Below are 110,857 nucleotides of genomic sequence, written 5' to 3' on the forward strand. Positions count from 1 at the left end.
CCGTCAGCGAAAACAAGCCGCGGTCCAGCTTCGCATTAGCGCGTACTTGCGCCAGGATTTCCGCACGCAACTGGTTTACATCAGAATTACTCTGGAATCCTGCGAGGTAGGTCTCTAGCTGATCGCGCAATGCAGCCAAGGTCGGCATTGCCCGATCCCTGGGGCTATTCCAATTCTCTATTGCACAGCTCTGATAGAAGCGCTCGGTATCGAGAAAATCCGCATCAACCAGGCATGAAAAGACCATGCGCGTCAGAAAGCTCAGCTGAAAATTTCCGCGTGCTGTGCTGTGTGCGCGAAATGCAGGCAGGGCCAGCTTGACGGGAAGGCTGATTTCCTGCTCCCAACGGGGATCCAACGTCGGTAGATCGCCGGCTTTCAGTCGGTATTGCAGTGGAGTCCGTTCACCTTCTGATTCACCGCCATTGGCCAAGCCCGCATGGTGTCCCGCAATGCCATAAGCCAATAGCTGCCCCAACGGGCCATATCGGGAGGCAGCAATCTGCGCCCCACGGGTGGAATGATCTACCCGCAATGCTTCCCCCTGCAGCTTCTGCTGAAACGACAGGCAATACTTTCCCACGTCATGCAGCAAGCCGGCTGTATGTCCCAAAGGACGAGAGCCAAACTGATCTGCAAATCTCCCGGCAAGCTCCGCTACTTGAGACAAGTGCTCCTGGAGTGACTGCCAATCGCTTTGATCCTGATTTTGAGTGGAGTGCGCAAAAAACCGCCCTGACATCCCGTCCATCCCCAACCTCCACGGCGCCGTTATTGATGGGCTCTGTCAGAACAAGGTTCAGCGCGTCAACCTCTCCAACGCCTCCCGATACTTCGCACTGGTCCCCTCCTGCACCTCCTGCGGCAACACCGGCGCAGGCGCCGTCTTGCCCCACGGCTTGCCATCCACCTGCGCAGTCTCCAGCCAGTCGCGCAGGTACTGCTTGTCATAGCTCGGCGGATTCTTGCCTGCCTTGTACGCCGCCTCGTAGCCATCCAGCGGCCAGTAGCGCGAGCTGTCGGGCGTCAGCACTTCGTCCATCAGGGTCAGCTTGCCGTCGGCATCCAGGCCAAATTCGAACTTGGTGTCGGCGATGATGATGCCCTTGGTCAGCGCATAGTCGGCCGCGGCCTTGTACAGCGCAATGCTCACGTCGCGCATCTGCGCCGCCAGTTCCGGGCCGATGGTTTTTTCCACCTGCTCGTAGCTGATGTTCTCGTCATGCTCGCCCACTTCGGCCTTGGCTGCCGGGGTAAAGATCGGCTCGGGCAATTTGGAAGCATTGCTCAGGCCTTCGGGCAGGGGCACGCCGCACACGCTGCGGCTTTGCTGGTACTCGGCCCAGCCGCTGCCGGCCAGGTAGCCGCGCACCACAGCCTCCACCGGCAGGGGCTTGAGGCGCTTCACCAGCATGCTGCGGCCCTGCACCTGGGCCACTTCCTCGGGGGCCACCACGCTTTCGGGGGCGTCGCCGGTCAGGTGGTTGGGCACGATGTCCTTGAGCTTGTCAAACCAGAACAGCGCCATCTGCGTGAGCAGCGCGCCCTTGCCGGGAATCGGCTCGCCCATGATGACGTCGAACGCGCTGATGCGGTCGCTGGCCACCATCAGGATGCGGTCGTCGCCCACGGCGTAGTTGTCGCGCACCTTGCCGCGGGCCAGCAGCGGCAGCGAGGTGATGGAAGAGGTGTGGAGTGCGTTGCTCATGCGGGCGTTTCCTTCGCAGGGAGGAGAAAAATCGGGCTGTCCTATTTTATGCCGCCACACCCCCCGCAAGCCTCCGTGGCAGGGCACGTTGAAGCGCTCGTACAAGCCTTATGCAATTTCTTTAAAAAGCATAAGAAAAAAATTTTTATACAAAAATAAGCATATAACTTTCCGTCCGGCCCATAATCCCAACTCCGGGTTTACCCCATAGTCCGTTTGGCCGGCCGCAAGCCGGCTCCTGCACACCAAGAAGTCGGCAAATGATTGAACTGGAATCGGTACGCAAGCGCTATCCGGCCCCACAGGGCGGTGGATGGTTCGATGCGGTACATCCCACCAGCCTGCGCATTGCGCAAGGCGAGATTTTCGGCCTGATCGGCCAGTCGGGCGCGGGCAAGTCCACCTTGCTGCGCCTGATCAATCTGCTGGAGCGGCCCGATGCCGGCCACGTGCGCATCGACGGGCAGGATCTGATGCAGCTCGATGCCCGTGCCCTGCGCCAGATGCGCCAGAAGATCGGCATGGTGTTCCAGCAGTTCAACCTGATGGCCAACCGCACCGTGGCGGGCAATGTGGCGTTTCCGCTGGAAGTCGCCGGCTGGAGCGCCGAACGCATCCGCGCCCGCGTGGCCGAATGCCTGGAGATCGTGGGCCTTACCGAGCGCGCGCAGCACTATCCGGCCCAGCTCTCGGGCGGACAGAAGCAGCGTGTGGGCATCGCGCGCGCGCTGGCGCCGCATCCCGCCGTCATCCTGGCTGACGAACCCACGTCCGCGCTGGATCCGCAGACCACCCAGTCCGTGCTCGACTGCCTGAAGGACATCAACCAGCGCTTCGGCGTCACCATCGTCATCGTCACGCACGAGATGCAGGTGGTGCGTGCGTTGTGCCAGCGGGCCGCCGTGCTGTCGGCCGGCCGCGTCGTCGATGTGGTGGAGGTGCAGGACCGCGACATCACTACCCACCATCCGCAAACGCGCGCACTGCTCGAGGAGGCATGAGCATGGAAGACGAAGTAATTGGCACCCTGGACGAAGAGACGCCCATCACCTGGGCCGGCGCCTGGGAACATCTGGCCGACATGCAGGACGAGATCGTGCAGGCCGCCATCGAGACCGCGCTGATGCTGGGCATCGGTCTGGGTGCGGCGCTGCTGTTCGGGCTGCCGCTGGGCGTGCTGCTCTATCTCACGCGCCGCGGCAACATGGCCGACAACCGCTGGCTGCATGGCCTGCTGAGCTGGGTGGTGAACCTGGTGCGCTCCTTCCCCTTCATCATCCTGATGGTGGTGTTGAGCGGCTTCACCCGCATGGTGGCGGGCACCTCGATCGGCCCGCTAGCCGCCGCCGTGCCGCTGTCGTTTGCCGCCATCCCCTACTTTGCCCGGCTGGCCGAGCAGTCGCTGCGCGAGATTCCGCGCGGCGTGCTGGAGGCAGCGCAGGCCATGGGTGCCAGCCCGCTGCAGATCATCGTGAAGGTGCTGCTGGTGGAGGCACGCGCCGGCCTGATTGCGGGCTTCACCATTCTCACCATCAGCTTCCTGAGCTACTCGGCCGTGGCCGGCGTGGTGGGCGGCGGCGGCATTGGCGATCTGGCCATCCGCTACGGCTACCAGCGTTACGACACAGTGGTGCTGGTGGCCATGTCGCTGTTGCTGATCGTGCTGGTGCAACTCATCCAGCTGGCCGGCAACTACGCCGCCGCCCGGCTCGACAAGCGCTGAAGCGCCCATCCCCGTTTTTTTCGTCCATTTCCCACAAAGAAAGAGAGAATCCCATGCAGCAATCCAAGCGCATCCTGATCCAGTCCGCCCTGCTCGCCACGGCCCTGGCGGCCAGCGGCGCCGTTCTTGCAGCCGATCCGGCCAAGCAGCAGATCGTCATCGGTACCACCGTCGGCGACTTCGGCGACCAGGTCAGGCAGAGCATCCGCCCGCTCCTCGAGAAGCAGGGCTACAAGGTCAAGCTGGTCGAGTTCACCGACTACGTGCGCCCCAACCTGGCGCTGCAGGAGGGCTCGCTGGACCTGAACGTGTTCCAGCACCGCCCTTATCTGGACAAATTCAGCGCCCAGCACAAGCTGCACCTGACGCCGGTATTCCAGGTACCGACGGCCCCGCTGGGCATCTACGCCGGCAAGCGCCAGGCACTGGCCGACGTGAAGCCGGGCAGCTCCGTCAGCCTGCCGAATGACCCCAGCAACCTGGCACGCGCGCTGGTGATGCTGGCCGATCTGGGCTGGATTTCGCTCAAACCCGGCATCAACCCGGTGACGGCTTCCGAGCGCGATATTGCCGCCAACCCGCGCAAGCTGGTGCTGCGCCCGCTGGAAGCGGCCCAGCTGCCGCGTTCGCGCGCCGATGTGGACTTTGCCGTGATCAACGGCAACTATGCGGTGAGCAGCGGCATCAAGCTGACCACGGCGCTGTACCAGGAAAAGAGCAACGCCTATGTGAACGTGGGCGTGATCAGGACGGCTGACGTGAACAAGCCCTGGGCGCGCGACGTGATTGCCGCCTACCAGTCGCCCGCGTTCAAGGCCTATGCCGTCAAGCGCTTCCCCGGCTACAAGCTGCCGCAGGTGTGGGGCAAATAAGCCCGCCCGGGGCATGATTCAGCCCCCGGTCTGCAGCTCCTTGAGCAGCGCAGGAAACTCGTGCGAGAGTTCCCGCGCCAGATAGCCCACCGGGCCCACGGTGCGGCCCGGCACCTTGCCTTGCGCTGCCTGGGCCTTGGCCTTGGCGTTGGGGAAGCCATCAGGTCGCCCTGATGGCTTACGCCTTGGGAGCCACTGGCACATCCTTGGCGGCCGTCACCGGCGTGCCGGCCTGCTCCAGCGGCGCCGTGAAGTTCACCAGCCGCGGCATGAGCTTGCCGTCGCGGAACCCCTCCGCATGGAAGTGGTACGACGTCACGCCGCAATTGGGCACATCGCCTTCTCGGTCGATCGCCAGAATCTCCTGTTCGGCCAGCCCTTCCAGCAGATAGCGCAGGCAGCTCACGATCACCTGGTGGCCCACCACCAGCACGCGCTGGCCATCGTATTCGCGCGCCGTCATCTCCATGAAACTGCGCAGGCGCAGGATCACATCGCACCAGCTCTCACCGCCAGGCGGCCGGAAATAGAATTTGCCCACCTGGGCGCGCTGCTCGAACAGGTCCGGAAACTTCTGCTGAATGCCGAAGCGCGTGTAGCGGTCGAGCACGCCGAACTCCTTTTCGCGCAGGCGCTCGTCCATGCGCAGCGTGGTCGGCATCTCGCTCACCTGCAGCATGCGGCGCGCCGTTTCTGCAGCGCGCAGATAGGGCGAGCACAACAGCACATCCGGCTGTTCCTCCGGTGGCAGCGTACTGAACCAGTACCCGAGCGCATCGGCCTGGCGCTCTCCGAGCAACGATAGCGGCGTGTCCATGTCGCGCGTGCCGATATCGAGCATGGGCAGCTGGCGCGAGTTGGCCAGATCGCTGGCCACGTTGCCGGCGCTCTGGCCGTGGCGCACCACCCAGAGCACGCTGGGCGCAGGAGAGGAAGGCTTGAAGATCGACACAGGCAGCATGGCGGGAATGGACAACAGGCCAGACTGTACGCAGAACGCGCACCGGCAAAGGTAGGACACCATCCACTGTGCATGCTCTGCACGGAGGTTTCATTGGGGATTTTCCCGGCGGCTCTGGTTTTCCATGAGGGCTATTAAAATTTTTATGCAATCCATATAATTATTCGAATTTCATAATTTTTGGTAAATCGCCATGTCCAGCGTCTACCCTCGCCCCGACCTTGGCCGCCAGATGGCCACACAGCTGCTGCGCCCCGGCCCGCTGGATGCGTCCTTGCAATCCGGCCTGTTCCTCTCCGGCCAGCGCCGCACCGGCAAGACCACCTTTCTGCAGCACGACCTGATCCCCGCGCTGGAGAGCATGGGCGCGCTGGTGATTTATGTGGACCTGTGGAGCGACGTGCAGGCTTCGCCCTCCTCGCTGGTGCACGCCGCCGTGCGGCAGGCGCTGGCCGAATTGCAGAACCAGGGCTCGCGCATGCGCAAGACGCTGGCGCGCGTGAAGGGGGCCGAAGTCGGTGCGCTGGGCTTCAAGTTCGGCTTCTCGCTCGACAGCCTGGGCAAGGAAGACGGCACCACACTGGCGCAGGCCATTGCCGCCATCGTGGAGCAGGCACAGACCGATGTGGTGCTGATCATCGACGAGGTGCAGCATGCCATCACCTCCGAAAACGGCCACGGCCTGCTGCTGGCGCTCAAGGCCGCGCGTGATGCCATCAACCAGAATCCGCAATCGCGCGGGCGTTTCTACTTCGTGGGCACCGGCTCGCACCGCGCCATGGTCAACGAACTGACGGCGCGGCGCAATCAGGCTTTTGCGGGTGCCGTGAGCGTGCCGTTTCCCTTGCTGGGGCGCGATTATGTGGAGCACCTGCTGCAACAGGCCGCCGATGGCGGCTTGGGCGCACAGATGCCCTCGCCCGAGGTGGCCTGGCACGCCTTCCAGACGCTGGGCCAGCGCCCCGAGGAAATGCTGCGCGCGCTGCGCCAGCAACTGGTGGCGCTGCAGGAGCAGCCGCAACTCAAGCCGGACGAGGTGTTTTCGGTAGTGGCCTCCACCCTGCGCAATGCCCTGGCCGGCGAGGAGCTGCGCCGGCTCGAGAGCCTGGGCGGCCTGGCAGAAGCCATCTTTGCCCGCATCGCCGCCACCGAAGCCGGCGAATCCAAGGGCCTGTTCACGCCCGATGCCCTGACTGCCTATGGCGAACACCTGCACCGCCCCGTGCGCATGGAAGAGGTGCAGCCCACCATCAATGCCATGCTCGATGAAAACATCGTGCTGCGCAAGGCGCACGGGCTGTATGCGATCACCGATCCGTTCGTGCACCAGGCGTGGAAGGAAAGCCGGGCGGTGCAGGGGCGCTTGCCCACATGAAAAAGCCCGCCATCAGTCCGGACTGAATGGTTCATCGCCTTCCTGCGCTGGAACGCGGCCACACGAAAAAAAGCCACCGCAAGACTCTCCCGAGTCTCCGGTGGCACTTTTTTGTTCAGCAGCAAGCGCCGTCAGGCGGCGCCCCCCACCGCTCAGCGCACCTGCTGCGCCAGCTCGCCCCTGGCGTATTTCTCGGCCATCACGCTCATCGGGATGCCCTTGATCTTTGCGCCCTGGCCTTCGCAGCCGAATTCCAGATAACGCTGCTTGCACACGGCCTTGGCGGCTTCACGCGCCGGCTTCATCCATTCGCGCATGTCGAACTTGGAGGGGTTCTCGTGCATGAACTTGCGCACCGCACCGGTCATCGCCATGCGGATGTCGGTGTCGATGTTGATCTTGCGCACGCCGTACTTGATGGCTTCCTGGATTTCCTTCACCGGCACGCCGTAGGTCTGCTTCATGGCACCGCCGTACTGGTTGATGATGTCCAGCAGGTCCTGCGGCACGCTGGAGGAGCCGTGCATCACCAGGTGCGTGTTGGGGATGCGGGCGTTGATTTCCTTCACGCGGCTGATGGCCAGCACGTCGCCCGTGGGCGGACGGGTGAACTTGTAGGCGCCGTGGCTGGTGCCGATGGCGATGGCCAGTGCGTCCAGCTGAGTGGCGGCCACGAACTGGGCGGCTTCCTCGGGGTCGGTCAGCATCTGGCTGTGGTCCAGCTTGCCGACGGCGCCCACGCCGTCTTCCTCACCCGCTTCACCGGTTTCCAGGCTGCCCAGGCAGCCCAATTCGCCCTCGACGGTGGCGCCGATCTTGTGCGCCATGGCCACGACCTGCTTGGTCACGTCCACGTTGTAGGCGAAATCGGCGGGGGTCTTGCCGTCTTCACGCAGCGAGCCGTCCATCATCACGGAGCCGAAGCCCAGATCGAGCGCGCCCTGGCAGATGGCGGGGCTGGTGCCGTGGTCCTGGTGCATCACCAGCGGAATGTGGGGATAGGCTTCGGCGGCGGCCTGGATCAGGTACTTGATGAAGTGCTCGCCGGCATACTTGCGCGCGCCTGCGCTGGCCTGCAGGATCACGGGTGCGCCGACTTCATCGGCGGCAGACATCACGGCCTGCACCTGCTCCAGGTTGTTGACGTTGAAAGCCGGGATGCCGTAACCGTTTTCGGCGGCGTGGTCCAGCAGTTCGCGCATGGAAACGAGTGCCATGGAAGAGTCCCCTCAGAAGTTGAAAAGCGATACAACCCGCCCTCCGGGGCAGGCCTGGATGTCATTGCGATGAAATTTGCGCCATTTTAGCCTGCCGGGGCGATTCGGGCACCCTTGTCGCAGGGCGCAGCAGGGACAAGTGCGCGCCCCTTGCGCTGGCGCAAGCTGCACCGGGCAGCCCGCACACTTCAGGCCGCGCGGCAGATCTTCAGCATGTTGGTGCCGCCCGGCGCCCCCATCGGCTCGCCGCAGGTGATGGCGTAGATATCGCCGCTCTGCAGCACCCCGCCCGCCTTGAGCTGGCGTTCGGCCTGGTGCAGCACGGTGTCGCGGTCGGCATGGGTGTCCATCAGCATGGTCTGCACGTTGCGGTACAGCGCCATGCGCCGCTGCGAGGCCACCTTGGGCGTGAGCGCGTAGATGGGGATGTTGACGCGATGGCGGCTCATCCACAGCGCGGTGGAACCCGATTCGGTCAGCGCCACGATCGCCTTGGCACCCAGATGCTGCGCCGTGAACAGCGCACCCAGCGCGATCGACTGGTCGATGCGGGTGAAGTTCTGCCCGGTGAAGTCTGCGTCGGTATTCATGGCCGGGTCGAAGCGCTCGGCCGCCTCGCAGATCTGCGCCATTTCGCGCACCGTCTGCAGCGGATACTTGCCGGCCGCCGTCTCGGCAGAGAGCATCACCGCATCGGTGCCGTCCAGCACCGCATTGGCCACATCGCTCACCTCGGCGCGCGTGGGGATGGGGTTGCTGATCATGCTCTCCATCATCTGCGTGGCCGTGATCACCACCTTGTCGAGCTGGCGGGCGAGGCGGATCATGTGCTTCTGCAGCGCCGGCACGGCCGCATTGCCCACCTCCACAGCCAGATCGCCGCGCGCCACCATGATGCCGTCGCTGGCCTGCAGGATGGATTCGAGCCGCGGAATGGCCTCGGCGCGCTCGATCTTGGCGATCAGGAACGGCCGGTGACCCAACCCGGCACCCGCCACATGGCAGAGCTGGCGCGCCATTTCCATGTCGGTGGCGCTTTTCGGGAAACTCACCGCCACATAGTCGGCCTCGAACGCCATGGCGGTCTTGATGTCCTCCATGTCCTTGCCGGTCAGCGCCGGCGCGGACAGGCCGCCGCCCTGCTTGTTGATGCCCTTGTTGTTGGAAAGCTCGCCGCCCTCCACCACCGTGGTGTGCACCGCCCGTCCGCGCACGGCATCCACCTTCAGCGTGATCAGACCGTCGTTGAGCAGCAGCATGTCGCCGGGCTTGACGTCATTCGGCAGCTCCTTGTAGTCCAGCCCCACGCCCTCGATGTCGCCCGGCTCGGTGCGGTCCGCATCCAGCACGAAGGGCTGGCCGCTTTCCAGCTGCACCTTGCCTTCGGCGAACTTGCCGACACGGATCTTGGGGCCCTGCAGGTCGGCCATGATGGCCACTTCGCGCCCTGCCTTCTGCGCCGCTTCGCGCACCATGCGGGCGCGGTCGATATGGTCCTGCGCGGTGCCGTGGCTGAAGTTGAGACGCACCACGCTCACCCCCGCCTGGATCATTGCCTCCAGCATTTCGGGCGTGCTGGATGCGGGGCCGATGGTGGCGACGATCTTGGTGGCGTGGTGGCGCATGGTGGGCGAATCCGGAGTCTGGACAGAAATCCCGCATCACCGCGACGCGGGCAAATAGCCATTCTTGCACGATCGGCGTGACATGCTGATGGCGGGTATCCCTAAAGAGAGCACTCCCGCCGCGACAAACCAGCGCTGTCTGCCCCCACAAACAAAAACCCGCCAGCGGCAAGGCGGGCGGGTTCGGTGTGCGCACAAGGCGCAGGGGTCAGGTCCGGACCATCAGGCCGGCACCACCGTCACGTCGGTGCGCGGCACACTGGTGGCGCGGCCGGCAAAGTCGGTCCAGCACATCTGCTTGAAGTCGTACAGCTTGCACTTGCGCGCAGTATCGAAGTACCACCTCCAGGAGAAGGCCTGCACCACGATGCGGCCCGGCAGCAGCTCTTCGAGCTTGGCCTGTGCCTTTTTCAGCTGGTACAGCGGGATGCTCATGTCCACGTGGTGAGCGGTGTGCTCCATGATGTGGTGCATGGCGGCGCCGATCTTGAACGGGAAGGTCAGGTGCACGGTGGTGGACACGAACGGTGCCGCCTTGCCCCAGGCCGTCTTGTCGTTCTGCCAGGTCACCTTCTCGTGCGTGTGGTGCACATACACCACGAAGCCGATCATGTAGAACCAGAACATTAGCGGAGCGGCCATGCCGAACAGGAAGGCCTGCCACACCGGCTGCTCATAGGCCAGCGCCAGCGCCGTGATGGCCACGGCCCAGACGATCCAGAACGCCACCACCAGGATGTTGTCCCAGAAGAAGACCGGACGGCGGGTGGGCATGTGCGTCTTGTTCGGGAAGAATTCCCGCTTCCACCAGATCTCGATCATGTAGTAGATGCCGGCGCCCCAGCCGCTGCGGTAGATGCGCTGCAGCAGGCGCTGCGTGGGCGACAGGGCGTCGAACTCCTCCTTGGTGAGCGGTTCCCAGACAAAGTCCACGCCCTTGAGGCAGGTGTAACCGTGGTGCACCACGTTGTGGCCCACGTCCCACAGGCTGTAGGCGGTGAGCGAGGGCATGAAGGCGATGCGGCCCAGCCACTTGTTGAGCTTGCGGTTGGGCGTGAGGCTCATGTGGCAGGCATCATGGCCGATGATGAACAGGCGGCCGATGACGAAGCCGGCTGCCAGACCGCTCAGCAGCTGCAGCCACCAGGCGTCGAACAGCACCGCGCCGGCGACCAGCGCGGAAAACAGGATGTAGTCCAGCACCAGCAGCACGAAGGCGTGCCAGTTGTCGCGCTGGGCAAACGGGTTGGTCCAGGAGCGGATCACCTTGCGGTGCGGCATCGGCTCGCCGGGGCCAATCGGCATCGGGGCGGGGGGTACAGCAGTAGTCTCAGTCATATCCGGTACAACAAGGCACAACAGTGTGCAGGGCGCAGCCCTGCTCGTGAAAGGCGAATGCTTTGCACAATTCTGCCCTTCCCGCTATAGGACTGCTGCTACATTCTATGAATTTCCCCCGGATTACGCCAGTATTACAGGAAAACCAAGGCGTAACCGGAGGGTAAGACTTGTGCTGCGGATGATGTACAGAGCGGCCCCGTCCGGATTGTTAATGTCCAACCGGCGGCATCTTCTGCCGCCGGGGTTTGGCATTCTGCTGTAGCAATAGCACCAGCGTGCCATTTATTGTGCGTCGCCCAGTTGCACCACGAGCTTGCCGAAGTTGTTCCCCTGCAGCATGCCGATGAAGGCCTCGGGCGCCTGCTCCAGACCGGTCACGCGGTCCTCGCGGAACTTGACGCGCCCTTCCTGCACCCAGCGGCCCATCTCCTGCACAAACGCCGGGTAGCGGTCGCCGTAGTCGTCGAAAATGATGAAGCCCTGCATGCGGATGCGGCGCGTCAGCAGGGTACCCATCAGCAGCGGCAGGCGGTCCGGACCGGCGGGCAGGCTGGTGGCGTTGTACTGCGCAATCAGGCCGCATAGCGGCACCCGGGCGCCCACGTTCAGCAGCGGCAGCACCGCATCGAACACCTTGCCGCCGACGTTCTCGAAATACACGTCGATGCCGTTGGGGCAAGCAGCAGCCAGTTGCTCGGCAAAATCTGCAGCCCGGTGATCGATGCAGGCGTCGAAGCCCAGCTCTTCCGTGACATAGCGGCACTTCTCTGCGCCGCCCGCCACGCCGACCACGCGGCAGCCGCGGATCCTGGCGATCTGGCCCACCACGCTGCCCACCGCGCCGCTGGCGGCCGCCACCACCACGGTTTCACCCGCCTTGGGCTGGCCGATGTCGAGCAGCCCCATGTAGCCGGTAAAGCCGGGCATGCCCAGCACGCCCAGCGCCATCGAGGGCTGGGCCATGTCGCGATCGAGCTTGAACAGACCCTTGCCGTCGGAGAGGCTGTAGCGCTGCCAGCCGCCCATGCCTTGCACCAGGTCGCCTTCCTGAAAGTCCGGGTGGCGCGAAGCCAGCACACGGCCTACCGTACCTCCGGGCATGACCTCGCCGATGGCGGTGGGGGCGGCATAGGATTTGGCATCGCTCATGCGGCCCCGCATGTAGGGGTCAAGCGACAGGAACAGGTGCTCGATCAGGACTTCGCCCTCGCCCGGTGCGCTGACCGGAACGTCCACCTGGCGGAAGTTGTCGGGCGTGGGTGCGCCCACCGGGCGCGAGGCAAGCTGGATTTGCGTGTTGCGAAGCTGCTGGAAATCGGGGGTCATGGGTTTTCTCCTCACATCAAGGGGACAAGGGACTCAGGCGGCGAGCGCGGGATAGTCGGTATAGCCCTTCGTGCCACCGCCATAGAAGGTGGACGTGTCCGGCGTGTTGAGCGGCGCGCCCTGCACCAGGCGCGCCGGCAGGTCGGGGTTGGCGATGAAGGCCTTGCCGAACGATACGGCCTGCGCATAGCCGCTGGCCAGTGCTTCTTCGGCCAGTTCGCCGGTGTAGCGGTCGTTGGCCAGGTAGGCACCGTGCCACAGCTGGCGCAGGCTCAGAATGTCAGCATGCGGCACGTTGGGATCGACTTCGGCCAGCCCGGCCTCGCCCTCGACCATGTGCAGATAGGCCAGGCCGCGCTCGTCCAGCGCGCGGATCACATGGCCGAAGGTAGCCATGGGGTCACTGTCGCGCATGTCGCCGAACGGGTTGTTGGGCGACAGGCGCACGCCCACGCGGTCCGCACCCCAGACGCCGCATACGGCGTCCACCACTTCCAGCAGCAGGCGGGCGCGGTTCTGCACTGGTCCGCCGTAGCCGTCGGTACGCTGGTTGGAGCCGTCGCGCAGGAACTGGTCCAGCAGGTAGCCGTTGGCGCCGTGCACTTCAACGCCGTCGAAGCCGGCATCACGCGCATGGCGCGCTGCAGTGCGGTAGCTGTCCACCACGCCCGCCAGTTCCGACTCCTCCAGCGCCCGCGGCGTCACGAAGGGCTGCAGGCCGGTTTCGGTGAAGATCTGGCCGGAGGGCTGGATGGCGCTCGGAGCCACCGGCAGGGCCGCATTCAGCTGTACCGAGGGATGCGAGGCCCGCCCGACATGCCACAGCTGCAGCACCACGGTGCCGCCCGCCGCATGCACGGCATCGGTGACCTGGCGCCAGCCGGCCACCTGTTCGGCGTTGTAGATGCCTGGCGTGCCGGGGTAGCCCTTGCCCTGGGGCGAGACCTGGGCGCCCTCGGTGATGATCATGCCCGCGCCGGCGCGCTGGCGGTAATACTCCACCATCAAGGCGCCGGGCACGTCGCCGGCATCGGCCCGGCTGCGCGTGAGCGGCGCCATGACGACGCGGTTGCGCAGGTGCAGGGCGCCGAGCTGCGTGGGGCTGTTCAGGTGCGGGCGCCGGGAGTTCGTATCAGTCATGAGAAGTCTTTCTTGGGAGGGGAGAGGGAACACTATGAGTAGACCGGTCGTCTAACAGAGGCATAAAAAATGGCACGCCCATGCAGCATGGTTCATGCCGCGGGCTGAGGCGGCAGCCGCAACAGCAGCTGCGTGGTACGCAAGGCAGTTTCCAGGGCACTGCGGTCGCGCCGGACCTTGGTGAGCATGGTGGCGCCCAGCCACAGTTCATAGAGAGATTGTGCGGTCTGCGCCGCGTCAAGATCCGCCGGCAGCGAGCCGTCGGCGATGCCTTCGTCCACGCAGTCGCGCAACTGCCGGATGACCTGCGCCGTGCCTTGCGCCAGGGCCTGGCGCATGGGGTCGGACAGGTCGGAAACTTCCGCCCCCAGCTTGACCACCATGCACTTGTGCTCGGTGCCTTCGGCGGATTGCGTCTCGACCCACAGCTGCCAGTAGCGCATCAGGCGCTGCGCAGCCGTGCCGCCGTGACAGTCGGTCAGGATGGCCTGCAGGCGGGACAGGTAGCTGTCGAAATAGCTTTCGAGCAGGGCCTGCCCGAAGGCTTCCTTGGACTTGAAGTAATGGTAGAACGAGCCCTTGGGCACGCCAGCCGCCTGCAGGATCTCGGCCAGCCCGACGGCGGCAAAGCCTTTGCCTTGAATAATGGGAGCTGCCGTATCCAGAATGTGCTGACGGCTGCAGGCGTAATCCTTGTGCATGGGGGCAGCATACACAGAATTAGACCAGTCGTCTAGAACCTGAAAAAAGCAAAGCCCCCGGCGGGGGCTTGCAGTCCGGGGCGCGCGGTCCGTCAGCCGTTGGCGCGCTTGGCCAGGATCTCGAAGGCCGGCAGCGTCTTGCCTTCCAGCACTTCCAGGAAGGCGCCGCCGCCGGTGGAGATATAGCTCACGTCCTTGTCGATGCCGTACTTGGCAATGGCGGCCAGCGTGTCGCCGCCGCCGGCAATGCTGAAGGCATCGCTGGCTGCAATGGCGCGGGCAATGGTTTCGGTGCCGTGGGCGAACTGGTCGAACTCGAACACGCCGACCGGGCCGTTCCAGACGATGGTGCCGGCGGCCTTGAGCTTGTCGGCCAGCAGCTGCGCCGTCTTGGGGCCGATGTCCAGGATCATGTCGTCCTCGGCCACGTCGGTGGCATCCTTCACCTCGGCCTTGGCATCGGCCTTGAATTCCTTGGCCGTCACCACGTCCACCGGGATCGGCACTTCCGCGCCGCGCGCCTTCATGGCCTCGATCACCTTCTTCGCTTCTTCCACCAGCTCGCCCTCGGCCAGCGACTTGCCGATATGCAGACCGGAAGCCAGCATGAAGGTGTTGGCGATGCCGCCACCCACGATCAGGCCGTCGACCTTGTCGGCCAGGCTCTGCAGGATGGTGAGCTTGGTGCTGACCTTGCTGCCGGCCACGATGGCGATCAGCGGGCGCTTGGGATTGGCCAGGGCCTTGCTGATGGCGTCCATTTCGGCGGCCAGCAGCGGGCCGGCGCTGGCCACCGGGGCGAACTGGGCGATGCCGTAAGTGGTACCTTCGGCGCGGTGCGCGGTACCGAAGGCATCGTGCACGAAGATGTCGCACAGCTTGGCCATTTTCTCGGCCAGCTCGGGCTTGTTCTTCTTCTCGCCCACGTTCAGGCGGCAGTTTTCCAGCAGCACCACCTGGCCGGGCTCGACGTCCACGCCGTCCACCCAGTTGCTCACCAGCTCCACCTCGCGGCCGAGCAGCTCGGACAGACGCGCCGCCACGGGCGACAGGGAGTCTTCCGGCTTGAACTCGCCTTCGGTCGGGCGGCCCAGGTGGGAGGTGACCATCACGGCAGCACCGGCGTCCAGCGCCATCTGGATGCAGGGCAGCGAGGCACGGATGCGGGTGTCCTCGGTGATGTTGCCGTTATCGTCCTGCGGCACGTTCAGGTCGGCACGGATGAAGACGCGTTTGCCCTTGGCCTGACCGTTGGCACAAAGATCGGAGAAGCGGATGAATTGCATGGCGGGTTCCTGTGTGGGCAGAAAATCATGAAAACTGGATGACTGCGGCGATTATAGGAAGCATGCAGGCCGGTGCATGCCAATGTGCACCGTTTTGATGCCGTACGCTGGCACAATGGACTTGTGACGTGCGCCGGTTCGGCACGCAATCCCGTTGAGGAAGGAACAAGCCATGAAGATCCTGCTCCCCGTCGATGGCAGCGCCCTGTCGTTGCATGAAACCCGTTTTGCCCTGCGCCTGGTGCAGGAGGGTCTGAAGGCCGAGTTCGTGCTGGCCAACGTGCAGGAGCCCGCCTCGTTCTACGAGCGCCTGACCGCACGCGACGACCAGGAAATGCTGGCCAACGTGGCGCTCGAAGCCGGTGCCGACAGCATGGCGGCATCCGCCCGGCTGCTCGAATCCTTCAATGTGCCGTATGAAACCGCTGTGCTCACCGGCGATCCGGTGCCGGCCATCCTGGAACTGATCGAGTCCTACGGCTGCGACATGGTGGTGATGGGTTCGCGCGCGCTGGGCCTGGTGCGCACCGCCCTGGAAGGCTCCACCTCCAGCAAGCTGGTGCAGGACTCGCCCGTGCCGGTGCTGCTGGTGAAGCCGCCGGAAGTCGAGGACTACGACATCGAAGGCCAGGACGCCGCTGACGAAGCCTGAGCGTTCAGTCCGGATCCCTGGCGCTGCGCTCGTCCAGCAGCTGCGCCTTCTCTTCCACCTTGGCCCAGTCGTCCGCATCCGGCAGGGCCGCGTGGGTGCGCGCAATCACCGGCCACTTGCGCGCCAGATCGGCGTTGATGGGGATGTACTTGCGCTGGTCCTTCGGCACATCTTCCTCGGGAAAGATGGCGGCCACGGGGCACTCCGGGATGCAGACCGCGCAGTCGATGCACTCGTCCGGATCGATCACCAGCATGTTCTTGCCTTCGCGGAAGGCATCCACCGGACAGACGTCCACGCAGTCGGTGTATTTGCAGTTGATGCAGGCTTCGGTTACGACATGGGTCATGGCTCTCTCCGTCAGGGGCGATGGACGCAGGCGGGTCAGCGCCGGGGGTTGCGCACCCGGATGGCCGGCGGCGGCTGCCAGGGCGCGGGCGGCTGCACCGGAAACTCGGCCGGATCGGGCGGCAGCAGGTCAGTCAGGGTGTAATCGTCGAAATAGTCCAGCATCTGCTGCAGGGCGCCGCTCATGATGCCGGTCAGGCGGCAACTGCCGGCCAGGGCGCAGCTCACGTCCTGCGTCAGGCAGTTCACCAGGTAGAAATCGGGCTCCATGCCGCGCACCACAGCTCCGATGCCGATGTCGTCCGGCGCCACGGCCAGGCGGATGCCGCCGCCCTTGCCACGCACCGTCTCCAGCCAGCCCTGGCGACCGAGTTGATGGGTGATCTTCATCAGATGTGCCTCGGACACCCCGTAGGCATGCGCAATTTCGGCAATGGTGCACAGGCGCTCCGGCTGCTGCGCCACGTACATCAGCAGGCGCAAGGCGTAATCGGTCATGGTGGCAAGGCGCATGGCAACTCCCCCTGAAGATCCACGGGATAAAGATACATGTCATATATATCTTATTGGGCACAATCCGCCTGTCAACGGGAGGCCACCCTGCCGGACGGGTTATTGCGGGCACAAAAAAAACCGCCCGGTGCACCACGGTTCCTGCAGCAGGGCCCAGGAACGGGTGCGCCGTGCGGCGCAGGAATACAGACGCAACGCCCGCAGGGAGCGTCGCGCTTGCAGCCTTACATTTCGACGCGCTTGCCGTCCTTGTAGGTGTACAGCGTCACGGCCGGCTTCTGCAGCTCGCCCTTGTCGGTGAAGCTGATTTCGCCGGTCAGGCCCTTGAAGTTGGTGGCTGCCAGCTTGGACAGGTACACGGCCGGATCGGTGGAGTCGGCTGCCTTCATGGCTTCGATCAGCACGCGGGCCGCGTCATAGGCGTAGGGGCTGTAGATCTGGAACTGCTTGGGATACTTGGCTTCGTAGCCCTTGAGCCAGTCGGGGCCGCCGTCCATCTTCTGCACGGAAGAGCCGCCGGTGGCGCAGATCACGTTCTCCACGGTCTTGGAGTTGGAGGACAGCTCGGGCAGCTTCTCGGTACAGATGGCATCGCCGCCGAACAGCTTGACGTTGTCCAGACCCAGCTGGCCCATCTGGCGCAGCATCGGGCCGGCCTGGGCGTCGAGGCCGCCGAACAGGATGGCGTCGGGCTTCTTGGCCTTGATGGCGGTCAGGATGGCCATGAAGTCGGTGGCCTTGTCGGTGGTGAACTCGTTGGCCACGACCTGCATGCCGTTCTTGTCGGCAGCGTTTTTGAACACCACGGCCAGGCCCTGGCCGAAGGCGGTACGGTCATCGACGATGGCCACGGTCTTGACGCCGTTCTTGGCGGCATGCACGGCCACGGCTTCACCCAGCTGATTGTCGTTGGCGATCAGGCGGAACACGTTCTTGTGGCCGGGCTTGGTCAGATCCGGGTTGGAAGCCGAGGCGGTGATCATCGGGATGCCGCACTTGGCGTAGACGTCGGATGCCGGGATGGTGGTGCCGGACTGCAGGTGGCCGACCACGGCAGCGACCTTGGAGTCGCACATCTTCTGGGCCACGGCCGTGGCCTGCTTCGGATCGCCGGCATCGTCTTCGGCCACGATCTTGAAGTGCACCGGCTTGCCGCCGATCTTCACGCCGGCCGCATTCGCCTCGTCCAGCGCCAGGCGCACGCCGTTTTCCACGTCCTTGCCGATGTGGGCAATGCCGCCGGAGATGGGGCCGACGGTGCCGAAGGGCACTTCGACCGCGCCGGCGTCAGCCGCTGCAGCGGGGGCGGCGCCACTGGCACCGGCGCTGGCGCCGGCAGCCGGCTCCTGCTTGGAACAGCCGACGACAGCAGTCAGGGCGGCCAGAGCCAGGACATTCAGGCTCAGGGAAAGGGAACGTTGCATGGGGTGTCTCCTAAGGGGTATCGGGATCTATTGCCATGCGCACACCAAGCCTCCTGGGCCGGCACCCGCGTAAGCAATATGGAAGCGCAGTGTAACCGGGTTTTTCAATGTTGCAAGGTCAGCAGAATCCCGTATTTGGCACGATCGTTCGCTGCAACATCTACCAGCCCAGTCCGAGGTGCAGCGGCAGGTAGACGGCCATGCCGACCAGGATGGTGCCCATCACGCTGCGGCGGTAGAAGAACCAGGCGGCACCGGCCAGCGCGCCATACAGGCGGGCGTCGTTCCAGCTGGCGAGCTGGTTGTCGGGCGTCATCACGATGGCCGGAATCACGATGGACGCCAGGGCGGCCGCAGGCGCGTACTGCAGGCCGCGGCGGAACCAGCGAGGCATGGGCAGCTCGCGACTGGAGAGGAAAAACAGGCTGCGCGAGACGATGGTGACCACGGTCAGCCCCAGGATGATGAGCAGCGTGGTCCAGTCCGTCTGGCCCGGCAGGGTGGTGTCAAAGCTCATCGCCGGGCCTCGCGTGCATCACGCTCGTCGGAGCTGTGGCGCAGCACCGTGTATTCCAGCGCCAGACAGACCGCCACCGACACCACGATGGCCGCCACCAGGTTGAGCTTGAGCGGGAGGTTCCAGGCCAGCACGGCCACGCCGCCGGCCAGCGTGGTGGCGAGGATGCGCATGCGGTTGTCCAGCGTGGCGCACAGCACGCCGAGCACCGCCAGCGTGCCGGCAAAGCCCAGCCCCCACGAGAGCGGCAAGGCATGCGCCACCAGCACGCCCAGCGTGCAGGCAGTGCACCAGGCCACGTAGTTGGTGGCCGTGCTGCCCACGTACCAGGCAATCTGCTCGCCGCGCAGCTGCGGCTCATCGGACGGATGCGGATAGCGCTGCACGAACAGCACGTAGTTGATGTCGCCCGAGAGATAGCCGAACAGCACGCGCTCGCGGAACGGCAGGTGCCGCACATAGTCACGCAAGTGAGCGCTGAAGACGACGAAGCGCAGGTTCACGCAGAAGGCCGCGGCCAGCACCACCCACACCGGCGCGCCCGCGGCGATCAGCGGAATGGCAGCCAGTTGCGCGGTGCCGGCAAACACCAGCAGCGTCATCAACAGGCCCTCGAACAGGCTCAGGCCGGAGTTGGTCATGGCCACCCCGGTCATCAGGCCCCAGGAGGCGATGCCGAGCCAGAGCGGACGGTAGGCGCGCGAGCCCTCCCAGAAGGCGCGCTGGCGCAGCATGGCACGCGAGAGCACGCGCGGCTCGAGTGCGAAGTCGCGCGGCACCGTGGCGCCGTGCAGCTGCTGCACTTCGGTGGTGGATGGCATGGTTCAGGCCTGTTCGCCGAGAATGCTGCCCACCGGCAGGGCAAAGCCGCGCAGCCAGTCTGCCGCCGGCAGGCGCTTGCCGCCGGCGCGTTGCAGTTCGGTCAGGCACAGGGTAGAGCGGCTGGTTTCGTCTGCAAGACGCGTGCTTCCACAAGCGACGTGAATGCCACTGGCATCCAGCGCCAGCACCTGCCCGGGTCGTGCGCCCGCCGGCACCGCCATGGCGGAAGGCTGTGCGCCCCAGATCTTCACCGGCTCGCTCTTGCCCTCGGGGGTGCGCGCATGCGTGAGCGCCGCGGGGAAGGGGTTGAAGGCACGCACGCGGCGGCCGATCTGATCGGCGGGCAGGCTCCAGTCGACCAGCGCTTCGGCCTTTTCGATCTTGTGCGCATAGCTCACGCCCTGCTCCGGCTGCCTGACCGGCTGCAAGCCGCCGCAGGCCGCCAGTTCCAGCGCCTCCACGATCAGGCGGCCACCCAGGGCGGCCAGCTTGTCGTGCAGCGTGGCCGTGGTGTCCTCCGGCGCGATTGGCAGGCGCTCCACCAGCAGCATGTCGCCGGTGTCCAGCCCTGCGTCCATCTGCATGATGGTAATGCCTGTCTCGGCATCGCCCGCCTCGATGGCGCGGTGGATGGGCGCGGCGCCGCGCCAGCGCGGCAGCAGGCTGGCGTGGATGTTGAGGCAGCCCAGGCGCGGCAGATCCAGCACCCACTGCGGCAGGATCAGCCCGTAGGCGGCCACCACCATCACGTCGGGCTGCACGGCAAGCAGCGCCTCGCGCGCAGCGGCGGCATCGTCGGGATACTTGCCATCCAGACGCAGGCTGAGCGGCTGCGCCACCGGGATGTTGTGCGCCAGTGCCGTCTGCTTGACCGGCGAAGCCTGCAGCTTCATGCCGCGGCCGGCCGGCCGGTCGGGCTGGGTCAGCACCAGCGGCACTTCGAAACCGGCGGCCAGCAGGTGCTCGAGCGCGACCTGGGCAAACTCCGGCGTACCGGCGAAAACGACTTTCATTGCGGGACTGCCTTGTGCGGGATTACTGGGCGCGCGCGTCGCGCTCGGCCTCGCGCTGGGCCTTGGCCAGCTTGGTCTTGATGCGGTTGCGCTTGAGCGGGCTGAGGTATTCGACAAACACCTTGCCGGCCAGATGGTCCATCTCGTGCTGCAGGCACACCGCCAGCAGGCCCTCGGCCTCGATCACGCGGCTGTTGCCGTGCTCGTCCAGCGCGCGCACACGCACACGCTCGGCGCGCTCCACGCCGTCGTAGATGCCCGGCACCGACAGGCAGCCCTCGTCGCCCTTGATGCGTTCCTCGCTCATCCACTCGATCTCGGGGTTGATCACCACCATGCGCTGGTTGCGTTCTTCGGATACGTCGATCACCACCAGGCGCTCGTGCACATCCACCTGCGTGGCGGCCAGGCCGATGCCCTTGGCCTCGTACATGGTGTCGAACATGTCGGCGATGATGCCGCGCAGGCGGTCATCCACGGCAGCCACGGGCTTGGCGACCGTGTTGAGGCGGGGATCGGGATAGACGAGGATGGGGAGCTGGGCCATGGGAATGCGGAAAACGGTTGGATTCGGAAATGCAGCAGCGTCACGCGGAGCGCGCGGATGCCCCATTTTCGCGCGAATTGGCGCAGCGCGCCGGGGCTGGCGGCAAAGGCGGATGGGGGACATGGTTGCCGCCGTTGTCTTGTTCGGCTTCATGCCGTGAAAATACCGCATAATTAGTTCTTTATGACTAATTTTATTTCCTTTCACCTCTGCAACTTCCAGGCACGCCGGCCGTTGCTCCGCCTGGGATGTTCCTGTCTGTGTCTGCTGACTGCCATGACGGCGCAGGCCATGCCGGCACCGTTCTGGATCGATGCGCACACCCAGGCAGGAGCCGGGCGCATTGTGGGCGGCAGCGGCGGGATGCACAGCCTGCTCGGCGTCGGTGACACGGTGCTGGCACAGTGGCCGGCATCTCGCACCGAACCGGCAGGTGCCGCCGGCACCCACGCGCCGGGCGCCGCAATCGCGCCAGAAAGTACCTGCGCCACCCAGACCGATGCAGCAGGAGAAGGCACCGCGCGCTACCGCATCCTGCGCGTCCTGCCCGCTTCAGCTGGACAGCTGCGCACCTCAGCGGCTGCGGCCACCGCGCAAGGCATCCTGGTCCAGCCCGTTGGCACTGCCACACTGGCAGCCGCTCCCGACAGCACCCAGTCTGCCGATGCTCCCCAGGCCCTGCTCGCCATCGCGCAGGCTGCCGATGCCATCCGCCCCGGCGACCTGTTGCTGCCGCTGGACAGCTCCGCCCCTGCGCGGGATACTGCCCGCCATCCCTCTCTCCCCTGTTCCCATCCATGACCCGCGAAGAACTGGCAGCCTGGCTGCAACTGGTACAGGCCGACGGCATCGGCCCCGACAGCGCACGGCGCCTGCTGGCAGCCTTCGGCCTGCCTGAACAAATCCTGGCACAGTCGCGCCCTGCGCTGGAACAGGTGGTCAGCAGCCGGCAGGCCGAAGCGCTGCGTAACCCCGCCCCCGAAACCCTGGCCCTGATCGACACCACCTGGACCTGGCTGCAGCAGCCGGACGACGGCCTGCAGCGCCGCGTGCTCACGCTGGGCAGCCCCGGCTATCCCGCCTCGCTGCTGCAGATGGCCGATCCGCCGGTGCTGCTGTATGCGCTCGGCCAGTGCGACCGGCTGGCCGCCAGCCAGGGCATTGCCATGGTCGGCAGCCGCAACCCCACACCGCAGGGCGCAATCAATGCGCGCCAGTTCGCGCGCGCCTTTGCCGATCTGGGCTGGACGGTGATCTCCGGGCTGGCCCTCGGGGTGGATGCGGCCGCCCACGAGGGTGCCCTGAGCGGCTTTGACGCCGTCGTGCACGCCGGCCCTTCGACCATTGCCGTTGTCGGCACCGGGCTGGACCGCGTCTACCCGCGCCAGCATCGCGAGCTGGCGCACCGCATTGCCCAGAGCGGCGTGCTGCTGAGCGAGTGCCCGCTCGGCGCGCCGCCGCTGGCGCACCATTTCCCGCAGCGCAACCGCATCATCGCCGGGCTCAGCCATGGCGTGCTGGTGGTGGAGGCGGCGCCGCAGTCCGGCTCGCTGATCACCGCACGCCAGGCCAGCGAGCAGGGCAAGGAAGTGTTTGCCATTCCCGGCTCCATCCACTCGCCGCAGTCACGCGGCTGCCATGCGCTGATCCGCCAGGGCGCCAAGCTGGTCGAGTCGGCCGAGGATGTGCTGGAGGAGCTGCGGCCTGGCCTGGTACGGCGCAATGCCGCCGACGAAGTGGCCTGCCGCGCCAGCGATGATCCCTTGCTGGACGCGCTCGGCTACGACCCGGTCAGCCTGGACGCGCTGCTGGCGCGCACCGGCCTGGACACCGCCGCGCTGCAGGCCCGGCTGCTCGAACTGGAACTGGACGGACAGGTGGGCCGGCTGCCCGGCGGGCTGTTCCAGCGCATGGGGCAGTCGTAAGAAAATGAAAAATTATCAAATTTGTTTGACGGCTTTTTGAGACAAAAACGGCCTCTGCCCCTATAGTCCCCCCATTTTCTGCAGCCACAAGCCCAGTGAAAGGGAGCACATGACCGCCATCATCGGTTTTCTCAACACCATCTTCTGGGGATACATCCTCATCTACGGCCTGCTGGCCGTAGGCCTGTTCTTCACCCTGCGGCTGGGCTTCCTCCAGTTCCGCCATTTCCCGGAATTCTTCCGTTCGGTGCTGCGCTCGCCCGAGCAGGATTCCGGCGGCATCACGCCGTTCCAGGCCCTGTGCACCAGCCTGGCTTCGCGCGTGGGCACCGGCAACCTGGCCGGCGTGGCCGTCGCCATTGCGCTGGGCGGCCCCGGCGCCATCTTCTGGATGTGGATGGTGGCGCTGGTCGGCATGGCCACGGCCTTTGCCGAAAGCACGCTGGCGCAGTTGTACAAGGTGCGTGACGAGCACGGCCAGCTGCGCGGCGGCCCGGCCTTCTACATCGCGCGCGGCCTGAAGGCGCCGTGGGCGGCCACGCTGTTCTCGCTGTGCCTGATCCTGGCCTTCGGCCTGGTGTTCAATGCGGTGCAGTCCAACTCGATTGCCGAAGCCATGCAGGGGGCCTTCCAGGTGCCCAAGCTGGTGACAGGCGGCGCCGTGGCCCTGCTGGCTGCCGTGATCATCTTTGGCGGCATCCGCACCATCGCGCGCGTGGCCGAATACATCGTGCCTTTCATGGCCGGTGCCTATCTGCTGGTGGCCGTCTACGTGCTGATCGTGAACTACGACGACGTGCCCGGCATGCTGGCGCTGATCGTCAAGAGCGCCTTCGGCCTCGAGCAGGCCGCCGGCGGCATTGCCGGCGCCATGCTCAACGGCATCAAGCGCGGCCTGTTCTCGAACGAGGCCGGCATGGGCTCTGCCCCCAACATCGCCGCCGTCGCCACGCCCAATCCGCATCACCCGTGTGCGCAGGGCTTCGTGCAGGCGCTGGGCGTGTTCATCGACACGCTGCTGGTGTGCACCGCCACGGCCGTGATGATCCTGCTCTCGGGCGTGCTGCAGCCGGGCAGCGACCTGACCGGCATGGCGCTGACGCAGGCCGCCATGACCGCCCACATCGGCGACGTGGGCCGCTACTTCATTGCGGTGGCCATCTTCTTCTTCGCCTTCACCTCCATCATCGGCAACTACGCCTATGCCGAGAACGCACTCACCTACCTGAAGCTGGCCACACCTGCCGGCATCACCACGCTGCGCCTGCTGGCGCTGGGCATGGTGCTGTGGGGCGCCGTACAGACGGTGGCCGTGGTGTTCGACGCAGCCGATGCCGCCATGGGCATGATGGCCAGCATCAACCTGGTGGCGATCGTGCTGCTGTCCGGGCTGGTGGTGAAGCTGCTGCGCCAGTATCTGGCCCAGCAACGCGAGGGCAAGCTGCCGCACTTCCAGGCAAGCGATCTGCCGGAAGTAGCCGGCCAGCTCGACCCCGGCATGTGGCAGGCGCCGCGCCGCGGCTGAGCCAGGTCGCGCGCAGGCCGGGCCGGACGGTCCGGCCGCGGCGAGGCCCCCCTGCCGAGGGAGCCATTCGCCGGAATCGCTCAGTCGTCCTGGAAGCCGCTGAGCATGGCGGCACGTTGGCGCGCGGCAAATTCCTCGTAGGTGTTGATGCCGCGCAGCTCGAGAATGGTGTTGCGCACGGCCGCCTCGACCAGCACGGCGATGTTGCGGCCCACCACCACCTGGATCACCGTCTTGCGGATCGGCACGCCCAGCACGTCCTGGTAGAGCGGCTCGGCCGGCATGCGCTCGTAGTCACGCTCCATGGTTTCCTTGCGCACCAGGTGCACGATCATGCGCAGCCGCATGCGCCGGCGTACCGCGATCTCGCCAAAGATGGCGCGGATATCGAGCAGGCCGATGCCACGCACCTCCATCAGGTTTTGCAGCAACTCGGGGCAGCGCCCCTCGATGGTGGTCTGGTTGATGCGGTAGAAATCGACCGCATCGTCGGCCACCAGGCCGTTGCCACGCGAGATCAGCTCCAGCCCCAGCTCGCTCTTGCCCAGGCCCGATTCGCCGGTGATCAGCACGCCCAGCCCCAGGATGTCCATGAACACGCCGTGCATGGTGTCGCGGTTGGCGAAATGCTTGGACAGGTAGGTGCGCAGCAGGTCGATCACGTAGGCGGCGCACTCGTCGGTGGTGAACAGCGGGATCTGGGCGCGCTCGCACATCTGCAGCAGCGCCTCGGGCGGCGTCTGGCCATCGGCCACGATCAGCACCGGCGGCTCCAGCGTGACGATGCGCGCGATGCGGCGCGCAACGTCCTCGGGCGTGGCCTTGGTCACGTAATGCACCTCGCGTTCGCCCAGCACCTGTACGCGGTAGGGATGGATGTAGTTCAGGTAGCCCACCAGGTCGGCGCCGGAGGCGGCTTCCATCACCGCCACTTCCTCGAAGCGGCGCTCCGAGGCCCCCAGGCCTGCCAGCCACTGCCAGCGCAGCGTGGTACGGAAATCTTCGAACAGCACGTCGGCACTGATGACGGTGTGTTTCATGATGGCGATCGCGGAAAACGGAAGAAATGCCGGGCCGCCCATCCGTGATGGCCAGCCGCAGCCGGATAACCTAATGTAACCCAGCACCACGCGGGCTGCAGCAGCGCCGGCAGCGGTTTTGCCAGGATGCGCGCCCCCTCCATCCCGGGCAGGCGCCCATGAAAAAGGCGACCCGCAGGTCGCCCGGTTGATTCTGGCCGCAATCAGTTCGGCTGGATCGACTGCCAGTCGGACACCAGCTGGTGCAGGGCCAGCGAGTCGTGCGTGGTCATGAGTTTTTCGCGCAGTTCGCTGTCGCTCAGCATTTCGGCGATCTCGGAGAGGATTTCGAGGTGCTTCTGCGTGGCCGTTTCGGGCACCAGCAGGAAGATCAGCAGGCTGACGGGGTTGTCGTCCGGCGCATCGAAACCGATCGGGCGGGCCAGCTGGAACAGCGCCGCCATGGGCGCCTTCAGGCCCTTGATGCGGCCATGCGGGATCGCCACCCCGTGGCCCAGGCTGGTGGAACCCAGCCGTTCGCGTGCGAACAGGCTGTCGGTGATGGTGGCACGGCTCAGGTTGTGCAGGTCTTCGAACAGCAGGCCGACTTCTTCGAAGGCGCGCTTCTTGCTGGTGACGTCGACGTCGACGACGACCTGGGAGGCTGGCAGGATGGAGGCGAGACGATTCATTGGTTAACGCAGACTTTGCCCGATTATGCACACATTGTAGAACCTTGGTCGGTAAAAACCCTGTCATGCGCGACAAGCCTTGTCGGACAACCGGGGTCAAACGCCGCTTTCGTGCGGATGCGGCGACAAAGTGGGGTACAGAAAAAACAAAACAGCCTGATGCGACGGCATCAGGCTGCATCCTGGGTTGCGCCGGGATTATTGCTGCTGCATTTCCTGGATCATGCGGCGCTGGGCCTCGGAATTATGCGTGGTCAGCTTGTCCTTGTGGCGGATGATCTGTCGATCGAGCTTGTCCATCAAGTCGTCGATGGCTGCGTACATGTCCTGCTGGTTGCTTTCGGCATGGATGTCGCTTCCCTTGACGCGGATATTGCACTCGGCACGCTGCCTGCGGTCCTTGTCGCTGGTGTTGTCGATGGACAGCAGCACGCGAACGTCGACGACCTGATCGAAATGACGGGTGATGCGATCAAGCTTGGTGGTTACGTAGTCGCGCAGGGCAGGGGTCACTTCCAGGTGATGTCCACTGATGGTCAGATTCATAAAGTCCTCCTTGGCCTTTTGGCCTTGCACTTCTTCAATTCCGGCCCGCCTGAAAGGTCGGGGCCGCCCGGCGGGAGGTGCCGTCACATCCACCCGTCCGTTGTCTCTACTATGCGGCTGCCCCCGGCAAAAAACAAGATGACAGAAATATTTCTTGATCCATCTCAGGGTTAATGAGGGGCCGGTTTGCGCACCGCAAAAAAAGGGGCATGATCAGAAGCTGAAGCCCCGCGCCACCAGCACGGCCGGCAGCGGGATGACCAGCATCAGGTGCGAGGACAACATCAGCCGGCGGCGCAGGCTGCGCACCTCGGGCTCGGCCGGCAGGCTGCCGTCGGCCTCGTGCGCGCGCACCCACTGGCGAAAACGTAGCGCCGGCTTCACCGACAGCCACAGCATCACCAGGAAGATGGTGATCTTCAGGTGCAGCAAGGGCTGCGCCAGGTACCAGTCCAGCCCTTTCGCCCCCCACACCATGCGCGCCGTGCCGGTTACCAGCACCAGCGCGGCAAACGTCAGGTAGATCGCGTCCACGCGCACCAGGCGGCGCAGCATGGCGCCGTTCATCCACTCGGTGCGGCACAGCGCCGCCTCGGAGCCGAGGAATACGGTCATGCTCAGGATGGCGATGAAATGCAGATAGGCGAGGGTGGCTTCCAGCATGCGAACTCCAAAAATCAGGGCACCCGCTAGCTTATCCCCGATAATCGCGGCATGAGCGGCAATACTTTAGGAAACCTGTTTGCAGTCACCAATTTCGGTGAATCCCACGGCCCGGCCATCGGCTGCGTGATCGACGGCTGCCCGCCGGGCATGCTGCTGTCGGCCGAAGACATCCAGCCCGACCTCGATCGGCGCCGCCCCGGCACCAGCCGCCACGTGACGCAGCGTGCCGAGGCCGACCAGGTGGAGATCCTCTCCGGCGTGTACGAGGGGCGCACTACGGGCACGCCGATCTGCCTGCTGATCCGCAACACCGACCAGCGCAGCAAGGACTATGGCGAGATCCTGCAGACCTTCCGCCCCGGCCATGCCGACTACGGCTACTGGCACAAGTTCGGCATCCGCGATCCGCGCGGCGGCGGGCGCTCCTCGGCGCGGCTGACGGCACCCACGGTGGCGGCCGGTGCGGTGGCGAAAAAGTGGTTGAAGGAAAAATTCGGCATGGAATTCCGCGGCTGCATGACGCAACTGGGCGAGCTGCCGATTGCCTTCGAGGGCTGGGAGCATGTGCCGAACAATCCCTTTTTCGCTCCCTGCGCCGACGTGAGCGCACTGGAAGCCTACATGGACAGCCTGCGCAAGGCCGGCGACAGCTGCGGCGCGCGCCTGCGCGTAACGGCCACACAGGTGCCGGTGGGCCTGGGCCAGCCGATTTATGACCGCCTCGACGCCGACATCGCCCACGCCATGATGGGCCTGAACGCCGTCAAGGGCGTGGAGATCGGCGACGGCTTTGCCACGGTAGCTCAGAAGGGCAGCTACCACGGCGATTCGCCCACGCCGCAGGGCTTTGCCAGCAACCATGCCGGCGGCATCCTGGGCGGCATCAGCAGCGGGCAGGATCTGGAGGTGAGCATCGCCATCAAGCCGACCAGCTCCATCATGACGCCGCGCGACTCGATCGACCTGCAGGGCAACCCGACCGTGGTGCAGACCAAGGGCCGGCACGACCCCTGTGTCGGCATCCGCGCCACGCCGATCGCCGAGGCGCTGCTGGCGCTGGTGGTGATGGAGCACGTGCTGCGGCACCGCGCGCAGTGCGCGGATGTGCGCGTGGCGACGCCCGATGTGGCGCGACTGGGCTGACGCGCCCAACGTCTTCCCCATGCCCGCCCTTCCGTTCGACCCGGTCGCCATCCTGTCGGACCTGCGCAGCGCCGGCTTCCCCGAGCCGGAAATCCAGGCCGTGCGCAACACGCCGCCGATGTGGGAGCAACTCACGCGCTTTCACGCGCAGGGCGGATGCATCCAGACCATTCCTGCGGATTTTTCAGCCGCCAACGGCCATCCTTCGGCCATCAGCTTCTATGTGCCGGAGGACCCGGCGCAGCGCACGCATTCGCGCTATTCCTCGCTGGCACACGAGCTGGGACATGCCCTGTTCTACCCCGAGCAGTGGAATGCCATGGACAGCTTCGACTCGGCCGAAGCCTACGCCCGTTCACGCGAAATGGGCGAGGCGCATGCCTGGCTCAACCAGTACACGCTGTGCCTAGAGAAAGTGGGGGGTCGCAGCGAACTGTATTTTCCGCTGGCGATCGAGAACGAGGACGATTTCGGCATCCGCACGCGCGACGTGTTCGGGGAGATCGCGCACCGCAAGCTGGCGGGCGAGGACGACGCGCAGATCCTCGAGCACCTGGCCACGCTCAATGCCAACATGTTCCCCTCCGGCATGGGCGAGGGCAACCACAAGACCTACGGACAGTGCAACCGCTGGGATTATTTTCTGGCCCATGGCGACGGCTCCCTGCTGGAGGATTTCCAGCGTCAGCTGCAGCGGGGGCCGACGCCCGATGAACAGAAAGTGCTAGTCAAGCAGGGACTGCTGGATGGGGCGCAGGCGGTGCTGGCGCTGGAACCGGGCCGGCTGGAACAGATGCTCGCCGCCCTGTCGCGCGGCAGCACGACGGCCTGACGCGGCTTGCCCACGCCCGCAGCCCGCTGCACGGGCGCCAATACCAAGGGTTTACCCTTGCTTTTTTGGCTCATCATGCAGACATCGTCGTTTAAATGTCAGCGAAAACCCCTGTTTTGTCGCTAATACGACAATTTTTTCCATTTGTAAGCCAGACGGAAACTCCGCCGCCTACAATCCGCCCCGGACAAAGTGAAGTTGACGTAAACGTAAATATAGACAAGAAAGGGGCAGGCGCATGAGCAGTGCCATTTACAAAAACATGCGGAACCATCCGCAATTCAAGGAGCTGGTGCGCCGACGCAGCCGCTTCGCCTGGACGCTGGCCATCGTGGTGCTGGTGCTGTTCTACGGTTTCGTGCTGACCGTGGCCTTCAACCCCACGGCGCTGGGCCAGCCCATCGCGGCCGGTTCCAAGTTCACCGTGGGCGTGGTGCTGGAGCTGTTCCTGTTCATCCTGTTCTGGGTGCTGACCGCCCTGTACGTGCGCCGTGCCAACACCGAGTTCGACGCCCTGAACCAGCAGATCATCCGCGACGCGGCCAAGGGAGGCAAGTGATGCAAGGCAAACCGATTTCCCGCCTGCTGGCCGCCCCGCTGCTGGCCGCTCCCGCACTGGCACTGGCCGCCGGCCCCGCCATGGAAGGCGCCATCCAGAAGCAGGCCACCAACTGGCACGCCATCATCATGTTCCTGGTGTTCGTGGCGCTGACCATGGGCATCACCTACTGGGCGGCACGCCGTACCAAGTCGGCCGCCGATTTCTACACCGCCGGCGGCGGCATCACGGGCTTTCAGAACGGCATGGCGATCGCGGGTGACTACATGTCGGCCGCCACGCTGCTGGGCCTGACGGCCATGACCTTCACCTCCGGCTACGACGGCTACATCTACATGATGGCCTTCTTCGCCGGCTGGCCCATCATCCTGTTCCTGATGGCCGAGCGCCTGCGCAACCTGGGCCGCTTCACCTTCTCGGACATCACCGCCTACCGCCTCGACCAGGGCAAGATCCGCACCATGGCCGCCGTGTCCTCGCTGACCGTGGTGTGTTTCTACCTGATCGCGCAGATGGTCGGCGCCGGCCAGCTGATCAAGCTGCTGTTCGGCCTGGACTACAACGTCGCCATCTTTGCCGTGGGCATTCTGATGATGGTTTACGTGACCTTCGGCGGCATGGTCGCCACCACCTGGGTGCAGATCATCAAGGCCGGCCTGCTGCTGGCCGGTGGCACGCTGGTGATGGTGCTGGCTTTCAGCCAGTTCGGCTTCTCTTACAGCGAGATGATCACGCGCGTCACCGCCGTGCACAAGCTGGGCGACAAGCTGATGTATCCGGGCAGCCTGCTGGCCGATCCGGTCACCGCCATCTCGCTGGGCCTGGGCCTGATGTTCGGCACCGCCGGCCTGCCGCACATCCTGATGCGCTTCTTCACCGTGACCGATGCCAAGGAAGCGCGCAAGTCCGTGTTGTACGCCTCCGGCTTCGTGGCCTACTTCTTCAACGTGATCTTCATCATGGGCCTGGCGTCCATCGTGATCGTGGGCCAGAACCCCGAGTTCTTCGAGGGCGGCGACCTGCAGGGCAAGCTGATCGGCGGCGGCAACATGGTGGCAATGCACCTGTCCAAGGCGGTGGGCGGCAACATGCTGCTGGGCTTCCTGGCAGCCGTGGCCTTTGCCACCATCCTGGCCGTGGTGTCGGGCCTGGCGCTGGCCGGTGCTTCCGCCATCTCGCATGACCTGTACGCCCGCGTGATCAAGAAGGGCCAGGTGTCCGAAACCGACGAGATCCGCGTCTCCAAGTACGCCACCGTGGTGCTGGGTCTGCTGGCCATCGTGCTGGGCATTGCCTTCGAGAAGCAGAACATCGCCTTCATGGTGGGTCTGGCCTTCGGCGTGGCGGCTGCGGCCAACTTCCCGGTGCTGATCCTGTCCATGTACTGGAAGGGCCTGACCACGCGCGGCGCGCTGTGGGGCGGCTACGGCGGCCTGGTGTCTGCCGTGCTGTTCGTGCTGTTCTCCAAGTCGGTCTGGGTGGACGTGCTGCACAACCCGGCCCCGCTGTTCCCGTACACGCAGCCGGCGCTGTTCGCCATGCCGGTGGCCTTCCTGCTGGCCTACATCTTCTCCAAGACGGACAGCAGCGTGCGTGCCAGGAACGAGATCGACGCCTTCGACGACCAGTATGTGCGTGCACAGACCGGGTACGGCGCGGCGGCGGCTTCGAACCACTGATCCAGCACAAGGGGCCCTGCCTCGCAGGCGGGCGCCTCTGATTCCCCGGGCGGGCATGTCGGCAACGGCATGCCCGTTTTGCTTGTGCGTTGTTGCATTCCCCTGCCGCGCGCCTTGTGGCTGTCATGCTGCAGTGCGATAATCCCAGCTTCTTCATTATGTGGAGCGCTTGCTTACACCCCATGGAACCTAGCCCTAGTTGCTAGCTTCCGCACCTGACGGATTCGCGGCCCTGAGCCGGCGGTCGCGGGCAGCGGAAGCACCTCCCGCCCCCCGTTATCCCGCCATACCGGTCGTGCATCGTGCGTGGCCGCAGGAAATCCGTCATGCTGAACATCTTCACGCTGGCCAATGGCCGCCTGTTCCAGGAAGAAATCGAGTCGCTCGAGGAGCTGACCCGCTTCAAGCCGATCTGGGTCGATCTGGAAGACCCCACCCTCGAAGAGAAACGCTGGATCAAGCAGCACTACGGCCTGTCCATTCCCGAAGACGCGATGGACGAGGACATCGAGGAATCCGCCCGCTTCTACGAGGAAGACAACGGCGAACTGCACATCCGCGCCGACTTTCTGGTGGCCGATTTCGACGACCCGAGCACCGAGCGCGTGGCCTTCATCCTGAACCAGAGCAATCCCGAGCTCAAGAGCTACAACATCCTGTTCTCGATCCACGACGACACGGTGCCGGTGTTCCGCCTGCTGCGCCTGCGCGCACGCCGCATGCCGGGGCTGATCACCGATGCCAAGGAGCTGCTGCTCAAGCTGTTCGACGCCGACGCCGAGTACAGCGCCGACACGCTGGAAGAGATCCACGAAGAGCTGGAGCATGCCAGCGCGCGCGTGCTGAAAGGTGACGTGACGGACGACGTGGCCGGCGAGGTGCTGGCCACCATTGCGCGCCAGGAAGACATGAACGGCCGCATCCGCCGCAATGCGACCGACACGCGCCGCGCCGTCAGCTTCATGATGCGCAGCCGCATGCTCAATGCCGAGCAGTTCGAGGAGGCACGCCAGATCATGCGCGACATCGACTCGCTCGACAGCCACACCACCTTCCTGTTCGACAAGATCAACTTTTTGATGGATGCGACGGTCGGTTTCATCAACATCAACCAGAACAAGATCATCAAGCTGTTCTCGGTGGCCAGCGTGGCCTTGCTGCCGCCGACGCTGGTGGCCAGCCTGTATGGCATGAACTTCCGCTTCATGCCGGAGCTGGAATGGCAGTATGGCTACGCCTGGGCGCTGGGCCTGATGATTGCCAGCGCGCTGCTGCCGATGTGGTACTTCCGCAAGCGCGGCTGGCTCAAGTAAACCCTGTGGCCAATCTGTAACTGTTGCGACAGAATAAGGTCGGACACTCTATATGACATTTCTAATGCGACATAATTTCTGTCACATTGAAAACCGACACGCTCATGACCGCATTCACTCCACCCTCTTCCGAGCGGCCGCACACCACGCTGGCCACCGACAGCGCGCTGCGCGCCGTGCAGCAGAGCCGTCCGGCCAGCGCCCACACCATGACCATCGAGGAGCTGGCCACCCAGGTCGGGATGACGGTGCGCAACGTGCGCGCCTACAACAGTACCGGCCTGTTGCCGCCGCCCACGCTGCGCGGCCGCCTGGGCCTGTATGGCGAGGAGCATCTGGCGCAGCTGCAGGCCATCCGCACCCTGCGCGGCCAGGGCCTGAGCCTGGAGCGCATCAAGGCCGTGGTGGAGCAGAACAACCGCAACGAGTCCAGTGGCGCCTGGAACAAGCTTGGGGATCTGGCGCGCGTGCTGTCCTGGCACATTCCGGTGGACCAGGAAGCGCTGCGCTTGCCCCTGTCCACCATCGAGGCCACCTGGCGCGCCGACTTCACCCCGGCGCAGACCGAACAGCTGGTGCGCAGCGGCCTGCAGCGCATCCTGCCTGATGGCAGCATCGAATACCTGACGCCCGGCCTGCGCGCCATCGCCCAGCAGCTGGCCGACATGGGCGTGCCACTGGACGATGCGCTGGAGATGCAGGAAACCGTGAGTCGCGACCTGCGCCGCCTGGTGCGCAGCAGCCTGCGTACCGTGCTGCAGGAAGCGGGCCGTCGCCCCGAGGCCGATTCGGACGAACAGGTGCAGCGCCTGCTGCAAAGCGCCCCGCTGCTGCTGCTGGAAGCGGTGCAGGCCATGCTGCCGGTGCTGCTGCAACAGGAGGCCGAGCATCTTGCCCAGAACCTGCGTCCGCTCTCGACCAGTCTGCTGGGCGCATCGCAACGCACCGGGACGGACCAGCACGATGCGGCCGGATCGACGGATGCGGCGTGAGCGCCTGCCGGCCTGGGGGCTGGCAGTATCTCTGGGGCTTGCGGTGCCGGGCGCCCTCGCCGCCGGCCCTGTCAAGCCGGTTGCGGCTCCCCTGGCTGCAGAATCAGGCCGGCCGGTGCCCCCTGCACCCGCCGGCACTGGAAAGCTGTCCGCTGCCGTTGATCGGATGCCGGCCACGCCAGGAGTTGCCTCCCGCGGAGCCATGGCCATCAGCCTGCAGGACGCACGCACGCGCCTGCTGCAGGTTTCCGACCAGCTTGCGGCAGCCCAGGCCGCGGTGGAAAGCAAGCGTCTGCAGACCGACAGCCTGAAGTATCTGGGCGGCCCGATGGTCGGCCTGTCTGCCGGAGCGACCCGCTACAACCTGCAGGGCGACCTGGACACGGCCGAACTCAGGCAGGACATGGGCGGCCAGCTCTCCGGCGTGGGTGCGCTGTTTCCGGCGCCGCTGGGGCAGCTGGTGACGCGGCTGCCGCAGGCCATTCCCGACACGCTTCCCTACGAGGTGACAGGCACCCGCACCAGCCAGTCCGTCAACGCCGTCTGGCCGGTCTATACCGGTGGCCTGACGCGTGCCGTGAGGGGATTCAGCGCGGCCCAGCAGCAGGAGGCCGCGGCAGAGGCCCAGCACACCGCGCACCAGCTGGAGGACACGCTGGTACAGCGCTATTTCGGCGTGCAGCTGGCCCGCCGTGCGCTGATGCTGCGCCAGCAGGCCGCCAGCACCATTGCCGAGCATGACCATGCCGCCGAGCGGCTGCTGCAGGTCGGCATGATCGCCCGTGTGGACCGGCTGCAGGCCAGCGTGGCGCTGGAGCAGGCGCGGCGCGAGCAGCTCAAGGCGCAGGGCGACCTGGCGCTGGCGCAGGCCGCCCTGCAAAGCCTGCTGCACAGCGAGCAGGCAGTGCAGCCGAGCACGCCACTGTTCGTCGATACGCGCCCGCTGCCGCCGCTGGAGCAGTTCCGCCAGCTGGCGCTGGGCCATCACCCCGGGCTGGAGAAGGTTGCGGCGAAGAAAGCACAGGCCGAGCAGCTGCATGCGCTGGAATCCTCGCGCTGGAAACCGACCGTGACCCTGTTCGGCCGGCGCGAACTGCAGCGCAACAACAGCAGCTGGATGGCCGGTGTGCAGGCCAACTGGACGCTGTGGTCCTCGGTGGACCGCAGCGCCATGCAGCAGGCTGCGGCGCAGCGCATCATCCAGGCCGAACGCACCGATGCACAGGTGCGCAGCGACATCGCGCTGCTGGTGGAAAAGAACTGGCGCGCCCTCGACGACGCCCGCCAGCAGTATCTGGCGCTGGCGCCCGGCGTGCAGCTGGCGCAGGAGATGATGCGCCTGCGCTCCAGCGGTCTGCGCGAGGGCACCAGCACCATGATCGACCTGATCGATGCGCATACCCAGTACACCAAGGCCGAAACCGAACGCGCCAAGGCCGCGCATGACTATGTGCTGGCGCTGTCGCGCCTGCTGGAGAGTGCCGGCGTACCCGAGCAGTTCGACAGTTACGCCCAGCGCGCCGATGTGCGGCTGCGCTGACGCCCCCTGATTTTCCGAAAGCATTGCATGCAGAAAACGACGCTTCGCAAGACCGTATTGGCCCTGGCCCTGCTGGCCGTGGCGGGCACCATCGGCTACGGCCTGTGGCGTGCCGCCGTGCCGCCCGCCGTGGTGCTGCAAGGGCAGATGGAGGCGCAGGAAACCGATGTGGCGCCCAAGGTGGCCGGCCGCATTGGCGAGGTGCTGGTGCGCGAAGGCCAGCAGGTGCGCTCCGGAGACGCGCTGATCCGCATGGACAGCCCCGAGATCGAGGCCAAGGTGGCGCAGGCACAGGCCGCGCGCGATGCCGCCAGCGCGGTGGCGCGCAAGGCCGCCAATGGCGCCCGTCCGCAGGAAGTGGAAATGGCCCGCGCCAACTGGCAGCGCGCCCAGGCCGCGGCCGATCTGGCCAGCAAGAGCTGGCAGCGCGTGGACCGGCTCGCACGAGAAGGGCTGGTGGCCGCGCAGAAGCGCGATGAAGCCTATGCCAATTTCGTGGCCGCACGCGATCAGGCCACGGCGGCCCGTGCCCAGTACGACCTGGCCGTGGCCGGTGCCCGCAGCGAGGACCGTGCCGCCGCCAACGCGCAGGAGCGCCAGGTGGCTGCCGTGGTGGCCGAGGCGCGCGTGGCGCAGTCCGAAGCGGCCCTGTCCAGCCCGGTGGCTGGCGAAGTGGCCAAGGTCTACGCCAAGGTCGGCGAGATTGCGCCGCAGGGCGTGCCGGTAGTCACCGTGGTCGACCTGCAGGACCAGTGGCTGGTGCTGAACGTGCGCGAGGACCGGGTGCAGCGCTTTGCCATCGGCAGCCAGTTCGAGGGCAGCATCCCGGCGCTGAAGCAGGACAAGGTGGTGTTCAAGGTCACCGCCAGCTCGGTGCTGCCGGACTTTGCCACCTGGCGTGCCACGCGCAGCGACCAGGGCTTCGACATGCGCACCTTCGAGATCAAGGCCAGGCCACTGCAGCCGATTGCCGGCGTGCGCCCCGGCATGAGCGTGCTGGTGCAGCCCTGAGCCGGGGGGCAAGCCATGCTGCGCATCGCCCGAGCCAGCGCCCTGCATGAGTGGGAGCGCCTGCGCGAAGATCCCTGGGACCTGGCCATGATCAGCCTGGTGCCCATGCTGACCGTGCTGCTGCTGTGGTGGATTTTCTCGGCCGGACTGCCGGGAAAGCTGCCGATCGGCCTGCTGGATCAGGATCACAGCGCGCTGTCGCGCCAGGCGGCGCGCCTGCTGCAGGCTTCGCCCGGGCTGGACATCACCCGTTCGCTGGCGAGCGAGCGTGAGGCCGAACAGGCACTGCGCAGCGGCCGTATCGAGGCCTATGTGCAGATTCCGCCAGACTTTGCGCGGCAGGTTGCAAGCGCACGGCCCACGCGCGTGGTGCTGGTGCACAACGCCCAGCGCAGCATGCCCTCGGGCGCGGTGCAGCGCGATGTGCGTGCAGCCATCGGGGCCCTTTCGGCCGGCATCGAACTGGAGGCGCGCATGCGGCGCGGGCAGAGCCCGGCACAGGCCGAGCAGGCTCTCGCGCCGCTGCGCCTCGATGCCGCCGGGCTGTTCAACATCTCCGCCAACTACCAGGTGTTTCTGGCCACCACGCTGATGCCGGCGCTGCTGCACATCCTGGCCATGACGGCCGGTGCCTGGGCCATGGGACGCAAGCTGCGCGACCGCTCGCTCGACGTCTGGCTGCGCGATGCCATCGGCGAATCCTTCGGCGCGCTGCCGCGCTGGAGCGAACTGCTGGCCGCGATCCTGGGCAAGGTGGTGTGGCCCATGCTGGGCATGATGGCAGCCGCCAGCGTGGCCTTCACCCTGATGACGACGCGGCTGCACGCCGCACCGGGCGCCTGGGTCATGACCTGGTCGGGCCTGTTGCTGCTGGTGCTGCTGTCGGTGGCGCTGGGGGCGCTGGCCGCCTCGCTGACGCTGTCGTTGCGCATGGCACTGTCGATGACCGGATTCATCACTGCACCCGCGTTTGCCTTCAGCGGCGTGGGCTATCCGGTGCTGGCGATGCCGCCGGGCGCCCAGCTCTGGGCCAATGCACTGCCGCTCACGCACTACCTGCAGCTGCAGGTGCGCATGCTGGAGATGCAGGCGCCGCTGGCGCTGGCCGTCTGGCCGCTGGCAAGCCTGGCCCTGGGAACGCTGGCAACGCTGGCGCTGGCGGCGCTGGCGTTGCGCCGCGCGCAGGCGCTGCCCGAACGCTGGGGGGCACGCTGATGGCGGCACTTCGTCCCTGTGCAGGGCGGGAGGTCTGCTGATGGCGACCTTTCTGCGCGAACTGCTGGCCACCTGGCGTGCCGCCTTTACCGATGCCGGTACCGTGCTGCTGCTGGTGATCGCGCCGGTAATCTACGGCTTCTTCTACCCCTGGCCCTACAGCACCGAAGTGGCGCAGCGCGTGCCGGTGGCGGTGGTCGATCTGGACCACTCGGCCCTGTCGCGCCAGATCACGCGCTTTGCCCAGGCCAGCCCGCGGCTGGCCGTGCAGACGCTGGCGTCCGAGGCGGAGGCGAAACAGGCGTTCTGGGAAGGACGCATCGTCGGCTATGCGGTGCTGCCGCGTGATCTCAAGCGCGACGTGCTGCGCGGCCGGCAGGCGGTGGTGCCGGTGGCCGCCAATGGCAGCTACCTGCTGCTGAACAAGACGGTGCTGTACGGCTTTGCGGAGGCGGTGGGCACGGTCTCGGCGGGGATCGAGCTGCGCCAGCTGGGTGCACGCGGGGTGGCGCCTGACGTGGCCAATGCGCTGCGCGACCCGGTACCGTTGCAGGCCGTGGCGCAATTCAATCCGGCCGAAGGCTATGGCAGCAGCCTGGTGCCGGCGGTGGCGATGCTGATCCTGCAGCAGACGCTGCTGATGGCGGCGGGGATGCTGATCGGCACCTGGGCGGAGCAGGAAGCGGAGTCGGAACCGGAGCCGGTGCTGCGGCAGCAGTTGCAGAACTCCGGCGCCCTGCGAGTCACTGATGGCCCCGAAAGCGGCCATGCGCCAGCGTCACATGAGGGTTCCATGCCGGCGGCTGCGCCTCCCCTGCTGCGCACTACTGCCGCCGGCTGGACGGCACGCGTCGTGGCACTGGCCGTGCCGAATGCGCTGCTGGGGGCGTTCTACTTCGGCTGGCTGTTCCAGTGGCAGGGCTACGGCCATGGCGGCAACGTGCCGGCCAGCGTGCTGCTGATCGCGCTGTTCAGCCTGGCCTGCGCCGCGCTGGGCTGCCTGCTGGGGCTGGCGCTGCGCAACCGCGAGCGTGCCATGCAGCTGCTGCTGTTCGGGGCGCTGCCGCTGTTCTTCCTGAGCGGCCACCCCTGGCCGGTGAGTGCGCTGCCGGAAGCCCTGCAACTGCTGCGCTGGCTGTCGCCCAGTACGCCCGCGATCGAGGCCTCGATCCGACTCAACCAGATGGGGGCCAGCCTGGCGGACGTGGCGCCGCAGATGCTGGCGCTGGCTGTGCTCGGAGCGACAGGCTTCGCGGCATTGATCCGGCTGGGCTCAAAACGCCGGTAGGCGCGATGCACGAACGCAACCGCGGTGCTGCAAATCAGCGCTGCCCCGCCTCCTGCCGTGCCAGCGCCTCGTTGACTTCTTCCACTTCCTGCGCATGGATCTGGCGCTGGCGGCGCCAGCCAGCGATCAGCACCAGGGCCACCACCAGGGCCACGAAACCCCAGTACCAGAGCGGACTGGTGGCAAAGAAGGCCTTGAGCTGCCACGGCTCGTTCACGATCATCTTGGCCGCAGTAAAGGCCAGCACGCCGGCGCCGAGGAAAGTGATGATGGGGAAACGATCCACCAGCTTGAGCACCAGCGAGCTGCCGAACACCATGATCGGGATGCTGATCAGCAGGCCGGCCACCACCAGGTCGATGGCGCCGTGCGCGGCACCGGCCACGCCGAGTACGTTGTCCACGCCCATCAGGGCATCGGCGACCACGATGGTTTTAATGGCGCCCCAGAACGAGGTGGCGCTTTCGCCGCCTTCCTCGTCGTGGCTTTCGTCGGAGAGCAGCTTGTAGGCGATGTAGATCAGGCCGAGACCACCGACCAGCATCAGACCCGGAATGCGCAGCAGCCAGACCACGCCAATGGTCATGAGGGTACGCACCACCACCGCACCCAGCGTGCCCCAGACGATGGCGCGCCGCTGCAGGTGCTTGGGCAGGTTGCGCGCCGCCAGCGCGATCACGATGGCGTTGTCACCCGCCAGTACCAGGTCAATCAGAATAATGGCCAGCAGCGAAGACCACCAGCCGGGAGACAGCAACTCCATACAATCCTTTCCGGCGCCCCGCGCCGTCAACCCTTTATTGTACGAGCGCTGCGTGTCAGTGCTGCTTCAGTGGCAACTGCCGCCGTCGCGCTTGCCCGGGCAATTGGCACAGGCGTCGCTGCTGCCGGCATCACCGCAGCCGCCCGCCTTGCCCCCCAGGCGCTCGCGCCAGGCGCCCGGCATCAGCTTCCAGACGGCATACACGGCGGCCAGCGCCACCACGGCATAGACGATGATTTCCTGCCACATGCTGGTCTCCTCCTGCCTCAGCCCGCGCCCAGCGCCAATGCCACGCGGTAGGTGATGAAGCTGGCCAGATAGGCCAGGCCGAACAGATAGGCCGCCATGATCCAGACATGGCGCCAGCTGTGCGTCTCGCGCTTGACCGCGGCCAGCGTGGACAGGCATTGCGGCGCAAACACGAACCAGGCCAGCAGCGACAGCGCGGTGGCCAGCGACCATTGCGCAGAGATCAGTGGCGACAGCGCTTCCGCCACCCCATCGCCACTGCCGGAGAGTGCGTAGACCGTACCCAGCGCACCCACCACCACCTCGCGCGCGGCCATGCCGGGCACCAGCGCGATGGAGATCTGCCAGTTGAAGCCGATCGGCGCAAATACCAGCTCCAGCAGGCGGCCGAGGCGGCCGGCCAGGCTGTATTCGATGGCGGGGCCGGTGAAGCCTTCCGGCGGCGCGGGGAAGCTCGACAGCGCCCACAGCACGATGGTCAGCGCCAGGATGATGGTGCCGACGCGGTGCAGGAAGATCCAGGCGCGCTCGTACAGGCCCAGCAGCAGGTTGCGCAGGTTGGGCCAGCGGTAGGCCGGCAGCTCCATCAGCAGCGGGGAGAATTCCGCACTCTTGCGCCAGCGCTTCATGCTCCAGGCCACCAGCATGGCCGAAAGAATGCCGGCCACGTACAGCACGAACAGCACCAGCCCCTGCAGGTTGAACAGGCCCCAGACCTTGCGCGAAGGGATGAAGGCAGCGATCAGCAGCGCATACACCGGCAGGCGCGCCGAGCAGGTCATCAGCGGCGCGATCATGATGGTCATGAGGCGGTCGCGCCAGTTGCCGATGGTCCGCGTGGCCATGATGCCGGGTACGGCACAGGCAAAGCTGGACAGCAGCGGGATGAAGGAGCGGCCAGAAAGCCCCACCTTGCCCATCACGCGGTCCAGCAGGAAGGCGGCGCGCGGCAGGTAGCCGGAATCCTCCAGTGCCAGGATGAACAGGAACAGAATCAGGATCTGCGGCAGAAACACCAGCACGCCGCCGGCCCCGGCGATCACGCCGTCGACCAGCAGGCTGCGCAGCACGCCTTCGGGCATGTGCTCGCTGAGCCAGCCCCCCAGCGCGTCGAAACTGCCGGTGATCAGGTCCATGGGCCAGGCAGCCCAGCTGAACACGGCCTGGAACATCAGGAACAGCACGGCGGCCAGCAGCAGCGGGCCCCAGACCGGATGCAGGACCACGCGGTCGATGCGGTCGGTGGTCTGCAGCTTCTTCTTGGGCTCGTGCACGGCATGGCGGTGGATGCGGCGCACCTCGGATTGCAGCGCCAGCACATCGGCGGTGGAGGGGGGGCGGCTCCAGTCCTGCTCCAGCGCCTTGCGCGGTGCGGGGGACAGCGGCTCGTCCAGCGCGCGCAGCAACGCCCGGGCACCTTCGGCCTGCACGCCCACCGCGTCGATTACCGGCACGCCCAGCTCCCTGGACAGCGCGGCGCGGTCGATCTCGATGTGGGCAGCCTGCATCATGTCGGTCATGTTCAGCACCACCAGCATCGGCAGGCCGAGCTGGCGCGCCTGCAGCACCAGCTGCAGGCTCAGGCGCAGATTGGTGGCGTCGGTGACGCAGACCAGCAGATCGGGCATGGGCTCGTTGCTGCGGCCGGTGACCACGTCGCGCGCCACCGCCTCGTCGGCCGAGGCGGCATGCAGACTGTAGGTGCCGGGCAAATCGAGCACGAACACGCTGCGGCCCTGCGGTGTGACGGCAATGCCCTCCTTGCGCTCGACCGTGACGCCGGCGTAGTTGGCCACCTTCTGGCGGCTGCCGGTGAGCAGGTTGAACAGCGCGGTCTTGCCGCAGTTGGGATTGCCGAGCAGGGCGATGCGCTGCGGCTGGCGCGAACCGCGCGGCTGGAACTGCAGGGGTTCAGTGCGCATCGGCCACTCCCGGCGTGACGCAGATGCGGTCCGCCTCGTGGCGACGCAGGGCAAAGGTGGTGTGGCCCACGCGCACGGCCAGCGGATCGCGCCGCAGTCCGGCAGAGGCCATGATGCGCACCGGTTCGCCGGGCACGAAGCCGATCTCGAGCAGGCGCAGCATCAGTGCGTCGTCAGTGCCGTCCGGCGCCGGGAGCACCCGGCGCACCGTGGCCCATTGGCCGATGGGCAGCGCGTGCAGGCGCACGTCTTCCATCCCGTGTTGACTGTGTTGCATGATCGTGAATGCCCGGCGATGCATGTTCTAAATGAGAATCATACTCGATATAGACCCCGGTGAATCGTGCAATCGGCGTGTTTTTGCCCCGGATCAAGGCCCGGGTGTATCGCCGGCGCATCAGTACGGCGGACGAGACGGGCGCCCGGCGGAGGGATGACCGGTGGCCGTGCCGTGCCGCTCAGCTCAGCTCAGCTCAGCCCGGCATGGTTTCGGCAAAGCTCGGACGCTGCTCCAGCCGCTCCTGCAGCTGGGCCAGGTTGGGATGCTCGCTGCGCCAGTCGATCTGCGGAAAGCGGAAACTCAGCCAGCCCAGCGCGCAGCCGACGGCGATGTCGGCCAGGGTGAGGTGCACGCCGCAGCAATGGGGATGGTCGCTCAGGCGGCGGTCCATCTCGGCCACGCCGGCCTGCACCTTGGCAAGCTGGCGGTTGATCCAGGCCTGGCTGCGCTCGGCGTCGCTGCGGCCGTCCCACACGGCTTCGAGGCGGGCCAGCGCGCCGGCATCGCAAACGCCGTCGGCAAGTGCCTCCCATACCTTCACGTCCAGCCGGTCGCGGCTGGAGGCCGGCACCAGCTTGCCCACCGGGCTGAGGGTGTCGAGGTATTCGGCGATGACGCGCGAGTCGTAGATGACGTCGCCCGACTTGAGCAACTGCAGCGTGGGCACCTTGCCCAGCGGGTTGGTGTCGGCCATGTCGCAATCGGGCGCCCACACATCGGTTGGCTCGAACTGGTATTCGAGTTTCTTTTCCGCCATCACCACGCGCACCTTGCGCACGTAGGGGCTGGTTGTGGAGCCAAAGAGTTTCATGCCGGTTGCAGCTGTTATACGAAGGCCTCATTGTAGCCAGCCGTCCGCGTCCGGGTGCAGTGCCGCAGATGTAAAAGGCGGTATCCGCAAGTGTTGCTGCACTGCAGCATGAATTGCCCACGCCGTCTGCAGTTTCCCTACAATGTGGCCCATGATGCAAGCGAACTCCCTCGACCTCACCCCCGTCACCGCCGTATCGCCGCTGGACGGCCGCTACGCCGCCAAACTCAAGCCCCTGCGCGCCAGCATGAGCGAATACGGCTACATGCGCGCCCGCGTGCAGGTGGAAGTGGCCTGGTTCATGGCCCTGAGCGATGCCGGCATGGAGCAATTCAAGCCGCTCACGCCCGGTGCCCGCAAGTATCTGCTGGAACTGGTGAAGAACTTCTCCCTGGATGACGCGCGCGCCATCAAGGAAATCGAGAAGACCACCAACCACGACGTGAAGGCGGTGGAATACTGGATCAAGGGCAAGTTCGACGGCCGCCCCGAGCTGCAGGACGCCTCGGAGTTCGTACACTTCTCCTGCACCAGCGAAGACATCAACAACACCAGCCACGCGCTGCAGCTCAAGGCCTGCCGCGAGCAGGTGCTGCTGCCCGGCCTGGACGCCATCTGCAACACGCTGCGCGACATGGCGCAGAAGTTTGCCGAGGTGCCCATGCTGAGCCGCACCCACGGCCAGACCGCCAGCCCCACCACCGTGGGCAAGGAAATCGCCAACGTGCTGGTGCGCCTGGACAAGGCGCGCGCCCAGATCGCCGCCGTGCCCCTGCTGGGCAAGATGAACGGTGCCGTGGGCAACTACAACGCGCACCTGAGCGCCGCACCGGATCTGGACTGGGAAGCCTTCAGCCGCAACGTGATCGAGACGCCCGAGCCGATCGGCCTGGGCCTGACCTTCCAGCCCTACAGCATCCAGATCGAGCCGCATGACTACATGGCCGAACTGTTCGATGCCGTGGCGCGCAGCAACACCATCCTGATCGACTTTGCCCGCGACATCTGGGGCTACATCAGCATGGGCTACTTCAAGCAGAAGCTGAAGGAAGGCGAGATCGGCTCGTCCACCATGCCGCACAAGGTCAACCCGATCGACTTCGAGAACGCCGAGGGCAACCTGGGCCTGGCCAACGCGCTGCTGCGCCACCTGAGCGAGAAGCTGCCGATCAGCCGCTGGCAGCGTGACCTGACCGACTCCACCGTGCTGCGCAACATGGGCGTGGCGCTGGGCTACGCCATCCTGGCACACCAGTCGCTGATGACCGGCCTGGGCAAGCTGCAGCTGAACGAGGAGCGCCTGGCCGAAGACCTGGACAACGCCTGGGAAGTGCTGGCCGAACCGATCCAGACGGTGATGCGCCGCTACGGCGTGCAGGGCGCCTACGAGAAGCTCAAGGAAGTCACGCGCGGCAAGACGGTGCAGGCGGCCGATCTGCACAACCTGATCCGCGGGCTGGAAATTCCCGAATCCGAAAAGGAACGCCTGCTGGCCATGACGCCCGGCAGCTACGTGGGCAAGGCCGCCGAGCTGGCACGCCGCGCCTGATTGCGGCTGCGTTCACGACCAGGCCACCTGCCGCAAGGCCGGTGGCCTTGTTTTTTGCACGCCGCTCGCTCAGGCAATCATCCAGTAGATCAGCACCAGCGAGGAGGCCAGCAGGGCCGCATGGCCGATGGCGAGCAGGCCGGCCAGAAGTTCGCGGTCGGCGCGCAGGCGACCCCGGTTCTGCCAGCTGTAGGCCAGCGCGAGCCCGGAGCCGATCGGAATGCTCATCAGCGCCAGCTGGGTACTGGCAAAGAACAGGGCATCGATGAACTGGCTTTCGCCGAAAAGGCCGAAAGTCAGCACGAGGACGACGAACACCAGCACCGGTGCGGCACAGGCGACAAGGAAGGCAACAGGTTTTTTCGAAAGCGTGCGCATGAGACAGGGAAAGCCCGCAGGTGGCGGCGCAACCGGCATCAGGACATTCTGATACAAGTTTGCCACACGGGATGGAGTATGCCCTGTTTCTGCGTCGGCAGCGCCTTCATCGCCTCCTGCGTTGCGGCGGGATCTGCTGCAGCTGGATGCCGGCGATCTGCGGGTCCGCCTGCAGTGCCATCCAGGTGGCTGCCATGGCGGCATGCGGCCCAGTCCCACACAGCCCTGTCACCGCGGCGGGGTAGCATGCCCCATGACCCCACCCCGCAGGAGGCCCGCTTGACTACCGCCCTGGACACCATTGCCCCCGCTCCCGCCCCCACTGCGCAACCGCTGCAGGACGAGCGCACGCGCATCGCCGCCCACCTGATGGAGCGCCAGGCCAGCATCTCGCCGCGCTATCTGTACGATGCACTGGGCTGCCACCTGTTCGATGCCATCACGGAGCTGGACGAGTACTACCCCACGCGCACCGAACGCGCCATTGCCGAACAGCATCGCGTGCCCATTGCAGGCTTCCTCACCGACCATGCCGGACCGCAGGCGCCGCTGGTGGATCTGGGCGCTGGCAGCTGCAGCAAGGCGCCGTTCTCGTTCGGGCCGCTGGGCTGCACCGAATATGTGGCCGTCGATCTGGCGCGCGATCACGTGGAGCGCGCCCTGCTGGGGCTGCGCACACGCCATCCCGGCGTGCGCATGCAGTGCGTGGCGCTGGACCTGGTCTGGCACCTGCCGAAACTGGCCTCGCATGTCGCACGCCCGGCAGTGCTGTTCTATCCGGGCTCGAGCATCGGCAACTTCGAGCCGGAGCAGGCGCTGCGCCTGCTGCGCGAAATGCATGCCGTGGCACGGGGCGGTGCGCTGCTGATCGGGGTGGATCTGTGGAAATCGCCGGCAGAGCTGCAAGCCGCCTACGACGACGCCACCGGCGTGACGGCCGCCTTCAACCGCAACGTGCTGCGCCATGTGAACCGGCTGATCGGAGCGGACTTCGACCCGCGCCAGTGGCAGCACATCGCCCATGTGGACAGCGAGCGCCAGCGCGTGGAAATGCGGCTGGCCGCCATCGGTGCGCAGACCGTGCACTGGCCCGGCGGCGAGCGCCGTTTTGCCGATGCCGAGTACATCCACACCGAAAACTCCTACAAATGGACGCGGGACGGTTTTGCCGACTGCCTGCAGCAGGCCGGCTGGCAGGCCCCGCGCTCCTGGACCGACGACCATGCCCGCTTCGCCCTCTTTGCCGCCGCGGCCTGAGCCCGGCCGGCTGCCCTTTGCCGCCCCCGCCGATCTGGCAGAGCGCCTTGCCGCAACGCGTGCTGCCACGCTGCGGCTGATCGCGCCCCTGAGCGAGGAAGACTGCCAGGTGCAGAGCATGGACGATGCCAGTCCGGCCAAATGGCATCTGGCGCATACCACCTGGCTGTTCGAGACCTTTGTGCTGGAGGCCTTCGAGCCCGGCTTCATGCCCTTCGATGCGGACTACCGCATGCTGTTCAACAGCTACTACCACGCGATCGGGCCGCAGCATGCGCGGCCGCGGCGCGGACTGGTCACGCGGCCCTCGCTGCGGGAGGTGCTGCGCTATCGCGCCGACGTGGACGCGCGCGTGCTGCGCCTGCTGGAGCGCTCCGATGGGCCGCCGCAACTGCGCCAGCTGGTGTGGCTGGGCGTGCAGCACGAGCAGCAGCACCAGGAGCTGTTGCTGACCGATATCCTGCATCTGCTGTCCTGCCATCCCTGCCCGGCGCAGGCGGTGTATGCGCCCGATGCGCCGCAGCCGGCGCTGGCGGATCCGGCGCTTCGCGCGGATCTGGCGTTTGAAGGCGGGCTGGTCCGGATCGGCCATGCAGGCGATGGCTTTGCCTTCGACAACGAAAGCCCGGTGCACAAGGTGTGGCTAGAGCCGTTTGTGCTGCGCAACCAGCTTGTTTCGGAAACCGAATGGCTGGAGTTTGTGCTGGATGGCGGCTACCGGCAGGTGCGCTGGTGGCTGAGTGCGGGCTGGGACTGGGTGCAGCGGCTGGGCATCGCGGCGCCGGCCTACTGGCGACAGAGGAAAGATGGTGCGTGGGTGCGGTTTTCTCTGCGTGGCGAGGTTCCGCTATCGGACCAGGCACCGGTCGTGCATATCAGCCTGTACGAGGCTGCGGCCTATTCGGCCTGGCTCGCCCACCGAACCGGGGCGTCGTGGCGGCTGCCGACCGAGGCGGAATGGGAACACGCGGTGCTGGCCCGGCCGGACGCGCTGCAGCAAGTGGATGATGCGGCGTGGCAGTGGACACAAAGTGCCTACCTGCCCTATCCCGGCTTTCGGCCGTGGGACGGACCGGTGCAGGAGTACAACGGCAAATTCATGGCGGAACAGATGGTGCTGCGCGGCGGGTCGTGCGCGACTCCGGCTGGGCATGCGCGGGTCAGCTACCGGAATTTTTTTCCGGCGGGGGCACGGTGGCAGTTTTCGGGTCTGCGGCTGGCCCGCTGATGGAATGACTGCTCCGGTCCGATCAGAGCATGATCCCCAAGCGCGGCAGCAACCACACCATCAGCGCATACGCCAGCGCCGTCGCCACGCACGACAGCAGCAACGCCGGCCAGAACCCCCAGCCGCTGCGCAGCAGCCAGGGCAGCAGCACGAACAGCAGCAACGAGGGAATCACCAGCCAGAAGATGCTCCCTGCAGTGGCTGCCACTTTTTCCGTATCACCGGTATCCAGGTAGAGCCAGACGAAGGCCAGCAGCGAGGTGAGCGGCAGCGAAGCCAGCGCAGCCGCCCAGAAGCTGCTGCGCTTGCCGAGTTCTGCGATGGCCACGATCAGCACGGCCGACAGCAGCGCCTTGAAGGTCAAGGTCCACATGATGGCGGGCTCACCGGACAGGCGGCTTGCCACTGTCTCCGGGAGGATCACTCGCCGAAGCAGGAGCAGCAGTGGCCGCAATGGGAGCGCGTGTAGCCCCGCTCCAGTCCCCGGCCGCAGTCGCCTCCTGCGGCGTGGCCTGCTTGCGGACCGCTTCGCGCAGCCCCAGGCGCCGCATCAGCCACAGCTTGAGGTCGTCCACATAGGTGAACAGCGCCGGCACCACCAGCAGGCTCAGCAGCGTGGAGGTAAGCAGGCCGCCGATCACGGTAATCGCCATGGGCGAGTTGAAGCTCGGGTCGCCCTTGCTCAGCCCCATGGCCAGCGGCATCATGCCGGCGCCCATGGCGATGGTGGTCATCACGATCGGGCGGCTGCGCTTGTGGCAGGCGTCGATCAGGGCGTTGGTGCGGTTCTTGCCCGCCTCGCGCGCCAAAATGGCATAGTCCACCAGCAGGATGGAGTTCTTGGTGACGATGCCCATCAGCATGATCAGGCCGATCATGCTGGGCATGGACAGGGCCTTGCCGGTGATCAGCAGCGCGACGAAGGCCCCGCCGATGGCCATGGGCAATGCCCCCAGGATGGTGCCCGGCTGCATGAAGTCGTGGAACAGAAGCACCAGCACGCCGTAGATGCACAGCACGCCGATCATCATGGCGATGCCGAAGCTGTTGAACAGGTCCTGCATTTCCTGTGCGTCGCCGAGTTCGGCAATGCGCACGCCGGGCGGCAGCTGGCGGAAGGCGGGCAGGGCGCGCGCCTCCTCGTTCACCTCGCCCAAGGTGCGGCTGCCCAGCTCCACTTCCAGCCGCACGCTGCGGCTGCGGTTGATGCGGTTGATGACGGAAGGCCCGCTTTCCAGGCTGACGCTGGCCACGTTCACCAGCGGGATCATGCCGGCGCGGCTGGGCACCAGCAGCTGCTCGATGTCGGCCACGCTGGTGCGTGCTTCATCCGGCAGCTTGACGCGGATCGGCACCTGGCGGTCGGCCAGATTCATCTTGGGCAATTGCTGATCGTAGTCGCCAGCCGTGGCCACGCGCACAGTCTGAGCAATGGCGGCGGTGGACACGCCCAGATCCGCCGCACGGGCAAAGTCGGGCCGGATGATGAGCTCGGGCTGCACCAGCGCGGCGCTGGAACTGACCCCGCCCACGCCTTCCAGCGTGCGCAGCTGGCGCTCGGCCTCGCGCGCGGCCTGCGTCAGCACCACCGGATCATCGCCCAGCAACACCAGTTCCATCTTGCTGCCCATGTCGCCGCTGCCCACCTGGAAGCGTGCGCCGGGAATTCTGTCGAGCACGTCGCGGATCTGGCCGTCGATGTCGGCCAGGCTGGCGCTGCGCGCGTCGCGGTGCACCAGGTTGAGCGTGAGCACCGCACGGTGCACCTCGGCCGCCGCACCGGGCTTGAAGCCGTCGCCGCTGGAGCCACCGCCCACGGAGGAGTACACGCTCACCACGTTCGGGTTGCGCGCCAGCTGCACACGCGCCGTCTCTGCCACGCTGCGCGTCTGCGCCAGCGTGCTGCCCGGCGGCAGCTCGATGGTGATCTGCGTCTGGCCGCGGTCGGCCGGCGGCACGAAGCCGGTGGGCAGCAGCGGCACCAGCATCAGCGAACCCACAAAGAAGCCGATGGCCGCCAGGATGGTGACCAGCCGATGGCGCAGGCACCACTGCATCAGCCGCATGTAGAAGCGCATCACCGGGCCGTCGTGCGACTGGTCGGGCGGCACGTCGCCGTGCTCCTCCACCACGCGCGCACCCTTGTGCGGCTTGAGCAGGTAGGCCGCCATCATCGGCGTGAGCAGGCGCGCCACCGCGAGGGAGGCCAGAATCGCCAGCACCGCCGTCCAGCCGAACTGTTTGAAGAACATGCCCGAAATGCCGCTCATGAAGGCAGTGGGCAGGAACACCGACACCAGCGCGAAGGTGGTGGCGATCACCGCCATGCCGATCTCGTCGGCCGCCTCCAGCGCCGCCTGGAACGGCGTCTTGCCCATGGCCAGGTGGCGCGAGATGTTCTCGATCTCGACGATGGCGTCATCCACCAGCACGCCGACCACCAGCGCCAGCGCCAGCAGCGTCACGCCGTTGAGCGTATAGCCGAAATAGGCCAGCCCCAGATAAGTGGGGATGATGGACAGCGGCAGCGCCGTGGCCGCCACGATGGTGGCACGCCAGTCGCGCAGAAACAGCCACACCACCAGCACCGCCAGGATGGCGCCCTCGTACAGCAGATGCATGCTGCCATCGAAGTTCTCTTCGACCGGGGTGGCGTTGTCGATCACGCGCGTGATGAGCACATCGGGGTTCTGCTGCTGCAGCTCCTGCATGGCCTTGCCGATGTCGCGCGACACGTCCACCTCGCTCGCACCCTTGGAGCGGAAAATCTCGACCGCCACCACCGGCTTGCCGTTGACCAGCGCCTCGGCGCGCGGCTCGGCCACGGTATCGCGCACCTCGGCCACATCGCCCAGACGCGCCGTGCCACCGCTGGCAAGCGGAATCTGCAGCTGGGCCAGCTCTTCGGCGCTGCGTGCCGAGGCCACGGTGCGCACGCTCTGCTCGCCCTCGCCCACTTCGGCGCGTCCGCTGGGCGCATCCTGCTGCACCAGGCCAATCTGGCGCGACACGTCAGCCGCCGTCACGCCCAGCGCCTGCATGCGCTCGGGCTGCAGCATCACCTGCACCTCGCGCGTGACGCCGCCCACGCGCTTGACCGCGCCCACGCCCTTGATGTTGAGCAGGCGCTTGTTGAGCGTGTTGTCCACATACCAGCTCAGCTGCTGCGCATCCCAGCCGGTGCCGGGCTTGAGCTGCACCGCATGCACTTCCACCACGCGACCAGCCGTGGGCAGCTTGGCGATGATGGGCTCGCGCACATCGGCCGGCAAGTCGGAGCGGATCTGCGAGACGGCATCACGCACCTCGGTCACGGCATCGGTGATGTTCTTCTCGAGCTGGAATTCCACCGTGGTGGTGGCCACGCCATCGAGCACCGTGGTGTACATGTTCTTGATACCCGACACCGTGGCGACCGAGTTCTCGACCTTGCGCGCGACTTCGGTCTCGAGCTGGGCCGGCGCGGTGCCGGGCTGCGCCACCGTGACGGTGACGATGGGCAGCTGGATGTCCGGAAAATCCTGCACGATGGTGTTCTTGAACGCCAGCAGGCCCGCCAGGGTCAGCAGCGCAAACAGCAGGATGGCCGGAATCGGGTTGCGGATGGAATAGGCGGAGACGTTCACGATGGGTCTGCCTTGCGGGTCAGGGCTGGCTGGCAGCGGATGCAGGCGCCGAGGCGGCCGATGCGGCCACCGCCGGCGCGCGGGTCACGCGCACGATGTCGCCATCGTTGAGGAAGCCGGCCCCGGCGCGCACCAGCGGCATTTCGCCGTCCACGCCTTCGAGCACCTGCACCAGTTCGCCCTGGCGCGCGCCCAGACTCACCTTGCGCTGCAGCACCCTGCCCTGGGGCGAGACGGCAAACACGTAGTTGAAGCCGTCGCGCGAGACCACGGCGGTCTGCGGCACCAGCCAGCCATCCGCCTCGCCAAGGATGAACTGGCCGCTGGCATACATGCCTGCCTTCAGGCCGCCGTTGTCGGTGCCACCGGGCAGGTCTACATACACCAGCGCCACGCGCTTGGCCGGATCCAGCGTGGGTGCGATGCTGCGTACAGTGCCTTCCACCGAAGTGCCGGCGTTGCTGGTGACCAGTGCGCGCTGGCCGCTGCGGATGCGGGCCAGATCCTGGCCGACCACCTCGGCCCGCCACTCCAGCCGCCCTTGGCGCACCAGGCGGAACAATTCGGTGCCCGCCGGCACCACGGCGCCCACGGTGGCGCTGCGCGAGGAGATCACGCCGCTGTCCGGTGCCAGCACGCGCGTGAAACCCTGGCGCAACTGCTGCGAGGAGAGCGCGGCGCGGGCGGCCTGCACGCGGGCCGCGGTGGCCTTTTCTGCGGTGCGGAACTGGTTGATCTGCTGCGTGCTGAGGGCGCCGGTGCCGGCGATGCTACGGGCGCGTTCGGCATTGGAGCGCGCATCGGCTGCCTGCGCCTCGGCCTCGAGCAGGGCGGCGCGCGCCTGCAGCACGTCGGCATTGACGGTATCGGCAGCGAAGACGGCCAGCACCTGCCCCTTCTTCACCCAGTCACCCACGTTGGCGCGCAGTTCGGCCAGGCGCAGGCCATTGCTCTGCGAGCCGACAATCGCCTCCTGCCAAGCGGTGATGTTGCCGCTCGCACCCAGCGTGAGCGGCACGCTGCCGCGCGTGGCATGCACGACTTCCACCGTCAGCGCCGGCTTGCCGGCCGGGGCTGAGCCCCCCACCGCGCTGGCAGCAGGTGCGCTGGCCGGTACCGAGCTGCGCTGCAGCATCCAGTAGCCTCCGCCCAGCACCAGGGCGGCAGCGGCGGCGAGGCCGATCAGGGTATTGCGTTTCATGGCTGGACTGCGGTTTCGGATTGAGAAGTGGACGCATCCGTGCGGGCGGCACGCGCCGCCTCGCCACTGCGCACCAGGGTCTTGTCGGCATCGGTCGGGTTGGCTGCCGGTTCCCAGCCGCCTCCCAGTGCACGGTAGAGCGCCACCCAGGCTGCCTGCGTCTCGCGCTGCAGCGTAGCCTGGCTCATGCGCGCCGCCAGCAGGCTGCGACGGGCATCTTCCAGTTCGAGCATGCTGCCCATGCCGGCCTTGTACTTGGCATTGGCGGCGACAAATGCCTTGTTGAAGCCGGCCACGGCGGCGGCCGTCTGGCTGCTGCGCTGCTGCGCGGCATGCAGGTCGGACAGCGCGGTTTCCACTTCGCGCACGGCATTGCGCACCGTGGCGCGGTACTGGCTGGCAGCGGCTTCGTACTGGGCCTTGGCCGCCTCCACATTGGCGCGGCGGCGCCCTCCGTCGAACAGCGGGATGGTGAGCGAGAGCGGGCCGATGCTCCAGGTGGTGGCACTCAGGTCGAACTGCGGCGCATCGAGCCGGGTGCGGAAGATATTGCCGCTCAGACCCAGGCGGGGGTAGAGCTGGGCATCGGCCTGGCCGACATCGCCGCTGGCCGCCGCCACGGCCATGGCGGCGGCATAGACATCGGGGCGCTGCGCCAGCATGGCGGCGGGCACGCTGTCCAGCGACAGGCCGGGCGCCTTGCCCGGGCTGCCCGCTGCCAGGCGACGGCGCAGCGTGTCCTCATCCAGTGCCGTGAGCGCCACCAGCGCCTTCACGGCGGCCGTGCACTGGGCCTCGATCTGGGTGCGCTGTGCCTGCGACTGCGCCGCGCCAGCCTGTGCCAGCGCGTGGGTGGCGGGCGCGGTGAAGCCGGCCTTGCTCATCTGGCCGGTCAGGCGCGCCGTTTCCGTACGCGAGATGGCGTCCGCCCCGGCAATGTCGAGCGAGCTGCGGCAGCTGCGCAGCCCGAAATACTGGTTGGCCACATCGGCCGCGAGCGAAACGCGCGCCTCGTGCCATTGCGCCTGCGCGCCCTGCAGCCGCGCCTGCGCCGCACGGTTGCCGTGGCGCAGGCCGCCGAACAGGTCCAGTTCCCACTGTGCCTGCAATCCGGCCTGGCCGGTGTTGACCACCGTGCCCTCCAGGCCGGGTTGCGTGGAAGTGCCACGCTGCACCCCTGCCTGCGCATCCAGATTCGGCAGCATGGCCGCCTGCGCGCCAACAGCGCCGGCCCGGGCCTGGGCTATCTTCGCCGCAGCGCCGGCCAGCGTCGGACTGGCCTGCTGCGCGGCATCGATCAGATCCACCAGCAGCGGATCGTTCCAGCGCTGCCACCAGCCCAGCAGTTGCTGCACATTGCCGCCATGCGGCAGCACGGCCACGCCGGCCACTTGCGGCGCGCGCCATTGCGCGGGCGCAGTAGCCTCGGCCTGTTCCGGCGGCGCGCTGGCGCAGCCCGCCAGCACGGCGGCCACGGTCAGCGCGGCCAGGGTTCGGAGTTGCAGGGATCTCATGAAATTGCTCCGGAAACGGGAGAAGGCAGGCCGCGCGCTCGGGCCTCGCTGTCGATCAGGGCCAGCGCGTAGCGCACCAGCTTGTCCACTGCGCGTGCCACCGGGCTGGGCCCTTGCTGCAGCGCGGGGCAGATGGTCTGCACCATGTCCTGCACTGCCAGCAGGTGGATCGGCATGCCGCACATGGCAAGCGTCAGGCGCTGCAGGTCTTCATCCACCTGCGCCAGCCCCAGGTGGCGGCCCACCAGATCCCACAAGGCGTGGTAGATGGGGCGCAGGCTGTGCTCGATTTCGTGCTGCCACAGGCCGGTCGGGTCCAGCATTTCGCGCATATGCAGGCGCAGGCAGTGGCGCATCGCCTCGCCCTGCTCCAGCGGCGCCAGCAGGCCACTATAGAAGCGGTGCAGCGCCTGCTCCAGACTCAGGCCGGGGTGGTTCCAGTCATCGATCTGCGCCTGCACATTGTGGCCCGACATGGGCTCGAGAAAGGCGCAGCGGTACAGACCCTGCTTGTCGCCGAAGTAGTAGCTGATGGCAGAGATGTTGGCGCCAGCGGCCTGGGCAATGGCGCGGGTGGAGGTACGGGCAAAGCCCTGCTCGGAAAACAGGCGCAGCGCCTCGGCCAGCAGGCGCTCGCGGGCCAGTTGGCCATCGCTGCGCGCCGGGCGCGCGGGCTCGTCGGGGGGCAGGATGGGCGTTGAGGTGACCATAGGGCCGGATTACAGCACAAAATCAATCGTTTGATTGAAATCCCTGCAATCCAGTCGGAAACGTCATGCAGACGTCACCAGGGTGCGCCAAACACCTCCCGCCACAGCGCGCGGCCGGCGTCGGCCTGGGATTGCAGCATGTCTTCGGGGAACACGGTGGATTCTTCGTCCAGCCGCGCGCGGTGCTGCATGCGGCGCAGTTCTCGATAGGCGGTGGCCGCCGCATGCCCCACCTGCCCGGGGAGAATGTCCAAGTCGTCGGCCCGCTCCAGCAGCGCGATATTGCCACGGTTCTCGATCATGGCCGGGTGCTCGCGGCTGTGCAGCAGCACCAGGTACTGGGTGACGAATTCCACGTCGATCATGCCGCCATGGCTGTGCTTGAGCTCGAACACGCCGGGCTGTGCCGGGTGCGCCTGGCCCATGCGGCGGCGCATGGCGATGATCTCGTCGGCCAGTGCCGCCGGATCGCGTTCGGCCGTGAGCACGGCGCTGCGGATGCGCTCGAAGTGCGCGCGCAGGCGGGCGCTGCCAAAACAGCAACGCGCCCGCGTCATGGCCTGATGCTCCCACACCCAGGCGGTGTTGCTGCCACGCTGCAGCTGGTAGGCCTCGAAGGCATCCAGCGTGATGCTGAGCAGGCCCGAGTTGCCATTGGGCCGCAATTCGGTGTCGATTTCGTACAGGTCGCCCTCGCCGGTCTTGACGGTCAGCCAGGAGATCAGCTTGCGCACCAGGCCGGCATAGACCTCGCCGGCGCGTTCGCAGTCGTCTTCGTAGACGAACACCAGGTCCAGATCGCTGCCGTAGCCCAGTTCCAGCCCGCCCAGCTTGCCATAGGCGATGATGGCGAAGCGGTCGGCAATGTCGGCATCGTCCGGGCCGCTCCAGCCCAGCTTGCGGGCGCGCGGCAGGTAGCGCTGCCAGCACCAGCGCGTGGCGATGGCGAGCACGGCATCGGCCAGCGCGCTCAGGTCGTCGGCCACCTGCTCCACCGTGAGGCGGCCGTCCAGGTCGCGCGCCAGCGTGCGGAAGGTTTCGGCGTGCATGGCGCGGCGCAACAGGTTGAGCAGCGATTCCTCGTCGTCTTCGCCGGTGGACTGCAGCGATTCGATGCGGCGGCGCAGGTCATCCTGGAAATCGGCGGCGCTGAAGCGCTCTTCCAGCATGGCATTGCTGGTCAGCTCGTCGATCACCGCCGGATGCTGGATCAGGTAGCGCGCCGGCCACTTGGCCACGCCGAGCAGGCGCAGCAGGCGTTCGTGCACGGCCGGGCGCTCCAGCAGCATGGCCAGATAGCTCTCGCGCCGCAACAGCGTCTCGATCCAGTCGATGAAGCGCAGCACGCCCTCGGTGGTCACGCCCTGCTGCGGGCCATCCTCGTGCAGCCACTGCACGGTGCGCTGCATCAGGCGCATCAGGCGCGCACGGGCCTCCAGCCGCAGCGCCTGCACGCGGGTGTGCTCGCGCCATTGCTCCACGCGTTGCGCCAGCACCGGCGTGGCGGCCAGCAGCGCGGTCAGCTCGCCGATGTCATCGGCCGAGCGGGCGATGTCGCTGCCGTTCTTCTGGCAGGTTTTGCATTCGCCGCTGTCGCCGCCCAGCAGCGCGTCGAACTCGCGCGCCACCAGTTCGCGGTGGCGCATCAGCTCCTGCAGGAAGGGGCAGGCACTCTCATAGCCCATGGTGTGGGCAATCCATTCCAGATCGTCCTCGTTGGTGGGCAGCAGGTGCGTCTGCTGGTCGTCCAGATACTGGATGCGGTGCTCGACGCGGCGCAGGAAGATGTAGGCTTCGGCCAGTTCGGCGGCGATTTCGGGCGTCATCAGCCCGGCGTGGCTCACCCGTTCCAGCGCCTCCAGCGTGGGGCGCGTGCGCAGCTCGGGAAACTGGCCGCCGCGCACCACCTGCAGCAGCTGCACGGTGAATTCGATCTCGCGGATGCCGCCGCGCGAGAGTTTCACGTCATTGGCGCGCTCGGGCCGTCCGGCGCTGCGCTTGGCCGCATGGTCGCGGATCTGGCGGTGCAGCACACGCAGCGATTCGAACACGTTGTAGTCGAGATAGCGGCGGAACACGAAGGGCAGCACCACGTTGCGCAGCGCCTGGCCGGCGCCGTCCTCGATGCTGGCACGCGGCGCCACGCAGCGGCTTTTCATCCAGGCAAAGCGCTCCCATTCGCGGCCCTGCACCATCAGGTACTCTTCCAGCGCATCGAGCGAGGACACGGTGGGGCCCGAATTGCCATTGGGGCGCAGCGCCAGATCGACGCGGAACACGAAGCCGTGCTCGGTGGTCTCGCCCACCAGCGCGTAGATGATCTTGACCGCGCGCGTGAAATATTCCTGGAAGCTGGTGCGGCCGGCGCCGCTGGGCCGGCCATCGGGCCCGGGGCGGCCACCGGTTTCGCCATCGCACTCGTAGATGTAGATCAGGTCGATGTCGCTGGAGACGTTGAGCTCGCGCGCGCCCAGCTTGCCCATGCCCATGATCCACAGCTTGCAGCGGCTGCCGTCCGGCTTGAGCGGGGCGCCGAAGCGGGCATCGAGCTGCTCGAAGGCTTCCATGCAGGCGATGTCCAGCGCGATTTCGGCCAGCCAGGTCACGCTCAGGGCAATGTCGGGCATGGGGGCGCCGGCGTCGCAGTCGAGCACGGCCAGGCGCTCCATGACCAGCTGGCGCAGCATGCGCAGGGCGCCGCCCACGTCCAGCCCGCGTTCGCGCAGGGTCCGGTAGCAGGCGCGCATACCGTCGCGGTCCGGCAGGCCGGGAGCGAGCAGCGGCAGCTCCTTCCCGTAGCGGCGGTGCAGGCGCTGGATGAAGCGTGAATGCAGCGCACGGCTGGCGGTAACAGGGTGCACCACGTCTGGACTGCCTGCCGGTGCCGGTGATAATGTGCTGTGCGGCGTGTGCAGGGGATTGCTCTGGTTGTTCATGCCCGTTTTTTTCTCGTTGCGGAGCCCATGCAGGAAGTCGCCTCGCCCCCCAGTCCTCCCAAGCGCCGCCGGCTGACCTGGCTCCGGCGCGCCTTGCGCTGGCTGTGGCTGACGGCGGCCTTGCTGCTGGGGCTGTTCGGCCTGCTTGCAGTGGTGCTGCAATATGCCATTCTGCCGCACATCGACAGTTTCCGCCCGCGCATCGAACAAGCCGCCAGCCAGGCGCTCGGCAAGCCGGTGCGCATCGGCCGCATCGTGGTGCTGCAGCAGGGCTGGGAGCCCACCATCGCCATGGAGCAGCTCACGGTCGAGGACGGCAACGGCCGCCATGGCCTGCGCGTGCAGAGCGTGCAGGCGGTGGTCTCGCTGCAGGCTGCGCTGCTGCGCTCGGGCTTCGAGCGGCTGCAGGTGTTCACGCCCGAACTGGAGGCGCGCCGCAACCCCGACGGCACGGTAGACGTGGCCGGCGTGCGACTGGCACAGGGCAAGGGCGGCGATTCCGGCCCGGCGCTGAACTGGCTGCTGTCCCAGCCCGAGCTGGCCATTCACAACGGCAGCATCCGCTGGACCGACGACCAGCGCCAGCAGCCCCCGCTGCTGCTCTCGAAGGTGGAGGCCAGCCTGACCAACGCCGGCACCTCGCATTCGCTGCAGATCAGCGCCACGCCGCCGCAGGGCTGGGGCCAGCCCATCCTGTTCATCAGCGACTGGTCGCACCCGCTGTTCGGCGACCGCACACTGTGGCGCAACTGGAATGGCGTGGCTTATGCCGACATGCCCGAGCTGGACGTGTCGCAGCTGCGCCGCTACATGGAGATCGGCCACAACGTGGATCTGCGCAAGGGCCACGGCCGCATGCGCGTGTGGGCCGACTTCAAGGAAATGCGCAGCAGCACCGCCACCGTCGACGCCCAGCTCGACGAGGTGGACATGACGCTGGGCCAGGGCCTGCCGCCGCTGGCACTCAAGAACATCCGCAGCATGTTCAGCGTGCAGTTTGCCTCGGACGAGAAGCCGTCCGAAGAAAAGAATCCATCGGGTGCCCCGGCCAATTCCACCTATACCTTCAACACGCAGGAACTGGTCTTCACCACGCTCAGCAACCGCCAGTGGTCCGGCGGCAACGTGCGGGTGGAAATGAAGAACGGTACCCAGCGCCCCGACAGCAGCGGCCTGGTGCAGGGCGACAACTGGGATCTCGGCATCATCTTCGAACTCGCGGGTAGCCTGCCGCTGGGCGAGGCCATGCTGGAAGCGCTGGAAACCTACCAGCCCGGCGGCCATCTGGACGACATCACCCTCACCTGGAAAGGCAACATCAACCAGCCGTCGGCCTACAGCGCCAAGGGCTCGGCCAGACAGATCGGCTGGCTCTCGCGCCAGGGACCTTTCAACCGCAAGAAGGACCGCTTCGAGCCTGGCACGCCGGGCGTCGAAGGCGCCGCGGTGGATTTCGACCTGACCGAGCGCGGCGGCCGCATGGACATCGCCATGCGCAAGGGCAATGTGGTGCTGCCCGGCGTGTTCGAGGAGCCACGCGTGCCGTTCGACCGCTTCGATGCCAAGGTGCTGTGGGAGATCGACGGCGACGCCATCAAGGCCACGCTGCCGGAGGTGCGCTTTGCCAATGCCGATGCCAAAGGCTCGCTCAAGGCAGAGTGGCGCACGCGCGAACTGGTGGGCGACGAGCCGGCCGCCAACCGTTTTCCCGGCTTGCTCGATCTGAGCGCCACCATGGAAAGCGCCCGCGCCGAGCGCGTCCACCGCTACCTGCCGCTGTCGCTGGGCAAGATGGCGCGCGAGTATGTGCAGCTGGCCGTGCGTGACGGCGACATCCGCAATGCGAAGGTCACCATCAAGGGTGATCTCGACCATATTCCCAACAAGCGCGACAAGGACGGCAAGCCGGTGCCCAGCGTGTTCCGCTTCGAGGTGCCGCTGGTCAACGCCAATTACCAGTTCCTGCCGCCGAAGCTGCAAAAGCCGGGCGATCTGCCCTGGCCGGCGCTCACGCATCTGAATGGCAAGCTCATCATCGACCACAACCGGCTGGAGATCGTCGATGCCAAGGCACGCTTCAGCACTGCGCCGGATCTGGTGGTGCACGAGCTGGCCGCCACCGTGCCCGATCTGGCGCACGACCTGACCGTGGGCGTGGCCGCACGCGCCTCCGGTCCGCTCTCGCAGGCACTGCATCTGGCCAACACCTCGCCGCTTACCGTCATCGCCAACCACGCGCTGGAAAAGGCCACGGCCACCGGCAATACCGACCTGACCATTGCGCTGGGCCTGCCCATCAACCACATGGACAACGCCAAGGTGGAAGGCCAGGTGGTGCTCAAAAGCAATGACCTGCGCATCACGCCCGAAACCCCGCTGCTGGCGGGCAGCACCGGCGCGGTCGCCTTCACCGAAAAGGGCTTCGAGCTGCGCCAGGTGCGCACGCACATGCTGGGCGGCAGCGCCACGCTGGCCGGCGGCCTGAAATCCGCCACGCGCCCGGGCGAAAAGCGCCAGATCGTGTTCAACGCCGAGGGCGACTTCAGCGCCGAGGGCCTGCGCCAGGAGCGCATGGTCAGCTTCGTGGCGCCGCTGGCCGGCTATATGCAGGGGCGCAGCAGTTACAAGGCCAGGCTGCAGTTCGACCGCGGCGCGCCCGAACTCACCATCGACACCGACCTGAACGGCATGGCGCTGAACCTGCCGGCGCCGCTGTCCAAGCCGGCAGCCGGCAGCCTGCCGCTGCACATCGAAAACACGGTGGTCAGCAACTACACCGACCGCAACGGCAAGCTGATGCCGGCCGAAGACCGGCTGCTGGTGCGCGCCGGCCAGCAGGTGTCGGTGCACTATGTGCGCGACGTGCGCGGCAAGGAGCCGCGCGTGCTGCGCGGCAGTATCGCCATCGGCGAGCGCGCGCACGAGAACCTGCCACCCCTGCCCGAGAGCGACGTGCACGCGCTGGTGCTGCTGGATGCGGTGGACGTGGACGCCTGGCAGCAGGTGCTGCAGCGCATCTCCGCCGCGCCTGCGCTGGCCGGCAGCCGCCAGGACAGCGGCAGCGGCGACGACCTGAGCTACCTGCCCAGCGTGCTCGCCATCCAGACCACCTCGCTCAAGATTGCCGACCGCAAACTGGAAAACCTGGTGATCGGTGGCTCGCGCGAGGGCCGCCTCTGGCGCTTCACGCTCGATTCGCGCCAGATCAACGGCTATATCGAATACCTGCAGCCACGCGGCAACAACATGGGCAGCGTCAAGGCGCGGCTGGCGCGCCTGATCATCGAGCCGGCCCAGGTGGAAGACGTGAAGGAAATCGTGCGCAAGACCGAGGATCCGGAACGCCTGCCGGCGCTGGACATCGAGGCCACCAACGTCGACGTGCTGGGCTACAAGCTCGACAAGCTGGTGCTGCTGGCCAGCAACTCCGCCACTCCCATGGTGGCCGATGCCCCGCTGGTGGATGAACCGGAAGACGCCAGCACCGGCTGGCGCATCCACCAGCTCACCGCCACCGTGCCCGACAGCGTGCTGCATGGCAGCGGCGTCTGGGGCCAGCCGCGCAACGCCCGCCTGCCCGACGGCACCCCGGCGCGCCGCTTCGTGGCCCTGAACGTGCGGCTGGAGACCACCAATCTCGGCAACATGCTCGACCATTTCGGCGCGAAGGATCTGGTGGCCGGCGGCGCGGGCGTGCTGGCCGGCACCATCCGCTGGCGCGGCTCGCCCATCTCGATCGACATGGCCACGCTGGACGGCACCGTGCGCATGGACGTGCGCAACGGCCGTGTCACCAAGGTCGACCCGGGCGCGGCACGGCTGATCAGCCTGTTCAGCCTGCAGGCGCTGTCCAAGCTGGGCGCCAACCCCGGCCGGGGCTTTGCCTTCGACCGTGTCGGCGGCATGCTGCGTATCAACAACGGTATCGTGACGACGGACGATACCGAAGTCATCGGCACCACCATGGCCGATGTGAAGGTCAACGGCCAAGTCTCGCTGCTGGAACAGACGCTGAACCTCGACGTGCTGGTGCAGCCCAAGATCGACCTGGGCGGCGCGGCGCTGATTGCTGCGGCGGTGAATCCGGCCATCGGCCTGGGCACCTATTTTGCACAGCTGCTGCTGAGCGAATCGATCAATTCGGCCGCGACGCAGGTGCTGCACATCAGCGGGCCGTGGAACAAGCCGGTGGTCGACACGCTCAAGGGCGAAGCGGCCAGCGAAGCCGCGCGCCGCATCCTGGTCAGCCACTCCACGCCACGCCCGGTGGACCCGCTGTGGGACTGGTGGCCGGTTACCGGCAGCAGCCTGATGTGGGACTGGTGGCCCGTGACCGGCCAGGGCAGCAACTACTTCGGCGCCTACCCCGTGCCGCCCACGGCACCGGTGCGCGACCTGCCGGCCGATGCGCCTGAAGCGGCGCCCCCCGCAGAACCCGCCACGCCGGCCGTGCCGGAAGCTCCCACCCCTCCCGCGCCAGCGGCAGCCACCCTGCCTGCAACCCGCCCCGAGGCCGAGCCCGTCAACTGAAAATCTTGCCCGGATTCAGGATGTTGTGCGGATCAAGCGCCTGCTTGATGGCACGCATCATGGCAATCGCGCCCTCGCCCGCCTCGTCGCGCAGAAAGCCCATCTTGTGCAGGCCGATGCCATGCTCGCCGGTGCAGGTCCCGCCCATGGCAATGGCACGGCTCACCAGCGCATGGTTGAGCTGCTCGGCGCGGGCGCACTCGTCGGCATCCTCGGGATCGACCAGATAGCCGAAATGGAAATTGCCGTCGCCCACATGGCCGACCAGAAAGAACGGGATGCCCGAAGCCACAGTTTCTTCCGCCGACACCAGCAGGCAATCGGCCAGGCGGCTGATCGGCACGCAGGTGTCGGTGCTGATGGCGCGGCAGCCGGGGCGCGAAGCCAGCGCGGCGAACAGCGCGTTGTGGCGCGCCGTCCAGAGGCGGGTGCGCTCCTCGGGCGTTACCGCCCACTGAAAATCGGCGCCGCCGTTGTCGCTGGCAATCTCCTGCACGGTGGCGGCCTGTTCCTCCACGCCGGCGGGCGAGCCGTGGAATTCCATCAGCAGCATGGGCGACTCGGGCAGATCCATCTTGCTGTAGGCGTTGACCATGCGTACCGAGTTGGCGTCGATCAACTCGCAGCGCGCAATCGGCACTCCGAGCTGGATGATCTGGATCACCGTCTGCACCGCCTCGGCAATGCCGGGGAACATGCAGGTGGCGGCCGACACTGCCTCGGGCAGCGGATGCACGCGCAGGGTGATCTCGGTCATCACGCCCAGCGTGCCCTCGCTGCCCACCATCAGGCGCGTCAGGTCGTAGCCGGCGCTGCTCTTGCGCGCGCGCGTGCCGGTGCGGATCACTTCGCCGGAACTGGTCACCACCTCGAGCGCCAGCACGTTCTCGCGCATGGTGCCGTAACGCACGGCGTTGGTGCCGCTGGCGCGGGTGGCGCACATGCCGCCGATGCTGGCATCGGCGCCCGGGTCGATCGGGAAGAACAGGCCGTCGTGGCGCAGCGCCTCGTTCAGCTGCTTGCGCGTCACGCCGGGCTGCACGGTCACGGTCAGGTCTTCGGCATTGACGGCCACGATCTGGTTCATGCGGTTCAGATCCAGGCTGATGCCGCCCTGCACCGCCAGCAGGTGGCCTTCGAGCGAGGAGCCGGCACCGAAGGGGATTACCGGCACGCGGTAATGCGTGGCCAGCTTCAGCAGATCGGCCACGTCCTCGCTGCCTTCGGCAAACACCACGGCATCGGGCGGCGGCACGTTGTAGACCGATTCGTCGCGGCCATGCTGTTCGCGCAGCGCCAGCGAGGTAGCCAGCTGCGCACCGAAGCGCTGCTGCAGCGCCTGCAGCAGTTCGGCCGGCAGCGGACGCGGCTGCAGGTGGGCACTCAGATCGTGGGCATGGGGCCGGGTGGCGGCTTCGGCGCTGGCAGGCATGGGGGAACTCCGTGAGGCGGAAAAAGCCCCATTGTGGCATTGCGGGCCTGCCCGTGCAGGCAGACACCCTGTCCCGGCCGCACACAGCTTCTGTTGTCCCCGCGCACCTGGCCGGCCCGAATTCGGCACGCCGTCCCTCCGGCGTGCGCGCCATGGACACATTTGCATACCACTGTTGCCCCTGCAGCAGGCCACCTTTAGGCAAAATGGGCGACAGGGAATCACCAGCGGCGCCCCGCACAAGGACGGGCGCGCCGGCCGGCTCCGGCCATTGACGAAAAGAACAACAGCATGCAATCCTCCCCCACCTCTTCCGCAAGCACGGCGCCCGCTCCGGTGCGCTGGCACATCAGCGAGATCGACTTCAGCCGCATCGACATCCCGCGCATCCGCCACAATGGCGACCTGTTCTACCTGGTAACCAGCGCGTCCTTCATCGAAACCGGCTCGGACATGTACACGCGCAACCTGGTGCGCCACTACAGCGCCTATCCCGAGGTGGCCGAATGGCTGCAGCAGCGCTGGGAGCCGGAAGAACTGCAGCACGGGCTGGCGCTGCGCACCTACGTGGAAACGGTCTGGCCCGAATTCGACTGGCAGACCGCCTTCGACGCCTTCTTCACCGAATACGGCGCCCTGTGCACCGACGAGGAACTGGAGGAAGACCGCACGCTGGAACTGGTGGCGCGCTGCGTGGTCGAGACCGGCACCACCACCTATTACGAAACGCTGCGCAATCTCGCCACCGAACCGGTGCTGGCCGACCTGGCCAACCGCATCCGCACCGACGAGGTGCAGCACTACAAGTACTTCTTCCAGTATTTCCGCGAGCTGCAGGCCAGCCAGAAGCTCAGCCGCGCACGCATCGCCAGCGTGCTCTACAAGCGCCTGGCCGAGATGCGCGAAAGCGATTCGGACGTGGCGCTGCGCCATGTCTGGCAGCACCGCCCGCCGCTGTTCCGCGAAGACAGCTTCGAGCAGCAAAGCCAGCGCACCTACCAACTGGTGAGCAGCAGCCTGCCGATCGAGCAGGTGATCCGCATGCTGCTCAAGCCCATGGACCTGCCGAAACGGGTGGAAAAATGGGTGCAGCCGCCGTTGCAGAAATTGGGGCGCAGGCTGCTGTCGGCGTAACACCGCAGGGCAGCGCCAAGCCGCTGGTGCGTGCGGGGCAAGCGCTCGATTGCTCGTGAAGTTGGTCAGCGGCGCGCCTGCCGCGCAAGGACGAGCAGTTGATGCATTGCCTGCCTGCTACGCGCGTGCGGCATGTGCGCGCCTAGAAGACTCCCATCGCCAGGCCCCCCGCCATGGCCTCGCCCAGAGCACGACACTGCTCCTGATCCTCTGCGCCAATCGTCTTGGGCGCCAGAATCGCCTCCGGCGTCTGCGCCTGGGTGCAGACGATCAGCGGCTCGGCCACTTCCTTCAGCCGCCAGCCGGTGGCAATGCGGGCAATCTGGCGTGCGGCATTCTGGCCGTCGCTGCCGGCGCAGATCAGGCTGGCATAGGGCCGGCCGTTGATGCGGTCGAGTGCGCCGTAGTAGCTGCGATCGAAAAAGTCCTTGAGCAGGCCGCTCATGGCGCCCAGGTTTTCGGGGGTGGCAAACACATAGCCATCGGCCGCCAGCACCTCTTCCGGCCCGGCCTCACCGGCGTGCAGCAGGCGCACCTCCACGCTGCCATCCGCCTGCGCACCGGCGCGCGCCGCCTCGGCCATCTGGAGCGTGCCGTTGGTGAGAGAGTGGTAGACGATCAGCAGGGTCTTGCGCGGTTCCATGGGGGCAGCATAGCGCAAGCCCCCTATCCGTGCCAGCTGTCCGGCCAACCGGGTGGATCAGGCTTCAGGTGCCTCGGGATGCCGCGCCTTCCATGCGCGCATCGCCTGCCGATAGGCATCCATCTCCAGATCATAGGTATCGAAGATGCAGGGATCGCAGCCGTTGCCGCAGCAGGCATCCAGATCCGGCTGCACCGGCGGTTGCGGCATGGGATCCAAGGGATCGGCATCGTGGGGAAGCGTCGTGCTCATGGAAGAAATTATCCGACAAGCGGCATTCCCGCATCGCCGGTGTTGCTGCACTACCCTTGCCTCTGCCTCTGCCTTCATTAGCGTTACATCCTGTTAAGGGCCTACCCTGCCAAAAAAGCAGGCAAGCTTCGCTACAGTAGAGCCCATGCCGAACACCGCCATCTTCCCCCGCCTGTCCGACATCCGATTCCCGCTGCGCCTGCTGGCTGCCACCGGGATCGCCACCGCCCTGTTCATGGCCGGCTGCTCCACCAAGCCGCCCGCCGCGCCCGGCATCAGCGGCACGCCCATCACCCAGGCCAAGAGCCGCTGGGTGCCGGTGGCATGGAACACCGTGCCTGGCTTTGCCAGCGATCCGGTCGGCGAGGCCTGGAGCGCCTGGATGCGCAGCTGCGCCAAGCCCGGCCCGGTGTTCGCCCGCGTCTGCAACGATGCGCGCCGCATGAGCAACGCCAGCGATGCCGACAAGCGCGCCTGGATGATGCAGCGCCTGCAGCCCTACCGGGTGGAAAGCCACGGCGGTGACGCCAGCGGCCTGCTCACCGGCTACTACGAACCGGTGATGCGCGCCAGCCGCAGCCCGAATGGCAGCTTCCGCGTGCCGCTGTATGGCGTGCCGGCCAGCGGCGCGCCGCGCAGCCCCTGGTTCACACGTCAGCAGATCGACACCGCCCCGGCCGCCCAGTCCGAACTGCGCGGTCGCGAGATCGTCTACATGGCCGATCCGGTCGACGCCATGATCCTGCACGTGCAGGGCTCCGGCCGCATGCAGGTGCGCGAGCGCGACGGCAGCGAGCGCGCCGTGCGCCTGGCCTTTGCCGGCACCAACCAGCAGCCCTTCCGCAGCCCCTCCGCCTGGGTGGTGTCGCAGGGCGGGCGTGGCGGCAGCTGGGATGCCATCAGGCAATGGGCGGCGCAGAATCCCGGCCGGGTCAACGAGATGCTGTGGAGCAACCCGCGCTACGTGTTCTTCCGCGAGGAAGCCATCTCCAGCGCAGACACCAACGCCGGCCCGCGCGGCGCCCAGGGCGTGCCGCTCACACCGGGCCGCTCGATTGCGGTCGACCGCGAGAGCATTCCCTACGGCACCCCAGTGTGGCTCTCCACCACAGGCCCCGCCGCCAACCTCAACCGCATGGTGGTGGCGCAGGATACCGGCACCGCCATCCGCGGCGCCGTGCGCGCCGATTATTTCGCCGGCTGGAGCCAGGAAGCCGCCGATCTGGCGCACCGCATGAAGCAGCCGCTCAACCTCTGGGTGCTGTGGCCGCGCTGATCGCACCGATCGGGGCAATCCCCCTGCCGGCAGCACGTTTTTAGCGTTTCTCCCCGTGTCCGGGATCTTTCTTCAGCCTTACACTCCGGGCTGAGTCGTGCCGCGCCACAAGTGCGGCCCGTCCCTGCAATCCAAAGACACAACACGCACAGGAAAAGCCTACCCGGCCCATCCTGCAAGGAGACAACGCGATATGAACGCCCCCCTGGATCCGGGCGCCGCAGCACGCCTGCGCCACGCCATTGATATGGTTTCCCTCGACGACAAATACGCCCTGGACAAGGGCCACGCCTTCATGAGTGGCGTGCAAGCCCTGGTACGCCTGCCGATGCTGCAGCAGCAGCGCGACCAGCTCGCCGGCAAGCACACGGCCGGCTTCATCAGCGGTTACCGCGGCTCGCCTCTCGGCGGCTATGACCAGATGCTGCAGGCCGCCAGCAAGCACCTCGCCAAGCACGACATCGTGTTCCAGCCCGGCGTGAACGAGGAACTCGGCGCCACCGCCGTCTGGGGCACGCAGATGCTGGGCTATGCGCCCAAGGAAGAGCAGAAGTTCGACGGCGTGTTCGGCATCTGGTATGGCAAGGGCCCAGGCGTGGACCGCAGCGTGGACGTGTTCAAGCACGCCAACATGGCCGGCACCACTCCCTGGGGCGGCGTGATCGCCATCGCCGGCGACGACCACATCAGCAAGAGCAGCACCGCCGCGCACCAGAGCGACCACATCTTCAAGGCCTGCGGCTTTCCGGTGTTCTTCCCTTCGAGCGTGCAGGAAATCCTCGACCTCGGCATCCACGCCTTCGCCATGAGCCGTTTCGCCGGCGTCTGGACCGGCATGAAGACGATCCAGGAAGTGGTCGAATCCAGCGCCAGCGTCGAGATCGACCCCGGGCGCGTGAAGGTGGTGATCCCCGATTTCGAGATGCCGCCCGGCGGCGTGCATATTCGCTGGCCCGATCCCCCGCTGGAGCAGGAGGCGCGCCTGTTCAACACCAAGTGGTATGCCGCGCTGGCCTACATCCGCGCCAACAGGCTGAATCACAACGTCATCGAAGGGCCGAACGACCGCCTGGGCATCATCTCCAGCGGCAAGGCCTACAACGACCTGCGCCAGGCGCTGCAGGATCTGGGGCTGGACGAGGACACCTGCCGCCGCATCGGCGTGCGCGTGCACAAGGTGGGCGTGGTGTGGCCGCTGGAGGCGCACATCACGCGTGACTTTGCCACCGGGCTGGACGAGATCCTGGTAGTGGAAGAAAAGCGCCAGCTGATCGAATACCAGATCAAGGAGCAGCTCTACAACTGGCGTGAAGATGTGCGTCCCAACGTGCTCGGCCAGTTCGACGAGATGGAAGGCGACATGAGCGGCGGCGAGTGGAGCATGCCCAACCCGTCCGACCACATCCTGCTGCGCGCCACGGCCGACCTGAACCCGGCCATCATCGCGCGTGCCGTCGCGGGGCGCCTGATCAAGATGGGCGTGCCGGCCGATGTGCAGGCGCGCATGCAGGCACAGTTGGCGATTCTGGATGCGCAGGAAGCCGCGCTCAAGACCATCCACGTCGAAGGCGGCGACCGCACACCCTGGTTCTGCTCCGGCTGCCCTCACAACACCAGCACGCGCCTGCCCGAGGGTTCGCGCGGCATGGCCGGCATCGGCTGCCACTACATGGTCAACTGGATGGACCGCGAGCACTTCGGCTTCACCCAGATGGGCGGCGAAGGCGTGCCCTGGGTCGGCCAGGCGCCGTTCACCAACGAGAAGCACCTGTTCACCAACCTGGGGGACGGCACCTACTTCCACAGCGGCCTGCTGGCGATCCGCCAGAGCATCGCTGCGGGCGTCAACATCACCTACAAGATCCTCTACAACGACGCTGTCGCCATGACCGGCGGCCAGCGCGTGGGCGAGCGCCCGGAGGGCCACACCGTGCTGCAGATCGCCAACAGCGTGGTCAGCGAAGGCGTGAGCAAGCTGGTGATCGTGAGCGACCAGCCCGAGAAATACCAGGGCGTGACCCTGCCCGGCGGCGCGCGCGTGTACCACCGCGACGATCTGGACGAAGTGCAGCGCGAACTGCGCGAAACGCCCGGCACCACGGTGATGATCTACGACCAGACCTGCGCCACCGAAAAGCGCCGCCGCCGCAAGCGCGGCCTGCTGGAGGATCCGGCCAAGCGCGTGGTGATCAACGAAGCCGTTTGCGAAGGCTGTGGCGACTGCGGCGTACAGAGCAACTGCCTGAGCGTGGAGCCGCTGGAAACCGAATTCGGCCGCAAGCGCACCATCAACCAGAGCACCTGCAACAAGGACTACTCCTGCGTGAAGGGCTTCTGCCCGAGCTTTGTCACGGTCGAGGGCGGCCAGTTGCGCAAGGCGCCGGCCACCAGTGCTGCAGCGCCCGAACGTGACCTGTCGGCCTTTGCCAATCTGCCCGAGCCGGTGCTGCCCGTGCTGCGTGCTGCACAGGGCGAACAGCCGGCCGATGTCTGGGGCACGGTGGTGGCCGGCGTCGGCGGCACCGGCGTCATCACCATCGGCCAGCTGCTCGGCGTGGCCGCGCATCTGGAAGGCAAGGGCATCGTCACACAGGATGCCGCCGGCCTGGCCCAGAAAGGCGGCGCTACCTGGAGCCATGTGCTGATCGGTGCCAATCAGGACGCCATCCGCACCACGCGCGTCAGTCTGGCCGGTGCCGACCTGATCCTCGGCTGCGATCCGCTGGTGGCCGCGCACCAGGAAACCACGGCGCGCATGCGCCAGGGCCGCACCCATGTGGCACTCAACAGCAGCGCCAGCCCCACGGCGGCGTTTGTGAAGAACACGCAGTGGCAAAACCCGGCACAGGCCTGCGCCAGCGCCGTGGCCGATGTGGTCGGCACCGAACATCTCGGCCTGTTCGACGCCGAAGCCATGGCACGCGAACTGCTGGGCGACACCCTGTTCGTCAACCCCATGATCCTGGGCTACGCCTGGCAGAAGGGCTGGGTGCCGCTCTCCGAGGCCGCGCTGCTGCGCGCCATGGAGCTGAACAACGTGCAGGTGGAAAAGAACAAGCAGGCCTTCCTCTGGGGCCGCCGCGCTGCACACGACTATGCTGCCGTGCAGAAGCTGCTGGCGCCGAGCCAGGTCATCGCCTTCCGCAAGCCGGAGGCCCTGGCCGACGTGGTCAAGCGCCGCGTGGAGTTCCTTACCGACTACCAGAACGCCGCCTACGCCCGCGAGTACAGCGACTTTGTCGACCGCGTGGCTGCCGCCGAAGCCGCCCTGCCGGCCCTGCCCAGCGGCAAGCCGCGCACCAGCATCGCGCTGGCCGTGGCGCACAACCTGTTCAAGCTGATGGCCTACAAGGACGAGTACGAGGTGGCGCGCCTGTTCAGCAACGGCGATTTCGAGAAGAAGATCGCCGACATGTTCGAAGGCGACTACACCATCCACTACCACCTGGCCCCGCCCAGCTCGGCCAAGACCAACGCCAAGGGCGAACTGCTCAAGCGCGAGTACGGTCCGCGCATGATGCAGCTGTTCCGCTTCCTGGCCAAATTCAAGGGCCTGCGCGGTGGTGCGCTCGACGTGTTCGGCCGCCATCCCGAGCGCGTCACCGAGCGTGCCCTGATCCGGGACTATCGCGCCCTGATCGAGCAGGCCTTGCAGCGCCTCACGCCGGATACGCACAAGCTGATCCTGCAGATCGCCCAGGTGCCCGACAGCATCCGCGGCTTTGGCCATGTGAAGGAACGCAACCTGGCGGCGGCGCGCACGCGCTGGCAGGATCTGCGCGAGCAACTGGAGGCACCCGCACCAGCACCGGCCGAAGCTGTGCCGCCACCTGCAGTGCGCGTGGCCTGAACCCCACGGCCTCCCTGTGGTTTTCTGCAGGGAGCGCATAGAATCCACCCCCATCAGGACTTTTTCCCGCCCGCCCCGTGCACCCTGCACCGGGCGGTTTTTCCATGACCCACGCCACCACCCAGGCCGACGCGGCCATGCATCGCCAGCTCAAGACGCGCCATCTCTCTATGATCGCCATCGGCGGCTGCATCGGCACCGGCCTGTTCATGGCCAGCGGCTCCGCCATCCACGAAGCCGGTCCCGGCGGCGCCCTGCTCGCCTACGCCGCCATCGGCTTCATGGTCTATTTCTTCATGACCTCGCTCGGCGAACTGGCCACCTACATGCCGGTAACGGGCTCCTTCAGCACCTATGCTGCACGCTTCGTGCACCCATCGCTCGGCTTCGCGCTGGGTTGGAACTACTGGTTCAACTGGGTCATCACGGTCGCGGCCGACGTCACCATTGCGGCGCTGGTCATCTCCTACTGGGAGCCGCTGCGCTTCATGCCGCCCTGGGCCTGGAGCGGGCTGATCCTGGCCATCATCGTGCTGCTCAACCTGCTGCCGGTGCGCGTCTATGGCGAAACCGAGTACTGGATGGCGCTGGTCAAGGTGGTGACGGTGATCGTGTTTCTGGGCGTGGGCGTACTCACCATCTTCGGCATCCTCGGCGGCGCCTATGTGGGCTTTTCCAACTTCACGCTGGGCGATGCGCCCTTCCTCGGCCAGGGTCTGGGCGGACAGTTCCTCACCACGCTGGGCGTGTTCCTGATCGCCGGCTTCTCCTTCCAGGGCACCGAGCTGATCGGCGTCACCGCGGGCGAATCGGAAGAACCGGAAAAAGCCATCCCGCAGGCCATCAAGCAGGTGTTCTGGCGCATCCTGATCTTCTACATCCTGGCGATTGCCGTGATCGGCCTGCTGATTCCCTACACCAGCCCCGAGCTGCTCGGTGGCGACGTGAACGAGATCGCCAAGTCGCCCTTCACGCTGGTGTTCGAGCGCGCCGGCCTGGCCTTTGCCGCCGCGGTGATGAATGCGGTGATCCTCACCTCCATCCTTTCGGCCGGCAACTCCGGCATGTATGCCTCCACCCGCATGCTGTTTGCCATGGGCCGCAGCGGCATGGCCTGGCCCATCTTCGGCCGCGCCTCGCGCCTGGGCGTGCCGCTGCCGGCCGTGCTGGCCACCAGCGCGGTGGTGCTGCTGGTGTTCCTGCTGCAGCAGGGCAGCGACAACGCCTACGCCTACGTGCTGGCCGCTTCCGGTCTCACCGGTTTCATCGCCTGGGTCGGCATCGCCATCAGCCACTACCGCTTCCGCCGCGCCTACATGGTGCAGGGGCGCGACGTGAACGCGCTGCGCTACCGCGCCCGCTGGTTCCCCTTCGGCCCGCTGATGGCGCTGGCCATGTGCCTGCTGGTCATCGTCGGGCAGGACACGCAGCTGCTGCTGCATGGCGACCTGAACTGGCAACGCCTGTCCGTCACCTACATGGGCATCCCGGTGTTTCTGGCCTTCTTCCTGTACCACAAGCTGCGCTACCGCACGCGCATGGTGACGCTGCAGGAGATGGATCTGCACCCCGATCCGCGCGCCTGAAACAGGCATTGCGCTTCGGCGCCGCTCCGCCGGCGGCAACTTTCCGTGCGTTGAGCTTCGGGGGCACTTGTTGACGTCCGCGTCTACGTCCTTGCCCCGTTCATGACAATCGTAAAGCGCATGCTGCGCCGCGGGTTCTCCCGAACCCCGCACCGGCAGGAAACAGCACCTACAATCGGCATGTAACAGCCCCCGTTTTCCGGCCGGCTCGCCACCCGTGTGCCGTGCCTTTTGTCGTTTCGGAGCCACCCATGCCCACTGATATTCCCGCCAGCAATCCCAGCAGCAGCACCAACCGCCACCCCGAGCTGCGCCAGGCCGCCCTCGACTACCACGAGCTGCCGCGCCCCGGCAAGATCAGCGTCGAGGCCACCAAGCAGATGGTGAACCAGCACGATCTGGCGCTGGCCTACTCCCCCGGCGTGGCCGCTCCCTGCGAGGAGATCGTGAAAGACCCCGCAGCCGCGTTCCGCTACACCGCGCGCGGCAACCTGGTCGGCGTGGTCACCAACGGCACCGCCGTGCTGGGCCTGGGCGACATCGGCCCGCTGGCCGGCAAGCCGGTGATGGAAGGCAAGGGCGTGCTGTTCAAGAAGTTCGCCGGCATCGACGTGTTCGACATCGAACTCAACGAAAAGGATCCGGACCGTCTGGTCGAGATCATCGCGGCCATGGAACCCACCTTCGGCGGCATCAACCTCGAAGACATCAAGGCCCCCGACTGCTTCTACATCGAGCGCAAGCTGCGCGAGCGCATGAAGATCCCGGTGTTCCACGATGACCAGCACGGCACCGCCATCGTTGTCGGCGCCGCCCTGCTCAACGGCCTGAAGGTGGTCGGCAAGAAGATCGAGGACGTGAAGGTCGTCACCTCCGGCGCCGGTGCCGCCGCGCTGGCCTGCATCAACCTGCTGGTCAAGCTCGGCGTGCGCCGCAGCAACATCTGGGTGACCGACCTGGCCGGCGTGGTCTACAAGGGCCGCACCGAGCTGATGGACGAGGACAAGGCCCAGTTCATGCAGGACACCCCGCTGCGCACGCTGGGCGAAATCATCGACGGTGCCGACGTGTTCCTCGGCCTGTCCGCTGGCGGCGTGCTCAAGCAGGACATGGTGCGCCGCATGGCCGACAAGCCGCTGATCTTCGCGCTGGCCAACCCCACGCCCGAAATCACGCCCGACGAAGTCAAACAGGTGCGCGACGACGCCCTGATGGCCACCGGCCGCACCGACTATCCGAACCAGGTCAACAACGTCCTGTGCTTCCCCTACATCTTCCGCGGCGCGCTCGACTGCGGCGCCACCACCATCACCGACGAGATGGAAATCGCGGCGGTGCACGCCATTGCCGAGCTGGCCCAGGCCGAGCAGAGCGAAGTGGTGGCTGCGGCCTACGTCGGCCATGAACTGGCCTTCGGCCCCGAATACCTGATTCCCAAGCCGTTCGATCCGCGCCTGATGATCAAGATCGCGCCGGCCGTGGCGGCGGCCGCCATGGAAGCCGGCGTGGCCGCACGCCCGATCTCCGACATGAACGCCTACCGCGAGAAGCTGCAGGCCTTCACCTACGCCTCCGGCTCCATCATGAAGCCGATCTTCGCCGCCGCCCGCCGCGCCGAGAAAAAGCGTGTGGTCTACGCCGAGGGCGAGGAAGAGCGCGTGTTGCGCGCCGTGCAGATCGTGGTGGACGAAAAGCTGGCCCGCCCCATCCTGGTCGGCCGCCCCGCCGTCATTGCCCAGCGCTGCGAGAAATTCGGCCTGCGCCTGAAGGAAGGCGAGCATTATGACGTGGTCAACGTCGAAAACGACCACCGCTACCGCGATTTCTGGCAGAGCTACTACCAGATGACCGCACGCAAGGGCATGACCATCCCGATCGCCAAGATCGAGATGCGCCGCCGCCTGTCGCTGATCAGCGCCATGATGGTGCTCAAGGGCCATGCCGACGGCATGATCTGCGGCACCTGGGGCACCAACGCCATGCACCTGCAGTACATCGACCAGGTCATCGGCCGCCGCGAAGGCGTGCACACCTACGCCGCGATGAACGCCCTGCTGCTGCCCGAGCGCCAGGTCTTCATCGTCGATACCCACATCAACTACGACCCGAGCGCCGAGCAGATCGCCGAGTACACCATCATGGCCGCGCAGGAAATGAAGCGCTTCGGCATCCGTCCCAAGGCCGCCCTGCTCAGCCACTCCAGCTTCGGCTCGTCCAACCAGCCCAGCGCCGAGAAGATGCGCGCCGTGCTGGCCCTGCTGCAGGAAACGGCCCCGTGGCTCGAGGTGGATGGCGAAATGCACGGTGACGCGGCGCTCGACGAGGACATGCGCCGCAAGCTGATGCCCGCCACCACCCTGAGCGGCTCGGCCAATCTGCTGGTCATGCCCAACCTGGATGCGGCCAACATCGCCTACAACCTGCTCAAGACGGCAGCCGGCGGCGGCATCGCCATCGGCCCGATCCTGCTGGGCGCGAGAAAGCCGGTGCACATCCTCACCGCCAGCGCCACTGTGCGCCGCATCGTCAACATGACGGCGGTGACGGTCTCCGAAGTGCACGCCGGACGCTGACCGCCGGCCGGCCGTTCATGCTGGCTGCGAACGGCGGATGTCCCGTCCGCTGTTCGCTCCCCGAGCCGCACCATGCTGCACTGCACGACGCGCCGCAGCCCTTGTCCGGCGCGGCTTTCACGCAAATAGCATATTCCCGCGCCAACAGGCAAGCGCCTTGTGGCAACCCCATGTTGCGTCCTGCACAATAGCCGCGCGCTATTGATTTCCCAAGGGCTTTGCGGCACACTTGCCCATCGGAAACCTTGTGAATCCTGTGATTCACAAGCCGTGCAAATGGAACCTCATGCTGACTGGAACCCGATGACTGCTGCCCTGTTCGCTGCCGCCACCCCCTGTGCGGCCGGCGCCACCGGCAGCCGGCCCGAGGCTCCGGTACGCAGCTGGCGAATCGCCCTGGCATCCGGTGCCGCCCTGCTCGCCCTGGCCTCGCTGACCAGCGCCTGCACGCCCCGCGCTGCCTCCAGCGTCGCGGCAGAAGCGCCTTCGCAGGCTTACGTGCAAACCGCACCCGAGCCCGTGCGTCCGCAGGCCGAACCCGCGAACAAGGCCGCCAAACCGGGCATGGCCTCGATCCGCGTCGCCGAACTGCCGCGCCAGGGCCAGATCGTCTACAAGATGATTCTGGCTGGCGGCCCGTTCCCGTTCGACAAGGACGGCGACGTGTTCGGCAACCGTGAACGCCTGCTGCCCAAGCATCCGCGCGGCTATTACCGTGAATATACCGTGGCCCCTGCTCACGCCCGCAACCGGGGCGCCAAGCGCATCGTTTGTGGAGGGGCCCCGCGCACACCGGACGTGTGTTACTACACCCAGGATCACTACAACAGCTTCCGCCAGATAGTGGACTAAGAACAACCCAGGATGCGGCTGCCCTCAAAGCGGACGCAGAAAGTCACCGTGAGCATCGACCCCAAACTCTCCCCAGAAACCACGCCATTGCGCAATGTACGCACGAACATCGTGCAGTCCATCCGCGCCTTCCGCGTGCCCGACCTGCAAGCCGCAGCCACCCAGATGGGCCACCACTTCCTGTATGCCAACCTGGGCGGCGCCCAGACCAAGCAGGACGTGCTGGACATGATCGCCCAGCAGTTCACCCTGCCGGCGCATTTCGGCAAGAACTTCGACGCCCTCTACGACTGCATCACCGACCCGCTGCACAAGTCGGGCCCGCAGCCGGGCTTCATCGTGGTGCTGGAGCAGATCCCCACCAACGCCAAGTTCGACAAGGAATCGCGCGAGCAACTGCTCGACATCTTCCGCGATGCCGCCGACTACTGGGGGGACCGGAAAATACCCTTCCGGTGTTTCTATTCTTTTCTGTAGCCCGTTCTGCACAAGCTGGCCAAGCAGAACGGGCGAAAACGGCTGAGGTGGAAATCACCGACGACGCCGATCCGGCCCTGGAAGAAGAAAAAATGCCCACCGACAAGATCGTGGACGTCTCCCCGCTGGCGCTGCGCATGAGCAGCCCGTTCAATGCCAACTACTGGCTGGCTGCGGTGAACGACAGCGATACGATGGCGACTGCCTGAGGCGGGGCGCTTTCTTCGTGCAAAAGCCACCTTCGGGTGGCTTTTGTGTTTGATACGGCCCGTTCCTGCGCTACGGAAACTATTCCGGCGTCCAGAGAACCCTCATGCGTCAGGCGCTTTGATCTGCTGACGCCTGGCAGCAAAGGCCGCCTCCACGTCCTCATTCGATCGGCCACGGCCGGCGTGCATCGAGGCCCGCCCGGCATCCACCTTGCGCTGCAGGTAGCTTTCGTAATCGCGCGCCTGGCGACGCTGCATGATGTAGTCGCGCATCAACTCGCGCACCACCTGCGAGGCAGGACGGTCTTCGCCGGCTGCTTCGCTCATGAAGTCGGCGCGCAATTGGGGATCGAGCTTGAGGGTGAAAACGGCATTTTTTGACATGGGACACTCCCGGGGCACGGTTGTTCAGTCAAAGTATATAAAACGTATATACCACGTCAATACCTCCTTGCCCTCTCGCCCCCGCGTAAACGCCCGAAATCCGACGACTGATTCCCCATGCGCATGGCTGCTGGCAAGCCCCATCCGAAGATCGGTCCCATCTCCCTGACGATCGTGCAAAATCCCCTGCAACCCCGCGTCAAATCTGCGAAAATGTCCGGATGACCGAATCGCAGAACCCTTCCGAGAACCTCCCGCAATCCACAGCCCCTGACACCAGCTACGGCGAAGGCGCGATCCAGATCCTGGAAGGTCTGGAAGCGGTGCGCAAGCGCCCGGGCATGTACATCGGCGATACCAGCGACGGCACCGGCCTGCACCATCTGGTGTTCGAGGTGGTCGACAACTCCATCGACGAGGCGCTGGCCGGCCACTGCGACGATATCGTCGTCACCATCCATGCGGACAACTCCATCAGCGTGAGCGACAACGGCCGCGGCATTCCCACCGGCGTCAAGATGGACGACAAGCACGAGCCCAAACGCTCGGCCGCCGAGATTGCCCTGACCGAGCTGCACGCCGGCGGCAAGTTCAACCAGAACAGCTACAAGGTGTCCGGCGGCCTGCACGGCGTGGGCGTGAGCTGCGTGAACGCACTCTCGAGCAAGTTGCGCCTGACGGTGCGCCGCGACGGCAAGGTGCACACGCTGCTGTTTGCGCAGGGCGTGGTGCAGGACCGCATCATCGAAGTGGTCGATGGGGTCGAGATCTCCCCGATGAAGATCACCGGCGATACCGAGAAGCGCGGCACCGAGGTGCACTTTCTGCCTGATACCGAAATCTTCAAGGAAAACAACGACTTCCACTACGAGATCCTGAGCAAGCGCCTGCGCGAGCTGAGCTTCCTGAACAACGGCGTGCGCATCCGCCTGAAGGACGAGCGCGAGGCGCGCGAGGATGACTTCTCCGGTGCGGGCGGCGTGAAGGGCTTTGTCGAGTTCATCAACGGCACCAAGAAGGTGCTGCACCCCAATGCCTTCCACGCCATGGGTTCGCGCCCGGCCGACAGCTACGGCGGTATTCCCGGCACCGAAATCGGCGTGGAAGTGGCCATGCAGTGGAACGATGGCTACAACGAGCAGGTGATCTGCTTCACCAACAACATTCCCCAGCGCGACGGCGGCACCCACCTGACCGGCCTGCGCGCCGCCATGACGCGCGTGATCAGCAAGTACATCGCCGACAACGAACTGGCCAAGAAGGCCAAGGTGGACGTGAGCGGCGACGACATGCGCGAGGGCCTGTGCTGCGTGCTGTCGGTGAAGGTGCCCGAGCCCAAGTTCAGCTCGCAGACCAAGGACAAGCTGGTCTCCAGCGAGGTGCGCGCGCCAGTGGAAGACATCGTGGCCAAGTCGCTGACGGATTTTCTGGAAGAGAACCCGAACGACGCCAAGATCATCTGCGGCAAGATCGTGGAGGCGGCGCGTGCGCGCGAGGCAGCGCGCAAGGCGCGCGAGATGACGCGCCGCAAGGGCGTGCTGGACGGCTTCGGCCTGCCCGGCAAGCTGGCCGATTGCCAGGAAAAAGACCCGTCGCTGTGCGAAATCTACATCGTAGAGGGTGACTCCGCCGGTGGCTCGGCCAAGCAGGGCCGCGACCGCAAGTTCCAGGCCATTCTGCCGCTGCGCGGCAAGATCCTGAACGTGGAAAAGGCGCGCTACGAAAAGCTGCTCACCAGCAACGAGATCGTCACGCTGATCACCGCGCTGGGCACCGGCATCGGCAAGGCGGCTGAAGACGGCAACGGCAAGAGCGGCAGCGACGATTTCAACATCGACAAGCTGCGCTACCACCGCATCATCATCATGACCGACGCGGATGTGGACGGCGCGCACATCCGCACGCTGCTGCTGACCTTCTTCTACCGCCAGATGCCCGAACTGGTCGAGCGCGGCCACATCTACATCGCCCAGCCGCCGCTGTACAAGGTGCGCGTGGGCAAGCAGGAGCAATACCTCAAGGACGCCAACGCGCTGCAGCAATACCTGAGCAACGTGGCGCTGGACGGCGCGCGCGTGGACCCGGGGGCAGGGCGCCCGATGCTGGAGGGCGAAACCCTGCGCACCCTGGCGCAGCGCTACGTGCAGGCCATGGCCGTGATCGACCGCCTGAGCACCTTCATGGACGGCCAGGCGCTGCGTACACTGGCCGGCTTCGGCCCTGGCGACGGCCTGCACCTGAGCCTGGACAACGCCGAACAAGCCGAAAGCAGCGCCCAGGCCCTGCAGCAGGCCATGCTGCTGGCCGGCAGCACCGCCAAGGTCACGCACGGCTTTGATGCGCGCACCGACAAGCACTACCTGCGCGTGGCGCGCATGCACCACGGCAACGAGCGCGCCAGCCTGATCACGCCCGAATTCGTGCACGGCGCCGACTACGCCGCGCTGCAAACCGCCAGCGACACCTTCAAGGGGCTGCTGGCCGAAGATGCGGTGGTGATGCGCGGGGAGGGCGAAAAGCAGAAATCCCAGCCGGTGAGCGACTTCCAGCAGGCCATGGACTGGCTGATGCAGCAGGCCGAAAGCGCCGTCAGCCGCCAGCGCTACAAGGGGCTGGGGGAGATGAACCCCGAGCAGCTGTGGGAAACGACGATGGATCCGGCTGTTCGTCGTCTGCTGCGCGTGCAGATTGATGATGCGATCGAGGCGGATCGGGTGTTTACGATGCTGATGGGGGATGAGGTGGAGCCGCGTCGCGACTTTATCGAGACTAATGCGTTGCGGGCGGCGAATTTGGATGTTTAAAACTGTCGGATGACTCGATTGGTGAAATCTGCGCCAAGTTCCTGAAAAATCGGTGACACATTAAGTTAAAAAGTCCGGAATAATCCGGACTTTTTGCTGTCGACTAAAGGAGCCGATGCAACTCAGAATGTCGTCACAAATCGTTGTGAGGCCAGTTTACCAAAAATCATTTCACTAGAGGACAATGTTCAACGAATATTTCCGCTATTTTTAATCAATCCCACCGGTATAAGATTCATAACGGTGTCACTCATAAATACTATGTAATATTCTTCATATCCTATGTACCCTCCATAGGAATTTTTTGCATTGACAGATATCCGACCAATATAGCCATATTTAAAGCTATCTTTATGGCAGCCTTTAATATATGCTTCTGCTGGGGAACAAGTAGATATCCATCCTTTCTGAGGCCGACTAATCCAGTCGTATTTTATGGAATCAGCATCCTTAAAACCATATTTTGCCCAGCGCTTAAAACCCGCATCAAATTGGTCATCATTAGGTTTATCTCCAAAATACACGTTTTGCAATAAGTCTGGAGTCGGCGAACTGCTAAGAACATAAGATCCGCCAAATTTCGTCGTACAACCAATCAGCATCATTGAAAACATGAAAGATAAAAGCACTTTTGTCATTCTAAAACTCCGCTAGGTTGATCAGGCATAGTCAAGGATACATTCTAATACAATTACCCTTAGTTCTATCCCTGTGGATTCTTCAAAGTGCAGACACGCTCGCTGTCATTGAAGAGAATAAGTTCCAGGCACAACACATCCAATTTTTGCAGCTTGCGCTTGTCGATGAATCCCAGGCGATGCAGATCCGAGGCCGTTTCGTGCACAGCCTCTAGGATTCCAGACTTGGCGTTTGGATTATTGCGAAGCATTGGCCACCTATTCCACTAGGTGATAGCGTTTTCAATGTATAGAATAGGCTATTGACTCCCCTGCAACCGCGAACCCCAATCCTCCACCAGCCCCGCATCCAGCCGCCGCGCAAACAACCGCTGCCACGAAGCCGGCAGCCCCAGTCCCAGCAGTTCCTGCATGACTGCGGGCTCACACTCCCGATCCCGAATCACCCCCAACACCCGCGCCACACTCCACTCCGGATAGGGCCGCCGCACCAGCCCGATCGCATCCCCCGCCCGCAGCTCCCCCGGCTCCAACACCCGCAAGTACCACCCCGCACGCAAGGAGTCCTGCACCCGCCGCGCCATGTCGGGAATGCCGAAGCGGTCATTCAGCTTCCAGCATGGCTGCCGCCCCTGGCTCACTTCCAGCAGTGCCGTGCCCACGCGCCACTGGTCGCGCAGGCACACGTTCCACTCGTCCACGCCCTCCACGCTGAGGTTTTCGCCAAACGCCGGCGCCGCCGCAAAGCGCGTGTTGTCCGGAAACTGCTCGCGCCAGGCCGCATAGTGGCTCCAGGCGTACACATGCACGGCCTTGTCCGGCCCGCCGTGCACGCGCCGGTCGCCTTGTTCGTCGCCCTGCAGGCCTTCCGTGCCCACCGCGATCGGCCCATCCACCGGCTGCCGGTCGATGGCGCTGAAGGTGCCGGGGCGGGTGTAGGGCACGGCCTTGCCGGTGTAGACGCCGAGAATCCTGCCGATGATGTCCATGCGCGCGTTCCTTGGGAAAGATAGAGCGATCATGCGCCATTTCCGCCCGCGTGCAAGCGGTGCCCCTGTGCGCGGCAAGGCAATCGGGCAGGGCACCACCGCCACGCAGCATCGGCAAGAGACTACACTCAAGCCATCCAAGCATTCCGACAATCACAAGACCATGCCCAATTCCACCATCCCCGCCTGCCCGCAATGCGGCCTTGAAAACACCTACCCCGACGGCGACAACTTCATCTGCCCCGATTGCGGCCACGAGTGGCCGGCTCAGGCGCAGGCCGAGGAGGGCGACGAGGCTTCTGCCGCCGCGCTCGATGCCAACGGCACCCCGCTGGCCGACGGCGATGCCGTGATTCTGGTGAAGGATCTGAAGGTGAAGGGCAGTTCCGTCACGCTCAAGAAGGGCACCAAGATCAAGAGCATCCGCCTAGTGGATGGCGCCGGCGGCCACAACGTGGATTGCAAGACCGAGCACGGCAGCATGATGCTGAAGTCGGAGTTCCTGAAGAAGGCCTGAACACCATGAGCACCCCCGCCAGCCCCAGCCCGGTCCCGCTCAGCCGCAACCGCCTGCTGTTCGTCTCGGGCACGGCCTGGCTGTTCGATGCCATGGACGTGGGCCTGCTGGCCTTTGTGCTGGCCGCGCTGAAGGTGAGCTGGTCGCTCACGCCAGCGCAGATGGGCTGGCTGGGCAGCATCAACTCCATCGGCATGGCCGTGGGCGCGGTGGCGTTCGGCATGTGGGCCGACAGGGTGGGGCGCCGGCGCGTGTTCATCGCCACGCTGCTGCTGTTTTCCATCGCCAGCGGGCTGAGTGCCTTTGCCACCAGCCTGGCGGTGCTGATGGCGCTGCGCTTTCTGATCGGCGCCGGTTTGGGCGGCGAATTGCCGGTGGCGTCCACCTACGTCTCCGAGCGCGTGCCGGCGCACGAGCGCGGGCGCGTGGTGGTGCTGCTGGAAAGCTTCTGGGCGGTGGGCTGGCTGCTGGCAGCGCTGATCGCCTATTTCGTGATGCCGCGCTTCGCGCCCGATACCGGCTGGCGCGTCGCCATGGTGCTGGGGGCCATTCCGGCGCTGTATGCGCTCTATCTGCGCCGTAGGCTGGATGATGACGCCCCCCAACCCGACACGCGCCAGCCCGTGCCACCGTGGACGGAGCGCCTCGCGCTGCTCTGGTCGGCCCCGCACCGCCGCAGCACGGCCATGCTGTGGCTGCTGTGGTTTACCGTGGTGTTCTCCTACTACGGCATGTTCCTGTGGCTGCCGAGCGTGATGGTGGCCAAGGGCTTTGCGCTGATCAAGAGCTTCGAATACGTGTTGATCATGACGCTGGCGCAGCTGCCGGGCTATTTCACCGCGGCCTGGCTGATCGAGCGCGCGGGGCGCAAGTTCGTGCTGGTGAGCTATCTGCTGGGCACGGCGGTCAGCGCCTGGGCCTTTGGCAATGCCGGCAGCGAGACCGCGCTGCTGGTGGCGGGCATCCTGCTGTCCTTCTTCAACCTGGGGGCCTGGGGTGCGCTGTATGCCTACACGCCCGAGAACTATCCGGGCAGCATCCGCGCCAGCGGCGTGGGCACGGCGGCGGGAATAGGGCGGCTGGGCGGCATTCTGGGGCCGCTGACGATTCCCCTCCTCGGCGCGCAGGGCTGGCCCACCAGCGCCATCTTCGCGCTGTTTGCCGTCACCATCGTGATCGGCGTGGCGGGGGTGCTGCTGCTCGGGCGCGAGACGCGTGGCCAGGTGATGGACTGAATCCGCCAGAGGCAGGAAGCAGCCCAGAGCGCGTTGCCATAAGCCGGTTGCTTCCGGCGCAGCCGTTTTCCGTCGGCGCACGGCCTGCGCCACGCACCCACTTTTTCGCTTTATCGCTTGTCTGCAGCAGCACTCGCAGCCTGCACGGCCTTCTCGCCTGCCGTCACGGCGGCGCTGGCTGCCTTTTCCGCCGCGGCCGCCACGTTCGAAGCAGCACGCTGCGCGGCATGGGCCGCCTCGTCATCCACCGAGCCCGGCACCGGCAGGGCCGCCGCATCCCGTGCGGCAGAGGCTGCCAGATCGGCATTGGCACGGGTGTTGGCCACGGCGTCGGACGCATTCACGGCCCGGGTAAGGGCTTCGCTGGTAGACGCTGGCGTTTCGGGACGGGCGGTGTCCCGGATTTCTTCGCTGCAGGCAGACAGGGTCAACGCGGCGGCGCAAGCCACGGCGGGCAGAATCATGCGTTTCATGGAACACTCCTTTTCTGATTGGTGTTTGCGACCAGACTGCATCGCCCGTACACGGACGCGCGGCGGCATCACCCGGTCACGCGTGCAACCAGTCTAGGGATCAAATCCCTCCCAGGCTGTGGGAGAACAGCGCATCGGCATGCAGCCAAATCCCTGACGTGGGTCACCCTTGATTGCCTCCGGGCTGCTCTCTGCCCGCCACGGCCTGCGCACCCCCGCCTTGCCCCTGACACGCAACGCGCCAATAATGGTCCTGTCGTTTTCAAGCAGGAGTAGGGATGACCATTCTGATTCTGGGCCTGGTGCTGTTCCTGGGCCCGCATTCCGTGCGTGTCGTGGCCGAACCCTGGCGCACGCAGATGCTGCAGCGCCTCGGCGAAAAGCCCTGGAAGGGCCTGTACAGCCTGGTGTCGCTGCTGGGTTTCGTGCTCATCATCTGGGGCTACGGGGTGGCGCGCGCCGACCCGGTGGTGCTGTGGCAGCCGCCCGTGGCCATGCGCCATATCGCCAGCCTGCTCACGCTGTTTGCTTTCATCCTGCTCACCGCCGCCTACGTGCCGGGCAACAGCATCAAGGGCCGCCTGCACCACCCGATGATCCTGGGCGTGAAGCTGTGGGCGTTTGCCCACCTGCTGGCCAACAGCATGTTGGCCGATCTGGTGCTGTTCGGCGCCTTTCTGCTCTGGGCCGTGCTCGACTACCGCGCCGCGCGCAAGCGCGACCGCGAACAGGGCATCAGCTACCCGCCGGGCACGCTGGGCCGCAGCGCCGTGGCCATTGTGATCGGCACCGCACTGTGGGCGGCATTCGCCTTCTGGCTGCACTTCGCCTGGATTGGCGTGGCACCCTTCGGCGCCTGAGCGCGGGGGCGCCCGGGCAGGGCGCTCAGGCCGCCGCGGCGACCGCTGCTTGCGCCCGCGCCGGCTTGCGCACGTGCTGCCCGAAAAAGCGCACCATCTCGGCCGCGGCATTCGGCCCCAGCGGATCGGTATAGCTGCCGCCGGCATGGCCGCCGCACCAAGCGTGCGCGCAGCCATGCACCAACCAGCTTTCGGCCATCACCTCGCCGTCAGCCGTGCGGTAGCTGGTGCGCGTCACATCGCGGCCGTTGGCACGGAAACGCTTGCTGCTCACCTCGGCATCGGGCGCCACGCAGGCCGCCACCAGGTGCTGGGCATTGGTGGGATGCACCACCTTGTCCAGATCGCCCTGGAACACGATCATGGGCACGCAGTCCTCGGTGTAGGGAAACACGATGCTGCGCCCGCCCCGGCGCATGGCCATCATGGCGGTGAACAGGCCGCTTGCAGCGCCCGGCGCCATGCCGGCATACACGCCCAGCGCCGCGAACAGCTCGGGATACAGGCGTGCCACCAGGGCCGCCATGGCCCCACCGGCAGACAGGCCGGCGATGTAGACGCGGTCCGGATCGATCGCGTGCCGGTTCAGCATGGCGCGGGTGATGCCGGCAATAAGGGCCGGCTCGCCGCGGCTGGGCTGCTGGTGGTTGCGCTGGAACCAGCTCCAGCACCGCTGCAGGCCGCGGTTGTCGGGCTGCTCGGGGTAGAGCACGTAGAACCCCTGCTCCCTGGCAAGCACATTCATGCCCGTGCCACGGGCAAAATCATCCGGGTTCTGGGTGCAGCCGTGCAGCATCACCACCAGGGGCAGCTTGCGCCGGCCCCCGGCGGCAGCGGGCGGAATGTACAGCTTGTAATGGCTCGATCCCACCCCCGGCTCTTCGTGGTGGCCGCGGCGGAAACTGCCCTTGGCCGGCACTTCTGGTGCGGTGGCCGCGGGCGCGGGCTTGCGCCCCGTCAGCCGGCGCTGCAAGCCTCCCAGAATGCTTCTGGCTTTCTGTAGGAACTTCATGGATCGATTGTGCGGCGCGTTTTGCTGCAGTGCAGCATCAAAAGGTAACGGCGGCGTTCATGCCGCAAAATCGCGTGACAAATTCAACAATGAATGGCGCAATCAGTCGCAATCCACACACAGTTCGCGCTTGAGCTGCAGGTACTGCGCCTCGTCGCTGGCGGTGTTGTCGTACAGCCGCAGTTCGGGATAACTGGCAGCATCGGGCATGAACAGGCGGGTGCGGTACTGGTCCCAGTGCTGCAGCTTCCACTGGTCGTTCGGGTTGCCGCGCTTCTCGATGCGGCGGCGCGCCTCGTCTTCCTGCAGATGCACCCAGACGATGCTGATTTCGGTGTCGTCCGGCACGCGCAGCCAGTCGCGGTCGATCAGTCTGTGTTCCTTGATCTCGCGCGAAAGCGGGCCCACCACGAACACATTGCAGTCCAGCGCCAGATTCTCGCGTGCCGTATCCAGCAGGCCGGCATATTCCGGATCACGCAGGTGCTGCAGGTACAGCGGGCTGTCGCGGTCGTTCGGGTTGCCGGTCAGCACGCCCATGACCGACGAACTGTAGTTGCCGTACAGCGTGTCCTTGTCCAGCAGGCAGAAGGACTGGCAGGTTTCGTCGTTCAGCTCACGCACCAGGCGCTTGGCCAGGGTGGTCTTGCCGGTGCCGGCGTGGCCGCAGATGAAGATGAGCTTGGACATGGGACTTGTCAGCAGAGTCGTGGAACCGACAGTGTAGCCAAAGGAATTAGTCATGCGCGACGCAAGGCCGATGTTTCACGTGAAGCAATCGTGCCGCGGCCGCGCAAATCGAGGGAAGCGACTGCCCCGTCAGCCCACGCCCAGCGCGTTCTTCAGCGCATCCAGCAGCTTGCGCTCGCCTTCGCTGAACTGCTCGCCGCCAAAGCCGAGAAAACCGCCTTCGCTCGAGGCCATGGCCACCTTTTCGGCCGCGCCCAGCACCCACTGGCGGTATTCGGCTGCCACGGCCGGATCCAGCGTCATCAGCAGGTTGTTGGCTTCGCTGGCATCGGCCACCGCCATGTCGACCAGCTTTTCCTGCGAGTTGACCTGCTTTTCGCGGATGCGGTTCTGCATCCAGTCGCGCGTGGCACGCATTTCGGCAATCTCGGCACTGCGGTCGACGGCCTGCGGATCGGGCAGGATGGAGCGGATCAGTTCGTTGTTCGGATACAGGCGCATGCCTTCGAGCAGGGCCTTGCTGTTGGTGAACATTTCCTTGCCGGTACCGAAAAGTCCGCTATTGCCGGCAAACGCCATGGCAGAGCCGATGGTGTGGGGCAGGGAGGCCAGCAGTTGCTGCTGTTCGGGGGTGAGGGCGAGGGCCATGGCCGCATCCTTTATGCTTGTGATGTCCGTATGGGGGTGCACACGAAAATCCTGGCAGAACACCTTGCAGCACGCATCCTTTGTCAGAGCGGTGAATGTCCCGGGCTGGCCCGCGCGAGGCTGGCCAGTGGCGGTACATTCTTGTCACATCCATCTCGCAGTAAGGCGCGAAGTCTGCAAGGTGTTTTGCCAGGATTTGCAGGTACGGTTCCACTGTAGGCAGATAGCGGAGGTAGCAGTGTAAGAAAAAACCCCAAGCATCTGCCAGTCAGTGGGATTCAAGGAGGCGTATGCTTTATGCTGCCCTGCATGACATCTTTTGCTGTATCTATAGCTGATCCACGCCTGCCAGCGCTACGTCTGGCTGCCTTGCTGATGCTCGTGATCCTGGCCGTCTCCGGCTGGATGGCCGGCGACAAGCCCACCTGGCTGCTGGAAACCCTGCCGGTCATGATTGCCGTGCCGCTGCTCGCCTTCACGCACCGGCGCTATCCGCTGACCACGCTGCTCTACGTGCTGGCCTTTCTGCACTGCCTGGTGCTGATCTATGGCGGCATCTACACCTATGCCGAAACGCCGTTCGGCTTCTGGCTGCGCGACTGGCTGGGCACGGTGCGCAATCCCTATGACAAGATCGGCCACTTCATGCAGGGTTTTGTGCCGGCAGTGGCAGCGCGCGAGATCCTGCTGCGCGGCCGGCACGTGCGCGGTCCGCGCATGCTGGCCTTTCTGGTGCTGTGCGTGGTGATGGCGATCAGCGCCTGCTACGAGCTGATCGAGTGGGGCGTGGCCCTGCTGTCGGACCAGGCCGCCGATGCCTTCCTCGGCACCCAGGGCGATCCGTGGGACACGCAATCCGACATGGGCTTTGCGCTGCTCGGAGGCATTGCGGCGCTGACGCTGCTGCCCGGCGTGCATGACCGGCAGCTGCAGCGCTTGCCGACTGTTACCGCTGCTGCAGCCCCGGCGCAGCAGGGGCGCTGATCCTGGTTTACAGTGGGCATGTAGTCATCCATTCACCAAGCAGACAAGGAGAGAACCAATGTCCAGTGTGGGCTATCACGAACCGGTCAATGAACTGAGCAACGAGACGCGCGACATGCACCGCGCCATCGTCTCGCTGATGGAAGAACTCGAAGCGGTCGACTGGTACAACCAGCGCGCCGATGCCTGCCAGGACGAGCAGCTGCGCAAGGTGCTGGAGCACAACCGCGACGAGGAGAAGGAACACGCCGCGATGACGCTGGAATGGATCCGCCGCAAGGATCCGACTTTCTCGAAATACCTGAAGGAGTTCCTGTTCACCGACGGCCCGCTGGTCGACATGGAGAACCACCAGCACTGAGCGCCGCTGGCAGCGCCTCAAGGCACAACGGGTCCGTTCAAGCGGACCCGTTTTGCGTTGGCTTCAGCCTGCGCGGCTGCGCTTTCAGAGAATCCGGTTCTTCTCGATGATGTACTCGATCAGCAGCTTGGCCAGGAAGCCGGTCATGCCCAGGCCGAGTGCCAGGAACAGCCAGAAGGTGCCGGTCTTGCCTGCCTTGGATTTCCACGCCAGGTTGGCGATGATGAAGATCATGTAGAGCATGAAGGCACCAATGCCGAAGGTCATGCCGAACTGGGTGATCTGTTCTTCCGTGAAACCAAACATGGGGGCGTGTTCCGTAGTGTGCGTGCGTTGCGGGCCGATTTCCGCAATGGGGATAGCTGCAAGCATAGCGGCATTTTCGGGCCACGCGGGCAGCTTGCGACCAAGTCCTACAGGGCGGGCGGGCATCGCCCGCAAACGTCAAAAGGCCCGCGCATGCGGGCCTTTGGGGGCGACTTCCGCACTGGAAGCCGTTGCGCCGAAGATTACTTCTTCTTCGGGGCAGCGCGCGGGGCCTGCACCGGCTGGGAAGTCATTTCGTCGAACATCTTCTTCTGGGCGTCGTCCAGCTTGTTGTACAGGCCCAGGGAAGCGTCGTAACGCTTGTTCAGGAAGGCATTTTCTTCAGCGCGCAGGCTCTTCAGGAACTCGATGCGCTGGGGCGTCTTCATGTTGTTGAACTCGGCAGCGCTCGGGTTGCGGCTGGGGTTGAAGTTCTGCGTGTAGGCGGCCACGAAGCCGTTCCAGGCCGCTTCCTGACCGGCGTTGATCTTCAGCACGTTCTTCAGCTGGGCAATCTGGTTCTGGGCGTTGGCTGCAGCGTTGGCGGGGGCCTTCTGGGCCATGGCAACACCGCTGGTACCCAGCACGCCCATCATGGCGGCTGCGATCAGGGGCTTGGCAAAAGTCTTCGTAAAGGTCATGGTCTTCCTTGCAAAAGAAAAGGTTCACTGCGGCGAACCACCGTGGCTACGCCGAATATGCACAGTATGCCCACAACAGCGCCGCTACCATCGGCGCTGCGTGTGGATTTGTAAGCAATCAGGCTGATATTAGCATCCTGCGCGGGATGGTTACACATTCCGCAAGCTTGATGTCATGCCGCAACAGCCGTGCGTGGGCGATTTGGGCGGCGGCGCCGCCTTGCCCGAAATGCTGTCGGTGATGGGACAGCCCTCCTCGAGCGTGCCGCAGTCGCGCGTCAGGTCGAGCAAGGCCTGCTTCATGAACTGGATCTCCCGGATGCGGCAATCGAGCAGCTCGATATGCTTGTCGGCCAGCTCCTTGGCGGCCGCGCAATGGTCGCCGCCGGCGCGCCACATCTTGAGCAGCTTCTCGATGTCGTCCAGGCTGAAATCGACCGAACGGCAATGCTGGATGAAGCGCAGCGTCTGCACATCGTCGAGCGAGTAGAGGCGGTAGCCGCCGCCACTGCGCTGGATTTCGCCGAGCAGGCCCTGGGCCTCGTAGTGGCGCACCATCTTGGGCGTCAGGCCGGACAGGCGCGACGCAATGCCGACGTTCACCGGCCATTCTTCCACGCCCGTGGTATCGACCGGTTCGGGATGCAGCAGGTCAATCATGGCAGCTGTCCTCCACCTGGTAGCCTTCCTCGCGGATCGCCTCGCAGACGCTTGCGGCATCCGCCACGGTCTGTACCTGCACCAGATTGGCCTCGCGGTCGATGCTGACTTCGGCACCGCCATCCACTTGCCGGATGGCGCGGGTGACGGCCTTTTCGCAATGACCGCAAGTCATTCCCTTGACGGTTAGACGGTAGGTGTGGGTAGTCATGGGCGTACTCCTGGAAAAAAAGCGGATCGCGTTTTGCCGCTATCCTGCATTGCATCCCTTGCGCAAGCCCTTGACGGGCGTGGTGTCTTGCGTTTCAGGGTAAACCTTATCACGGTGACAAGGTTTATGCTTTCGCCATTATGCGGCAAATTTGAAAACAACATGAATTTTTCTGCATCTCTACCTACCGTGGATATCGGAATCGACGGCATGACCTGTGCCTCCTGCGTGGCGCGTGTGGAGCGCGCCCTGCGCAAGGTGGAAGGCGTGCAGGATGCCAGCGTCAACCTGGCGACCGAGTCCGCACGAGTGACGCTGGCGCCGGAACTGGCGGCGGACGCTGCCGGCCAGGCCCCGGCCATCCTGCTGCGCGCCATCCGCAATGCCGGCTACACGCCACGTGCACAAAGCGGCTTGCAGCCGCTCGATAACACCCGCATTTTAGGGGTTCCACGCGACTTTGCGCCGGTGCTGGCCGGCCTGCTGCTGTGCCTGCCGCTGGTGGCGCCGATGTTTCTGGCGCCCTTCATCGGAGCGGACGCAGCGCACAGCCTGGTGCCGGTGTGGTTGCAATTCATCCTTGGCACCATCGTGCAGTTCACACTCGGCCTGCGCTTCTACCGCGGTGCCTGGCATGCGCTGAAGCAGCGCACCGGCAATATGGAACTGCTGGTGGCCATCGGTACCACGGCGGCCTGGGGGCTGTCGCTGTGGCTGTGGTGGCGGCACGGCCTGTCGGTGGATGACGCGCATCGCGGCATGCACGGAGCGCCCCATGTGTATTTCGAAAGCGCCGCCGTGGTGATCACGCTGGTGCAGCTGGGCAAGTGGCTGGAAATGCGTGCCCGGCGCCAGACTTCGCAGGCGATTGCCGCGCTGCAGGCGCTGCGCCCGGACGTGGCGCACTGGCTGTCGCCGCTGGATGGCGAGCAGGATGTACCGGTCTCGGAACTGCTGGTGGGCGACCGCGTGCTGCTGCGCCCGGGCGAGCGCGTGCCGGCCGATGCCACGGTGGTGGAAGGCAGCAGCCAGATCGACGCCAGCATGCTGACGGGCGAGCCACTGCCGGTGGACGTGGGGCCGGGCGACAAGGTGACAGGCGGCACGCTCAACGGCGGCGGGCTGCTGCAGCTGCAGGTGACGGCCACCGCCGGCGAGGGCGTGCTGGCCCACATCATCCGCCTGGTGGAAGACGCCCAGGCTGCCAAGCCGCCGATCCAGAAGCTGGTGGACAAGGTGGCGGCGGTATTCGTGCCGGCGGTGCTGGTGGTGGCGGCGCTGACGCTGGCAGCCTGGCTGCTGGCCGGCCTGCCGACCGAGCAGGCAATTCTGCGTGCCGTGGCCGTGCTGGTGATTGCCTGCCCCTGTGCGCTGGGCCTGGCCACGCCGGTGGCCATCATGGCCGGGACCGGAGTGGCCGCGAAACATGGCATTCTGATCAAGGACAGCGTGGCGCTGGAACGCGCGCACGAGGTGCAGGTGGTGGCCTTTGACAAGACCGGCACGCTCACGCAGGGCCAGCCGGTGCTGGCTGCGCTGCTGCCGCTGCAGACGGGCAGCGCGAAGGGACCGGATGGCAGCGCTACCGAACACGCTGCCGTCACACCAGCGCTTGCCGCAGCCGCAGCGCTGCAGCAGGGCAGTGAACATCCGCTGGCACTGGCTGTACTGCGCGCGATGAAGGACAGCCAGGGCGCTGCGCTTGGGAATCCCGCACAGGAGGTGCAGGCGGTAGCCGGCCACGGCATACAGGGCCGGCTGGAAGATGGTGCCCTCTGGTACCTCGGCAGCCTGCGCTGGATGGAACAGCTGCAGCCCGAAGCAGTCGGCACCGATGCGGGAGAGGATTTCATGCGCCACTGGCTGGCACAGGGCGCCACGCTGTCGGCGCTGGCACGCCAGCAGCCGGGCGGTCCGATGCAATTGCAGGCCCTGCTGGCTTTTACCGATACGCCCAAGCCCGAAGCGGCCGAGGCCGTGGGCAAGCTGCACGCGCAAGGCCTGCAAACGGTGCTGATCAGCGGCGACAATCGCGCGGCTGCCGAGGCACTGGCGCGCCGCGTGGGCCTGAAACCGGAACAGGGCGAGGTGCAGGCCGAGGTGCTGCCGGCCGACAAGGCCGAGGCCATCCGGCAGTTGCAGCAGGGCAGCGGCGGCATACCGAGCGTGGTGGCCATGGTGGGGGACGGCATCAACGACGCGCCGGCGCTGGCTGCCGCCGATGTGGGCATGGCCATGGCCAATCCGCAGGGCGGCACCGACGTGGCCCTGCATGCCGCCGACGTTACGCTGATGCGCGGCGACGTGCGGCTGGTGGCAGGTGCCATCGCCATCTCGCGCGCCACCGTGCGCAAGATCCGCCAGAATCTGTTCTGGGCCTTTGCCTACAACGTCATCGGCATCCCGCTGGCCGCCTTCGGCATGCTCAGCCCGATGCTGGCCGGTGCGGCCATGGCGCTCAGTTCCGTTTCGGTGGTGAGCAATGCGCTGCTGTTGCGGCGCTGGAAGCCCTGATCCGGGGCCGGGCAGGCCATGCGTTCATCGGAACGATGGCCTGCGCTTCCCGGCGGCAGGGTCAGTGCATCGCATGCGCGGCGGAGGCTGCAGCCTGTCCGGCAGCAGGCGCCGTCGCGCCATGCACGCCGCTCTCATGACTTGAACCGGCCGCCGGCTGCCAGCCCAGCAGGCCGGGATCCGCCATGCCGGCAATCATGGCCACATGCCCGAGCACCAGGAACAGGGCGATGCAGATGGCCTGCAACCGGCGCTTGGCCCACACCTCGGCGCCGCGGTTGATCAGGCCGAGTTGCTGCAGCGCCACCACCACCAGCGGCAGCCCCCCCAGCAGATAGCTGCCGACCGCAATCACATCGATCGCGGTGCGCCAGGCGTGGGCCTGCGTGATGGGCACCACAGCCTGCGGCAACAACCAGGCAATCACGCCGATGAAATACAGCCCCACAGCAATCCCGACGAAACGGTTGAGGGACGCCACTGCCCCGTCCAGCTTGCGCGTGAACAGCAGGTACAGCTCGGTGATGGCCAGGGTTTCGGCCAGGATGACCGGAATGGCCATGAAAAGGATCAGGTTCCAGGGCTGGTTGGTGGCCAGCAATTCCATGTAATGCGTCATGTTCATGACAAATGACTCCAGAAAAAGTGAGGCAGCCGGCGGTACGGCCGGATCAGGCCGGCACGGCGGCAGGAAATACGCAGGGAAGCTCCCGCCTGGAAATCAGGCGGGTTTTCCGGAGTCAGGCCGCAGGGGGTCGGTAGGGCACGTCGATATGCCCGGAAAGCCTCAGGTCGCGCACGCGGGCGTGCAGCGTGGCCGGGGCAGCCTCTGCGGGAAGCAGCAGGGGCAGGGTGGCCAGCACCGGCGGCAGGCAGCAGACATGACCGCCTGCATGATGCGTGCTGCCGGTGCCATGGGACGGGGAACATGGGCGCTGGGAGACCTCGTGGTGGACGCCAGAAGAGGCGTGCGCACCTGCCTGGTCATTCCGATTGCCGGCATTGGAGCAGGGATCGGGGAGACTGCCTGCGTGTTGCCATGGGGCTGCCGCAACCGTGCGGTCATGCCCCGCATGCAGCGGCCCGCCCAGCAGCAGGGACAGGCACAACAACATCAGGGTCAGCACACGCATGCATCGATTGTAAGGCCGCAGGGGGCAGGCGGCAGCAGCGCGGCCGCGAGACAACAGAATCGCCGGATCTCACGGCGCTCAGGCCGGCGTGTTCAGCACCGGTCGCGCCAGCACGGCGTCTTCCTTCGCCACGCTGTAGCCGTCGCCGCCCATCTTGCCCAGCGTCCGGTGCTGCGCCAGCGAAATCTCGCCATTGGCCTCGACCGATTCGTGCACGTGGATGGCCACCACATCGAGCAGCATCATCGTGCCGCCCATGGGATTGCTGGCCACCGGCAGGATCTGGCGCAGGCGGCATTCGTAGCGCACCGGCGCAATCGCCACGCCGGGAACGGCCACATGCACGCTCGGCGCGCGCTCGATGCCGGCAGCGTCGAATTCGCTCACGTCCGGCGGATAGTCGCCGGCGCAGGCATTCATCAGTTCCAGCTGCGCGCTGCTGGCCACGTTGACCACGCATTCGCCGCTCTTTTGCAGATTGGTCAGTGTGTCCTTGTGCGGGCGCTCGGCAGGGCGGTTGGGCGGGTTCACCTGCGTTACTGCCAGCACCGGCGGCTGCACGCTGGCCACGGTGAAAAAGGAATAGGGCGCCAGGTTGTCCACCCCCTCGGCGCTGCGCGTGCTGACCCAGGCAATCGGGCGCGGCACCACGCCGCTGGTGAGCAGACGGTAGACACGGGGCACATCACGCGGGGTATCGGCAAGCAGGTCGACGAGCATGGCAGGTCCTTGAATCGGAAATCAATCTACCGGTCAATATAGCATCAGGGCTTACCCTGAATGCCGCGGATGCGGGCGAACGCCGTGCTAACGTAGCCGGATGACCACGCCGCCTGCTTCCCCTCCCCGGTTTTCCTTGCGCGGCATGGTGCTGCTGGCGCTGGCCCTGTCGCTGGCAGCGGCGATTTCGCTGGGCGTGACGCGCTTTGCCTACAGCCTGCTGCTGCCGGTGATGCGGGCCGACCTGCAGTGGAGCTATACCATCGCCGGGGCCATGAATACCGTCAACGCGGCCGGCTATCTGGTAGGTGCTCTGCTGATGCCGCGCCTGGTGCAACATATTTCGCACGAGCGGGTTGTGCTGGCCAGTGCCTTGCTGGCCAGTGTGTTGATGGGGATTTCCGGGCTGTTCACCGATACCGGCATGCTGCTGGCCCTGCGCCTGCTGGCAGGGGTGCTGAGCGCCACGCTGTTCGTCGGTGGCGGGCTGCTGGCGGCTCGGCTGAGCAGCTACGCACCAGCCCACAGCGGGCTGCTGCTGGGGCTGTATTACGGCGGTACCGGCTGGGGCATTGCCGGATCGGCACTGTGGGTGCCACTGGCGCTGGAGCTCAGTGCCGGACAGGCCCATTCCTGGCAATCATCCTGGTGGCTGCTGGGCGGCATGTGCCTGCTGGCCATGATCGGCTTGCTGCTGGCGCGGCCCTGGCTGCACCGGCTGTGGCAGCAAGCGCCCCCTCCCAAGCCCTCCGCAACGGCAAACTCGGCTGGCTCGGGTCGTGCAGCAGGTGTCGCTCTGCAAGAGCGTTTCCGCTGGCGGCAGTTCGGTTTTGCCCTGGCCGCCTATTTCCAGTTCGGTCTGGGCTATATCGGCTACATGACCTTCATCATCGCCCTGCTGCGCAGCAGCGGGGCCTCCTCCTTGCAGATCACCGTTTTCTATGCCTTGCTCGGCCTGGCGGTAGTGGCCTCCGGCCGCATCTGGGCTCGCCTGCTGGACCGCTACCACGGGGGGCAGGCGCTGGCCATTCTGAGCGCGCTGCTCGGGCTGGCCACGCTGCTGCCGGTGCTCTCCACCCATTCGCTGCTGGCCATGGTTTCGGGCATGCTGTTTGGCGCCACCTTTCTCTCCGTGGTGGCCTCGACCACCGCATTGGTGCGCCACAACCTGGGGCCGGAGGCCTGGGTCAGCGGCATCAGCGCCTTCACCATCGTGTTTGCCGTTGGCCAGGTACTGGGTCCGGCGCTGGTGGGATGGATCTCGGACGGCCCGGGCGGGCTGCAGCGCGGCCTGCTGGTGTCCGCACTGGCGCTGTGGCTGGGGGCCCTGCTGGCAAGCCGGCAAAAGGCGCTGCAAGCGCGTTGAGCGGCTTTTGTGGCGATGGATGGGACCGGATGCGTCAGTGGCTATCGAGCTGCGGCAGCTTGACTCCCAGAAAGGCCAGCAGCAGGCGTGCGCCGGCAATCGATGCAGATGCCACCACCGTACTCCAGAACACATCCAGCCATTGCAGCTGCAGCAGAAGCAGCAGGCCCCAGTTGCCGACAAAGGCCACGCTGGCGTAGGGCGTGGGATCACTCATCAGCATCGGTTTTTCATTGCAGGCAATGTCGCGCAGCAGGCCACCAAAGGTCGCTGCGAGCACGCCCATCAGCACGGCAGGCAGCGCCGGCCAGCCATGCTGCAGCGCCATTTGCGTGCCGGTGGCGCTGAAGATGCCCAGGCCGACGGCGTCGGCCACCAGAATGACCCTGTCTGAAAACAGGCGCGAGGTGATGCGCAGCGTCAGGCTGCCCAGCAGGGCCATGACCAGCACGCCCCAGAGCAGAGCGCTTTGTTCCACCCAGTAGAACGGCCGCTGCTCCAGCATCAGGTCGCGCAGCGTGCCGCCGCCAAACGCGGCCAGAAAAATGGCAATGAAGCTGCCGACGGCATCGAGCCGGTGCTGCTTGGCCACGAACAGCCCGGACAGCGCAAAAGCGAAGATACCGACGATTTCCAGGGTGACAAAGACGAGGCGAGGGTCCAGCGAGAGTTCCATGGCGGGCATTGTAGGCAAGGCGGTGTCGGGTTCGGCGCAATGGGCAGGACTGGACCGTGTTTGGTTTGGGTGTTTTGGAGGTCGCTGCGCGGGGCCATTCAGGGGGTTGGTGCGAGCAAGAGTTGTCCCCTGTATTTTTTTGGATGGTATATATAAATAGTGGTAGATAGTAGGAGAACGCCGGTTTCTGTGGACAAGTCGCTTTTTGTCTGCCGAATCAGGTGCTTGCAGTGCCGTACAAACGCTGTATGACCGTGCTTCGCAGTTGTACGCGGCGAGACAACAAGTTGGCGACAAGGCTGGATCCTGTGGATAAGCAGATGGTTGTGCCAGCAATCTCCCCAAAGTTATCCACAAGGGTTCCGGGTGCGGATTTCAGGGCGTATCAGGCTGTGTGAGGCGCTCGAGATCGGCGAGGAAATGTAGGGCGTGGACGCGGTTGCGGGCGGGATCGGATGCGGTGCCGCACATCTCGGGACCGGGCTGGAGGCTGGTGCAGACAGCAGGGCGGCGCGGGTCACCGAACAGGCTGCAGCGCAGCTGGGCGTCGAGTTGTACACAGGGCACGCCGGGAGGCTTGCTGTGACTGCCGGGTCCGTGCAGATCGGGAATCGGACCGCTGATGCTGGGCGCAATGCAGCAGGCGGCGCAGCCGGGATAGCAGGGATGGTCAGGGGATGTCGCTGGGTGGCTCATGGCCGGATTGTAGATTTCGCGTCGCAAGCCCGCGTCAGCATTGGGTTTTATCGTCAGAAACACAACACGGAAATGCGCCAGCCGGTACAATGCAGGGCTTGCCATCGCAAGAAAGATGATGTCCGACACGCCCCAGCCTCAGGTATTTTCCGGAGCGCGCGGCGTGTTTTTTTCTCCCAGCCAGCGGCTGGAACCGCACATGATTTATCCCCAGCAATTTGACGTGATCGTGGTCGGCGGCGGCCACGCCGGTACCGAGGCTGCCCTGGCCGCTGCGCGCATGGGTTGCCAGACCCTGCTGCTGACCCACAATATCGAAACCCTTGGCCAGATGAGCTGCAACCCCAGCATCGGCGGGATCGGCAAGGGCCATCTGGTGAAGGAAGTGGATGCATTGGGCGGGGCCATGGCGCTGGCGACCGACGAAGGCGGCATCCAGTTCCGCATTCTCAACTCCAGCAAGGGGCCGGCCGTGCGCGCCACGCGGGCGCAGGCCGACCGCATCCTGTACAAGGCTGCCATCCGCCGCATGCTGGAGAACCAGCCCAACCTGTGGCTGTTCCAGCAGGCCGTGACCGATTTGCTGGTGGAAGGCGAGCGGGTGGCGGGAGCGGTGACCGAAGTCGGCATCACCTTCCGTGGCCGTACCGTGGTGCTGACGGCAGGCACCTTTCTGGACGGCCGCATCCATGTGGGCCTGAACAACTACCAGGCCGGCCGCGCCGGAGACCCGCCGGCGGTATCGCTGTCAGCGCGGTTGAAGGAGTTGCAGCTGCCGCAGGGCCGCCTCAAAACCGGTACCCCGCCGCGTCTCGATGGCCGCAGCATCGATTTTTCCCGATGCGAGGCGCAACCCGGTGACGGCATGCCTGGTGGCATGAGTCCGCACATGCCGGTGTTCAGCTTCATGGGCAAGGCCGCCATGCACCCGCAGCAGATGCCGTGCTGGATCACCCACACCAATGCCCGCACGCATGACATCATCCGCAGCGGCTTTGACCGCAGCCCCATGTTTACCGGCAAGATCGAAGGCGTGGGCCCGCGCTACTGCCCGAGCGTGGAAGACAAGATAAACCGCTTCGCGGACAAGGAAAGCCACCAGATTTTTCTCGAGCCGGAAGGCCTGACCACCAACGAGTACTACCCCAACGGCATCAGCACCTCGCTGCCTTTCGACATCCAGCTGGCACTGGTGCGTTCCATGCCCGGTCTGGAGAACGCGCACATCCTGCGGCCCGGCTATGCGATCGAATACGACTACTATGATCCGCGCAGCCTGACGGCCACGTTCGAGACGCAGCAGATCAAGGGCCTGTTCTTTGCCGGCCAGATCAACGGCACCACCGGCTACGAAGAAGCGGCCGCCCAGGGCCTGTTTGCCGGCCTTAACGCGGCGCTGCAATGCAAGGGCGAAGCGCCTTGGACGCCGCGCCGTGACGAGGCCTATCTGGGCGTGCTGGTGGATGACCTGATCACCAAAGGCGTGACCGAGCCCTACCGCATGTTTACCAGCCGTGCAGAATTCCGCCTGCAACTGCGCGAGGACAACGCCGACATGCGCCTCACCGAAACCGGCCGCAAGCTCGGCCTGGTAGATGATGCGCGCTGGGAGGCCTTCAACCGCAAACGAGATGCTGTTTCACGTGAAACAGAGCGTTTGAAGTCGACTTGGGTCAATCCGCAGATGTTGCCGGCCGAAGAAGCGCAGCGCGTGCTGGGCAAGGCCATAGAGCGCGAGTACAACCTGGCGGATCTGCTGCGACGCCCGGAAGTGGACTACGCAAATCTGGTTTCGCTGGATGGCGGGAAGTTTGCGAGCGCCGAATTGACTGCCGATGTTTCACGTGAAACCGATGCCGACTTTATCGATGCCGTGATCGAGCAGGTGGAGATCGGCATCAAGTATGCCGGCTATATCGATCGCCAGAAGTCCGAGGTGGAACGGGCTGCTGCCTACGAAAATCTCACCTTGCCGGAAGACTTCGACTACATGCAAGTGCCGGCCCTGAGCATTGAGGTGCGCCAGAAGCTGAATCGCCACAAGCCCTCCACGCTGGGGCAAGCCTCGCGCATCAGCGGCATCACGCCAGCGGCGATTTCCCTGTTGCTGATCCACCTGAAGAAATCCCGCAAGGACTTCGGCCAGACCGCAGCGCAGAAAGGAGAAGCCTGATGCGGGCATTGCAGGCGGAACTGGAAAAAGGTCTGAAACAGCTGCAGCTGGAACTGACCGATGCGCAGCTAGGGCAATTGCTCGACTATCTGGAGTTGCTGCAGAAATGGAATCGCGTCTACAACCTGACGGCCGTACGCGATCCGCAGGAAATGCTGACGCACCATCTGCTGGACAGTCTGGCAGCGGTGCGCCCGCTGCAGCGCCATGTTGAACAAAACGGCGCCAGGACTTTGCTCGATGTGGGATCCGGCGGAGGATTGCCTGGCGTGGTGTTCGCCATTTGTTGTCCTGAACTGCAGGTGAGTTGCGTGGATACGGTCGGGAAAAAGGCAGCTTTCATCCAGCAAGCTGCGGCAGGTTTGCGTTTGACTAATCTGCGTGGCATCCATGCGCGCGTGGAAAAGCTGACCGACACCTACGATGTGGTGAGCAGCCGGGCATTCGCCACCCTGAAGGACTTCACCGACTGGTCCGAGCAGGCCTTAACGAATGATGGCGTTTGGCTGGCGATGAAGGGCAAGGAGCCCGTGGTTGAAATGGCGCAGCTGTCTGCCGGCGTGGAGGTGTTTCACGTGGAACAACTGACAGTGCCCATGCTGGATGCGCAGCGCTGCATCGTGTGGATACGGAAGTCTATGGGCTGATGCGCCGTTTCGTGGCTTCGATGCAGCGCTGGTGAAGTGGCCAGACGCATCCGGCTCATACTCGCTGCGCTCGCCAAATCGCCCGATGCGTCTGGCCACTTCACCAGCGCTGTTTTGGTGCGCGGCGGTACTTTTCTGATCTCTCAATCCCGGTGTGCGGCCCCATTGTTTTTGGGCGGCTTCCGGGCTGCCTGTGCGGTGTGGGGCGCTAAGCGATTTCGTGAGCAAAGCGAACATGAGCAAAGCCGCCCCACACCGCACAGGCAGCCCGGAAACCGAACAAAAACACCCCCCGTCACACCCCAGTCCCCCCTCGGCATGCACGAGTACGTACAATGCAGAGGTTTCCTCCACAACAGAAAGCAGACAGAGCATGGCCAGAATCTTTTGTGTCGCCAACCAGAAGGGAGGTGTAGGCAAAACCACCACCACCGTCAACCTGGCGGCCGGACTGGCCAAGGTCGGGCAGCGCGTACTGCTGGTCGATCTGGACCCGCAGGGCAACGCCACCATGGGCTCCAACCTCGACAAGCGCGAACTGGACCCCAGCGTCTACGATGTGTTGCTGGAGGAGTGCGGCGTCAAGGAGGCACGTCGCACTGCCGAAAAATGCGGCTACGACGTCCTCGGTGCCAACCGTGAACTCGCTGGTGCCGAAGTCGAACTGGTCACCCAGGACCGCCGCGAAAAGCGCCTGAAGCTGGCGCTGGCCAAGGTCAAGAACGACTACGACTTCATCCTGATCGACTGCCCGCCGGCCCTGTCGCTGCTCACCTTGAATGGTCTGTGCGCCGCCCACGGCGTCATCGTGCCCATGCAGTGCGAGTATTTTGCGCTCGAAGGCCTGACCGATCTGGTCAACACCATCCGCCAGGTGCATGCCAACCTCAATCCCCAATTGAAAATCATTGGCCTGCTGCGCGTCATGTTCGATCCGCGCATCACCTTGCAACAGCAGGTCAGTGACCAGCTCAAAGAACATTTCGGCGACAAGGTATTCAACACCGTCATCCCGCGCAACGTGCGTCTGGCGGAAGCACCCAGCTACGGACTTCCTGGCGTGGTGTTCGATCCCTCGGCCAAGGGCAGCAAGGCCTTCGTGGAATTTGCCCAGGAAATGGTCGATCGCCTCAAGCAGCCCGCATGAACGCGCCCAAGCTGCGGGTATTGACCTTGCCGGGCTGGAACGGCAGTGGTCCGGATCACTGGCAAAGCCGCTGGGAGCAGCAGCAAGGGTATGAGCGCGTCGAACAGCATGACTGGCAACAGGCTTTGCGGGGCGACTGGATGATCCAGCTGGAGGAAGCGGTGCTGTCCGGCGACGCGCCGGTGGTTCTGGTGGCCCACAGTCTGGGCTGCCATCTGGTGGCTGCCTGGGCTGCGCACAGCCGCCAGACTGGACGTGTGCAGGCAGCTCTGCTGGTGGCGCCTGCAGATCTGGACAATCCCTTGTTGCAGTCCCTGCACAGCTGGCGCAACAAGGCGCTGCAGCCCCTGCCGTTTGCCAGCACGGTGCTGGCCAGCAGTGATGACGACTGGTGCAGCCTGGAGCGCGCTGCAGGACTGGCATCTGCCTGGGGCAGTACCTTTGTGGATATCGGCCCCTTCGGACACATCAACAGCGAAAGTGGACTGGGCGACTGGCCGCAGGGATTGCTGCATCTGCAGCATCTGATCACGCGCAGCAGCACGCCGCTCGCCTAGACTCGAGAGAACAAGGAGAAGCTTATGGCAACCAAACGCAACAAGGGCCTGGGACGCGGACTGGAAGCGCTGCTGGGTCCCCGCCTGCAGGAAGGTGCTGCAGGTGACGTGGCGCTCGATACACCCTTCGACATGGAGCGCGGCGAGCGCTCCCCCTCCACGCTGCTGCTGGAGCAGATGGTGCCTGGCACCTACCAGCCGCGCACCCGCATGGACGAAGGCGCCTTGTACGAACTGGCCGAAAGCATCAAGGCGCAGGGCATCATGCAGCCCATCCTGGTGCGCAGGCTGGAGCAGGGCGACGCCGCCGGCAAGTACGAAATCATTGCCGGCGAACGCCGTTTCCGCGCCGCCCGTCTGGCCGGTCTGGACAGCGTACCGGTGCTGGTGCGCAACGTACCTGACGAAGCCGCCGCCGCCATGGCGCTGATCGAGAACATCCAGCGCGAAGACCTCAATCCGCTGGAAGAGGCACAGGGCCTGCAGCGCCTGGTGCGCGAATTCGGCCTGACGCACGAGCAGGCCGCCCAGGCCGTGGGCCGCAGCCGCAGTGCCGCCAGCAATCTGCTGCGCCTGCTGCAGCTGGCCGAGCCCGTACAGACCATGCTGATGGCGGGTGACCTCGATATGGGCCACGCGCGTGCCTTGCTCAGCCTGGAAAAGGCCAACCAGATCAACGCTGCCAACCAGATTGCCGGCAAGAAGATGTCGGTGCGCGAGGCCGAGCGGCTGGTGAAGAAGCTCGGCGAGGATTTCGAGCTCAAGACCGAGCGCCCCAAGCGCGACAAGAGCGGCGACGTGCGCAGCGTGGAGGAAGAACTCTCCGACCTGCTTGCCGCCCAGGTCGAGGTGCGAGTGAAGAAGCGCGTGAAGCGCCACGGCAAGCTGGAAGAAGTGGGAGAACTGGCCATCCAGTTCGGCTCGCTGGAGGAACTGAACGGGTTGATCGACCGCCTGCGCGGGCAGTGAGAAGAATCAGCGCACAAGACCCGGAGATCTGCATCAGCGGCTGCCTGATCCTTCATGGCGAAGGAAGGGCAGCCGCTTTTTCAGGAGCAGCCTGGATGTTTGGCTGGGGGAAGCTGCGCTCAGGCTGGCCGGTGCAATGGCCGGCCCTTACCGCGGCCGCAGGCGCAGCAACTGGTGCAGCAGAATGGCGCCGAAGGTCGCGGTCCCGATTCCGCCCAGTTTGAAGTCTCCAAATGCCAGGGTGAAATCGCCCGTGCCCAGCACCAGTGTGATCGCCGCCACCATCAGGTTGCCGGTATCGCTGAAATCGACCTTGTTGCGCACCCAGATGTTGGCACCGGACACTGCGATCAAACCGAACACCACGATGCTGACACCGCCCATCACCGGCAGCGGGATGGCCTGGATCACGGCACCGAACTTGGGGCTGAAACCGAGCAGCAGGGCGATCAGCGCTGCCGCCACGAACACGGCAGTGGAATAGATGCGCGTGGCGGCCATCACGCCGATGTTTTCGGCATAGGTGGTGACGCCGGTGCCGCCGGCCGACGCGCTCACCATGGTGGCGATGCCGTCGCCGATGAAGGCACGTCCCATGTAGCGGTCCAGATCGCGCCCGGTCATGGCCGTGACGGCCTTGATATGGCCCAGGTTCTCCGCCACCAGAATGAACACCACCGGCACGATCAGCAGCATGGCGCTGCTCTGAAACACCGGTGCATGGAACTGCGGCAGGCCGAACCAGGGCGCTGCCAGGATACCGGCAAAGTCCATCGGCTTGCCCATGCCGAGGCCGTTGGTCAGCAGCACGTAGATCACGGTGGCCACCAGCAGGCCGAGCAGGATCAGCAGGCGCTGCAGCATGCCGCGCGTCATCACGGCCACCAGCGCCACGCTGACGAAGGTCACCCCCTGCATCCAGCTGTCGAAGTTGCTCGCCGCCATGTTCTTGATGGGGATACCCGCCAGGTTCAGGCCGATCACCGCCACCACGGCTCCGGTGACGACTGGCGGCATCAGCGCCTCGATCCAGCGCGTGCCGACCAGCTGCACCAGCGCACCAATCAGCGTGTAGGCCAGACCGCAGGCCACAATGCCGCCGAGCGCCACCGCAATATTGCCGTTCGGCCCGGAGCCGCCATAGCCGGTGGCGGCAATCACCACGCCGATGAAGGCGAAGCTGCTGCCCAGATAGCTGGGCACCTTGCCGCCCGTCAGTACAAAGAAGATGAGCGTGCCAATGCCACTCATGAAAATGGCGAGATTGGGATCAAACCCCATCAGGATGGGGGCCAGCACGGTGGCGCCAAACATCGCGATCACGTGCTGGACGCCCATCAGCGCCGTTTGCGGCCAGGGCAGGCGCTCGTCCGGGCCTATGATTCCGCCGTGCTGCAGCACGGCACTGCTTTGCTCTTTCCACTGAAAAAGTGCCATCGTTCGTCCTTCGAAAGTGATGGCACGAATGGTAACTTTGCCGGGAGTGCTTTTCGTGACGCAACGGCTATTGCAGCGCGTGAAAATATGTACGGCTGCCTCAACGAGGCAGTGTTCGCTCAAGGAGCCGGCTATCGGCCAGCAAGGATGCCTCTCGGGAAAGACCGGCCAGCTCCGGGGCGAGCCAAAGGACTTGCGTGCAAGAACGACGATGCACGCAAGAGCGCCCATGCGCCCTCACGCAAGTGCAGGCGGATCAGCGCACCAGCAGCACCGGCACCTTGCAGTTGGCCAGCACCTGCGTGGCTACCGAGCCCATCACCAGGTTGCCCAGCGCCCCATGGCCGTGCGAGCCCATCACCACCAGGCGGTATTTGCCTTCCTCGGCCACCTGCGCAATCATCTGTCCCGGCACGCCCACCTTGCTCACCACCGTCGGGTGGATATCGTGCATGGCCAGGAACTTGATCACCGGCTCGGTGATCTTGTCGCTCTCGTCGGCGTAGTACTTGAGAATCACTTCCTTGCTCAGGGCGGTGTTGACGCGCGTGGGCAGCGGGGCGACCACGGTCATCACCGTGTAGTCCTGGGCGGTATTGGCGAACAGTTCCTTGTTCTCCACCAGATAGGCCAGCATCTGCTTGGTGTAGCTGCTGCCGTCGATTGCCAGAAGTATCTTCATGCTGCCTCCTTGTCGTCTGCCGGCTGCACACAGGGCAGGCCGACCCTCTCCAGTTTAGGAGAAAAAGACCGACTGTAACCCCGAACAGGGGGGCTCTCTTACAATTCAGGGCATGAAGCTGCCCTCCTATACCCGTGCCCAAGCCCTGCCCGAGATCCTGCGCCAGCGCATCGTCATCCTCGACGGTGCCATGGGCACCATGGTGCAGCGCTTCAAGCTGAGCGAAGAACAGTACCGCGGCGAACGCTTTGCCGATTTTCCTCGCGACGTGAAGGGCAACAACGAGCTGCTGAGCCTGACCCAGCCCGACGTGATCCGCCAGATCCACGAAGGCTATCTGGCCGCCGGCGCCGACCTGATCGAGACCAATACCTTCGGTGCCACCAGCGTGGCGCAGGAAGACTACGGCATGGCCGATTTGGCCTACGAGATGAATCTGGAATCGGCCAAACTGGCCCGCGCTGCCTGTGACAAGTACAGCACGCCGGACAAGCCGCGCTTTGTCGCCGGCGCCCTCGGTCCGACGCCCAAGACGGCCAGCATCAGCCCGGACGTGAATGACCCCGGCGCGCGCAATGTGGATTTCGAGACGCTGCGCGCCTCCTACTACGAGCAGGTCAAGGGCCTAGTCGATGGCGGCGCCGACGTGCTGCTGGTCGAGACGATTTTTGACACGCTCAATGCCAAGGCGGCGCTGTTCGCCATCCAGCAGTTCTTCGACGACAGCGGCGAATGCCTGCCCATCATGATCAGCGGCACCGTCACCGACGCCTCCGGCCGCGTGCTGAGCGGCCAGACCGTGACCGCCTTCTGGTACAGCGTGCGCCACGTGCAGCCGCTGTCCATCGGCCTGAACTGTGCGCTGGGCGCGGCGCTGATGCGCCCCTACATCCAGGAACTGCACAAGGTGGCGGGCGATACCTTCATCAGCTGCTATCCCAACGCCGGCCTGCCCAACCCGATGAGCGAAACCGGCTTCGACGAAACGCCGGACGTCACCAGCCGCCTGGTGCACGATTTTGCCGCCGAAGGGCTGGTGGACATCGTCGGTGGCTGCTGCGGCACCACGCCGGACCATATCGCGGCCATCGGCAACGCCGTGCACACGCTGCAGCCGCGCGGTGCGCTGCTGGCGCGCTTCCCGCGTGACGAGGCGGCTTGAGATGCGCCCGGATGGCTCTGCAGCGCAGTGGAACTGGCCTGCCATGCCTCCCGCTCTGGCGCATCTGGGTGATCGCCCCAACCTGCCTGTTTTCCATGTTTCTCCTGGCGTGATGCTGCCCCACGGAGCCACGCTTTCCCCATCGAGTAGCCATGTCTGACTCCGCCTCTTTCACCACCGCCGCACCCGTAGCGCCCATGCGCCTGTCCGGCCTGGAACCGCTCACCATCGGCCAGGGCCACCTGTTCGTCAACATCGGCGAGCGCACCAACGTCACTGGCTCCAAAGCCTTCGCGCGCCTGATCCTCAACAACCAGTACGAGGAAGCGCTGGCCGTGGCACGCCAGCAGGTGGAGAACGGCGCCCAGATCATCGACATCAACATGGACGAGGCCATGCTCGACAGCAAGGCCGCCATGGTGCGCTTCCTGAACCTGATCGCCAGCGAGCCGGACATCGCCAAGGTGCCGATCATGGTGGACAGCTCCAAGTGGGAGGTGATCGAGGCCGGGCTGCGCTGCATTCAGGGCAAGGCCATCGTCAACTCCATCAGCATGAAGGAAGGGCTGGACAAGTTCAAACACGAGGCCACGCTGTGCAAGCGCTACGGCGCGGCCGTGGTGGTGATGGCTTTCGATGAAGTGGGCCAGGCCGATACTTTCCAGCGCAAGACCGAGATCTGCGAGCGCGCCTACCGCGTGCTCGTGGACGAGGTGGGCTTTCCGCCGGAAGACATCATCTTCGACCCCAACATCTTCGCCATTGCCACCGGCATCGAGGAGCACAACAACTACGCGGTCGACTTCATCAACGCCACGCGCTGGATTAAGCAGCACCTGCCCGGCGCCAAGGTGAGCGGCGGCGTCTCCAACGTGAGCTTCTCCTTCCGCGGCAATGAGCCGGTGCGCGAGGCGATCCACACCGTGTTCCTGTACCACGCGATCCAGGCCGGCATGGACATGGGCATTGTCAACGCCGGCATGATCGGCGTGTACGACGAGCTGGACGCGGAGCTGCGCGAGCGCGTGGAAGACGTGGTGCTGAACCGCCGCCCCGATGCCGCCGAGCGACTGCTCGAGATTGCCGAGCGCGCCAAGGGCGCAGCCAAGGACGACAGCAAGAAGCTGGAATGGCGCGCGCTGCCGGTGAAGGAGCGTCTGAGCCACGCGCTGGTGCACGGCATCACCGACTTCATCGTCGAGGACACGGAAGAAACCTACCAGCAGATCATCGCTGACGGCGGCCGCCCGCTGCACGTGATCGAGGGCCCGCTGATGGATGGCATGAACATCGTCGGCGACCTGTTCGGCCAGGGCAAGATGTTCCTGCCGCAGGTGGTGAAATCCGCGCGCGTCATGAAGCAGGCGGTGGCGCATCTGGTGCCCTACATCGAGGAAGAAAAGCGCCAGCAGGAAGCCGCCGGCATGGACGTGAAGTCCAAGGGCAAGATCGTGATCGCCACAGTGAAGGGCGATGTGCACGACATCGGCAAGAACATCGTCACCGTGGTGCTGCAGTGCAACAACTTCGAGGTGGTGAACATGGGCGTGATGGTGCCCTGCCACGAGATTCTGGCCAAGGCCAAGTGCGAGGGCGCGGACATCGTCGGTCTGAGCGGCCTGATCACGCCGAGTCTGGAAGAGATGCAGTACGTGGCAGGCGAGATGCAGAAGGACGACTATTTCCGCATCAAGAAGATCCCGCTGCTGATCGGCGGCGCCACTACCAGCCGCGTGCATACGGCGGTGAAGATCGCGCCGCATTACGAGGGGCCGGTGGTGTACGTGCCCGATGCCTCGCGCAGCGTGGGCGTGGCGCAGAACCTGCTGGGTGACGCAGCACCGGGCTTTCTGCAGGAGCTGCAGGCCGACTACGACAAGGTGCGCAGCCAGCACGCCAACAAGAAGCAGATTCCGCTCTGGCCGCTGGACAAGGCACGTGCCAACCGCACGCCGATCGACTGGAACGGCTACCAGCCGCCGGTGCCCAAGTTCATCGGCCGGCGCGAATTCCGCAACGTCGATCTGGCCGAGCTGGCGAAATACATCGACTGGGGCCCGTTCTTTCAGACCTGGGATCTGGCCGGCAAGTTCCCGGCCATCCTGGACGACGAAATCGTGGGCGAGGAGGCGCGCAAGGTGTTCGCCGACGGCCAGGCCATGCTCAAGCAGATCATCGACAACAAGTGGCTCACCGCCAATGGCGTGCTGGGTTTCTGGCCCGCCAACACCGTGCGCGATGACGATATCGAGCTGTATGCCGACGCAAGCCGCAGCACGCCGGTGCTGACCTGGTACGGACTGCGCCAGCAGACCGAGAAGCAGGAGATCGACGGCGTGATGCGGCCGAGCCGCTGTCTGGCGGACTTCGTGGCGCCGCGTGCGGTGTGGGAGGCAACAGCAGGCACGCCGTACGACAGCACCGTCGCACGACCCGGGGCCGACTATCTGGGTGGCTTTGCCGTCACCGCCGGCATCGGCGCCGAGAAGCAGGAAGCGGTGTTTGCCGCCACGCATGACGACTACTCCAGCATCTTGTTCAAGGCGCTGGCTGACCGCCTGGCCGAGGCCTTTGCCGAAATGCTGCACCAGCGCGTGCGTACCGACCTGTGGGGTTACGCGGCGGGCGAGGCACTGAGCAACGAGCAGCTGATCGGCGAGCAGTACGTAGGCATCCGCCCGGCACCGGGGTATCCGGCCTGCCCGGACCACCGCGTCAAGCGTCCGCTGTTCGGTTTGCTGCGCGCCGAGGAGATCGGCATGGGCCTGACCGAAAGCTATGCCATGACGCCGCCGGCCAGCGTGAGCGGCTTCTACTTCAGCCACCCCGAGAGTACCTACTTCAACGTGGGCAAGATCGGCGCGGACCAGGCGCAGGACATGGCTGGGCGCAGCGGTGCGGCGCAGGCCGATGTGGAACGCGCTCTGGCGCCGAATCTGGGGCTGTAAGCGCCCTGTGGAGCGGGGCTGACAGAAGCCGCCTGCCAGTGTCCGGGCGGGGCGCCGGTACCTGTGCATCCCGGCTGCCTGCCGCTGCTAATGCGCGTGCAGCAGCCCGCGCCGCAGCTGGATGGCCTCGGCCACATGCGGGATCTGTACGTCGGCGCTGTCCGCCAGATCGGCGACGGTGCGCGCCACGCGCAGGGTGCGGTGCATGCTGCGTGCGCTCCAGCCGAGCCGGGTGGCGGCCTGCTGCAGGAAGCGTCGCGCTTCCTCCCCCAGTGGCACGGCGTTTTCGAGTGCCTGTCCCTGCAGCGCGGCATTGGGCTGGTCCTGACGCTGCAGGGCATGTTCGCGGGCGGCACAGACACGTTCGCGCGTGCTGGCCGTATCCGGTCCGGCAGGGGCTTGCATCAGTTCTTCGGGCGCGAGAGCCGGCACTTCCAGATGCAGGTCGATGCGATCGAGCAATGGCCCGCTGAGCTTGCCCTGGTAGCGGCTGACCTGTTCCGGCGTGCAGCGGCAGGGGCGGATGCGGCTGCCCAGATAACCGCAGGGGCAGGGATTCATGGCTGCCACCAGCTGGAAACGGGCCGGGAAGCAGGCTTGCTGCGCCGCGCGGGAAATATGGATCTGGCCGGTTTCCAGTGGCTCGCGCAAGGCCTCCAGAGCGGGACGGGGAAACTCCGGGAGTTCGTCCAGAAACAAAATTCCATTATGGGAAAGGCTGATCTCCCCGGGTCGCGGGGGTGATCCACCGCCCACCAATGCAACCGCGCTGGCGCTGTGATGGGGTTGCTGCAGCGGGCGCCGCCCCCAGTGCTCCGGACGGAAACGCCCCGCTAGACTGGCCACGGCGGCCGAAGCCAGTGCCTCTTCCGTGCGCATCGGCGGCAGCAAGCCGGCAAAGCGGCGGGCCAGCATGGACTTCCCCGCGCCAGGAGGCCCCACGAGCAGCAGACTATGGCCGCCGGCAGCCGCAATTTCCAGCGCCCGCCGTGCCGCGGCCTGGCCTTTCACGTCAGCCAGATCGGGATAGTCCGGCGTGGGCAGCACAGGATCGGCCTGCAGCAACTGCCAGCCATCTTCGTCTTCGGATGCAGGCATGGCGGTTGCGCCGGGAGCCTGGAAGCGTGCCACCACATCGCGCAGATGGCGCGCCCGGTACACGCGGGAGCCAGGCACCAGCGCCGCTTCTTCCGCACTGCCGGGCGGCAGCACCAGCGGCAGTTGCTCCCCTTGTTCCACCAGTGCCGCCGCCATGGCAAGTGCGCCCCGCACCGGCCGCAGCTCCCCGGACAGCGACAACTCCCCGGCAAACACATGCCCGCCCAGCCGCGCCGCATCCATCTGCCCGCTCGCAGCCAGAATGCCGATCGCAATCGGCAGATCGAAGCGCCCGGAATCCTTGGGCAGATCCGCAGGCGCCAGATTCACAGTAATGCGCTTGTTGTTGGGAAACTCCAGCCCTGCATTGTGGATGGCGCTGCGCACCCGTTCGCGCGCCTCCTTCACCTCGGTATCGGCCAGTCCCACCAGCGTGAAACTCGGCAGGCCATTGGCCAGATGCACTTCGACGGTGACCGCGGGCGCAGACAGGCCAAGCAGGGCGCGGGTGGGAATCAGGGCGAGGCTCATGCAGCAATAATTAAATTTAAAGTACTAATTATTGCTGCATTTCGACAGGAATGCGCCCCACAAACGCAAAAATCCCCGCAGGCCGAAGCCGGCGGGGATTTCGGGACCAGCGCCGTCCACAGACGACGCGATCCGGTGTTACAGCAGCGTGCGCAAAGGCAGCATTAGAGCCACTTCCAGTCGGGATTGCGGCCTTCCCAATCCTTGACCTGCTTTTCAGCCTCGTCGCGGGCAATGCCGGCACGTTCCTGCAGGCGGCCGACCAGCTGGTCGCGCTTGCCGGCAATCACGTCCAGGTCGTCGTCGGTGAGCTTGCCCCACTGTTCCTTGACCTTGCCCTTGAGCTGTTTCCAGTTGCCTTCGATGGTGTCCTTGTTGATCGCAGTCATGGTGTTTCCTTTCATGATCGTTCCAGGTAGCCGGATGGCTTCGGAATGGCTGCCTTGCCATTGGGTGGCAGGTGCAGTGCAACCATGGCTTTCATGCTAAGCGGCCGCGTCAGTCCTGCCCGTAGGAACCCGGAACCAGTGGCTGTAGGAAAGGGCGGACGCCGCCGCGTTTGCTGCGAGGCGTACGCCGGTGGTGGCCAGCGGAGCAATCGCTGGAGGCAGGAAGGTGGCCTCCGGCCGATCCGGATCAAGCCGGCTGCTGGTCGTGGCCGGCATAATGCCATGCATGGCGCAGGCTGGCGGAA

The 110,857-nt window shown here is 65.7% G+C and carries 101 protein-coding genes and 1 pseudogene (1 of these 102 cut by a window edge); 45 read left to right on the plus strand and 57 right to left on the minus strand.

The window, feature by feature from the left end:
- Together cas3 and KKQ75_RS10325 are read right to left on the minus strand one after the other, a co-directional pair.
- Nucleotides 1-751 carry the 5' portion of a CRISPR-associated helicase Cas3' gene (cas3, locus tag KKQ75_RS10320; protein ID WP_213362064.1) on the minus strand. The gene continues 1,514 nt to the left of window position 1, outside the view, so the window shows 751 of its 2,265 coding nt (coding positions 1-751); the start codon lies at nt 749-751; its stop codon lies off the left edge, out of view.
- Nucleotides 752-799: 48 nt separating this feature from the next.
- Entirely contained in the window at nt 800-1,708 is a 909-nt protein-coding gene (locus KKQ75_RS10325) for a phosphoribosylaminoimidazolesuccinocarboxamide synthase (RefSeq protein WP_213362065.1), read from the minus strand.
- 260 nt (nt 1,709-1,968) lie between these two features.
- On the opposite strand from KKQ75_RS10325, the gene KKQ75_RS10330 reads away from it, so the two are divergent.
- The 3 genes from KKQ75_RS10330 to KKQ75_RS10340 all read left to right on the plus strand — a co-directional run bounded on the left by KKQ75_RS10330 (nt 1,969) and on the right by KKQ75_RS10340 (nt 4,303).
- Nucleotides 1,969-2,709: a methionine ABC transporter ATP-binding protein gene (locus KKQ75_RS10330; RefSeq protein ID WP_213362066.1), complete on the plus strand. Its 741-nt coding sequence runs from the start codon at nt 1,969-1,971 to the stop codon at nt 2,707-2,709.
- A gap of 80 nt (nt 2,710-2,789) precedes the next feature.
- Nucleotides 2,790-3,431 carry a methionine ABC transporter permease gene (locus KKQ75_RS10335; protein WP_213362776.1) on the plus strand — a complete coding sequence of 214 codons (642 nt, stop codon included), beginning with the start codon at nt 2,790-2,792 and terminating at the stop codon, nt 3,429-3,431.
- Nucleotides 3,432-3,484: 53 nt separating this feature from the next.
- Nucleotides 3,485-4,303 (plus strand): MetQ/NlpA family ABC transporter substrate-binding protein, encoded by an 819-nt coding sequence (locus tag KKQ75_RS10340; protein WP_213362067.1) that lies wholly within the window; start codon nt 3,485-3,487, stop codon nt 4,301-4,303.
- Between the two features lie 18 nt (nt 4,304-4,321).
- Here KKQ75_RS10340 and KKQ75_RS10345 read toward each other — a convergent pair whose 3' ends face one another.
- Together KKQ75_RS10345 and KKQ75_RS10350 are read right to left on the minus strand one after the other, a co-directional pair.
- Nucleotides 4,322-4,507, minus strand: coding sequence for a hypothetical protein (locus KKQ75_RS10345; protein ID WP_213362832.1), 186 nt, complete (start codon nt 4,505-4,507; stop codon nt 4,322-4,324).
- The gene (locus tag KKQ75_RS10350) at nt 4,482-5,264 is read right to left on the minus strand and encodes a histidine phosphatase family protein (protein ID WP_213362068.1); all 783 of its coding nucleotides are present in this window, start codon (nt 5,262-5,264) and stop codon (nt 4,482-4,484) included. The genes KKQ75_RS10345 and KKQ75_RS10350 overlap by 26 nt, the downstream gene beginning before the upstream one ends.
- Before the next feature lie 193 nt (nt 5,265-5,457).
- On the opposite strand from KKQ75_RS10350, the gene KKQ75_RS10355 reads away from it, so the two are divergent.
- Nucleotides 5,458-6,639 (plus strand): AAA family ATPase, encoded by a 1,182-nt coding sequence (locus KKQ75_RS10355; protein ID WP_213362069.1) that lies wholly within the window; start codon nt 5,458-5,460, stop codon nt 6,637-6,639.
- A gap of 152 nt (nt 6,640-6,791) precedes the next feature.
- Here KKQ75_RS10355 and fba read toward each other — a convergent pair whose 3' ends face one another.
- From fba to KKQ75_RS10390, 7 genes are all read right to left on the minus strand, one after another.
- Nucleotides 6,792-7,856 carry a class II fructose-bisphosphate aldolase gene (gene fba / locus KKQ75_RS10360; protein ID WP_213362070.1) on the minus strand — a complete coding sequence of 355 codons (1,065 nt, stop codon included), beginning with the start codon at nt 7,854-7,856 and terminating at the stop codon, nt 6,792-6,794.
- 188 nt (nt 7,857-8,044) lie between these two features.
- Nucleotides 8,045-9,481 (minus strand): pyruvate kinase, encoded by a 1,437-nt coding sequence (gene pyk, locus KKQ75_RS10365; protein ID WP_213362072.1) that lies wholly within the window; start codon nt 9,479-9,481, stop codon nt 8,045-8,047.
- Nucleotides 9,482-9,703: 222 nt separating this feature from the next.
- On the minus strand, nt 9,704-10,786 hold the full coding sequence (locus KKQ75_RS10370; RefSeq protein ID WP_349772155.1) for a fatty acid desaturase: 1,083 nt from the start codon (nt 10,784-10,786) through the stop codon (nt 9,704-9,706).
- Between the two features lie 318 nt (nt 10,787-11,104).
- The gene (locus tag KKQ75_RS10375; protein ID WP_213362074.1) at nt 11,105-12,148 is read right to left on the minus strand and encodes an NADP-dependent oxidoreductase; all 1,044 of its coding nucleotides are present in this window, start codon (nt 12,146-12,148) and stop codon (nt 11,105-11,107) included.
- 33 nt (nt 12,149-12,181) lie between these two features.
- On the minus strand, nt 12,182-13,288 hold the full coding sequence (locus tag KKQ75_RS10380; protein ID WP_213362075.1) for an alkene reductase: 1,107 nt from the start codon (nt 13,286-13,288) through the stop codon (nt 12,182-12,184).
- A gap of 92 nt (nt 13,289-13,380) precedes the next feature.
- Nucleotides 13,381-13,989: a TetR/AcrR family transcriptional regulator gene (locus KKQ75_RS10385; protein ID WP_213362076.1), complete on the minus strand. Its 609-nt coding sequence runs from the start codon at nt 13,987-13,989 to the stop codon at nt 13,381-13,383.
- A gap of 92 nt (nt 13,990-14,081) precedes the next feature.
- Nucleotides 14,082-15,275 carry a phosphoglycerate kinase gene (locus tag KKQ75_RS10390; protein ID WP_213362077.1) on the minus strand — a complete coding sequence of 398 codons (1,194 nt, stop codon included), beginning with the start codon at nt 15,273-15,275 and terminating at the stop codon, nt 14,082-14,084.
- A gap of 172 nt (nt 15,276-15,447) precedes the next feature.
- Here KKQ75_RS10390 and KKQ75_RS10395 point away from each other — a divergent pair, with 172 nt between their 5' ends.
- Nucleotides 15,448-15,927 carry a universal stress protein gene (locus KKQ75_RS10395; RefSeq protein WP_213362078.1) on the plus strand — a complete coding sequence of 160 codons (480 nt, stop codon included), beginning with the start codon at nt 15,448-15,450 and terminating at the stop codon, nt 15,925-15,927.
- A gap of 4 nt (nt 15,928-15,931) precedes the next feature.
- On the opposite strand, the gene fdxA is transcribed toward KKQ75_RS10395, so the two are convergent.
- The 7 genes from fdxA to def all read right to left on the minus strand — a co-directional run bounded on the left by fdxA (nt 15,932) and on the right by def (nt 21,111).
- Nucleotides 15,932-16,276: a ferredoxin FdxA gene (gene fdxA / locus KKQ75_RS10400; RefSeq protein WP_213362079.1), complete on the minus strand. Its 345-nt coding sequence runs from the start codon at nt 16,274-16,276 to the stop codon at nt 15,932-15,934.
- A gap of 35 nt (nt 16,277-16,311) precedes the next feature.
- Nucleotides 16,312-16,788, minus strand: a complete 477-nt coding sequence (locus KKQ75_RS10405; protein WP_213362080.1) for an RrF2 family transcriptional regulator — start codon at nt 16,786-16,788, stop codon at nt 16,312-16,314.
- Nucleotides 16,789-17,012: 224 nt separating this feature from the next.
- Nucleotides 17,013-18,212, minus strand: coding sequence for a branched-chain amino acid ABC transporter substrate-binding protein (locus tag KKQ75_RS10410; RefSeq protein ID WP_213362082.1), 1,200 nt, complete (start codon nt 18,210-18,212; stop codon nt 17,013-17,015).
- A gap of 160 nt (nt 18,213-18,372) precedes the next feature.
- On the minus strand, nt 18,373-18,729 hold the full coding sequence (locus tag KKQ75_RS10415; protein WP_213362084.1) for an AzlD domain-containing protein: 357 nt from the start codon (nt 18,727-18,729) through the stop codon (nt 18,373-18,375).
- A complete protein-coding gene (locus KKQ75_RS10420) occupies nt 18,726-19,550 on the minus strand; it encodes an AzlC family ABC transporter permease (RefSeq protein WP_250131067.1) in 825 nt (274 codons plus the stop codon). Before KKQ75_RS10420 ends, KKQ75_RS10415 begins: the two co-directional genes overlap by 4 nt.
- A 3-nt stretch (nt 19,551-19,553) precedes the next feature.
- The gene (fmt, locus tag KKQ75_RS10425; RefSeq protein WP_213362086.1) at nt 19,554-20,564 is read right to left on the minus strand and encodes a methionyl-tRNA formyltransferase; all 1,011 of its coding nucleotides are present in this window, start codon (nt 20,562-20,564) and stop codon (nt 19,554-19,556) included.
- A 22-nt stretch (nt 20,565-20,586) separates the two neighbouring features.
- Nucleotides 20,587-21,111, minus strand: coding sequence for a peptide deformylase (def, locus tag KKQ75_RS10430; protein ID WP_213362088.1), 525 nt, complete (start codon nt 21,109-21,111; stop codon nt 20,587-20,589).
- Nucleotides 21,112-21,402: 291 nt separating this feature from the next.
- Between def and KKQ75_RS10435 the strand changes: the two genes are divergently transcribed.
- From KKQ75_RS10435 to KKQ75_RS10445, 3 genes are all read left to right on the plus strand, one after another.
- A complete protein-coding gene (locus KKQ75_RS10435; RefSeq protein ID WP_213362089.1) occupies nt 21,403-21,912 on the plus strand; it encodes a hypothetical protein in 510 nt (169 codons plus the stop codon).
- Nucleotides 21,909-23,036, plus strand: a complete 1,128-nt coding sequence (gene dprA, locus KKQ75_RS10440) for a DNA-processing protein DprA (RefSeq protein ID WP_213362090.1) — start codon at nt 21,909-21,911, stop codon at nt 23,034-23,036. Before KKQ75_RS10435 ends, dprA begins: the two co-directional genes overlap by 4 nt.
- Nucleotides 23,037-23,145: 109 nt before the next feature.
- Entirely contained in the window at nt 23,146-24,561 is a 1,416-nt protein-coding gene (locus KKQ75_RS10445) for an alanine/glycine:cation symporter family protein (RefSeq protein ID WP_213362091.1), read from the plus strand.
- 80 nt (nt 24,562-24,641) lie between these two features.
- Here the strand turns inward: KKQ75_RS10445 and hprK are convergent, their stop codons facing one another.
- From hprK to KKQ75_RS10465, 4 genes are all read right to left on the minus strand, one after another.
- Nucleotides 24,642-25,601, minus strand: a complete 960-nt coding sequence (gene hprK, locus KKQ75_RS10450; RefSeq protein WP_213362092.1) for an HPr(Ser) kinase/phosphatase — start codon at nt 25,599-25,601, stop codon at nt 24,642-24,644.
- A 203-nt stretch (nt 25,602-25,804) separates the two neighbouring features.
- On the minus strand, nt 25,805-26,272 hold the full coding sequence (locus KKQ75_RS10455) for a PTS sugar transporter subunit IIA (RefSeq protein ID WP_213362093.1): 468 nt from the start codon (nt 26,270-26,272) through the stop codon (nt 25,805-25,807).
- A gap of 198 nt (nt 26,273-26,470) precedes the next feature.
- Nucleotides 26,471-26,818 carry a ribosome hibernation-promoting factor, HPF/YfiA family gene (hpf, locus tag KKQ75_RS10460; protein ID WP_213362094.1) on the minus strand — a complete coding sequence of 116 codons (348 nt, stop codon included), beginning with the start codon at nt 26,816-26,818 and terminating at the stop codon, nt 26,471-26,473.
- Nucleotides 26,819-27,031: 213 nt separating this feature from the next.
- The gene (locus KKQ75_RS10465) at nt 27,032-27,481 is read right to left on the minus strand and encodes a DUF2214 family protein (protein ID WP_213362095.1); all 450 of its coding nucleotides are present in this window, start codon (nt 27,479-27,481) and stop codon (nt 27,032-27,034) included.
- Between the two features lie 51 nt (nt 27,482-27,532).
- Here KKQ75_RS10465 and aroC point away from each other — a divergent pair, with 51 nt between their 5' ends.
- The 10 genes from aroC (at nt 27,533) to KKQ75_RS10515 (ending at nt 39,056) form a co-directional block, all read left to right on the plus strand.
- A complete protein-coding gene (gene aroC, locus KKQ75_RS10470; protein ID WP_213362097.1) occupies nt 27,533-28,627 on the plus strand; it encodes a chorismate synthase in 1,095 nt (364 codons plus the stop codon).
- Between the two features lie 19 nt (nt 28,628-28,646).
- Nucleotides 28,647-29,459 carry a hypothetical protein gene (locus tag KKQ75_RS10475; RefSeq protein WP_213362100.1) on the plus strand — a complete coding sequence of 271 codons (813 nt, stop codon included), beginning with the start codon at nt 28,647-28,649 and terminating at the stop codon, nt 29,457-29,459.
- 262 nt (nt 29,460-29,721) lie between these two features.
- Entirely contained in the window at nt 29,722-30,018 is a 297-nt protein-coding gene (locus tag KKQ75_RS10480) for a DUF485 domain-containing protein (RefSeq protein ID WP_250131068.1), read from the plus strand.
- Complete coding sequence (locus KKQ75_RS10485) at nt 30,018-31,697, plus strand: cation acetate symporter (protein ID WP_213362102.1); 1,680 nt, start codon at nt 30,018-30,020, stop codon at nt 31,695-31,697. Before KKQ75_RS10480 ends, KKQ75_RS10485 begins: the two co-directional genes overlap by 1 nt.
- Before the next feature lie 326 nt (nt 31,698-32,023).
- Nucleotides 32,024-33,010 (plus strand): magnesium/cobalt transporter CorA, encoded by a 987-nt coding sequence (corA, locus tag KKQ75_RS10490; RefSeq protein WP_213362103.1) that lies wholly within the window; start codon nt 32,024-32,026, stop codon nt 33,008-33,010.
- Between the two features lie 104 nt (nt 33,011-33,114).
- Nucleotides 33,115-34,002, plus strand: a complete 888-nt coding sequence (locus tag KKQ75_RS10495) for a MerR family transcriptional regulator (protein ID WP_213362104.1) — start codon at nt 33,115-33,117, stop codon at nt 34,000-34,002.
- 202 nt (nt 34,003-34,204) lie between these two features.
- On the plus strand, nt 34,205-35,542 hold the full coding sequence (locus KKQ75_RS10500) for a TolC family protein (protein WP_213362105.1): 1,338 nt from the start codon (nt 34,205-34,207) through the stop codon (nt 35,540-35,542).
- Between the two features lie 27 nt (nt 35,543-35,569).
- Nucleotides 35,570-36,553 (plus strand): HlyD family secretion protein, encoded by a 984-nt coding sequence (locus KKQ75_RS10505; RefSeq protein WP_213362106.1) that lies wholly within the window; start codon nt 35,570-35,572, stop codon nt 36,551-36,553.
- A 15-nt stretch (nt 36,554-36,568) separates the two neighbouring features.
- On the plus strand, nt 36,569-37,768 hold the full coding sequence (locus KKQ75_RS10510; RefSeq protein WP_213362107.1) for an ABC transporter permease: 1,200 nt from the start codon (nt 36,569-36,571) through the stop codon (nt 37,766-37,768).
- Nucleotides 37,769-37,808: 40 nt separating this feature from the next.
- Complete coding sequence (locus KKQ75_RS10515) at nt 37,809-39,056, plus strand: ABC transporter permease (protein ID WP_213362109.1); 1,248 nt, start codon at nt 37,809-37,811, stop codon at nt 39,054-39,056.
- Between the two features lie 34 nt (nt 39,057-39,090).
- Here KKQ75_RS10515 and KKQ75_RS10520 read toward each other — a convergent pair whose 3' ends face one another.
- The 5 genes from KKQ75_RS10520 to KKQ75_RS10540 all read right to left on the minus strand — a co-directional run bounded on the left by KKQ75_RS10520 (nt 39,091) and on the right by KKQ75_RS10540 (nt 43,081).
- Nucleotides 39,091-39,819 carry a TerC family protein gene (locus tag KKQ75_RS10520; RefSeq protein ID WP_213362111.1) on the minus strand — a complete coding sequence of 243 codons (729 nt, stop codon included), beginning with the start codon at nt 39,817-39,819 and terminating at the stop codon, nt 39,091-39,093.
- Between the two features lie 66 nt (nt 39,820-39,885).
- Complete coding sequence (locus tag KKQ75_RS10525; protein WP_213362112.1) at nt 39,886-40,068, minus strand: hypothetical protein; 183 nt, start codon at nt 40,066-40,068, stop codon at nt 39,886-39,888.
- A gap of 17 nt (nt 40,069-40,085) precedes the next feature.
- Entirely contained in the window at nt 40,086-41,990 is a 1,905-nt protein-coding gene (feoB, locus tag KKQ75_RS10530) for a ferrous iron transport protein B (protein WP_213362113.1), read from the minus strand.
- Nucleotides 41,980-42,267: a FeoA family protein gene (locus KKQ75_RS10535; protein WP_213362114.1), complete on the minus strand. Its 288-nt coding sequence runs from the start codon at nt 42,265-42,267 to the stop codon at nt 41,980-41,982. Before KKQ75_RS10535 ends, feoB begins: the two co-directional genes overlap by 11 nt.
- Before the next feature lie 196 nt (nt 42,268-42,463).
- Nucleotides 42,464-43,081 (minus strand): glutathione S-transferase family protein, encoded by a 618-nt coding sequence (locus KKQ75_RS10540; RefSeq protein WP_213362115.1) that lies wholly within the window; start codon nt 43,079-43,081, stop codon nt 42,464-42,466.
- A 151-nt stretch (nt 43,082-43,232) separates the two neighbouring features.
- On the opposite strand from KKQ75_RS10540, the gene purB reads away from it, so the two are divergent.
- Nucleotides 43,233-44,630 carry an adenylosuccinate lyase gene (purB, locus tag KKQ75_RS10545; protein WP_434087726.1) on the plus strand — a complete coding sequence of 466 codons (1,398 nt, stop codon included), beginning with the start codon at nt 43,233-43,235 and terminating at the stop codon, nt 44,628-44,630.
- A gap of 69 nt (nt 44,631-44,699) precedes the next feature.
- Here purB and KKQ75_RS10550 read toward each other — a convergent pair whose 3' ends face one another.
- Nucleotides 44,700-45,008: a hypothetical protein gene (locus KKQ75_RS10550; RefSeq protein WP_213362116.1), complete on the minus strand. Its 309-nt coding sequence runs from the start codon at nt 45,006-45,008 to the stop codon at nt 44,700-44,702.
- A gap of 279 nt (nt 45,009-45,287) precedes the next feature.
- Between KKQ75_RS10550 and egtD the strand changes: the two genes are divergently transcribed.
- The gene (gene egtD, locus KKQ75_RS10555; RefSeq protein WP_250131069.1) at nt 45,288-46,265 is read left to right on the plus strand and encodes an L-histidine N(alpha)-methyltransferase; all 978 of its coding nucleotides are present in this window, start codon (nt 45,288-45,290) and stop codon (nt 46,263-46,265) included.
- Nucleotides 46,231-47,493, plus strand: a complete 1,263-nt coding sequence (gene egtB, locus KKQ75_RS10560; RefSeq protein ID WP_213362118.1) for an ergothioneine biosynthesis protein EgtB — start codon at nt 46,231-46,233, stop codon at nt 47,491-47,493. Before egtD ends, egtB begins: the two co-directional genes overlap by 35 nt.
- Before the next feature lie 22 nt (nt 47,494-47,515).
- On the opposite strand, the gene KKQ75_RS10565 is transcribed toward egtB, so the two are convergent.
- The 6 genes from KKQ75_RS10565 to glnE form a co-directional block, all read right to left on the minus strand.
- Nucleotides 47,516-47,866, minus strand: coding sequence for a DUF3147 family protein (locus KKQ75_RS10565; RefSeq protein WP_213362119.1), 351 nt, complete (start codon nt 47,864-47,866; stop codon nt 47,516-47,518).
- A 10-nt stretch (nt 47,867-47,876) separates the two neighbouring features.
- Nucleotides 47,877-51,119 carry an efflux RND transporter permease subunit gene (locus KKQ75_RS10570; protein ID WP_213362120.1) on the minus strand — a complete coding sequence of 1,081 codons (3,243 nt, stop codon included), beginning with the start codon at nt 51,117-51,119 and terminating at the stop codon, nt 47,877-47,879.
- Between the two features lie 19 nt (nt 51,120-51,138).
- Entirely contained in the window at nt 51,139-52,320 is a 1,182-nt protein-coding gene (locus tag KKQ75_RS10575; protein ID WP_213362121.1) for an efflux RND transporter periplasmic adaptor subunit, read from the minus strand.
- Nucleotides 52,317-53,834, minus strand: coding sequence for an efflux transporter outer membrane subunit (locus KKQ75_RS10580; RefSeq protein WP_213362122.1), 1,518 nt, complete (start codon nt 53,832-53,834; stop codon nt 52,317-52,319). The genes KKQ75_RS10575 and KKQ75_RS10580 overlap by 4 nt, the downstream gene beginning before the upstream one ends.
- Nucleotides 53,831-54,544: a CerR family C-terminal domain-containing protein gene (locus tag KKQ75_RS10585; RefSeq protein ID WP_213362123.1), complete on the minus strand. Its 714-nt coding sequence runs from the start codon at nt 54,542-54,544 to the stop codon at nt 53,831-53,833. The genes KKQ75_RS10580 and KKQ75_RS10585 overlap by 4 nt, the downstream gene beginning before the upstream one ends.
- A gap of 74 nt (nt 54,545-54,618) precedes the next feature.
- Entirely contained in the window at nt 54,619-57,480 is a 2,862-nt protein-coding gene (glnE, locus tag KKQ75_RS10590) for a bifunctional [glutamate--ammonia ligase]-adenylyl-L-tyrosine phosphorylase/[glutamate--ammonia-ligase] adenylyltransferase (RefSeq protein ID WP_213362124.1), read from the minus strand.
- 27 nt (nt 57,481-57,507) lie between these two features.
- On the opposite strand from glnE, the gene KKQ75_RS10595 reads away from it, so the two are divergent.
- On the plus strand, nt 57,508-62,010 hold the full coding sequence (locus tag KKQ75_RS10595) for a YhdP family protein (protein ID WP_213362125.1): 4,503 nt from the start codon (nt 57,508-57,510) through the stop codon (nt 62,008-62,010).
- Here KKQ75_RS10595 and KKQ75_RS10600 read toward each other — a convergent pair.
- On the minus strand, nt 62,003-63,442 hold the full coding sequence (locus tag KKQ75_RS10600; protein WP_213362126.1) for an FAD-binding oxidoreductase: 1,440 nt from the start codon (nt 63,440-63,442) through the stop codon (nt 62,003-62,005). The genes KKQ75_RS10595 and KKQ75_RS10600 overlap by 8 nt on opposite strands.
- Before the next feature lie 291 nt (nt 63,443-63,733).
- Here KKQ75_RS10600 and KKQ75_RS10605 point away from each other — a divergent pair, with 291 nt between their 5' ends.
- Nucleotides 63,734-64,576, plus strand: a complete 843-nt coding sequence (locus tag KKQ75_RS10605) for a ferritin-like domain-containing protein (RefSeq protein ID WP_213362127.1) — start codon at nt 63,734-63,736, stop codon at nt 64,574-64,576.
- A gap of 142 nt (nt 64,577-64,718) precedes the next feature.
- Here the strand turns inward: KKQ75_RS10605 and KKQ75_RS10610 are convergent, their stop codons facing one another.
- Together KKQ75_RS10610 and KKQ75_RS10615 are read right to left on the minus strand one after the other, a co-directional pair.
- Nucleotides 64,719-65,219, minus strand: a complete 501-nt coding sequence (locus tag KKQ75_RS10610; RefSeq protein ID WP_213362780.1) for a flavodoxin family protein — start codon at nt 65,217-65,219, stop codon at nt 64,719-64,721.
- Nucleotides 65,220-65,276: 57 nt separating this feature from the next.
- Nucleotides 65,277-65,471: an oxidoreductase-like domain-containing protein gene (locus tag KKQ75_RS10615; protein WP_213362128.1), complete on the minus strand. Its 195-nt coding sequence runs from the start codon at nt 65,469-65,471 to the stop codon at nt 65,277-65,279.
- 145 nt (nt 65,472-65,616) lie between these two features.
- Here KKQ75_RS10615 and mltA point away from each other — a divergent pair, with 145 nt between their 5' ends.
- From mltA to KKQ75_RS10650, 7 genes are all read left to right on the plus strand, one after another.
- Entirely contained in the window at nt 65,617-66,747 is a 1,131-nt protein-coding gene (gene mltA / locus KKQ75_RS10620; protein WP_213362129.1) for a murein transglycosylase A, read from the plus strand.
- Between the two features lie 193 nt (nt 66,748-66,940).
- Nucleotides 66,941-70,597, plus strand: a complete 3,657-nt coding sequence (locus KKQ75_RS10625; protein ID WP_213362130.1) for an indolepyruvate ferredoxin oxidoreductase family protein — start codon at nt 66,941-66,943, stop codon at nt 70,595-70,597.
- A 104-nt stretch (nt 70,598-70,701) separates the two neighbouring features.
- A complete protein-coding gene (locus tag KKQ75_RS10630; RefSeq protein WP_213362131.1) occupies nt 70,702-72,183 on the plus strand; it encodes an amino acid permease in 1,482 nt (493 codons plus the stop codon).
- Between the two features lie 251 nt (nt 72,184-72,434).
- Entirely contained in the window at nt 72,435-74,756 is a 2,322-nt protein-coding gene (locus KKQ75_RS10635) for an NADP-dependent malic enzyme (protein WP_213362132.1), read from the plus strand.
- A 519-nt stretch (nt 74,757-75,275) separates the two neighbouring features.
- Nucleotides 75,276-75,608, plus strand: a complete 333-nt coding sequence (locus tag KKQ75_RS10640; protein ID WP_371686796.1) for a ribonuclease domain-containing protein — start codon at nt 75,276-75,278, stop codon at nt 75,606-75,608.
- A gap of 54 nt (nt 75,609-75,662) precedes the next feature.
- Nucleotides 75,663-76,085: a barstar family protein gene (locus KKQ75_RS10645; protein WP_371686795.1), complete on the plus strand. Its 423-nt coding sequence runs from the start codon at nt 75,663-75,665 to the stop codon at nt 76,083-76,085.
- A gap of 47 nt (nt 76,086-76,132) precedes the next feature.
- Nucleotides 76,133-76,294, plus strand: coding sequence for a hypothetical protein (locus tag KKQ75_RS10650; RefSeq protein ID WP_159430741.1), 162 nt, complete (start codon nt 76,133-76,135; stop codon nt 76,292-76,294).
- 102 nt (nt 76,295-76,396) lie between these two features.
- Here the strand turns inward: KKQ75_RS10650 and KKQ75_RS10655 are convergent, their stop codons facing one another.
- Nucleotides 76,397-76,678 carry a CopG family ribbon-helix-helix protein gene (locus KKQ75_RS10655; protein ID WP_213362135.1) on the minus strand — a complete coding sequence of 94 codons (282 nt, stop codon included), beginning with the start codon at nt 76,676-76,678 and terminating at the stop codon, nt 76,397-76,399.
- Nucleotides 76,679-76,899: 221 nt separating this feature from the next.
- Here KKQ75_RS10655 and gyrB point away from each other — a divergent pair, with 221 nt between their 5' ends.
- Entirely contained in the window at nt 76,900-79,482 is a 2,583-nt protein-coding gene (gene gyrB, locus KKQ75_RS10660) for a DNA topoisomerase (ATP-hydrolyzing) subunit B (RefSeq protein WP_213362136.1), read from the plus strand.
- Between the two features lie 188 nt (nt 79,483-79,670).
- Here the strand turns inward: gyrB and KKQ75_RS10665 are convergent, their stop codons facing one another.
- Together KKQ75_RS10665 and KKQ75_RS10670 are read right to left on the minus strand one after the other, a co-directional pair.
- Entirely contained in the window at nt 79,671-80,120 is a 450-nt protein-coding gene (locus KKQ75_RS10665; protein WP_213362137.1) for a hypothetical protein, read from the minus strand.
- A 299-nt stretch (nt 80,121-80,419) separates the two neighbouring features.
- A complete protein-coding gene (locus KKQ75_RS10670; protein WP_213362138.1) occupies nt 80,420-81,109 on the minus strand; it encodes an MOSC domain-containing protein in 690 nt (229 codons plus the stop codon).
- A gap of 163 nt (nt 81,110-81,272) precedes the next feature.
- Between KKQ75_RS10670 and KKQ75_RS10675 the strand changes: the two genes are divergently transcribed.
- Nucleotides 81,273-81,626: a zinc ribbon domain-containing protein YjdM gene (locus KKQ75_RS10675; protein WP_213362139.1), complete on the plus strand. Its 354-nt coding sequence runs from the start codon at nt 81,273-81,275 to the stop codon at nt 81,624-81,626.
- A gap of 5 nt (nt 81,627-81,631) precedes the next feature.
- The gene (locus KKQ75_RS10680) at nt 81,632-82,861 is read left to right on the plus strand and encodes an MFS transporter (protein ID WP_213362140.1); all 1,230 of its coding nucleotides are present in this window, start codon (nt 81,632-81,634) and stop codon (nt 82,859-82,861) included.
- 110 nt (nt 82,862-82,971) lie between these two features.
- Here KKQ75_RS10680 and KKQ75_RS10685 read toward each other — a convergent pair whose 3' ends face one another.
- Nucleotides 82,972-83,334, minus strand: coding sequence for a hypothetical protein (locus tag KKQ75_RS10685; RefSeq protein WP_213362142.1), 363 nt, complete (start codon nt 83,332-83,334; stop codon nt 82,972-82,974).
- A 278-nt stretch (nt 83,335-83,612) separates the two neighbouring features.
- Between KKQ75_RS10685 and KKQ75_RS10690 the strand changes: the two genes are divergently transcribed.
- A complete protein-coding gene (locus KKQ75_RS10690) occupies nt 83,613-84,194 on the plus strand; it encodes an NnrU family protein (protein ID WP_213362144.1) in 582 nt (193 codons plus the stop codon).
- A 25-nt stretch (nt 84,195-84,219) separates the two neighbouring features.
- Here KKQ75_RS10690 and KKQ75_RS10695 read toward each other — a convergent pair whose 3' ends face one another.
- The 3 genes from KKQ75_RS10695 to KKQ75_RS10705 all read right to left on the minus strand — a co-directional run bounded on the left by KKQ75_RS10695 (nt 84,220) and on the right by KKQ75_RS10705 (nt 86,544).
- Nucleotides 84,220-85,206: an extracellular catalytic domain type 1 short-chain-length polyhydroxyalkanoate depolymerase gene (locus tag KKQ75_RS10695; RefSeq protein ID WP_213362146.1), complete on the minus strand. Its 987-nt coding sequence runs from the start codon at nt 85,204-85,206 to the stop codon at nt 84,220-84,222.
- Nucleotides 85,207-85,308: 102 nt separating this feature from the next.
- Nucleotides 85,309-85,896 carry an AAA family ATPase gene (locus KKQ75_RS10700; RefSeq protein WP_213362148.1) on the minus strand — a complete coding sequence of 196 codons (588 nt, stop codon included), beginning with the start codon at nt 85,894-85,896 and terminating at the stop codon, nt 85,309-85,311.
- Nucleotides 85,897-86,025: 129 nt separating this feature from the next.
- Nucleotides 86,026-86,544: a hypothetical protein gene (locus KKQ75_RS10705; RefSeq protein WP_213362149.1), complete on the minus strand. Its 519-nt coding sequence runs from the start codon at nt 86,542-86,544 to the stop codon at nt 86,026-86,028.
- Nucleotides 86,545-86,853: 309 nt separating this feature from the next.
- Here KKQ75_RS10705 and KKQ75_RS10710 point away from each other — a divergent pair, with 309 nt between their 5' ends.
- Both KKQ75_RS10710 and KKQ75_RS10715 read left to right on the plus strand, forming a co-directional pair.
- On the plus strand, nt 86,854-87,528 hold the full coding sequence (locus KKQ75_RS10710; protein WP_213362150.1) for a DUF2238 domain-containing protein: 675 nt from the start codon (nt 86,854-86,856) through the stop codon (nt 87,526-87,528).
- A 58-nt stretch (nt 87,529-87,586) separates the two neighbouring features.
- The gene (locus tag KKQ75_RS10715; RefSeq protein ID WP_213362151.1) at nt 87,587-87,889 is read left to right on the plus strand and encodes an encapsulin-associated ferritin-like protein; all 303 of its coding nucleotides are present in this window, start codon (nt 87,587-87,589) and stop codon (nt 87,887-87,889) included.
- Nucleotides 87,890-87,973: 84 nt separating this feature from the next.
- Here KKQ75_RS10715 and KKQ75_RS10720 read toward each other — a convergent pair whose 3' ends face one another.
- The 4 genes from KKQ75_RS10720 to KKQ75_RS10735 form a co-directional block, all read right to left on the minus strand.
- The gene (locus KKQ75_RS10720; RefSeq protein WP_213362152.1) at nt 87,974-88,195 is read right to left on the minus strand and encodes a DUF2788 domain-containing protein; all 222 of its coding nucleotides are present in this window, start codon (nt 88,193-88,195) and stop codon (nt 87,974-87,976) included.
- 203 nt (nt 88,196-88,398) lie between these two features.
- Entirely contained in the window at nt 88,399-88,836 is a 438-nt protein-coding gene (locus KKQ75_RS10725) for a Spy/CpxP family protein refolding chaperone (RefSeq protein WP_213362153.1), read from the minus strand.
- A 150-nt stretch (nt 88,837-88,986) separates the two neighbouring features.
- Nucleotides 88,987-89,496 carry a MerR family transcriptional regulator gene (locus tag KKQ75_RS10730; protein WP_213362154.1) on the minus strand — a complete coding sequence of 170 codons (510 nt, stop codon included), beginning with the start codon at nt 89,494-89,496 and terminating at the stop codon, nt 88,987-88,989.
- Complete coding sequence (locus KKQ75_RS10735) at nt 89,489-89,707, minus strand: heavy-metal-associated domain-containing protein (RefSeq protein WP_213362155.1); 219 nt, start codon at nt 89,705-89,707, stop codon at nt 89,489-89,491. The genes KKQ75_RS10730 and KKQ75_RS10735 overlap by 8 nt, the downstream gene beginning before the upstream one ends.
- A gap of 162 nt (nt 89,708-89,869) precedes the next feature.
- Here KKQ75_RS10735 and KKQ75_RS10740 point away from each other — a divergent pair, with 162 nt between their 5' ends.
- Complete coding sequence (locus KKQ75_RS10740) at nt 89,870-92,221, plus strand: heavy metal translocating P-type ATPase (protein ID WP_213362156.1); 2,352 nt, start codon at nt 89,870-89,872, stop codon at nt 92,219-92,221.
- A 61-nt stretch (nt 92,222-92,282) separates the two neighbouring features.
- Here KKQ75_RS10740 and KKQ75_RS10745 read toward each other — a convergent pair whose 3' ends face one another.
- The 3 genes from KKQ75_RS10745 to KKQ75_RS10755 all read right to left on the minus strand — a co-directional run bounded on the left by KKQ75_RS10745 (nt 92,283) and on the right by KKQ75_RS10755 (nt 94,074).
- Nucleotides 92,283-92,846 (minus strand): DUF6803 family protein, encoded by a 564-nt coding sequence (locus tag KKQ75_RS10745; RefSeq protein WP_213362157.1) that lies wholly within the window; start codon nt 92,844-92,846, stop codon nt 92,283-92,285.
- Nucleotides 92,847-92,961: 115 nt separating this feature from the next.
- Nucleotides 92,962-93,354 carry a hypothetical protein gene (locus KKQ75_RS10750; protein ID WP_213362158.1) on the minus strand — a complete coding sequence of 131 codons (393 nt, stop codon included), beginning with the start codon at nt 93,352-93,354 and terminating at the stop codon, nt 92,962-92,964.
- 78 nt (nt 93,355-93,432) lie between these two features.
- Nucleotides 93,433-94,074 (minus strand): flavin reductase family protein, encoded by a 642-nt coding sequence (locus KKQ75_RS10755; RefSeq protein WP_213362159.1) that lies wholly within the window; start codon nt 94,072-94,074, stop codon nt 93,433-93,435.
- Nucleotides 94,075-94,174: 100 nt separating this feature from the next.
- Between KKQ75_RS10755 and KKQ75_RS10760 the strand changes: the two genes are divergently transcribed.
- Nucleotides 94,175-95,440, plus strand: a complete 1,266-nt coding sequence (locus tag KKQ75_RS10760; protein ID WP_213362160.1) for a YbfB/YjiJ family MFS transporter — start codon at nt 94,175-94,177, stop codon at nt 95,438-95,440.
- A gap of 34 nt (nt 95,441-95,474) precedes the next feature.
- On the opposite strand, the gene KKQ75_RS10765 is transcribed toward KKQ75_RS10760, so the two are convergent.
- Together KKQ75_RS10765 and KKQ75_RS10770 are read right to left on the minus strand one after the other, a co-directional pair.
- Nucleotides 95,475-96,116 carry a trimeric intracellular cation channel family protein gene (locus KKQ75_RS10765; protein ID WP_213362162.1) on the minus strand — a complete coding sequence of 214 codons (642 nt, stop codon included), beginning with the start codon at nt 96,114-96,116 and terminating at the stop codon, nt 95,475-95,477.
- 375 nt (nt 96,117-96,491) lie between these two features.
- Nucleotides 96,492-96,941 carry a hypothetical protein gene (locus KKQ75_RS10770; RefSeq protein ID WP_323031970.1) on the minus strand — a complete coding sequence of 150 codons (450 nt, stop codon included), beginning with the start codon at nt 96,939-96,941 and terminating at the stop codon, nt 96,492-96,494.
- 70 nt (nt 96,942-97,011) lie between these two features.
- Between KKQ75_RS10770 and mnmG the strand changes: the two genes are divergently transcribed.
- From mnmG to KKQ75_RS10795, 5 genes are all read left to right on the plus strand, one after another.
- Nucleotides 97,012-98,985: a tRNA uridine-5-carboxymethylaminomethyl(34) synthesis enzyme MnmG gene (mnmG, locus tag KKQ75_RS10775; RefSeq protein WP_213362164.1), complete on the plus strand. Its 1,974-nt coding sequence runs from the start codon at nt 97,012-97,014 to the stop codon at nt 98,983-98,985.
- On the plus strand, nt 98,985-99,632 hold the full coding sequence (gene rsmG / locus KKQ75_RS10780) for a 16S rRNA (guanine(527)-N(7))-methyltransferase RsmG (protein ID WP_213362166.1): 648 nt from the start codon (nt 98,985-98,987) through the stop codon (nt 99,630-99,632). Before mnmG ends, rsmG begins: the two co-directional genes overlap by 1 nt.
- A 373-nt stretch (nt 99,633-100,005) precedes the next feature.
- Nucleotides 100,006-100,779 (plus strand): ParA family protein, encoded by a 774-nt coding sequence (locus KKQ75_RS10785; protein WP_213362168.1) that lies wholly within the window; start codon nt 100,006-100,008, stop codon nt 100,777-100,779.
- The gene (locus KKQ75_RS10790; RefSeq protein WP_213362170.1) at nt 100,776-101,336 is read left to right on the plus strand and encodes an RBBP9/YdeN family alpha/beta hydrolase; all 561 of its coding nucleotides are present in this window, start codon (nt 100,776-100,778) and stop codon (nt 101,334-101,336) included. The genes KKQ75_RS10785 and KKQ75_RS10790 overlap by 4 nt, the downstream gene beginning before the upstream one ends.
- A 24-nt stretch (nt 101,337-101,360) precedes the next feature.
- Complete coding sequence (locus KKQ75_RS10795; RefSeq protein ID WP_213362172.1) at nt 101,361-102,305, plus strand: ParB/RepB/Spo0J family partition protein; 945 nt, start codon at nt 101,361-101,363, stop codon at nt 102,303-102,305.
- A 147-nt stretch (nt 102,306-102,452) separates the two neighbouring features.
- On the opposite strand, the gene KKQ75_RS10800 is transcribed toward KKQ75_RS10795, so the two are convergent.
- Together KKQ75_RS10800 and KKQ75_RS10805 are read right to left on the minus strand one after the other, a co-directional pair.
- Nucleotides 102,453-103,742: a solute carrier family 23 protein gene (locus KKQ75_RS10800; protein WP_213362173.1), complete on the minus strand. Its 1,290-nt coding sequence runs from the start codon at nt 103,740-103,742 to the stop codon at nt 102,453-102,455.
- Between the two features lie 256 nt (nt 103,743-103,998).
- Nucleotides 103,999-104,424 (minus strand): universal stress protein, encoded by a 426-nt coding sequence (locus tag KKQ75_RS10805; protein ID WP_213362174.1) that lies wholly within the window; start codon nt 104,422-104,424, stop codon nt 103,999-104,001.
- Nucleotides 104,425-104,536: 112 nt separating this feature from the next.
- Between KKQ75_RS10805 and KKQ75_RS10810 the strand changes: the two genes are divergently transcribed.
- Complete coding sequence (locus KKQ75_RS10810) at nt 104,537-105,586, plus strand: homocysteine S-methyltransferase family protein (protein ID WP_213362175.1); 1,050 nt, start codon at nt 104,537-104,539, stop codon at nt 105,584-105,586.
- A 125-nt stretch (nt 105,587-105,711) separates the two neighbouring features.
- Nucleotides 105,712-108,534 (plus strand): annotated as a pseudogene (metH, locus tag KKQ75_RS10815) (methionine synthase); the annotation flags it as partial.
- Nucleotides 108,535-108,621: 87 nt separating this feature from the next.
- On the opposite strand, the gene KKQ75_RS10820 reads toward metH, so the two are convergent.
- Together KKQ75_RS10820 and KKQ75_RS10825 are read right to left on the minus strand one after the other, a co-directional pair.
- A complete protein-coding gene (locus tag KKQ75_RS10820) occupies nt 108,622-110,163 on the minus strand; it encodes a YifB family Mg chelatase-like AAA ATPase (RefSeq protein WP_213362177.1) in 1,542 nt (513 codons plus the stop codon).
- Between the two features lie 164 nt (nt 110,164-110,327).
- A complete protein-coding gene (locus KKQ75_RS10825) occupies nt 110,328-110,543 on the minus strand; it encodes a CsbD family protein (RefSeq protein WP_213362786.1) in 216 nt (71 codons plus the stop codon).
- Nucleotides 110,544-110,857: the final 314 nt, after the last annotated feature.

This window comes from Brachymonas denitrificans (assembly GCF_907163135.1).
GTDB classification, from domain to species: Bacteria; Pseudomonadota; Gammaproteobacteria; order Burkholderiales; family Burkholderiaceae_C; genus Brachymonas; species Brachymonas denitrificans_A.

What these genes read in the sequence shown, in the direction of transcription:
- KKQ75_RS10325 (WP_213362065.1), bottom strand. Translation starts at nt 1,708, where the DNA reads ATGAGCAACGCACTCCACACCTCTTCCATCACCTCGCTGCCGCTGCTG.
- KKQ75_RS10330 (WP_213362066.1), top strand. Translation starts at nt 1,969, where the DNA reads ATGATTGAACTGGAATCGGTACGCAAGCGCTATCCGGCCCCACAGGGC.
- KKQ75_RS10335 (WP_213362776.1), top strand. Translation starts at nt 2,790, where the DNA reads ATGCAGGACGAGATCGTGCAGGCCGCCATCGAGACCGCGCTGATGCTG.
- KKQ75_RS10340 (WP_213362067.1), top strand. Translation starts at nt 3,485, where the DNA reads ATGCAGCAATCCAAGCGCATCCTGATCCAGTCCGCCCTGCTCGCCACG.
- KKQ75_RS10345 (WP_213362832.1), bottom strand. Translation starts at nt 4,507, where the DNA reads ATGTGCCAGTGGCTCCCAAGGCGTAAGCCATCAGGGCGACCTGATGGC.
- KKQ75_RS10350 (WP_213362068.1), bottom strand. Translation starts at nt 5,264, where the DNA reads ATGCTGCCTGTGTCGATCTTCAAGCCTTCCTCTCCTGCGCCCAGCGTG.
- KKQ75_RS10355 (WP_213362069.1), top strand. Translation starts at nt 5,458, where the DNA reads ATGTCCAGCGTCTACCCTCGCCCCGACCTTGGCCGCCAGATGGCCACA.
- fba (WP_213362070.1), bottom strand. Translation starts at nt 7,856, where the DNA reads ATGGCACTCGTTTCCATGCGCGAACTGCTGGACCACGCCGCCGAAAAC.
- pyk (WP_213362072.1), bottom strand. Translation starts at nt 9,481, where the DNA reads ATGCGCCACCACGCCACCAAGATCGTCGCCACCATCGGCCCCGCATCC.
- KKQ75_RS10370 (WP_349772155.1), bottom strand. Translation starts at nt 10,786, where the DNA reads ATGCCGATTGGCCCCGGCGAGCCGATGCCGCACCGCAAGGTGATCCGC.
- KKQ75_RS10375 (WP_213362074.1), bottom strand. Translation starts at nt 12,148, where the DNA reads ATGACCCCCGATTTCCAGCAGCTTCGCAACACGCAAATCCAGCTTGCC.
- KKQ75_RS10380 (WP_213362075.1), bottom strand. Translation starts at nt 13,288, where the DNA reads ATGACTGATACGAACTCCCGGCGCCCGCACCTGAACAGCCCCACGCAG.
- KKQ75_RS10385 (WP_213362076.1), bottom strand. Translation starts at nt 13,989, where the DNA reads ATGCACAAGGATTACGCCTGCAGCCGTCAGCACATTCTGGATACGGCA.
- KKQ75_RS10390 (WP_213362077.1), bottom strand. Translation starts at nt 15,275, where the DNA reads ATGCAATTCATCCGCTTCTCCGATCTTTGTGCCAACGGTCAGGCCAAG.
- KKQ75_RS10395 (WP_213362078.1), top strand. Translation starts at nt 15,448, where the DNA reads ATGAAGATCCTGCTCCCCGTCGATGGCAGCGCCCTGTCGTTGCATGAA.
- fdxA (WP_213362079.1), bottom strand. Translation starts at nt 16,276, where the DNA reads ATGACCCATGTCGTAACCGAAGCCTGCATCAACTGCAAATACACCGAC.
- KKQ75_RS10405 (WP_213362080.1), bottom strand. Translation starts at nt 16,788, where the DNA reads ATGCGCCTTGCCACCATGACCGATTACGCCTTGCGCCTGCTGATGTAC.
- KKQ75_RS10410 (WP_213362082.1), bottom strand. Translation starts at nt 18,212, where the DNA reads ATGCAACGTTCCCTTTCCCTGAGCCTGAATGTCCTGGCTCTGGCCGCC.
- KKQ75_RS10415 (WP_213362084.1), bottom strand. Translation starts at nt 18,729, where the DNA reads ATGAGCTTTGACACCACCCTGCCGGGCCAGACGGACTGGACCACGCTG.
- KKQ75_RS10420 (WP_250131067.1), bottom strand. Translation starts at nt 19,550, where the DNA reads ATGCCATCCACCACCGAAGTGCAGCAGCTGCACGGCGCCACGGTGCCG.
- fmt (WP_213362086.1), bottom strand. Translation starts at nt 20,564, where the DNA reads ATGAAAGTCGTTTTCGCCGGTACGCCGGAGTTTGCCCAGGTCGCGCTC.
- def (WP_213362088.1), bottom strand. Translation starts at nt 21,111, where the DNA reads ATGGCCCAGCTCCCCATCCTCGTCTATCCCGATCCCCGCCTCAACACG.
- KKQ75_RS10435 (WP_213362089.1), top strand. Translation starts at nt 21,403, where the DNA reads ATGCCGGCACCGTTCTGGATCGATGCGCACACCCAGGCAGGAGCCGGG.
- dprA (WP_213362090.1), top strand. Translation starts at nt 21,909, where the DNA reads ATGACCCGCGAAGAACTGGCAGCCTGGCTGCAACTGGTACAGGCCGAC.
- KKQ75_RS10445 (WP_213362091.1), top strand. Translation starts at nt 23,146, where the DNA reads ATGACCGCCATCATCGGTTTTCTCAACACCATCTTCTGGGGATACATC.
- hprK (WP_213362092.1), bottom strand. Translation starts at nt 25,601, where the DNA reads ATGAAACACACCGTCATCAGTGCCGACGTGCTGTTCGAAGATTTCCGT.
- KKQ75_RS10455 (WP_213362093.1), bottom strand. Translation starts at nt 26,272, where the DNA reads ATGAATCGTCTCGCCTCCATCCTGCCAGCCTCCCAGGTCGTCGTCGAC.
- hpf (WP_213362094.1), bottom strand. Translation starts at nt 26,818, where the DNA reads ATGAATCTGACCATCAGTGGACATCACCTGGAAGTGACCCCTGCCCTG.
- KKQ75_RS10465 (WP_213362095.1), bottom strand. Translation starts at nt 27,481, where the DNA reads ATGCTGGAAGCCACCCTCGCCTATCTGCATTTCATCGCCATCCTGAGC.
- aroC (WP_213362097.1), top strand. Translation starts at nt 27,533, where the DNA reads ATGAGCGGCAATACTTTAGGAAACCTGTTTGCAGTCACCAATTTCGGT.
- KKQ75_RS10475 (WP_213362100.1), top strand. Translation starts at nt 28,647, where the DNA reads ATGCCCGCCCTTCCGTTCGACCCGGTCGCCATCCTGTCGGACCTGCGC.
- KKQ75_RS10480 (WP_250131068.1), top strand. Translation starts at nt 29,722, where the DNA reads ATGCGGAACCATCCGCAATTCAAGGAGCTGGTGCGCCGACGCAGCCGC.
- KKQ75_RS10485 (WP_213362102.1), top strand. Translation starts at nt 30,018, where the DNA reads ATGCAAGGCAAACCGATTTCCCGCCTGCTGGCCGCCCCGCTGCTGGCC.
- corA (WP_213362103.1), top strand. Translation starts at nt 32,024, where the DNA reads ATGCTGAACATCTTCACGCTGGCCAATGGCCGCCTGTTCCAGGAAGAA.
- KKQ75_RS10495 (WP_213362104.1), top strand. Translation starts at nt 33,115, where the DNA reads ATGACCGCATTCACTCCACCCTCTTCCGAGCGGCCGCACACCACGCTG.
- KKQ75_RS10500 (WP_213362105.1), top strand. Translation starts at nt 34,205, where the DNA reads ATGGCCATCAGCCTGCAGGACGCACGCACGCGCCTGCTGCAGGTTTCC.
- KKQ75_RS10505 (WP_213362106.1), top strand. Translation starts at nt 35,570, where the DNA reads ATGCAGAAAACGACGCTTCGCAAGACCGTATTGGCCCTGGCCCTGCTG.
- KKQ75_RS10510 (WP_213362107.1), top strand. Translation starts at nt 36,569, where the DNA reads ATGCTGCGCATCGCCCGAGCCAGCGCCCTGCATGAGTGGGAGCGCCTG.
- KKQ75_RS10515 (WP_213362109.1), top strand. Translation starts at nt 37,809, where the DNA reads ATGGCGACCTTTCTGCGCGAACTGCTGGCCACCTGGCGTGCCGCCTTT.
- KKQ75_RS10520 (WP_213362111.1), bottom strand. Translation starts at nt 39,819, where the DNA reads ATGGAGTTGCTGTCTCCCGGCTGGTGGTCTTCGCTGCTGGCCATTATT.
- KKQ75_RS10525 (WP_213362112.1), bottom strand. Translation starts at nt 40,068, where the DNA reads ATGTGGCAGGAAATCATCGTCTATGCCGTGGTGGCGCTGGCCGCCGTG.
- feoB (WP_213362113.1), bottom strand. Translation starts at nt 41,990, where the DNA reads ATGCGCACTGAACCCCTGCAGTTCCAGCCGCGCGGTTCGCGCCAGCCG.
- KKQ75_RS10535 (WP_213362114.1), bottom strand. Translation starts at nt 42,267, where the DNA reads ATGCAACACAGTCAACACGGGATGGAAGACGTGCGCCTGCACGCGCTG.
- KKQ75_RS10540 (WP_213362115.1), bottom strand. Translation starts at nt 43,081, where the DNA reads ATGAAACTCTTTGGCTCCACAACCAGCCCCTACGTGCGCAAGGTGCGC.
- purB (WP_434087726.1), top strand. Translation starts at nt 43,233, where the DNA reads ATGATGCAAGCGAACTCCCTCGACCTCACCCCCGTCACCGCCGTATCG.
- KKQ75_RS10550 (WP_213362116.1), bottom strand. Translation starts at nt 45,008, where the DNA reads ATGCGCACGCTTTCGAAAAAACCTGTTGCCTTCCTTGTCGCCTGTGCC.
- egtB (WP_213362118.1), top strand. Translation starts at nt 46,231, where the DNA reads ATGCCCGCTTCGCCCTCTTTGCCGCCGCGGCCTGAGCCCGGCCGGCTG.
- KKQ75_RS10565 (WP_213362119.1), bottom strand. Translation starts at nt 47,866, where the DNA reads ATGTGGACCTTGACCTTCAAGGCGCTGCTGTCGGCCGTGCTGATCGTG.
- KKQ75_RS10575 (WP_213362121.1), bottom strand. Translation starts at nt 52,320, where the DNA reads ATGAAACGCAATACCCTGATCGGCCTCGCCGCCGCTGCCGCCCTGGTG.
- KKQ75_RS10580 (WP_213362122.1), bottom strand. Translation starts at nt 53,834, where the DNA reads ATGAGATCCCTGCAACTCCGAACCCTGGCCGCGCTGACCGTGGCCGCC.
- KKQ75_RS10585 (WP_213362123.1), bottom strand. Translation starts at nt 54,544, where the DNA reads ATGGTCACCTCAACGCCCATCCTGCCCCCCGACGAGCCCGCGCGCCCG.
- glnE (WP_213362124.1), bottom strand. Translation starts at nt 57,480, where the DNA reads ATGAACAACCAGAGCAATCCCCTGCACACGCCGCACAGCACATTATCA.
- KKQ75_RS10595 (WP_213362125.1), top strand. Translation starts at nt 57,508, where the DNA reads ATGCAGGAAGTCGCCTCGCCCCCCAGTCCTCCCAAGCGCCGCCGGCTG.
- KKQ75_RS10600 (WP_213362126.1), bottom strand. Translation starts at nt 63,442, where the DNA reads ATGCCTGCCAGCGCCGAAGCCGCCACCCGGCCCCATGCCCACGATCTG.
- KKQ75_RS10605 (WP_213362127.1), top strand. Translation starts at nt 63,734, where the DNA reads ATGCAATCCTCCCCCACCTCTTCCGCAAGCACGGCGCCCGCTCCGGTG.
- KKQ75_RS10610 (WP_213362780.1), bottom strand. Translation starts at nt 65,219, where the DNA reads ATGGAACCGCGCAAGACCCTGCTGATCGTCTACCACTCTCTCACCAAC.
- KKQ75_RS10615 (WP_213362128.1), bottom strand. Translation starts at nt 65,471, where the DNA reads ATGAGCACGACGCTTCCCCACGATGCCGATCCCTTGGATCCCATGCCG.
- mltA (WP_213362129.1), top strand. Translation starts at nt 65,617, where the DNA reads ATGCCGAACACCGCCATCTTCCCCCGCCTGTCCGACATCCGATTCCCG.
- KKQ75_RS10625 (WP_213362130.1), top strand. Translation starts at nt 66,941, where the DNA reads ATGAACGCCCCCCTGGATCCGGGCGCCGCAGCACGCCTGCGCCACGCC.
- KKQ75_RS10630 (WP_213362131.1), top strand. Translation starts at nt 70,702, where the DNA reads ATGACCCACGCCACCACCCAGGCCGACGCGGCCATGCATCGCCAGCTC.
- KKQ75_RS10635 (WP_213362132.1), top strand. Translation starts at nt 72,435, where the DNA reads ATGCCCACTGATATTCCCGCCAGCAATCCCAGCAGCAGCACCAACCGC.
- KKQ75_RS10655 (WP_213362135.1), bottom strand. Translation starts at nt 76,678, where the DNA reads ATGTCAAAAAATGCCGTTTTCACCCTCAAGCTCGATCCCCAATTGCGC.
- gyrB (WP_213362136.1), top strand. Translation starts at nt 76,900, where the DNA reads ATGACCGAATCGCAGAACCCTTCCGAGAACCTCCCGCAATCCACAGCC.
- KKQ75_RS10665 (WP_213362137.1), bottom strand. Translation starts at nt 80,120, where the DNA reads ATGACAAAAGTGCTTTTATCTTTCATGTTTTCAATGATGCTGATTGGT.
- KKQ75_RS10670 (WP_213362138.1), bottom strand. Translation starts at nt 81,109, where the DNA reads ATGGACATCATCGGCAGGATTCTCGGCGTCTACACCGGCAAGGCCGTG.
- KKQ75_RS10675 (WP_213362139.1), top strand. Translation starts at nt 81,273, where the DNA reads ATGCCCAATTCCACCATCCCCGCCTGCCCGCAATGCGGCCTTGAAAAC.
- KKQ75_RS10680 (WP_213362140.1), top strand. Translation starts at nt 81,632, where the DNA reads ATGAGCACCCCCGCCAGCCCCAGCCCGGTCCCGCTCAGCCGCAACCGC.
- KKQ75_RS10685 (WP_213362142.1), bottom strand. Translation starts at nt 83,334, where the DNA reads ATGAAACGCATGATTCTGCCCGCCGTGGCTTGCGCCGCCGCGTTGACC.
- KKQ75_RS10690 (WP_213362144.1), top strand. Translation starts at nt 83,613, where the DNA reads ATGACCATTCTGATTCTGGGCCTGGTGCTGTTCCTGGGCCCGCATTCC.
- KKQ75_RS10695 (WP_213362146.1), bottom strand. Translation starts at nt 85,206, where the DNA reads ATGAAGTTCCTACAGAAAGCCAGAAGCATTCTGGGAGGCTTGCAGCGC.
- KKQ75_RS10700 (WP_213362148.1), bottom strand. Translation starts at nt 85,896, where the DNA reads ATGTCCAAGCTCATCTTCATCTGCGGCCACGCCGGCACCGGCAAGACC.
- KKQ75_RS10705 (WP_213362149.1), bottom strand. Translation starts at nt 86,544, where the DNA reads ATGGCCCTCGCCCTCACCCCCGAACAGCAGCAACTGCTGGCCTCCCTG.
- KKQ75_RS10710 (WP_213362150.1), top strand. Translation starts at nt 86,854, where the DNA reads ATGACATCTTTTGCTGTATCTATAGCTGATCCACGCCTGCCAGCGCTA.
- KKQ75_RS10715 (WP_213362151.1), top strand. Translation starts at nt 87,587, where the DNA reads ATGTCCAGTGTGGGCTATCACGAACCGGTCAATGAACTGAGCAACGAG.
- KKQ75_RS10720 (WP_213362152.1), bottom strand. Translation starts at nt 88,195, where the DNA reads ATGTTTGGTTTCACGGAAGAACAGATCACCCAGTTCGGCATGACCTTC.
- KKQ75_RS10725 (WP_213362153.1), bottom strand. Translation starts at nt 88,836, where the DNA reads ATGACCTTTACGAAGACTTTTGCCAAGCCCCTGATCGCAGCCGCCATG.
- KKQ75_RS10730 (WP_213362154.1), bottom strand. Translation starts at nt 89,496, where the DNA reads ATGATTGACCTGCTGCATCCCGAACCGGTCGATACCACGGGCGTGGAA.
- KKQ75_RS10735 (WP_213362155.1), bottom strand. Translation starts at nt 89,707, where the DNA reads ATGACTACCCACACCTACCGTCTAACCGTCAAGGGAATGACTTGCGGT.
- KKQ75_RS10740 (WP_213362156.1), top strand. Translation starts at nt 89,870, where the DNA reads ATGAATTTTTCTGCATCTCTACCTACCGTGGATATCGGAATCGACGGC.
- KKQ75_RS10745 (WP_213362157.1), bottom strand. Translation starts at nt 92,846, where the DNA reads ATGAACATGACGCATTACATGGAATTGCTGGCCACCAACCAGCCCTGG.
- KKQ75_RS10750 (WP_213362158.1), bottom strand. Translation starts at nt 93,354, where the DNA reads ATGCGTGTGCTGACCCTGATGTTGTTGTGCCTGTCCCTGCTGCTGGGC.
- KKQ75_RS10755 (WP_213362159.1), bottom strand. Translation starts at nt 94,074, where the DNA reads ATGCTCGTCGACCTGCTTGCCGATACCCCGCGTGATGTGCCCCGTGTC.
- KKQ75_RS10760 (WP_213362160.1), top strand. Translation starts at nt 94,175, where the DNA reads ATGACCACGCCGCCTGCTTCCCCTCCCCGGTTTTCCTTGCGCGGCATG.
- KKQ75_RS10765 (WP_213362162.1), bottom strand. Translation starts at nt 96,116, where the DNA reads ATGGAACTCTCGCTGGACCCTCGCCTCGTCTTTGTCACCCTGGAAATC.
- mnmG (WP_213362164.1), top strand. Translation starts at nt 97,012, where the DNA reads ATGATTTATCCCCAGCAATTTGACGTGATCGTGGTCGGCGGCGGCCAC.
- rsmG (WP_213362166.1), top strand. Translation starts at nt 98,985, where the DNA reads ATGCGGGCATTGCAGGCGGAACTGGAAAAAGGTCTGAAACAGCTGCAG.
- KKQ75_RS10785 (WP_213362168.1), top strand. Translation starts at nt 100,006, where the DNA reads ATGGCCAGAATCTTTTGTGTCGCCAACCAGAAGGGAGGTGTAGGCAAA.
- KKQ75_RS10790 (WP_213362170.1), top strand. Translation starts at nt 100,776, where the DNA reads ATGAACGCGCCCAAGCTGCGGGTATTGACCTTGCCGGGCTGGAACGGC.
- KKQ75_RS10795 (WP_213362172.1), top strand. Translation starts at nt 101,361, where the DNA reads ATGGCAACCAAACGCAACAAGGGCCTGGGACGCGGACTGGAAGCGCTG.
- KKQ75_RS10800 (WP_213362173.1), bottom strand. Translation starts at nt 103,742, where the DNA reads ATGGCACTTTTTCAGTGGAAAGAGCAAAGCAGTGCCGTGCTGCAGCAC.
- KKQ75_RS10805 (WP_213362174.1), bottom strand. Translation starts at nt 104,424, where the DNA reads ATGAAGATACTTCTGGCAATCGACGGCAGCAGCTACACCAAGCAGATG.
- KKQ75_RS10810 (WP_213362175.1), top strand. Translation starts at nt 104,537, where the DNA reads ATGAAGCTGCCCTCCTATACCCGTGCCCAAGCCCTGCCCGAGATCCTG.
- KKQ75_RS10820 (WP_213362177.1), bottom strand. Translation starts at nt 110,163, where the DNA reads ATGAGCCTCGCCCTGATTCCCACCCGCGCCCTGCTTGGCCTGTCTGCG.